The organism is Paenibacillus sp. FSL R5-0517 (assembly GCF_037974355.1).
Classification (GTDB): Bacteria; Bacillota; Bacilli; order Paenibacillales; family Paenibacillaceae; genus Paenibacillus.
Genome location: NZ_CP150235.1, coordinates 807399 through 922741 on the forward strand (window position 1 = coordinate 807399; position 115343 = coordinate 922741).

Here is a 115343-nt window from a genome sequence, read left to right on the forward strand (position 1 = left end):
GGTTGCAGTAATAAAAGTACGCATGCCTTTACGTTTGGCAGATTGGAACGATGATGTCATAGATATGAACCTCCCGTAGTTAAGAAAATGATAGGCGTTGTTCACTAGTCACTATACATTAACGCAATTGGGGCAGGATGAGGTTGCGGAATAGTGACAAATTCTTCTGTTATTTTTAACTTTTGGAGGGTGGAAGATAGAGGAAGATTTCTGCGAAAATATTTTTTGTACAACTGGAAACTTTTGAGCTGATCTGAACGTCTTAGTTGTGCACAGGTAAATACAGGAATGAATGAAAAGAACAACGAATCTATTTCGATGTTAACTACATGCGAGAATGGGGATATGGGATATGAGGAAAGCGGGAGGAACACAAGTGAAGAAGGTAATGTCAGCGCTGGCTGTATCGGCCATGCTGATGTCCGCACTTCCAACGTCGGTTATGGATGCAGCTGCGAGGATCAGCATATATATTAATGATGCAGAGTTATCATCTGCTCAGGCACCTGTGATGAAAGGTGGACGTGTACTGGTTCCGCTGCGGTCGATTTTTGAAGGATTGGATGCGAAGGTACAGTACACAAACAGAACCAAAACGATTGTTGCAACTCGCGACGATCAGGAAGTTACATTGACACTCGGTTCCAAAACGGCATACATCAACGGGGAAGCGATATCGCTGGATGTACCTGCAAACACGATTAAGGGCAACACGATGGTTCCGATTCGTTTTGTCAGTGAAGCTTTTGGAGAGAAAGTATTCTGGAACTCGCGCAATCAGCGTGTAGATATCAAGACAACGGCAACGCCACCAGTGGACGAGACACAATATGCTGCATGGAACATCTATGGTTCGGTATCCGGAAGTAACGGGGATGGTCGTGACCTGACCGTGAGCTTCACACGTCCAACGTCGGAGAAGGCGGTCTCTGCTTACCGGATTATGTTGGTGAAAACACGCGATGTGAATACCTTCACGGAGTCGGCAGCATCGGCCGTACCTTCTGCGAACTATACATCTGTAACACCGAATGGCAGCAACCCGAAACTGACGCTTAATGCACAGACGCGTGACGTAAACGGGGATTTGCTTAATAGCAATGAAACGTATCGCCTGTATGTTCTGACTGTTGGCAACAGCAACAATAATTATAAAAATGCATTGAACTGGTCTTCCCAGGCATTGAAGCTCAATATTGTGAAATCCACAGTACAGGCAGTTACAAGTCTGCGTGCCGCAGATATTAGTGACTATGGCGATGGCCGCGATCTGGAGATCAACTTCACACAGCCGAGCACGACATCGAACATTACGTATTATCGTGCATTTGTTGTTAAAGCGAAGGACTCTTCTGCATTCAATCTGGCTGCAGCGAACAAAGTATCAAGTGCAAACTCCACGATTATATACAAAGGCAACTCCGCTGCGGTCAAAAGCCAGCTGACTTCTTCGACACGGGACACGTCCGGCGAATTGATTAAGAGCGGTACTGCATATGTAGTATACATCTTGTCTGTAAGCACAAATACAACAACAGACAGCAAGCTGTCCGCGGCATCCTCTTCACTTACATTGTCCGTGAACACAGCAACTTCTCCGGTAATTACGCAGGTGAGAGACAACTCGGATTATGGAGATGGTCGTGACATTCAAGTGAGTTTCAACCGTTCATCGGATGAGTCCAAGGTGGCGAACTATCGCATCTTCGTGGTGCGTAACTCGGTAGCCAGCAGCTTCAATCTGACAACAGCAAGCAATCTGTCCTCCAGTCTGTATTATACGGTGAACAAAACAGGCAACAACATTACAACGACATTGCCTTCATCCATGAAGGATACAAGTGGTTATAACGTAACGAATCTGCAAGATTATCGCATCTACGTAATGGCAGTGGGCAATCAGCAAAATGGATACACCAATGCGCTGTCAGCTTCCTCCACTGTGCTGAGACTTACAACGAACGGTAATGCTGGAGTTATCAGTAATCTGGCTGTTGCGGATATTAGTGACTACGGTGATGGCCGTGATCTGCGGGTTTCGTTCAACAAAGCTGCGGATGAATCCAGAATCTCTGCCTATCGAGTATATGTCGTTCGTTCCGCTAATGTGGGCAGCTTCACGTTGAGCGCAGCTAATGCATCGAACAACTACACACAGGTGAACAAAACGGGTGGTAACCTGTCCGTTACGCTTCCAAATGCATATGATACAAGCGGTTCTAAAGTCCAAGAAGGTGTCAGTTATCGTGTATTTGTTGTATCGGTGAGCAACAGTGGTAATGCTAGCCAGAATGCACTGTCTAGTTATTCTTCATTAATCATATTATCTAAAACTGCTGTATTGACTGCACCAACAATCATTACAGCAACGGATATCGGCGATAATGGTAATGGTAGCGACATAAGTGTGACATTTAATAGATCGGCGAATGAGACTAATGTTCATCACTACCGTGTATTTGTGGTAAAGAAAACGAATGTAAGTGGATTTGATCTGGCAGAAGCGAATCGGAATCCTAATTTTACCCTCCAGAGTAAAAACGGAGGAAGCGGAAACTACATTTTGACTTTAGAGAATGCAAAAACGACAGATGGTTCAAATATTCGTAATGATGAAGACTATCGTATATTTGTACTGGCGGTGAGCAATACCGGTACTATTTCGAATGCTCTATCTACGGTCTATTATGATCTTAGGTTGTCTGTAACTGGTGAAGTTGGGAAAGTTAAAATCACTAATGTTGAAGTTAAGAAAGAAGAGCAAGCAGCTGGAGATGTAACGGATGTGACTTTGACATACACGGAACCAGATTCCAAAGTAGGGATCGGACGTTATGTTGTTATGGTTGCTCCGACAGGAAGCGCATTTGGGCTCAATGTAGCGAAGAACATAGCGAAAGAAAACAACTCCAATACAATAAAATCTGTGGAAACATCTGGAGGCACTGCCACACTTCCGAGTGTACTGTCTGATATCAATGGTCAAAAAATTGAAGCAGGCAAATCATACACGGTGTATATTTTATCTGAATCAAACGATAATAATCGTGAATCAAGTTTGGCTTCATCTACATTCACGATTAATGCGAAGAAACAGACAATTACGCCTGTTGAGAGTGTAAAAGATCTAAAAGCAATTGTAAGTGCTTCTTCCATTAGTGTAAGTTTCACTAAACCAAATGAAACAGGCATTGCTCGCTACGATGTGTATATCGTTAAAGAAGAGGGAAGCTCAGGAACTACTGGGAAAGCTTTAAAAGATGTTAGTACGGGTGGTAATCCTTTAGCAACAGTGGATATTGGAATTTCCGCCAAGGATTCAGATGATGCAACTTTTGGAGTAGGAAAATACAAAGTTTTGGTAGTCTCAGTGGTAAGTGAGCCGACGAAATATACTTCCGTCAGTACATCAGAAGCATTTGAGATTTTACCGGCTCCTTCTGGGACTGGTCAGTGAACTGCCATTAAGAGCCATCCTCTATACAGGGTTCATGAATTTAGATAGGAAAACGTGGTTGAAAGAAATTCATAATGGATAATTGAATTTTAGGAATTCGAATTAATTAACTCCCTTTCTATACGGAAAGGGAGTTTTTATCATTCCCTCTTAGATACCGTTTAACGTCCTCGTGGCAACTTGCTTTATGAAAATCTTGTCGCCAAAAAGGTTCCTTAGACCATTGCTGCAATAGGACAACCCGATAGATAATAGAAGGAATAAGCTAGAAGCCTATGAGCCGAAAGGAATGATGGAATGCTTGCGTTTCGTTTGACGGGCCAGCCGGATTCCCGGTTGCCACTGTACCTGTATTGTGTGGGCACGCAGGAAGCGAAAGTTCTGCATAGACCGGATGGATTTCCGGTGTATCAGTTGTTTTTGTCACGGGGTGGTGAAGGGCAGTTCAGGATTCCGGGAAAAGGGACGTGGACGATGGGAGCAGGGCAGTTATTCATCGTGGAACCCGAGGTTGCGCATGAGTATGTGCCTCATTCCAAATCCAAAGAAGAACTTGGTTATATCGGTATTGGCGGTGCATCTGCTGGATCGGTACTTCATAGCGCGGGTTTGCTTCAGAACGAGCCGTATCCCATCTCCAGTTTTGAATTCATCTGGTCGCGGTTAGCAGATCTCTGGCACGCGCTGGATCAAGGAGCAACGGAGATGTGGAACACATCAACCCTGATCTACCAGCTCATTTTGGATATAGCACAATCAAAAATTGCATCGGATGTCGGTCGTGTGGATATTGGATCATCTATGGTGCAGGAGGAGATAGTAACCCGTTCGAATCGGGAGTCAGATATGGGCAAGGAGGCACTCATCCGAGCAGTAGCATTGATGCATACGCATTATCAGGATGACCTGTTATTGAGGCATGTCGCTGACGCAGTGGGTTATTCGGTGCAGCATCTCAATCGATTGTTTCATCATCATTATGGCGTGACAGGACATCAATATATGCAGCGATTGCGGTTGCAGAAGGCTTCGGACTGGTTGAACAAGCATCCAAGTGCAAGCGTGCGAGAGGCGGCAGAGAACATCGGCATGGAAGTGAACTATTTTATCCGGATGTTCAAGCGGGAGTTTGGAGAAACACCAGGCAAAGGAATCAAACATCGGCACCAGCTCCAAATGGAAAAAGACCTCACGAATTCGTGAGGTCCCTTAATTGATGATATAACGCGTGTTATGCTGTCTTCTTTTGACCGAATAAAGGCCGTAACGTAGCAAGCCCCACAATGCCGATTACCGCACTCACCCATGGAGCTAGTGCGAATACCGGAAGTTTATCCCGTAACGGATACCCGACAAACAGCACGAGTACCACGACCACGATGTAGATGACGATCCCCCGAATATTGAGCTTAGGTACCTTATTTCGGTCCGCTCCTTCATCGTCTGGTCGCTCAGCAAGGCGGCGGAGCATCTCTACCAATGCGATTCCGCCAACGGCTGCAACGATCAGAGAGAACAGACTGATGTGTTGGAATGGTTCCGTGTCTCCACCAGTCCAACCCACGAACAATCCTGCACATCCTTGGATCAGCATGACAAAAGACAGTGCGGCCCATGCGATCATGGCATACCACTTTGGTGTCCGTTTCGCTGGCTCGGCATTCTCCGCTGGCTGTGGTTCAGCAACGTTGGCTTTCTTTTTCGATGAAGCTGATGGACTATTACCACGGGTTGGAGTGGATGTACCCACCTCAGTGGCAGCCGTCTTCTTCGATGCTGTATCTGTTATCCCGAGCTGTGCATGGATGTCTTGTTCCAGATCAGGTCCGTATAGCTCGCGTGCGGGTTTGTTATCCCGCTGAGCCTGCACGATTGCTTTTCCTGCGGAGAGAATCCATTCTTCCTGTGTTCTCTCGTCCGCTGGTGCATGACGCGCAATGGTGCTGATCTCGTCATACAATTTCACATGTTCAGGTGTCATACGACTCATCTCGGTTATTTGCCGATTCTGTATTTCTTTCAGTTTCTTATAGGAAATCCCCAATGATTGCTCCCCCTGTCTACACACGTTCTGATCTTCCGTTATCTGAAGACCCTGACGGTATTTTAGTATACGGGAAGGGCTCTCGTTTCGCAAAGTCATTCCTTATTAAAAAGCTGCTCATGGTTGGCCCAGATGCCCACACAGGCCAGAATGACACAGGTGCATAACAGTACCAGTTTACCGTGTTGTTGAATCCATTCCAATAAATGTTCCATGAATTCATTCCTTTCGGCAGAAGGATTCCGAGGCATATGCTGCCAATGATTGTTCGTTTATTTTCCCCCAATCATGTGAAAAAATACCTCAGGCATCACAGATCTAACGATTGTGTGAAGTATGCATAAAGAGCAGCCAATTCCATCACAATAGTAGCATTTCCAACAGAAATCCAAGATTGGAGTGTGCTTGTTATGGACAAACAAACAGATTTGACGCGTAAGCTGCTACTGAACAGCAACTCCCGTGGAGTTGTGGACGAGGTTGTATCCTTTGAGGAGAATCTGGAGGACACGGAGTATGCAGAAGAACTGACAGATGGGAATTTGAGGGGAAGAAGTTTCTGGGACAACAGTGATTCGGGTCATGAGCATGAGTGGAATGGACGGGTGGAGACCCACGAGATGTTCCGCAGAAGCTACGAATAACGATCCTGCAACCCTTGGTTTGAATTCCAAAAAGATAAAAGATATCCGGGCCAGCTGTCATCAGCATGGCTCATTTTTTGCGCCTATCATCCGATAAAATGAAGACTAGCATTCAACGTAGAAAGGGTTCTTCCTTACGTTGACTTGCAGGTTACGGGATGATAATATATGAATAACATCTTAATACACACTAAACTTATCGGATTATATATATTTAATAAATGAAACATAACAGGCTAAGCATGGAAAGGGGAAATCGGTATGGAACGTCAGATCAGTATCCGTCATGGACAGGAAGAATTAACAGCCACGATTCACTATCCGGTTGTGAAAGATATCAAGGAGGAGAAGAGTCAGCAGCGCGTACCTTTGGCAGTCATCTGCCACGGTTTCGTGGGTAGTCGGATCGGTGTGGACCGTTTGTTTGTAAAGACTGCCCGTGAGCTGGCTGAAGACGGTTATCTGGTTCTACGTTTCGATTATATCGGTTGCGGAGAGAGCAGTGGGGAGTATGGAGCGGAGGGACTGGAGTCCATGGTGCTGCAGACACGCTCGGTGCTGGATTACGCGGTGAATTGCAGTGATGTAGATCCTACACGCGTAACGCTGATTGGTCATAGTCTGGGTGGTGCCGTTGCATTACTAACAGCTGTGCGCGACAAACGTGTCAAGAATCTGGTGATGTGGTCCTCCGTGGGTTATCCATTCAATGATATCGTGAAGATTACGGGACGGGAAGTCTACGATGAAGGCGTGAAACTGGGTGCGGCTGATTATCTTGGATACAAATTCACACCTACCTTCTTCGAATCTCTCGCTGAACATCAACCATTCCAGGAAGCAGTCAAGTTTAGCGGTGATGTTCTCGTCATGCATGGCACGTCAGATGAGATTATTCCTGTAGATTACGCATTCCTGTATCAAAAGGTATTCTGGATGCGTCAGGAAGGGCGTTGCGACAAGGAGATCATCTTCCAGGGCGATCATACCTTCTCTTCAGGTAAAGAGCGGGAACAGCTAATTACGCGTACCAGAGAGTGGCTGGGTGAACGTCAGAAGATCGAGCAGGATTGGCAGCACTGGATGATATAAATGGCAGGATTGCAACGGTTTGGGGATGTCAGCTTGGAAAAGCGCCTTCTTAGGGGTAAAATAGAAGAGTAAGCATTCTATCCGTGTCTGGAGGTTGGCAGCAATGACATTACCCGCACTTTTCATTGCGCATGGTTCTCCCGCTCTGGCGGTGGAGAGCAATGACTACACTCACTTCTTGAACCAGCTTGGAGACAGGCTGCCGGCTCCGAAAGCCATTGTCGTATTTACGGCGCATTGGGATTGTCCTGAACCGTCCGTGACGATGGATGATACACATCAGACCTTGCATGATTTTTATGGATTTCCTTCTACGATGTATACGATGGAATACCCTGCATCCGGGCAGCCAGATCTGGCGAACGAGATATGTGCTTTGTTCACCCGCAGCAATCTTGCGCATCAGCCGATTCGAGGCCGAGGACTGGATCATGGCGTATGGGTACCGTTGCTCCATATGTATCCCGAAGCGAATATCCCTGTGATCGCTGTATCTGTAGACTCGCTGCGTACGCCGCAGGAACAGTACGATATTGGCCGAATGCTGGAACAGCTGCGTCATGATGATGTGCTGATCATTGGCAGCGGTGGAACGGTTCACAATTTACGTATGCTGGGCGATACGGATGAACCGCAGGAGTGGGCGGTGGAATTTGATAACTGGATTGGAGATCGCTTGCAGCAGTGGAACACAAGAGAACTGTTTCAATATGAGAAAAAAGCCCCTCATGCACGTACGGCAGTGCCGTCGTATGGGACAGAACACCTTGCGCCTTTGTTCTACGCGATGGGTACAGCGGATATGTCTCGATCAGCGAAGCGCCTATTCCAGTCTTACCCTTATGGAACGCTCAGTTTGAACTGCTGGCAGTTTGGAGACGGCGTGTAACTTGGAACAGACAACAGCCTGAATATGCTGTCAGAAACCAGTTGGGTACGGATAACATGTGTTAATGTATACCATTACAATATATAAATAAAAGAAGGTTCCTTTAGACCCTTGATGGGCTAAAGGAACCTTTTTTCAATACGAGGACTTATGCATGCAATGGATCTTTATTTGCGAATTTCGAACAATTCACAGTCTGTACGCGAATGATAAGCAAGTTCACTGACACTGGATTGTACAACTACGGTATTGCTGTCAAAACGGATAATAATGCCACCCGAGTCAATCTGGTGATTATCTTTAAAAACTCGAACCTTATACTTCATATTCATGGCTTCCTGGAAGTCTGCATCGGTCTCAAGACGTCGCTGGGTCGGCATATCGTGTACTCCTTTAAAGTTCAACTTTATGTTCATCATAATATGATATTCTGTGGATGGGCAAGTCAGTCAGGACATTCAGGATATCTTGAAAAGCAAAAAGCCCTGCTCTCCGGGGGATGGAGAGCAGGGCGGCAGCGTTGTTGATTATTGTTTAAGCTGTTTTATGAGTTGGGCTAATCGTTGGTGTGTCTTTTGGGTGATTACCTTTGTTACGAGTGATCAATCCGCGAAGGTAAGGCAGTACCCAGTGATCCAGACCGATTTTACCTGCATTTGCACCAGCAACTACCAGGAAGATTTGCATCAGAACCAGTTGAGCGTTCGTGCTTACTGTACCCGAGAAGAGGAACGCGAAGTTCATCACGAGAGCCATCAGCGCAGCCAGTGTTGTGAAGCATCCGAGAATGAGTCCTACACCTACAAGGAATTCACCAAGCGGAATGATAAAGTCGAACAATCCTGCGTTTGGTACTGCGAATTTCTCAAGGAACGTTCCCCACCATGCTTGAACTGTTGGATTTTCACCCGTTGCTTTACCGACTGCCCCGGCGAGGAACCCGCCAGCTTGGAATCCGCCAGTCAATTTGCCCCATCCGTGAGTCATCCAATCGTAACCGATATACACCCGAAGTACTGTCAAAATCCACATTGCCACTTTGTTTTCTCTAAGCCATTGGTTGAAGCTGAACATATGAACCACTCCTTCATGGAATCTAGTGTGTGTTGTTTTTGTTTTTTCTAAGTGATCACCTTTGATGTCTTTATTGTATAGTCCAAAAGTCGTTTTGTTTGTGATTAAAATCACAATCTAGTTCAAATTTTAAGTAAGGTTTGAGAAGTTCACATTTAGGACATATTTTTCTCGCTATTCACTGTTTCAAATGTGAATTTCACGCTGTATCAAGGCCTTCAGGGCGCAGACAAATCGGATTGGGTGTGATTAAATGGAAAGAAATACGTGAAATGGTTGCCCACATGAGACATATATCACAACTTAGAACCAGGCCATATCGTTCAGGAGGTCCTATATTGAAGCTTTTTAAATGGAACAAAGCAGCATCGGCTGCATCCCTGTTAATTCTCTCATTGAGTCTTGTTGCCTGCCAAAATCAGGAGGCTTCCAAGATGCCACTTCAGCCAGAACCGACACCTGCACCTGTACAAGAAGAACAGACTGTGGAGGAGTCCAACGATTCTCTCTACACAGCACCTCTTACAGGTCTGCCTGTAGATGAAGCGATTACGCGTCGTCCCCTTGCCGTCATGATTAATAATGCACCAGCGGCTCGGCCCCAATCGGGTCTGAGTTCCGCCGATATCATTCTTGAAGTCCTCGCAGAGGGAGGCATTACCCGGTTTATAGCCATCTTCCAGAGTGAAGGCGGTGCTGAGACGGTTGGACCGGTTCGCAGTATACGTCCATATCTGATTGAGCTTGGCGAGAGTTATGATGGGGTGCTTGTTCATGCCGGAGGCAGTCCGGAGGCATATTCCATTTTGCAAAGGCAGCAGAAACAGCATATGGATGAAATCTCAAATGGAGGGCCTTACTTCTGGCGTTCCAAGGATCGTAAAGCGCCACACAATCTGTATACTTCAGCGGACAAGTTAAGAGAAGGGGCAGACATCAAGGGTTATAGCCATGAGTTTAAATCTCCCGTATATATCTATAACGAAGAAGGCGCGACTTCCGCAGGAGAGGCAGTGAAGCAATTCGACATCCATTATTTATTGGATAGTTACCGGGTGACGTATGATTATGATGAAGTTAGCGGACGATATATGAGAATGGTGAATGGTAAGGCAGATCAGGATCTGGATAATGGGACTGCACTTGGCGCAGCGAATATCATTGTGGCAGGTGCAGATCACAAGGTGCTCGATAGTGTAGGTCGGTTGTCCGTCAATTTGGAACAGGGCGGGGAAGCCATGTTGTTCCAGAAGGGCAAAATGATTCGTGGGCAGTGGGTGAAGAAACAGGGGGATATTATCCGGTTTGTTCAGGATGGCAGTGAAGTGGCTCTTGTGCCGGGTAAAACCTTTATCAACATTGTTCCCAATCAACCGGAATTCTCCAGTCATGTGAAGCTGGCTGTGCAGCAATGAAGGATGTAATGAAAGAAAACAATGAAACAGGTATGCATTTTGTTATCGAAAAGGCGTTATATTGTATCTTAGCGTGAAAAATAGAATCGTGTCGATTCTGTCTTTGGATGTCGAATTGTAAACGCAGTGTAAAATCTTGACTTGAATTTACCATTATTCCAAATAATTAAGATTCATTTCAGATTAATGTGATAAGAATATAAAAAAGGATCACACCTTTTGTACAAACCATGAAACAAATATGATAAGATATCAAAGGTTGTCATTTCATGTTTCATCGGTTATCGGCAATTTTTTCCGTAAAGGGGATAGGGCTATGAAGCTTAAGAAGAAGAAGGATATATTTTTTGAGACACTGGAGAACATGGCAGATACGGTTGTTCAAGCGGCAGATTATTTCTCCCAGCATGTTTCCAACCTTCAGGATGTGACTCTTTTTGCCAATGAAATGAAGAAGTACGAGTCCCAATGTGATGACTATGTGCACACAATCATTACGGAACTCAACAAAACGTTTATCACGCCGATCGAACGCGATGATATTATGGAGCTGACAACAACACTTGATGACGTATTGGACGGACTCGAAGCAACGGCTTCCCGTTTCTATATGTACCAACTGACGGATCCTGACGAATATATCGTGCAATTTGCTGAAATTTTGCGCCAATCGGCTTACGAAATTCAGAAGGCTATTCATTTGCTGTCTCAGAAAAAATTGCTGGCGATTCGTGAGTACACGATTCGATTGAATGATCTGGAAAATCAGGGTGATGAAGTGTTGCGCATGTGTATCAAGAACCTTTTCGCTACCGTTCCTGATCCGATTGAATTGATCAAACGTAAGGAAATTTACGAACGTCTTGAGACAACAACGGATGCTTGTGAACACGTAGCAAATGTGCTTGAATCCATCATCATGCGTAATTCTTAAGGAGCCAGAGAATAATGGAAACAACGATTTGGGTATTAGGTATAGTCGTCTTCCTTGCACTGGCGTTTGACTTCATCAACGGTTTTCACGACACGGCCAATGCCATTGCTACTTCAGTATCGACACGGGCACTAACGCCACGTCGCGCGATCCTTTTGGCAGCGGTAATGAACTTTGTCGGTGCGATGATGTTTACAGGCGTCGCGAAGACGATTGGGGGGAGTGTAACCGACCCCACCACGCTAGATAACGGGATCGAGGTCGTCATAGTCACCTTGATCGCTGCGATTATCTGGAACCTGGTTACATGGTGGTTTGGTATTCCGTCTTCTTCATCACACGCATTGATTGGAGCCCTTGCTGGTGCTGTGCTCGTTGGCGCAGGTTCCGATAAAGTGAAGTGGAGCGGGTTCATTGATATTGTCGGAGGTTTGCTATTATCACCTCTAATCGCATTTGCCATCGGTTATGTGGTCATGACGATTCTCAAATACATTTTTGCCAAACGCAGTCCGCATAACGTGAATAAAGGTTTCCGTACGGTACAGATTTTCACGGCAGCACTGCAAGCTTTCACACATGGTACGAATGATGCACAGAAAGCAATGGGTATTATTACGTTTGCTTTGGTTGCAGCAGGTGTACAAGATCATCTGGAAGTGCCGCTGTGGGTTAAAATCTCAGCAGCAACCGCGATGGCTCTGGGTACATCCATTGGTGGTTGGAAAATCATCAAAACGATGGGTACCAAAATCTTTAAAATTGAACCGATTAACGGTTTTGCCGCCGATCTGTCAGCTGCTTCCGTTATTTTCACAGCAACGTTGCTTCACCTTCCAGTTAGTACAACGCACGCGATCACATCAGCTATTCTGGGTGTGGGTTCCGCAAAACGTTTCTCTGCTGTGAAATGGGGACTTGCTGGACGTATCATTATTACGTGGTTCATTACGATTCCAATTACTGCTGGACTGGCAGGATTGCTGTACTGGATTATTTTCTAAAAAGAGAAGTGATCCCGTACGAATCCGGGGTTACCAGACAAACTGTTCATAACTGTGTGAATATCGGGATATGTGGACAATTATACAACCAAAATCAAGAGACGCCTGTGCATGAACGTGTGGACAGGCTGGATATGTGGATAGCCATCCGTGGAATGATAAACCAAAAGAAGATATTCCTGTGGATACAGGGAACTGTGGATAGGGAAATGAGAGAAGCCAACAGGGTTGGCTTTTTTTGTTGTCGAGTTTGTAGGTGGCTGTGGATATTTGGGGACACGTGGGAGACGTGTCTATGGTTAACGTTGTACAATGATCTAAAGATACAGGACAAGGACGTGGTCTGATTTATGATTCGTACACTCGCCATTACACGAGAACATCAAGTCTCCGTGAACGTACCGCTTACACAGCTGGATCTGAACGATTACGCCTGGGTATGGGCGGATTTTAACCAGCCAACGGAAGAGGAAAGCCGTTTGCTGGATACATATTTTCATTTTCACCCCTTAGCTATTGAGGACTGCCTGCATGTGTTGCAGCGGCCAAAGCTTGATTATTATGAAAATCTGCAGTTTCTTGTACTGCATGCACTGAACCCGTCCACACTGGAAGCCGAGGAGGTTGACTTGTTTCTCGGAGCGAACTTCCTTGTATCCTTTCATCATGGTGTACTGGAGGAAGTGGATGAAGCGTGGGAGCGATTATTGCACCATGCACATGAACGTACGATCTGGGCGCGAGGTCCAGTGGCAGCGGCCTATACGGTGATGGACAAGCTGGTCGATCATTATTTTCCGTCCCTATTTGCCATCGAGGATGAACTGGCTGAACTGGAGAACCGGGGTGGACAAGAGTCCGTTGAAGACCTGATGAATCAGGTGTTTGACTTGCGAAGCCGATTGCTGAAGCTCAGAAGAACGGTCGTACCGATGCGGGATCTGCTCTATCGAGTGGTGAACTCCCAGCATGTGCAGCGAACAGGCGAACATACGGCTTATTTTACCGATATCTATGACCATTTATTGAAGCTGACGGACATGATTGAAGCCGATCGGGAGATGACGGCCGACCTACGCGACAGTTATATTTCCCTGAACTCCAACCGGATGAATCAGATCATGAAGACACTTACGGTGATTACGACGGTATTTATGCCGCTCACGCTGATCGCGGGTATTTATGGCATGAACTTTGCCTATATGCCTGAGCTTCAATGGAAGTTTGGGTATGGGGCGGTGCTGCTGTTGATGTTTGTGCTTGGCGGAAGTATGGTGGCCTGGTTTGTGAAGCGCGGATGGTTTAAGTAGAATGTGCTACATTTGGATAGCGGTGAGGGTAGGTAAGAGGAATTGCAGTTAGAATTACATATAAAAAAGGCCACTGGGTCATGATCTCGGGCAGAAATAACTGTAGGGAGATGATGTTTGCCAGGTGGCCTTTCTGATGCTGCTATAGATATGCTAGAAATATTCTATCCACATGTGAATAAGTATTTCTTTGGAGTGAGATGTGTATAACTTACGATTGCTTCCTGTTACTCCATTTCAAGAACAAAAGAAGTTGTTGCTGCCGCTTGACCATTCACTACAATCGTTAGCGTATGTAATCCGGCATAGTATTTTCTCGTTGTAATGATTTTGAACGACTGTTTGGTGGCTACCTTGGTTCTGCCTGTCGGATACATTTTATCAGAGCATTTGAATCGTTTGGGAGCCTGCTTGCCGTTTGCCTTCATATAGCCCATCTCATATTCAATTCGCAGCATCTGTGACTCACCACTCTCATTAACAACATCAAATGAAAAATGAAGATCCTCGCCAATGGCAATCGTATCTTGTACAAGCTGAAGCTGCTCAATGTGAATGGAATCCTGCTCGTTATAACCAAAAAGACTTAGTGCTTTGGGATGTCCTTTCTTCAGTAAGGACCTGCTGGCATGCCGGACAATCCAATCTGTGTGGGCATGTTGTCCATACCAGGTGGTGGCCAGATCCAGTACCAGTTCGGGGTGGTCTTTGGAGATGTCATTCAGATGATTGGCAACACTTTTGCGCACATAGAGGGACTCGTCCTGTTTCAATGCGTGCAGAATCGGAAGTACAGGTGTTGGATCAGTGATAAAGTTCTGAAGTTTGGCGCCCCATGGCAAACGTGGCCTACTCCCCTCACTGGCAAGTCTGCGGATATGCTCATTGTGGCTATCTGCCCACGCCATCATATGTTTCATCGTTTGCATGGGATAACGTTCAATAAACGGGCGTACCGCAAACTCGGAGCTGGAATAAGGTGTGAAGAGGGTCAGATACTTCATGGATAATTCGTAATCCTCCGGCTCAAGTCCGTTCACTTCGATAAAATCCGGTACAAACAGATATTCAACACCTCTCATATTCGGAGCGGCTTGTTCGATAATATGTAACGCTTCTTCATAATTATTGGGCAGCACTTCGGTCAACGCTAGTGTGATTCGGCGAATGCGCCCTTTGAATTCCAACTGTTCCCAGCCTTCAGCGAAAACCAATTCATGAAATAGCTGTGTATCCAGCTCTGGGTAGAATTGATGCAACAGTTCGCCTGTCCGATCGATTAATGCGGGCGTGTATTTGTCTTTGAAAAGTTCCATGGTCCGCCTCCTTTAGTTACTATCCAGTATACCTCAAAGTTGCAGAAATAAGAACATAGGTTCCTGAAATTTTATGTGTGTAGTGATGAACGCGGTTAAGGCACCCACCTTCTGTATGGGGGTGCCTGGATGAGTTTAACGTTTGCGACTTTTGGGACGGCGCTTCGTGGAATTGGATTTGCGGCGGACTGGAGTTGTGTTGCGACGACGTGGAGTGCTCGTTTGTTTATTCGTCCGCTTGCGCTTCCGTCTCCGGGGCGGTGTATATTCTTCATAGTCTGCGTCAGCCGCGCTGTTATTACTTTTACCTTTTCCAAAAGGCAGAATGCCCATAACGAGTTTCATCATCGGAGCCATCTGCTGGATGCCGCCGACGACCTTTTGCATTTTGCCTATTCCACTCATGATTCCATCAATACCGCCGAAACGGTCGATCATTCCTTTTAACTCACCGATGTTAGCTAATGAAAAGCCTGAACTGCCAGAAGCAGGTGTCGGTACCGGAGCTGGGGCAACAACCTGTGCTGCACCTCCGTATAAGTTCCCTCCAGCTACACCTTGCCCATAGGGTACGACTGCAGATGCTTCGACTTCACCGAAGCCCGGGTAATGGGGCTCTACTCCAGGGTACATCGGTTGAATCTGAGTTTCATTTAAAGACCGCTGAACCATACCGGGCGGCACATAGGCAGAAGTATGTGCCTGCCGATGTGCATGAGAAGACGGTCGGTGCCCTTGTGCTGGCTGGCGGTGATAATAATGCTGTGGCATGAACGATCACGATCCTTCTATTGGATTTCGGAATTGCGTTCCACAAGTTTCATGACAGTGTACATCATATGCGGTAGTGGAACTCCCTTTTGTTATACTGTATGTCATTCGCGGAGAGACGGCGTAGGCGGGTATCCCGGAAAACGGGATATTTGCGGATTTGGGCGCATGGCATGATGGCAGGTTGTCAAAGAGTAAAATGTAGTTTAGACACAAAATTGTCACAATTTAACGGGTTGAAATCCTACATAAGTAATCGGATATATACAGGTGAAAACTGGGAAATAGCGGGGTAATTTCATCTGATGTGCGCGAGGGGAGGACAATAGTACCTTTTGTAAGCGGTAACATGTATTTTTATTCTGTAGTGCGTGAAATCGGTAACGCTTGAAATACCAACTCAGTGTGAGTACAATGTAGGTACACAGTAACCGCTAGGGGATGATGATGAAATGCAGCTGAAAAAGCTAAATGATAAAAGCATTGAACAACTATTTGAGGCTATTTTGACGTTAAAAGATATTGAAGAGTGTTATGTTTTCTTTGATGACCTCTGCACAGTAAACGAGATCCAATCCATGTCCCAACGGCTGGAAGTGGCTCGTATGTTGGGTAAAGGCAATACGTATAACCAGATTGAAGCAGAGACAGGTGCGAGCACAGCTACAATCTCACGTGTGAAACGCTGCCTGAATTACGGAAATGATGGTTATAAAATGACGCTGGAACGCCTGGGACGCTAACATGAAGAAGCCGGGCGTACTCATCATCAGTCACGGTTCACAGGAGCAGACCTGGGTGGAATCCGTCGATGACGCGATCTCCCGGTTGAATCTGCCTATTCCATTGCCAGTTGAAGCTGGTTTTCTTGAACTAGTGGAAGGACGCTTAATCCAGGACGGTATCGACCGACTGGAAGCACAAGGCGTAACCGATATTCTGGTCGTACCTCTATTTGTTTCATCCGGGAGTACACATGTGGATGAAATTGAATATGCCATTGGTGCAAAGGAAACACCTGATCGCGAAACGGATCTGGAGCCGTTCCATGTCAAGGCTCGGGTTCACTTCGGTTATCCAGTAGATAACGATCCGGATATTGCCGTGATGGTGTGGGATAAGGTCAAGTCACTCTCGCAGCAGCCTGAGCAGGAGACAATTCTGCTGGTGGGACATGGGAGTATTCATGATGGTTTTCGCGAGCGTTGGGAAGCCGGAATTTCTTCCCTTGCAGAGCTTGTGCAGGAAGTTAGTGGTGTAGCCCATACGGATTATGCGTTGTTGAATCCGGAGAGTGTGTATGACAAAGTGAAGTACTGGAGCGAAGAGCGGGGGAACCGGGTTATTGTGGCGCCGCTGTTTTTGAGTGCCGGTTACTTCACGAGGAACGTAATTCCGGACCGATTGAAGGAACTGGATTATGAGTATAGTGGTGAGACGCTGCTGCCACATCCATTACTTGGGCAGTGGCTGGAACGCCAGATCCAGATATTGCTGGAGAGATGTAATGAGGTTGGGGCTTCTTCTTGAAGTATATCAAAACCACGTCCAAGGACGTGGTTTTTTGTTTGTTGTAGACCACTCGAACACTCGAACGAGGGCCAGGTTACCCACTTATGGGAGCGTGCAAATTCAGATGTAGTTCCAGTAGATCTATTAATTGGTCAACGATCTCCTCGGCCGGATAAGGCATGGCATTCATAATCCACCACTCCAGGAGGCCTACAGCAGCGGAAGCAAGAAACTGTATGGTAATCTCTTTTTTCATACCTTCCTGGATGCCACAGGCATCCATCTGATCCTGTACTCCTTGGACCAACAATGTCATCAACTTACTACGGAATGCCGGAATACCTTTTTTGGTTAGAAGTGTAGTGTAGGTAGAGGCATGTTGTTCCAGATAACGGAAAGTTCTGAGCAGCGCATCCTTGGCCGTAACAGGTGTTGTAGTAGAGCTTTCGATCATACAGGCATCCAACAACTGCTGCAAATAGGTATCAATGCATTGATCCAACAGGTCGAACTTGTCAGCGTAATGCAAATAGATGGTTCCTCGGTTTACGTTAGCCCGATCAGCAATATCGTTTATCGTAATTTGCTCGAAATCCTGTTCCTCCAGTAACCCGACAAAAGCTTCGATTATCGCCTTTCGTGTCTTGAGTACTCGTCTGTCCATGGCCCCTCCTATAGGTGGTTTTTCAACAATAAGGAAACATTCGTTGATTATTCAACAAAAGCGGATATTTTAACGATTGAAGCATAGTAGGTGCTTTGTTACTCTTATTTTATCAACAAATGTTGATAAAACAACGATTATTCATAAAATATGAAATTGAGGGATAACCAATGAAAATATTAGTGTATGGTGCGGGGATTCTGGGGAGTCAACTGGCGCACGTCCTGGTACGCGGTGGCAATGATGTCACTGTTCTGGCTAGAGGGAAGCGGGCAGAGGAGCTGGAGAAGGATGGAGTCGTCATCCGGCATATGTTTCAATTCAAAACGACAGTTGATCCGGTTCGGGTCACCAGAACGTTGGAGGTGGATGACCAATATGATCTGATTTTTGTTGTGATGAAATATAATGATTTTCCTTCAATATTACCTATTCTGGCAGACAATCAGAGCAGCAATATTGTAATCGTAGGTAACAACGCAGATGCACGAAGCATGCAAAACTTTTTGGAGGTAAACAGCAAGGTGGCAAAACAGATCGCGTTTGGATTCCACGTGAGTGGAGGGAAGCGTGAAAAAGACCGCATGTTATCGATCGGTGGAGGCAGCGGACAAATGGTGATTGGCAGTCTGGATGGTGATATCAAATTTAAACCTTTGCTGGATCAAGCTTTCCAACATGTGAAATACAAGTTGAATGTTCTAAGCGATATTGATGCCTGGTTGAAAAGCCATATTGTGCCCATTCTGATGCTGAATGCAGTGAGCTTTAATGAGAAGTTTGAGTTGATCAAGTTGGACGGGAACAGAAAGCAAATTCATCATATGATTAGGGCGATGGATGAGGGCTTCAGCGTACTTGAGGCAATGGGCATAACGATTATACCGGAGATTCAGGCTAAAATGATTCGTAAGCATCAACGGACGTTGTACCTTCTGTTGAAGATCTACAGTGTGCTTCCAATTCATAAGCTGATTGCGGGTTCTTTTGGAGAGATTGAGGCACTAAATAATGTATTTAACGATTGGAAAAAGACAACAGGCATCCCGACACCCCATTGGGACGTGCTGAAAAGAGATTTTACTCCCCTTAAATAAAGTGTACTCTTGCTCATTAACCCAATACCGACTACAATAAAACCAACTAATAAAATAGGAATAAGGTGGTATTCTGATGCGGGAAGTGCCCATGCGCTATGTGAAAGCGAATCAGGTCGGTATTGTGTTGTTTGTTTTACTTTCATTTGTGTTTAATCCACTTGTAGTTCTGGGCGCGCTGTGGAGCATTCAGGTGGTTGGTCTGGCTTCCGGTGGAAAGCTTAATCTGTTTGTGCAAATTGGGAAAGTTGTGTTGACCAGTAAAGGGACAGAAACGCAGGCAGTGGAGCTGCAGCGATTCAACAATATTCTGGCTGTGCTCTTCCTGTCTCTGGCGATCATTTCATTTTCACTTGGCTGGACGGTTGCAGGTTATCTATTTGCTGTGATGCTTCTTACAGCTGCAAGTGCCGCCCTGGTGGGCTATTGTGTGGGCTGCACCGTATACTTCTGGTACAAACAATTGCGAGCAGGCAGAAAAATTGGATTTTGAGGTGGCTGAAGTGAGACGAAGATACGATGACGAGAACGCCCGATACTTCGAGTAAAGAGAGCTATACTCCGAGGAGTTTTCTTGCGGCAAGTATCAGCTGAACCTATAGCGATCGTGATACGAATCACTTCATATGAAATCCCCTTCAAGTGAACCGTTCACTTGAAGGGGATTTTTTTACCTAAACCAAGCCTTGTTCAGATTGTTCGTGAAATTGTTATCGTTAAAAGGTACGTTGGCGCTGCCAAAGTCCGTAGTATTAAGCGCATTTCGTGCCGCAGAAGTCAGGTCGTCCCATCCGATTAAAGGTTGTGTTCCCCCAACAGTGTTAGTAACACCAAGTTCATGGTTTAGCGGCCAGGTGCTATTATAGGAAATTAACGGATGGTTACCTTGTGTATTGGTATTGCTCGGTGTGACGTTGGTGAACTGGCCGTGACCGGAATACGCGATGGAGAGGATTTGGGGATTGGCCGCTGCCGGATTATCCACCCACACGACGATACCTTCCCAGTCATGACGATGGCCGAGTCCAGGGGAGGGGGAGTCTTTGGGGAAATACCATGAATACATGATAGCCCACACCCCATTGTGCCAAGCGGAACGGGAGTAAATCTGTCCTGTACTGGAGCTACAGTTTCCATTCGATGACCCGGACGTATTCAAACCAGCACTGGTATTGCCCTGTTGATCCACTGCGGGGAAAGGCACACAACCATGATAGACTTTGAGAAAAGGCTGAAAACGCTTGGCTGCTTGTTGTGTCACGGTAACGGGTGAGAGTTCCTGAAATCCGACAACCTGATCATGATTAATCTCCGCTGCTTCAACAACGGTGACCCAAGGAACACATGCCATAAGAAAGGCCAGGAGCATTAACACAATTTTTTTCATTCCTAATTCTCCTTCGCTGATAAGGTGTGATGCTGGGGGAGGGTGCACTAAGACTATAGTGTAAAAAGGTTTATATTATTTATCTTTTTATCTTAAGATTTGTAAATTTGTAGTATATCCATGTCATAATCAGATGAAGGTATCGAAACCGAAGACTAATTCCTGTGCAAGCGGGCAGAATGGTTGAATAATGAGACTATTTTACATAAAAGGCAGTGGGAAAGATTCAGGACTGGTGCAGGATGTTTATTGGGTATTAGATGGATTAGTGGGTACATATATGAAAAAATATACTTATAGATTATAGGCTAGGACATCTTTACATTTGATGATATGATAGGAGTTAAAGGCTTTGGAATGAGACGGAATTCCTGATGCATAGATATAGGTAAGACGAAAGATTAGAGCAGAATGAACGGAAGTTCATTGTTGTGTTAAAATTTTGCCCTTTTGTGGACTGATGCAAGGTAAGATTATGAGGTCGTATAGACTCATGGATAATGTGGAATAGGTGGCGTATGAGATGAAAAAAGCTCGCTTAATATATAATCCGACCTCAGGCCGGGAAGAAATGAAGAAACGTCTGGCTGATATTTTGCAGCGTTTGGATCAAGGTGGTATTGAAGCTTCATGTCATGCAACAACAGGTGAAGGTGATGCAACCCGCGAAGCTGAACTCGCGATTGAACGCGGCTATGACATGATTATTGCTGCTGGTGGCGATGGTACGTTGTACGAAGTCATCAACGGTATGGCCGAGCGGGAGAACCGTCCTCCGCTGGGTGTGTTTCCTTTGGGAACAACGAATGATTTTGCGCGTGCACTCGGCATTCCGAGACAGTGGGAAGATTACGTGGATCTGGTCATTAACCAGCAGCTTCGTCCGCTCGATCTGGGCAAAGCGAATGATAAATATTTTATCAACATCGCCGGTGGCGGATCATTAACTGAACTGACCTATGAAGTACCGAGTCGTCTGAAAACGATGATTGGGCAACTGGCCTATTATATGAAGGGTATTGAGAAAATGGCGAGCCTGTCTCCTCAGGAGCTGATTATTCGCGCCGACGGTCAGGAAGAGATTCATGATGAATTCATGTTATTCCTCATCGCCAATACCAATTCGGTCGGGGGCTTCGAGAAGTTGGCTCCAGGTGCAACCATTGACGATGGTCTGTTCGATGTGATCGGTGTCCGCAAATGTAATCTGGCTGATATGATCCGCCTCGTCACGCTCGCGCTGCGTGGGGAGCATCTGAACGATAAGAAAGTGGTTCATTTCCAGACAAGTCATATGGAAGTTACGTCGCCAGGCTATGTGCAACTGAACCTCGATGGAGAGTTGGGCGGCACGCTGCCAGCCACATTTACGAACCTCAAGCATCATCTGCAATTGTATCGTTAAAAATGTGGGTGCTGGGGCAACGTGGGGCTTGAGAAAAGCAACGTTGATCGCCTCAGAAAAGCAATGCTGCAGCGGTGTTTGCACAGTATCGCATAACTGTTGAGGAGAGTTGGATTCAGCTCTGCGGTAAGGCGAGATGGAATTGGATTTTCCAGTTGCTGTGTACGGTGGGATCGCGTATAATCTCATGTGGTCACCGTGAGGTGAGCTTAACGAACTCAGAAAGCCTTAAAAGTGGCGAAATCGCCGAAGCTGCGAATCAAACGAATCTCAACGTCGTTATTTTGGAGAAAATGATCTAATAAGGTCGTAAAAGACCATCCGAGGTTGATATAACGTTTCTGAAGTTCATTAGAAATTCGGAACGTTATTTTTGATGTGAATAAGGTATGCCAGATTCGTTAGAATCAGGAACAAAATGAAAAATGAGATTTTTCCCTCGCCTGCACAGGCAGGGTACTATATAAGAAGAAAGAAGTGAATGTACGTTGTCTAATACGAACCGCAGCGGTCGTGGAAAAAACCGCCGGAATTCGGCTGCCTCTCAGGGGCAAGGGAACGCTTCAGCGTCCCGTCAGCCAAGTCAATCATCTCGTCCATCATCACGTCAGCAAGGAAAAGAGGTGCGGCCACAAGGCGCATCTCTTTCTGCCGTTCGTCCAAAGGGGAGAGCGCGTGAATCTGCACCAATCGAAGGGCTGCCCGTTAGCAAAAATGAAGAGACCGTCATCGACATCATTGGTATGAACCATGAAGGTGAGGGCGTAGGTCGTGCGAATGGATACACGCTCTTTGTGCAGGGTGCGCTTCCCAGTGAAACTGTGCGCGTGCGCGTGATGAAAACCAAGAAGCAGTATGGCTACGCCAAGTTACTGGAGATCGTGAACGCCAGCCCGGATCGTGTGTCCGCGCCTTGCCCGATCTATGATCAGTGCGGAGGCTGCCAGATCCAGCATATGAGCTATGCCGGACAGCTTGCGTGGAAACGCCAGTTGGTCGTAGATAATTTGCAGCGGATTGGCAAGTTGAACGTGATGGTGGAGGATGCGGAGACGTTGGGATCCAACGTGCAGGATGACGCTTCAGTTGGTGATGCGAATCAGACAACTGAACCGGCTACTTCTGAAGTGCAAATGATCGGCAGCAATCGTATTCGACTTCGCCTTGAAGGTGTCATGAACGGAGAAGATACGGAGCAGGGCATTCGTGTACTGCCTACGATGGGTATGGACGAGCCATGGCGCTATCGGAATAAGGCACAGGTGCCAATTGGTGTGACCGAGGGTGGCCTGGTAGGAGGATTTTATGCCAAAGGAAGCCATCGGATCATCGATATGGAGAGCTGTCTTATTCAGCATGAGCACAATGATGAAGTCGTTGCGAAGGTGAAAGAGATCGGCAGTCATTTTGGAATCAGTGCATATAACGAAGAGACAGGTCGCGGCCTGCTGCGCCATGTGGTTGTGAAGAAGGCGTTCCGTACAGGCGAGATGATGCTTGTACTGGTTACCAATGGTCGAGATATTCCGTACAAAGACGAATGGATTGGCAGTATCCGTGAAGCGATTCCGCATGTCGCGAGCATCTGCCAGAACGTGAACAAAAAACAGACCAACGTTATCTTTGGCGATGAGACCCGAGTACTGTGGGGCCGTGATGTAATCTATGACTTTATTGGCGATGTGCAGTTTGCGATCTCGGCGCGTTCGTTCTATCAGGTGAATCCGGTGCAGACGGAAGTACTGTATGGGAAGACGGTAGAATATGCCGGACTGAGCGGCAAAGAGACGGTAATTGATGCCTATTGTGGCATTGGAACGATTTCTCTTTTCCTCGCACAACATGCGGATCAAGTGTACGGGGTAGAGATTGTACCTGAAGCGATTGAGGATGCTCGCAGCAATGCACTCTTGAACGAGATGCGTAACGTGAAGTTTGAAGTTGGCGCATCCGAGGACGTTATTCCACGCTGGAAAGAACAAGGCATCGAAGCTGATGTCATCGTTGTCGATCCGCCGCGTAAGGGCTGCGATCCACGTTTGCTGGATACAATCCTTGAGATGAAGCCGGAGCGCGTGGTGTACGTCAGTTGTAATCCGAGCACGCTGGCACGTGATCTACGTGTGCTGGAGGATGGCGGGTATCGCACGGTTGAGGTAACGCCAGTGGATATGTTCCCACACACGGTGCATGTGGAGTCGGTGGCGATGCTCAAATGGAAGGGGCAGGACTAATTCCTACGCCTCACGTTGTTCCAACTTCCTTATTGATTGAGGATTGGAAATATGTAATGTATGGCTTTGATTGAACCGTCTTGCTTTATATAGGCACGGAGTTGTTCTTCCGTGTCTTTTTTTGTACCTGTAATACTAGGAACAGCCAGATGACAATGGAATTTCAGAGGGCATCAACAGGCTTTTCGAAACTGTTGACAATTGGCATATATGTAATTATATTTAATATATCAGGCGCTTGGTGCTGTAAAACTACTAGTGTAAACGCTACCAAGCAAAACTTTACGCAATATAGTTCAATTCCGCCGAGGAAGAAAATGGAGATTTGATGGTGTACTTAGTCCCGGTTATGTACACGCACTGTCCATTTACGAGTGACATTCATCGTATTCATCGTAGTTTTGTAGAGCATTTTCAGCAACGCTTCATTGCTTGGGAAAATGCTTTTTTCTTTAGGCTTTGCGATGTTGACGAAGGAACCCTCAAGTATTTCCGTCGTTGTACTCTTCGCATCAAGCTTTTTATGTCCTGCATCGTGTCATACTCCGCCTCCAGCATGAATTGCAGAATCTCTGCATACAACTATGCAAACAACTCTTTCAGTGCAAATTCACCTTGTCCATCATTATGGACTCATTCTTCTGCACAATTACTTTCACTTGCTCATCACGTATACTATCCTCTTTAATCAGCCTTTCTAAAGATTATCTAACGGGGGAATATGATGTCTAAATCAATAGAATCTATCTTGAGAGATGAAATTTTTGCTGAGCTGGACATCGAGTATTCGGATGACCACGATACCCGTTTGTTGGAACAAGGGATCGATTCAGTAGGCTTCATCAAGCTTATTGTTTTAGTGGAATCGAAGTTTAACATCTCGATCCCTGATGAAGATCTGTTATTTGAGAAGTTCTCCACGGCTGGATTAATCCTTAATTATTTGACTGAGAAAACGCTATGATGACTATCATTCAGCGTCTATTTCTGGAGGCCTCTGATCGCCAAGATCATATTATCCTTGAAGATCTAAAGCAGCAATGGACTTACGCAGAGGTGATGACAGAAGCTTATTTGATTGCTTTATACATCCACAAGAATTTTGAGCTTGAGTCCGGAAGTCATCTTGCATTATACACAAATAATGAGCCCTTGTTCATTTTTGCGGCGCTTGGCATTCAATTCTGCGGTTTTGTGTTAGTACCGGTTCCTTATTCGGCATCCAATACTGAAATTGAAAATATTTTAAATGCCAGTGACGCCAAATTGGTTATCAGCAAATCTGCACAGCCTGCGCATTTAAATTGCGACATTCCTTGGGTTACCGCTCAGGATTTATCGCAAGAACCAATGCCTGCGTTCGAATTGATCTCGTTAACCAATCAGTCCAATCCCAATCAATGTGCGATTCTCCTTCCTACATCAGGCACAACCGGAAAATCTAAAATCGTTATGTTATCCCATTGGAATGTATTAACGAATGCGTTGGCACATGGCGGAAAGGTGGGGTATACGGATCAAGATTCGTTTCTTGTAACGATGCCCGTTCATTTCAGTTCTACGATTGTCACGCAATTGATTTCTTGCATGTTATATGGAACCCGAATTAAACTTATCAGCTTGCCTTTGCTGCCGCGCACAGCGTTTAAACTGTTTCAGAATAAGGCGGTCACGGCATTCTCAGCGGTGCCTACGCAATTGATGCACTTTGTTTCCGATTTCCATCAGACAAAGAACTGGAGTGCCTTTGATTCAATTGAATTTATTGTAATTAGCGGTGCGGCGATTCCCGCGAAATTAGTAGACCATCTTCAGACTGTATTTCCTCACTCGGACATTATTCAAACCTATGGATTGACCGAAGCTTCTCCGCGGGTGAGCATGATGGAACGGGGAGAGCGCAGCTTATCCTGTGGATCACCCATAAATGACGTTTCTATTCGTCTTGTCGACGAAGAAGAGAATGAGGTTGAAGGAGCAGCTATCGGAGAAATTTGGGTCAAGGGCCCGAATGTGATGCTCGGTTATTACAAAAACCCGGAGCTAACGAACGCTACCATTGTTGAGGGCTGGTTGAAGACAGGAGATTTGGGATATTGGAATGAATCAGGATGTCTTATACTCACAGGCCGAAAGAAGAATATCATTATATCCGGCGGTATCAATATCTATCCGGAAGAAATCGAGGAATTTTTGTACGGCTTGAAAGAAGTGGAGGAGGTCATGGTTGTTGGTGTACACGATAATTTGTTAGGTGAAGTGCCCATCGCATTTCTGAAAGTCTTTAATGATTGCCTGGTTGATATAGATGCACTGACACGACATTGCAAATTGCATTTGTCATCGTATAAAGTGCCTAGACAATGGAGGATTGTAGATAACATTCCAAAAACAAAGACAGGAAAACTGGACAGGGCAAGTACGAAGCGCTTATTGCTAAATGAGATATACTGATTCGGAATCCTTAAGCCATTTAACCAAATAACCAGGGGTGAACGAAGGTTGAAGAATTCAACTCAAACATTGGGCAGAAAAATATTGCCGGTCAGTTATCCGATGATTACAACCTATACGCAACATGCTCATCTCTTGTCGATCCTTACCCATTACGAGTGCGCACACCCATGGATATATAGCAATTATATTCAATTATTTATTAACAAAGATTATAAACACCATTGGGGAGATTTTTATTTCCCTCTGACTTATGAGCTGCGACCTTCGGATGCGTGCAAATGGATTACTACTCAAAAGCTACATAGAGATACTGTAACAACGAAATGGGACTCTGTTATTCATTTTATTGTAGAAAATATTAATGCCAATAACTATGTCCATACCATGATCAATTATTTCTACGTGCCCTTAAGCGATCGCTACAATAAACTTCAATTGCATCATGACATATTTGTTTACGGCTATGATTTGGATAGAGAGATATTGTATGTTTCCGATTTTTTTAAGAACGGGGTGTATAGTCAGGCTGAGATATCATTTACTGATTTCAATCTTGCGTTCGACAAGAATCATCTAACAACGAATCATGATTATCTGAGAGAAATGGTTTACCTGTATACATTCAATGATCATTATCAGGATAAATTCAGTGCAGATACCCTAGTGAATTCGATAAGAAATTATTTCACTAAGAAAACGCCGGAGTATTGGGAGATGTTTAACTACGGGGGCGACAGGCAAAATCTTGACTTCGGCATGCAAATATACACAACTCTATTTAATTATGCGAAAGAGACATCGGAACATAAGGCTATGCTTGATATAAGGCCCTTTCATTTACTTTATGATCATAAGAAGATAATGACGCTAAGATTCAAGTACTTGTACGATAATCAGCATTTAATTGAATTAAATCAAGAGCATATAGATGAATTCACAGCTATTGAAATTAAAGCAAAAATCCTTGTGAATCTAGCGATTAAATATAATTTGACAAAGGATATGAGTATTTCCGAAAGTTTACAAACGCTGATTACGAATATAGAAAATGAAGAATCCATATTCTTTGAACGATGGTTGAAGAAGGTAGACATTCAGTAATGTTGAGGGAGCAGATGATCTCAGTTTTGGATATCTCTTCTTGCACCCGAATAGAACTTAGCCCGAAGCCCGTGGTGATCCGGGCATATTTATGGAGGGAGTGATGCCGGGATTATAATCGTTGCGATACAGCGTATGGAGTAAGCCGAACGTTGCTCTTGTCTTAACGATTCCGTTTGCTGACAGCCTATCGCCTTCTTGGCTTTCAACGATCCGCATTGCTTCAAGCGCTTTTTTCCGGCACAACCACAGCGAATCAGCTCACCTCAAGAATCTCTCCTTTTATTTGACCCGACATCTTGTGATTCATGCATAGCATTATACCTGTTCGATTGAATTAATAGTGGTTTCACAAACCTTAAGCAAGGGTGGGGATCATAATATTCATTGTATTAACAGGAGTTGCAGGTTTCATCGGTTCCAACCTTGCCGAGAGGCTGCTGCGGGAAGGCCATTCCGTTATCGGCGTCGATAATTTTCTGACCGGGTCTACTGTCAACATAGACAATCTCTTACGGTCGCCAAATTTCAAGTTTATCGAGCATGACGTCATTTATCCGCTCGCAATTGAAGGCCCTGTCGATTGGGTGATGCATTTTGCAAGCCCTGCCAGTCCGCCTAAATATTTGTCCTATCCGATCGAAACGATGAGGGTCAACAGCGAAGGGACTATGCATCTGCTGTATCTGGCCAAAGAAAAGCAGGCTGCCTTCTTCTTGGCTTCAACAAGCGAGATCTACGGTAACCCAACTGTTCACCCTCAGCCGGAGAGCTACTATGGCAACGTGAATTCGATTGGAGCAAGAAGCTGCTACAACGAAGCGAAGCGCTATGCAGAGGCGATCACCTACTGGATGAACAGGAAATACGGTATACCGGTAAGGGTCATTCGGATCTTCAATACATTCGGCCCGAAGATGGATCTACATGACGGACGCGTCATTACCAATTTCATTAATGAAATCATGTCCAAGCAAAACCTTACGATTTATGGCGACGGCAGACAGACGAGAAGCTTTCAGTATATCGACGATTTGCTGGAAGGGATTGTGAGACTGATGAGCACCACGTATGAACAGCCAATCAATTTGGGGAATCCGGAGGAAGTCACCATACTTGAAGTCGCCCAAATATTGAAGGAGTTAATGAAGTCCAACGCGCAGTTAGAGTTTCTCCCGCTGCCGGAAGACGATCCAAGGAGAAGGAAGCCGGATATTACCATTTCAAGGACGATTATGAACTGGGAACCGGCGATCAGTTTACATGATGCACTCGCTAAAACGATCCATTATTACCAGGGTCAATATATCCATTAAACGGGAGGTACCTATGCAAGAACAGATCATAGCGATGATAAGCGAAATCAAGGAAGACGCTGAGCTGGCAAACCGTTTGAACGAGCATTCCAACATCATGGAAGACGGGGGATTGGACTCCCTACAGCTAATTACTTTTGTATTAAATGTGGAAGAGCGTTTCGGTATTGAGATCGATTTTGAACAATTCGACTTCGATCTTATGGAGTCGGTAACGACCTTCTGCAATTATATCTCGGAGCTACAGAAGACAGCGCCTGTATGAACGATAGACGCAAGTTCGAGCTCATTATCGGGACATTTGATGCGGAACGCTTCTGGCGCGACCCTAATCTAGCCAAACTGCCTTCGTTTCACGATCCTGAAATGGAGAATATCGTGATGGCCATGGATGAGCTGCTCTTCCCATTTTGCGAGGCGCAGGATAGGCTCATTACTCGCTATCGAATGAACATTTGCCATAAAGAGTATTTGCATGAGATCGGATTTAAATTTCTTTCCAATTCAACCGATCTCGAGAGTCCTGATGTAGGAAGCGCAGGCAGAACCGCCAATATCTTCGACCTGCTCACATCAGCCGATCGAATGGGGGACATGGATCTCTACTTGCTGGATGGCGCCCGGTTGTCGCCCTTTGCAATCATTCCGGGGGCGGATCGTACTGCAGCGCGTTACGGGTTGGAACAGGATTTTCCAGCTATCGAAACGGTTCAGACTGTCAATTCGAAGCTGTATTCAACCGAATTGAACCGTCGCCTTGATCTTCAGTGTGACAGCCAGACGGTCTATTCTCCCGAAGAGCTGCGGGCAAGCGGCTTGACTTTGCTGAATCAAGGACCCTTCCTGATCAAAGATGAGTTTGGGGTATCGGGGAAAGGGAATTTGTTGATCGAGTCGGAAGCGATTTTGCGGCGAGTCACATCCTATGTCGCCGATCAGTGTAGCAAGGGAAAAACGGTTCGGTTTATTCTTGAGCCGTTCCTCCGCAAGGAATTGGATTTTTCTTGCCAATTCCACATCGATCCGGACGGTACTTACCGACATATCTCAGTGCAGCAGTTGGTCAATCACAATTTCGCTTACCAAGGCTCCTATACAGCAGACGATAGGTTGCTTCATATGCTGCAGGAAGCGAAGTATTTTGATGTAATGAAACGGGCGGCTCGCGAGCTTTATCGTTCGGGTTATCACGGCGACGTATGCGTAGATTCCATGCTGTTGACAGACGGCCGCATCGTTCCGATTGTTGAGGTGAATGCCAGAAAATCGATGAGTCTGATCAAGCATTACGTTGACCGCTACCTGAAGAAGCACGACACGGCCGGGAGCATGACGCATGCGACTTTACAGTTTGCATGCGATGTATCATTCGATCAATTGCTTGAATCGCTGGACCGCGAGGGTGTTCTATATAAGCCTGATCGAGGATTCGGTATTTTACCGTTAAGCGCGAATACGCTCCTTATTAACAAAGTCGTCAATGAGTGCAAGGGGATCCGGAATAAGCAGGTGAAAGGCAGATTATATTATTCGTTGATTGAAGGGGAATGGGATAACGAACGATTGATCGCTAAGGTTAAGGAGGTGCTGTCGTCGTTATCCTTCAAGATCGCCCGCTGATGCAGTCCGAAGCGCTTGAAGCCATGAATGGAGGAAGAAATTTTATGGGTAAGCGGAAAGTGACGATTCTATGCTCGGGTTTCGGTCTGGGTTTCTATATTCCCGGTCTGTTAGCTGCAAGTGATTTCGAGAAAAGGGAGATCGCGACGGAAGTGCTCGTGTTCGAAAGCTATTTGGAGCAAGACAAGATGGATCATATTGTAGACAGCAGAAAGGCTTATCACAATAATTTCGCACTTGCCAATCTATCGGCCCGAATGCCGATGGATATCCGGGGCAGCATTGATTATGCCCAGGTCGAGCTGTTGCTGGAGGCGTGGAAAGCGGAAGACCGATACGAATTCATATCGCTATCCGGACACTGGATCTATATTCTGGATTTGTATAGGGAGAAGATGCTGCCGAATCGAATTCATGTAGACCTGCTCTACGTCGATTCAGATCTGGCCCCGTCCTGGAAGAGCTTGAAGAAGTTTCATCCTCACTATGACGAGTATTATTACAATGCTTGTCTCTATGACACCGACAAGATGGAGATTCGATGCGAAATCCCGGTTCTTCATCGTACGCCACTGCCCTTCAACTCAAGGAAGCAGCGGCTTGTTGTTCATGGCGGCGGCTGGGGGATGGGCACTTATCAAAGTACAATTCCAGAGCTTGCCGGCCATAACTACGGGCTTGATATCGTAGCTTACGATTGGAAGGAAGCGAAGCCCGATCCCGATCACCGATATTGGATGAATGATCCGGAATGGTGTGCATGGGTGAAGAGTGCGAACGGCCTGCACGAGTTTCCGCCATACATCGAAATAACGGGAGAAGGCACGAAGTCATACGCCGCTGAGGTTGATCATCATTGGTTATTCGATATCGCTTCGGAGGCGATGGCTATCGTGGCCAAGCCGGGAGCGGGCACATTAATCGACTCGCTTGCATCCGGTACCCCTCTTATTTTGCTGGAGCCGTTCGGAAGTCACGAGCTTAGCAATTTGGAATTGTGGGAGTCTCTGGGGTTCGGAATCCGCTACGAGAAGTGGAAGGAGATGGATTTTTCCGTAGAGGTCCTTAAGGAGATGCATCAAGCGCTCATGAACAGACCCGGAGAACGAACGAATTATGTGGATCATTATTGTGCGAGAGTCGCGTTAACGAAGGGGTAACATTTCAATGGCAAAAGGGGTTATGCGATGAGCGTAAACAAATTGAGTGTCGTCCAAGATAAGACAATGACAAGCTATCCGAGATGGATCGTCATGCAGCTGTTGGAGGAGTGTAATTTACGATGCAAGATGTGCTATGAGTGGGGACTCGAAGGGCCCTACAAAAGCAAAAAAACGTTAGCGCATCTGGATCCGGATCTCATTAAAAAGATCATCGTCGAGTGCAGCCCGGGCAAGCCATATTACGATTTCTTCGGTGGCGAGCCACTGATGTACCCTTGGCTGGGCGACATTCTCGCCATGATCAATCACTATGGAAGTAAAGCAGATTTTCCCACGAACGGCACATTGCTTGAGCAGCATGCCGAGATGCTTGTCGAGACTGCTCCAAATAAGATCTGGATGTCTCTCGACGGCCCTGAGGAAATCAACGATAAGCAGAGAGGCAAAGGCGTATTCAAGAAAGTAATCAAGGGGATCGAGAAGCTTTATGAGCTTCGGGAAAGCAAGGGCAAGCAATTTCCGAAAATGGGTGTATCCTTTATCATTACGCCCTTGAACTATATGTACGTTGAGGAATTTTTCTTTAAGCATATCGACTTGTCGATGTTGGACCATATCAGTATGGAAGTGCAGCTCTACGCAACGGAAGAGCAATATGCCCAATATGTGGAGGTTCTTAGTGACAAATTCGACGTGCATGAAGCTCCTTATGCCAAGGGGATGGTGTGGCGGGACACCAGTTCGTTCAGCCAGATCGATATTCCGGAATTGACGAGACAGCTCAATAATGTTAAAGCGTACTGCTTGAAAAACAGTATTCATGTGATCACCTATCCGAAAACGATAGATGAGCAAAATTTGAGCAACTATTTCTCGGGGCAATTCCATCAGATGGCTGATAAACGAAATCGCTGCTCCCTTCCATGGGTTTATGCAGAGATTACAGCAAGGGGCGACGTTTCGCCCTGCCATGCCTTCTATGATTTGACCTTTGGCAACGTGAACGAAGAGAGCTTGATGGATATCTGGAGTAGTGACAAGTACAAAGATTATCGCGCGTATATGAAAAAAAATATGCTTCCGATCTGCACGGCTTGTTCAAGGTATTATATCTATTGATTCATGTGAATGACCTAATAGGTTTAAGAGGGGTGGTGTTGATATGAATCCGAAATCAGAGATTAAACGTTCCCCAAAGGATTTGCAAATATTGAAACGTACGATCAAGAATACGGTGGAAACCAAGCGGAACATGGAGAAAATAGCGGGTTACGCGACACCGCTGCCAGAGTCGGTCGGGATTAAACTGACGAACCAATGCAACTTGCGCTGCAAGCATTGCTATCAATGGAACGACACTGGCTACCATCACTTTATGACACCGGAGCAGCAGCGGGAGCAGCTCGACTACGGGCTGCTGGAGAAGCTGATCCTTGAGACGGAACCAGCCAAGTCGAGACTCTATATCTGGGGCGGCGAGCCGCTCGTATACAGCCATTTCGACCGTTTGGCCGATTTGCTTGAAGCCCATCCTCGCGAGACGACGATCTGTACGAACGCGATGCTGATCGAGCGAAAGCTGGACACCTTGCTGAGAATCTCCGACAACCTGGAGCTGCTCATTGCACTTGATGGATTCGAAGAAGAGAATGATGCGCTTCGCGGCAAAGGGGTATTTAACAAGGCGATCGATGCTATTCGGATGCTAGTCGAGCTGCGTAAGGAAAACCAATTCAGGGGCAAAATTACGATCCATACTGTCGTTAACGATGCTATGACCGACAAGCTGTATGATTTGTTGGACTTTCTGGAGGGCGTCGGTGTAGATATGGTCATGGTCTGCTTCCCGTGGTACATCTCGGACGAATGCACGCAGGGAATGGACGATTACTTTGACCAGAAGTTCGACTTTCTTCCGGCGAGCGAGCACAAGGGCGAACGAAGCTGGCACGCCTTTAACTACAAGCTCGATCCGGAGCGTATCCCTGCTTTGATGAGCGAGTTGGACCGGGTGAATAATCGGGTCTGGAAAATGCGTTTACGCTACCAGCCGAATCTGGATTATGACCAGATCGAAGATTTCGTGCTCGGCAAAGAGGTGAGGAGTAAAGGCACGATGAACAAGAAGTGCCTGGCTCTCTCGAACCGGATGGACATTACGCCCGATGGAACGATTGTTGCGTGCAAATTTTTCAAGGAGTTCGAGATCGGCAATTTAAATGAAGCGTCCGTACAGGAATTATGGCACGGCATGACCTACAGAAGGATAAGGGAAATGATGGATGAACGACTGACACCGGCATGTTCCAAGTGCAGTGTCTTGCATTTGCACGGTGTTTAACTATTCTACATGAGCATAAATGAGGTGAATCAGTGAGCATTATCCAAGTGGAACGCTTATCCAAAAGCTTCAATTACTACGAAAAAGAATTGGGGTTCAAAAAATCGCTGAAAAATTTAGTGAAGCGGAAATCACTGATCAAAGAAGCGGTTAGCGAAATATCACTTGTCATCGAGCAAGGCGAGATGGTCGGGTTCTTAGGCCCGAACGGTTCCGGCAAAACGACTACGCTTAAGATGCTGTCCGGCATCTTGTATCCGACAAGCGGGCAAGCGACGGTATTAGGCTATATCCCTTGGGAGCGAAAAAAAGAATTCAAGATGCAGTTCTCGATCGTGATGGGGCAGAAATCGCAGTTGTGGTGGGATTTACCGGCGAACGAATCGTTGTACCTGAACAAATGCATTTATGAGGTCGAGGATAAGCCCTACAACCTTGTCCTGGATGAGCTTACGGAGATGCTTGGTGTTAAAGATCTGCTCAATATTCAGGTGCGCAGGCTTTCGCTGGGGGAACGGATGAAGATGGAGCTAATTGCGTCGCTCATCCACCGGCCTAAGGTGATTTTCCTGGATGAGCCTACAATCGGACTCGATCTGATTTCGCAGAAGCGCATTCGGGAGTTCCTGAAGTATTATAACCAGCAGACGAAAGCAACGGTCATTCTGACAAGCCACTACATGGCGGATATTGAGGATTTATGCAAACGCACGATCATCATCAATCAAGGGAAGATCGTATACGATGGCGATCTTCGGCGTGTGAACGAATTGTTTCATGCAAAAAAGATCATCAAGCTGCAATTTACGGACGAAGTGCCGAGGCAGGCGCTAAGCGACTATGGCGCTATTATGGAACATGACGGCATGAATGCGGTCATGGAGATCGATAAGCATGACCTCCAGCGGCTTTCCAAGATGATGCTGGACCGGTTCCCGATCCTCGATTTCACAGTGGAAGATATACCTGTCGAGCGAGGCATCGAAAGCTTGTATCAGAAAGATGGGGTCAAACATGAAAGCCTTGCAGAAGTATAAAAGGACGTACATTCTTGCACTTCAGAATGCGATGGAGTATCGGACCGATTTCTTTATGAGTATTATCAGCGGCGGCTTCATCATTCTCGTCCAATGCTTCCTCTGGACGGCCGTGTTTCGCAGTTCGCCGCAAGAGATTATTAACGGCTATACGTATTCACAGATCATCATTTATTCCGTGTTGTCTGGCGTTGTCTCCAAGCTGGTTTCTGCCGGCTTCGAAGGGGAAATCGCGAATGATATCAAGACGGGTGGACTGAGCAAATTTATCGCTCAGCCCATTCATTATTTCAGCTATCGGATATGCAATTTTTTCGGTGGGAAAACGGTTCAGATCGGGGTCGTCCTTGTCTTATTCGTCATACTGATGATCGTTTTTACTCAGATTTGGGGGTTTCACCTTAGAGGGGTGCAGATCGTTATGTTCCTGGTCAGCATTCTGTTCGGACTGCTCATCAACTTCCTGCTTTTTTATTCGATTAGTGCTCTCGCGTTCATCATTACCGAGGTTTGGGGCGTTTATATCGCGTTCAACCAAGGCGTCTATCTGCTCAGTGGTGCCATCTTTCCGCTTAATATTTTCGGAGATACGTTTGCCAGAATCTCCAGCTACTTACCGTTTCAATATGTCGTATTCTTCCCGGTTAACATCATCAATGGGAGCATGGCGATTCATGAAATCGTGCGCGGGCTTCTCTTACAGGTGGTCTGGGTAATTGCGCTTATGATAATTTCGAAGTTGTCGTGGGATTCCGGGATGAGGAAATATGTAGCCGTTGGAGGTTAGATCTGTGAGTATCAGCTTGACGGAGTTTCGGAAGCATGTACGTATGTTCTTTATTTTCGCAAAGAACAGCTTGGTCGGTTACATGGAATACAAAGCGAATTTCTACTCCGGTTTGATCATGGAGACTGTATTTCTGTTTTCCAAGCTGATCTATATCTTGTTCGTTTTCCAGCTCGGGATCGAAATCAATGGCATTTCTCCGGACCAGATGATGATCTTCACCGGGACCTATACGATTATGATCGCGATCTATACAGGACTGTTTATGGATAACTTTTATAGATTCGCCGGCCACATCCGCAACGGGACGCTGGACTTGTATATGACGAAGCCGCTTTCGCTGCAGTTCATGATTTCATTTCGGCACGTTAACTTCGCGTTTCCGATCCCGAACCTGATCGCCGGGATCACGATGATCGTACTGGCTTGGCGGCGTCTTGACATCGAGCCAAGCTTTATCCACGTGGCCGGATATATCGGCGTGATCTTGAGTAGCACGATCGTGACCTATTCGGTGCTTCTACTTCCGCAAATTCTTGCCTTCTGGACGGTGAAGTCCGGTTCGATCTTCGAAATACTCGACAAATGTTGGGATTTAAACAATATGCCGATGTACATATACCCCAAATGGCTGCGGAGAATAGGGCTGTATGTTGTGCCGATCTTGTTCATCACCAACATGCCGTCGGTTTATTTGATCGATCGATTGGACTTGTTCCTTGGGATATGGATTTTTGTTGCTCCCGTTATATCGCTTATAGTGGTCAGGCTGTTCTGGAAGCTGGCCGTCAAACGCTATGAAAGCGCCAGCAGTTAGAGAAATGCCCAAAAAACAAATTGTTGAGAAGGTGAATCGAATGAGCAGGACGGAGCATGAGAGCCATCCGTTGCAGACAAAGGCTATCGAAAAGAAACGGCTGCACAACGGGATCGAAATCTATCAAAACAACGAAGGTGAGACCGAGTTCCTCTACAACGAGATTTTTCACAAGGAGATGTATTTCAAGCACGGTATTACACTCCCGGATCAAGGCACGGTCATGGACGTTGGGGCTAATATCGGCATGTTCAGCCTATATGTCAGCAGCAAGAGCGACTGCAGGGTATATGCTTTTGAGCCACTGCCGCCGACTTTTAATCTCTTGAAGATGAATACGAGTTCGCTGCCTCGCGTAACGACGGTTAATGTCGGGCTTTCCAATGAGATCAAGGAAGCGGAGTTTGCCTATTTTCCTACGATGTCCACGGACTCTGTCCAGATCAAATACAGGGAGAACCACGATCAAGATCTCCGATACGGGTTAATCAACCATTACGAAGATAATTTCGCTGACCCGCGAATGCTAAACCGCTTTGTCGATCATCTTATGTCGCCGAAGCTTCTGAATGAACAAATCTATCGTTGCCAGCTAACTACGATCTCTGAAATGATCCGCTTTTACGATCTGAACCAAATTGATCTGCTCAAAATCGACGTGGAAAAAAGTGAGTTCGAGGTGCTGGAAGGCATAGAGCCGGAAGATTGGGGCAGAATCAGGCAAATTGTAATGGAGGTACACGGACTGGACGGAGAGCAGATCAGCAGGCTCGAGAACATCTTTCAAACCAACGGCTTCTATGCCGTGATCGATTATTACGAAGATTTGAATATCCCAAATTACTATAATGTGTACGCGTTGAATCAAAAGCATGCGTCGGCTGGGCGATAGTCATGTTACAGCATCTGCATGAAAGGTTGGTATGCTCCAGCTGCAAGGGCGAGCTGGAGCAGTCGGAGGCAGTGCTGCAATGCTGCAGCTGCGATGCGGTATATACGAACGATGATCGTTACTTATCGATGCTCGACCAGCGTGAGCAGTTTGTCCACCCTTCCGAATGGAACCGGAAAGAGGCTGAAATTCGGGATTATAGCGAGATCTCGGACTCCCTTGCGCTGTCCGGTATAGGCCGATTCGCCACCTTCTTAAATTATGGTTACGTACCGCACGGGAATGAGCAACATGCGGTGCTCGAGCCGGGCGATGCATGGAATAGAAACTCGGTCAAGCTGCTGCTTGAGACAGTGGGCAGGACGGCAATTCGGGAGCGGCAGGTGATCGACATCGGATGCGGCAGGGGAGGTAATATAGCAGCACTGTCTAAATATTTCAAGCCGCTGTTTATTGTCGGTCTCGACATCTGCCCGGCGAATATTGCCTTTTGCAATGCCAAATCCCGATTGGGTGAATCTTTGTATCTCGTCGGCGATGCGGAGAATATACCGTTTGCAGACGAGAGCTTCGATGTGGTGTTAAATATAGAATCCGCACATGCCTATCCGAACCGATCACGATTCTATGAAGAGGTGTACCGGATACTGAGAGTTGGCGGCGTATTTCTGTATACGGAGCTGATGCTGGGAGATCAGGTAGCGCAAAACGTCAGGCTGTTAGAGGAAGCAGGCCTGTCTGTAATCCGCAATCAGGATGTGACTTCGAATGTTCTTCTATCATGTGATGAGAGTGCGAAGCAGCGTACTGGCACACAAGGAATTGCGAATAACGCCAATTCAAGCACGAATATTGGAGATATCCATGAATTCATCGCATTGCCCGGCTCGAAGAAATATGAAGAGATGAAGGCTGGAACGCGGCAATACCGTATGATGAACCTTGTTAAGAGATAATATAGCCGTGATATCAACAATAATTTTTGGGCGTGTCTGAAAACTCTGAAGGCGGCAGATTTTGCTGAATTTTCGTTCCAAGCCAGGAAGTTTTCCGCAGGCGTGCCGGGGCACGTCAAGGGAAATTGACGTAGCAGGGGGCGAAAAGGCGGTAAAAGATGCACTTCAGTAGGTTTCAAGACACGTCCTAGGTTAGGAGAAATATTTTATGGAAGAAATTATTTCCCTGGACACCTTTCAGCCCTTCGACGGCATGACAAAAATGTTTCCTCATCATAATTTTCCTTATTTTAATTGCGGCTACAATTTGTTGTTAACGCTTGCCAGATATTTTAAAAAAGATGAGTTGCCGATTTTGAATAATGTCATTACTATTTATAGATTTGATAAACAAAAAATACAAACAAGAGGATATTTCAAGTTAGAGGTGTTGGATCTTCAGGAAGGAGATCAGATCCTTGAGGAAATGGGGATATCTATTCGTAAAAAATCCCCTGCACTAGATACGTTACAAGATGAGATCATAAACTCCATTTCTAGTGGTCATCCGATTTCCATATTTATTGATTTATTTTATCAACGTGGGAGAGACTTTTACTATAACCAAAAACATGGACTGCACCCTGTTTTTGTCTATGGCTTCAATCTGACGAACGAGGAAATATATACGGTTGATGATATTACAGAATACAGACAATATGCTCTGCCATTTTCAGAATTTAAATCGTCATGCATGACTTCGGAACACGTAAAGATGCCAGACTACTTTTGGGAATATACGCTAGTGCCACCCGGTAATCATGAGATCTTGAACAATAAGAATTCAGCACACACAACCATTAATACATTCGTAGAAAATATGTGCAGGTATCAAAATGAAATAACGGAAAGTTTGAATAATATACTGTTGCTCGCAGAAAATTACGAGCTCATTATAAAAAATGAAACGATTATAGAAACACTGAGCAGTACGATTTATAGAAAATGTTCTGAGAAATATAGGTTAAATACTCTCTATAAATACAACATTGATCATATCAATGCAAAACATACGCTTGACCCGTTATTGGACCAAATTATTCATGACTGGAAGACAGTAAGGATCTATTCGAATAAAGCCATCATGTCCCAAAAGTTCACTGGGGAAATCATAGACAAGTGCATTGGTTTATTTACAAAAATATATACGAATGAAATACATTTTAATAATCAATTATTTTTAATGTTAAAGGCTTTCAGGTATAATCACATCTAATATTGCTAGAAATGAGCCGTATCAACAGGCTGGTCAGGAAAGACTAAAACCCTTACAAGCCCTGTAAGGCATAATAAAAGAGCCGCCCTTCATGGGTGGCTCTGCTTCTATCATTCCTTATACAGCCCCTCAGTGGTGAGTTGTTCGATGGTTTATATAATCAATAGTAGAGTTAATGTTGGTCTGAACAATATCCAATTTCCAGTTTATCCGTTTTCGATACCTGTGTTTTGTTCAGTGTTTTCTAATGCCGCAGTAAGACGTGGCAAAGGTATACCTAACTTTTTGGCTTCTCTCACAACTTCAAGTACTGCAAAACTGGACGTACTATTATTGTATTCAATGAAAAGTCGTGGTAAGCTGCCCCTTGCAAAGATAACCTTGTTAAACAGCGTGCCGAGAAGTGCCGGTGGGATCTTGGTTAACAATAGAGTAATCGCGTCCATCTTTGCACCTCTTGCTTTAAGAACAGGCTTCATTTCTCGCATACTCTTGCCGACATATGCGAATGAGTCGCCATGATTCAAGAGTGCTGGGAAACTTCCCCGTTTTAACACCTCGGTCTCCATCGCCGCATTCATGGCATAGTGATTCCATAACCAGCTTTGCATATCCTTGATCCAATTGATATTAAAATTAGCGCTTTCAAATAGTTCTTTGACCTTGTTGTTTATCTGTTCCGTGCCTACCCGTGGTTTTTCCAGAAATATCATTTTTAAAAAGCCGCCCCTAAGCTTATTGTCCTCAATGCCGCCTCCTGCTCCTGGGAACCCGAAGACAACATTGTTCATAGACAGGGGCAAGATTGATGATTTTAAATCCTGCCAAATATTATTGAATATTAGTATCGGGGTGTTACCAGCAGTAGTCGAAAGTATTCTTGCTGCTTCGGGAAGTTGCTCCGTGTTGACACTCGCAATAATGAGATCGTAATCTGGGTTTATCTCCTCATGCAGCTTGATCTTCCAGCTTTCCTGGATGAACTGTTTTCCTCTTCGTGCGTCCCACATTTCAAGCGCGATATGACTTCCGAACGTTTCTTTTCTCCCTTTTCTAACGTAAAACTCAACAGTATGCCCTGCCTTCTCTAAAGCCCAAGCGTATTGGGTCGATATTACACCTCTACCGAAAAATAAAATTCTCATCTTAGCCTCCTAATATCCAGATTCATCTTTGTTGATGATCCAACAACGTGTTGTATAATGTTATTGTATAGATTCACTATTTGGTCATCAACCATCAGATTTTTAATATCTGTCGTATAATCAATTCAACAGAAAATGGAGGTTAATCATGAATAAGCAACCTGAAATTACGGACAAAACAAGGCAGACATTTATAAATGTATTCTGTGATTTATATTGCCGAAAACCAATCGAAAAGATATCCATCCAAGAGATTGCTAACCAATCAGGATATAATCGGAGTACATTTTATCAATACTTTACAGATATCTATGATTTGTTGGACTGCGTTGAAGAGAGGATTTTGAAATCCATTAAGGAGGAAATGGCAGGCAGAGAGTTTTCTACACATACTATTCAAGATGCACTTCAATGCTTGGAAAATGCAGAGGAAATTTCAGTTCTTAAAGCTGTATTGGGCGATTATGGTTCTGTTCATTTTGTGGAACGTTTGAAAAGAGAAATTCCCTTTGAGCGATTGATTATGGATTTTTCAACAGATGATGTCTTGGCACCATACATCATCGAGTTTTACATATCTACATTAATATCTATGTTTCGTCTTTGGATACACAGAGACAAAGATCTATCGTCGGAGGAATTGATCAAGCTGATCGATAGTCTATTTACAAAGGGGATAACACCGTATCATATCTTTGGCACGGTCAATCCGCAACGTTCTGGAGTGTAGCGATGATGGTTAGAAAGCTAAAGATAAACAAAAAGGGGTCGGGAATTTATAAATTCTCGAACCCCTTTTATGTCTTTGTTTCAATACCATCCATTTAACTGTAGTAGTCTAAAACTCACCAACATCCCAGGCGGTAATTAATACACATGCACACCCGCACCAACCACGGATTTGTTTTGTACAGAATTACCGGATAGATATATCTCGGCCAAGGGCTCCAAGCTTGAGAAGTTTACGTTTTCGAGATCAAGCGTTTGTAGAGCAGGCATATTTTGTACAAAGTCGATGGACTTTACATTCGTTAAAAAGGATAGCTGAAGCTCCTGAAGCTGGGTCAAGGCGTACTATTCCATGCTGAGTATAGTCGATCCAACACATACACATCATAAATTTTGCTTTTTTCCACTTTGCAATAAAGATGGAATCTGATAGGATAAGTTTATAAATACGATGGTTTTAGTGAGGATTAAAAAGGAGGCCGCCTTGCCATGCAAGAATTAACACATCTGGATCAACTTGAGGCTGAAGCGATATACATTATCAGAGAAGTAGCAGCGGAGTGCGAGAAACCGGTCATGTTGTATTCCGTCGGCAAGGACAGCTCGGTCATGTTGCACTTGGCCCTAAAGGCTTTCTACCCCGAGAAGCCGCCGTTCCCATTCATGCATATCGATACAACCTGGAAATTCAAGGAAATGATTGAGTTCCGCGACCGAAAAGCGAAGGAATTTGGTATCGAGATGATCGTGCACTCAAATGAAGAGGCTATTCAACAAGGAATTAACCCCTTCGACCATGGTTCCGCATATACCGACATTATGAAAACCACAGCCCTGAAGCAGGGATTGGACAAATACGGATTCACGGTTGCGTTCGGTGGCGGAAGACGTGATGAGGAGAAGTCGCGTGCGAAGGAGCGGATTTTCTCGTTCCGGAACAAGAATCACTCGTGGGACCCTAAGAACCAACGTCCGGAGATGTGGAAGCTGTTCAACACGAGAATCAACAAGGGAGAGAGCATTCGAGTCTTTCCGCTGTCCAACTGGACTGAGAAGGATATCTGGCAATACATTCGTCGGGAGAACATCGATATCGTTCCGCTTTACTCCGCCGACGTAAGACCGATCGTTAATCGTGACGGGCATATCATCATGGTGGATGACGAGCGGATAAAGCTTGAGCCTGGCGAGAAGGTAGAGATGAAGAAGATTCGCTTCCGCACGTTGGGTTGTTACCCGCTCACGGGCGGAGTCGAGTCCGATGCTGTTACGCTGGATGAGATCATTGAGGAGACATTGGGTGCGTTATCTTCCGAACGGACCAGTCGGGTTATCGATCAAGAAGCGGCGGGAAGCATGGAACGACGCAAACGGGAGGGCTATTTCTAACATGAAGAGTCTACTTAAATTCATTACCTGTGGAAGTGTGGATGATGGCAAGTCCACGCTGATCGGACATATGCTCTATGAAGCCAAGCTGCTATTTGCCGATCAAGAACGCGCGCTTGAGCTCGATAGTCGATTGGGAAGCCGAGGCGGCAAAATCGACTACTCGCTGCTCCTGGATGGTTTGCTGGCCGAACGCGAACAAGGGATTACCATTGATGTGGCATATCGTTATTTTACGACGTCTCATCGTTCCTTCATCGTGGCGGACACACCGGGACACGAAGAGTATACGCGCAACATGGCTGTAGGCGCTTCCTTTGCCGATCTAGCCATCATTCTGGTGGACGCTACCAAAGGCATCATTACCCAGACCAAACGCCATGCCCGGATCTGCGCCCTGATGGGGATCAAGCATCTCGTATTGGCTGTGAACAAGATGGATCTGGTCGGTTTCGATCAGAGGACGTTCGAGGCAATCAAGGAAGAGTTCATGCAAACGACGGCCGAATTCCAAATCAAGAGCATTCAGGTCATTCCCGTGTCCGCTACGGAAGGGGACAACATTACAACCCAGTCGCCGAATGCACCCTGGTACGAGGGGTTAGCATTATTACCGTATTTGGAAAGTATAGATGTTCATACTACCGATGATACGAAGCCTTTCATGATGCCAGTTCAGCGTGTAAGCAGACCGGACCATACGTTTCGCGGGTTCCAGGGCCAGATCGAGGCTGGAAAGATTTCGGTCGGAGACGAACTCATGACTCTGCCAAGTCGGGAGAAAGCCAAGGTTAAGCGGATTTTGGTGACGGACCAAGCTCAGGATTCGGCTTATGCTGGCCAACCAGTTACGATACAACTGGACCGCGAAGTTGATGTCTCGCGAGGTTGTGTGCTCACGATGGACAATCAAGTCCAAGAAGCTGACAGCTTCGCTTCTACAATCCTGTGGATGGACGATTCCGTCCTGACTCCGGGCAAGCATTATTGGGTAAAGGTCGGAACGAAGACTCTTCCAGGCACTGTAACGGCGATTACCCATAAAATTGACATTAACACGGGCCATACCGTTCCGGCCGATCAAATTGTTAAGAACGAATTGGCCAAGTGTGAATTCACGCTGTCGGATCAGATCGTCTTCGATTCCTTTGAACACAATAAGAGCATCGGAGGTTTTATCCTCATTGATCGTGTCACCAACATGACGTCTGCTTGCGGAGTCATCGATCAAGCTCTGAAGGGAGAAAGCCGATTTGCCACGCTGGATACGGGGATCACGAGAGATGTTCGCGCCCAGCAGAAAGGACAATCTCCGCTCACGGTATGGTTTGCTGGCTCGGATACGGTAGCTCTCGCCAAGGAAGTGGAGAAGCGACTAATGTCATCCGGTTACCATACGATGCTGCTTGAGAGCGTCAGTGGAGAAACGCTCCGCGGAACGGCGGAGATGGCAAAGGTGTTGAACGACGCCGGCCTGATCTCACTGGTATCCCATGATTCTATCAGTGCGGGCGAACTTGAGACAGCTCGAGAGATCATCGGGGGCAAAGGATTTATCGAAGTTAACGCGGACGAGATCGGCGGAATATCCATCCAGGATGCCGCGAAATCCGTGGTTAAACGAGTTGTGCAATCCGTTATCGATCACAGTCCTTCGAATAACTACGACATTTAATAAGCATGTCCGATAAAGCGGTTGCCGATTAGGCAGCCGCTTGTTTGTTTCGTCAAGATCCCTTTGTATGGGGAGAGTGATCTCTGGATGCCAACATCACCCGTGCTGAGGTTGCAGCTATCGTCCAAAGAATATTGAAGGCTTTTGACTTGACTTAAAACACCGAAAGGGTTCCCCCATGCAGGAAGAACTGCATAAGGGGAACCCCTTTTTGCCTTTGTTTTAATACCATCCATTAACTGTAGTAGTCTAAAACTCCCCATCATCCCAGGCGGTAATTAATACACATGCACACCCGTACCAAGCACGGATTTGTTTTGGACGGAATTACCGGATAGATATACCTTTTGCAGATTAGGCAGCTGGCTTAGGGTCTCGATATTGGAAATGGCATTGTTCTCGAGATGAAGCTCTTCTATGGCCTGCCAGTTACTCATGAATTCGAGAGAAGCCAAACTGCTGTCTTGCAGAGTAAAGGAACGCAGAGCAGGCAGTTTCGCAAAGTAAGGCATCATTTGGTCAACTTCAGCAACAGAGGTGTTATTTATGCTGAAATACGGCTGCTCTAAGGTCAAATGTTCAAGTACGCTGTTCTCCGTGGCCGATTTTTCTTCAAAGTTCAGCCTGCACTCGGAACACATCAGAGATTTGATCTGCTTCAAACGAAATAAAGCATCGCTCTCCTGATATAGTGAAGAGTCGTAAATGCTTAGAGTCTCTAGGCTGGATAAGCCGTCCAGGGCGCCCAGACGGGTTACTTCACTGACCTCCGAGAGGGAGAGCTGCTTAAGTTTCGGGAATTTCCCCAGCGCCGCCAAATTCAACTCGCCACTTCCGCCACGGAGCGTCAGGCTGGTTGCGGCGGGCGCTTTCAGTCCGGCGAGAAAAGCGCTTGGAATTTCTACTCGCGTTGCCTTAGGTAATGTCAGCGCTTCTGCATTCTCGTAGTAGCCGGACAACGTTAATTCCCGCAAAGAGGACAGGCTATTGATGGCCTTTACCGAACTAAGTTGACTTAGAGAAGCTAGGCGCAGTGAAGTAATGGAGGCCTTGCCGTCCAAGGGATCCAGGCTTGAGAAGTTTACGCTTTCGAGATCAAGCGTTTGTAGAGCAGGCATATTTTGTACAAAGTCGATGGACTTTACATTTGTTAAAAAGGATAGCTGAAGCTCCTGAAGCTGGGTCAAGGCGTACACCGGTTGCAGGTCTGTGGTTTCACTGTATTGTATGGATAAGGATGACAGCCCGGTCATGGAGGACAACCATCCCAGTTCATCGACAAAGGTGAGCGACAGGGACTTGAGCGGCAGCTTATTCAAAAGAAAGAAATCCGTTACGGATTCATCCACATAGGTAATGGATAATGAGCTCAGATTAGGAAACTCCAGCAGCATGGTCAATTCCTGATTGCTGCGAAGCTGAGTGGAAAGCTCCGTAATGTTAGTTTTGTCGCCAAAGTAGCCCGAAAATTTGCTGAAGGATTCGTTAAAAGCGCCTCCATAACTTTTTAATCCGGACATATGGGCCAAAGTGGTTTGATCCGTCTGGGAGATTTCATAGGTATTCGTCAGATCGAGTGCCGTCAGTCCCGTAAAGGCTTCAAAATCCCGCTGATCGATCTCCTGGTTATTCAGTTTCTTGTCCTGAGTAACATAAGTGATTTTCTCAGCCTGTTCATCGCTGAAGGGGTCGGAGAAGCTGTATGTAAACTCCCACTGGTCATTATCCGAATAATCTACAGTTAAGTAACGAATACGAGCAAGTTCATCCTCAGTCGGCAGGGCAGTCCCTTTATCAAAGATATCCCGCAAAAAGGAGAGCAGAACCTCGCTTTCAGGCATCTTTCGCACAGGCAGTTTGGCTTCTGTTGGTGAATGAGTGGAGCTGACATTGGAGTACATATAAGTACCGATGGCACCGGTTAACACCAGCATCAGTATAAGTAAAAGCTTTACGGAGACAGCCTGCTTCGGTGTTGCCTTGGGAGGCGTTCCATGGTAATGATTAATGGTCTGGTCCACGTAATAGACATTATTTTGCTTCAATAGAAGCTCTGTTTCACAATAGGGACACTTTAAAACCTCATCCTTCTTGTATTCAATTCGTCCGTTGCAATTGGGACAGTTTAACGGAATAAACGCCACAAATGTCCTCTCCTTCGTTATGATGTTCATCAATTTATGCCAAACGGTCATCTGACTTCATTATACCTTGTATACTCCTATGAGAGCTTGATTATATTGAAAAAAATGTAGTTGACGTGTGGCTTGGACAATATATATCATATGATATATAACGTTTGAAATTTATCGTTGCATTTATGGCAGGAGGAGACATATGGCACCCAAAAAGAAATTTACTAAAGATCAAATTATTGATGCGGCATTTGAAATCGCAAGAACAGAAGGCATTGAATTCATTACAATTCGCAAGGTGGCAGAGAAGCTGGGAGGGTCCATTGCACCGATCTATGTGAATTTCAAAGAGGTAGGCGAATTGTTAGAAGGTGTATATCAGAAAACCTTCGAGTTGAGCAGACAAATGCTGCGGGAGCAGAATTCAGGACATCCGTTTCAGGATATTGGTGCTGCCAGCATCCGTTTTGCCAGAGAGTACCCTGTATTGTTTCGGGATATTGTGATGAAGAAAAATGATCAAGCGAAGCACAATGAGGAGGAAATGAAAAGCTTTATACACGTGATGAGAATGGACCCTGATCTGAATGGATTATCAGATGATGAACTGCAAACCATTTTGCTCAAGATGAAGATGTTTCAGGTAGGGATCAGCGTGATGGCCGCGAATGAAATGTTGCCGGAAGAGTACACGGAACAAGAGATGATCCGTCTGATGAACAGTGCAGCGGAAGATGTCATCAGCACAGCGAGGCGAAGAGTGGAACAATCCTGACAGGAGGTGCTTGTCAATATGTCAGCAGCAAGAATAAAGCTCAGTCTGCTTGTATTCATGGTGGTCGTATTAGCAAGTGGCTGGATTGGTGTATGGGTGGATACGATGATGCCGGAGCAGCCAGCAGAAAATTCGTTAGGAATGGGATTGTGGCTAATCCTGCCGTTACTCATGATGCTTTTACTGCGAATTGTGAATCGAGATTGGAAAGATATTGGTGTGAGATTCAAGCTGGAGGGCAATTTGAAATGGTATGGTGCGGCTCTTCTCATCTATCCGGTTGTGATGGTGATTGTTGTAGGTCTTGCCTTCCTTTTCAATAGTGCCCGTGCTGCTGATGTTGAGCTAAATACATTGCTGCCGCTTATCGGGGTTTCTATTGCAGGCAGTTTTATGAAGAACATTTTTGAAGAGTTTGCCTGGCGCGGCTATCTGACTCCCAAATTGATTGAATTGAAGCTGAACGATTGGGCGCTCTATTTTGTGTCAGGCCTTATATGGGCTTTATGGCATGCTGCGTATTATATGGTTTTCCTACCGGAAACGTATTTCGAGAATACGACCAGACTGAACTTTATGATCCTAGGGTGTGTGTTGATGATTGCCTGGTCCATAATGTATGTTGAAATATACCGTCTGACCGAATCTGTATGGCCATGTGTGATCATGCACGCTGTGGAGGATGGAGTACCGACCTTGTTGGTATCCGTAGCAGGGATCATCACGTTAACCCAAGCAGGGGAATTCTGGTTCAGTCCAACCACGGGGATTGTGACAACCGTTTTGTTTGTTGGTTTCGGGTTATTTCTAAGGTCAATTCGAAAGAAGAAGGAGCAGAAGATCAATCTTTGATCATAAAAAAAGAGCGGGGAAGCCCACTCTTACTGATCTGTCTTCAATGCAGAGCATAGTGCTGATATAAGGTTGGTCCGAAGATACATCAAGCAATCGATGTAATCGGATGTTTAACTTGCACCGGGTAGAGATGCTCACCGGGGGTTCTTACAAATAAGCCTTCATTGGTGAGGGTACTTTTTAGAACGAGATGTTCTGTTGCATCTGGTGTGAAATGGAAGGTGATTGTCTCTGTATCCTCATCTGCAATCTTATCCAAGATATCTTTCATATTTATTTCGTTTAAGCTAACAACGTCGAAGAGCTCAATATGATTGTCTTCTTTCTGATAAATAACAATGACGTTTTCATCTTCTAAGTAATTAATATCATTACTAAAGACATTCAGGCAATAAAACATGAGTATGCCTTGCGTCTGGGCGGTTCCGAAATGCCGAGAAACCGGCAATCTTTCCGATGCGAATTTTTGAATAAGATGTAAATCATCCGCGTTAGCAATATCGAGCCTCCGAAGGTTCACAGGTTTGGGTGATTTTTTTGCCGTATAATCCATTGAAAAAAGATGTTCTTCCACCGGCTTAAAACCAAACTTGGGGTAAAAATCAAGCACCGATTCATTGGCAAAAAGGTACATGAGATCGTATTTGTTCTCGTATTCCTCTAAAATTCTGTTCATTAAACGAGTGGATAGTCCTTTCCCTCGATAGTCGGGATGTGTCATCACTGTGCCGATTTGAATCGCTTTTTTCTGCTCCCCGTGAATGATGAGCTCAAGGATGTTAACGGAAGCATTGGCAACAACCCGATCTCCGTCCACAAATGAAAAAGGGATGTAGTTCTCGCCCCAGCATCCGTGCTGGTACCAATTTTCAAAATCAATATCAAAAGTCTCGGCAGCAAGCTCGAAAAAACTCTTGCGCAGTACTTCGTTGTTTTTATAATTCTTCATAAATGTTAATTCTTGCATGGTACTCTCTCCTTAACCCTCAATAGTAACTACATAATATGACCATGCAGTAACTGCAATTAAGTCAGTAATCTGGTATTCACTATTCAAAGTCTTGGTCCATTAATCTAAGGCAAAATGCACGACTGCGCTATATAACATTTTGGTGCGAATAGGATCAAACGTTACTTGATGTTGGACTTGCTTTACACGCAGCATTAATGCCTTATTGATTTCAATACGTTCTTCGATCGCTCGCGCCAGTTCATGAAAGTCATAAGCCTGCAAGCATTCGACTTTATCTTTTATGATATCCAGTGAAATTTCCATATTTAAGTCAAGCCTCCTCGGAATGTCGATCTGCAGGTTAAATGCCTGTCGAGCTTCATTGTAGAGGAGCTTTTCCAGTTCGGCAAGATGAATTCCACTCAACATATCAGAATCTAAAGAGACGAAGCCAACCGCCCGATATATATGTATAAATAAATTTGGATGTAAACATTGATTCAAGGCCGCTAATCTTTAGCATGAACGAAAAAGGAGAACAGCCAATGATCCGTGTTATGTTGATTGACGATGAAGAAGATGCACTAGATCTGCTTGAAATATTGCTTGGTCAAATGGGGAATGTGGAGATCGCTGGAAGATATCTAAATCCCCTTCAGGCGTTGGAAGATTTAAACCGAACCATGATAGATGCTGTGTTTTTGGATATCCAAATGCCGGGTATGAAGGGTACCGAAGCGGCTCGGCGAATAAGAAGCATTTCTCCTGAGTTGCCGATCATTTTCACGACGGCCTATGCCGAGTATGCATTAGAAGCGTTTGAGATTGATTCAACCGACTATCTGTTAAAGCCGTTTACGGTGAGCCGTTTACAGAATACGGTGGCACGGATAACCAAAGATCTGTACAAGCAGTCCAGTCTAACAGAGGAAAATAAGCCTTTAGTTCCGTCAGTTCTTTCTCTCGGAGGATTCCATATCATATCACCAGGCGATACGGGCAAGGAAGTTATATGGAAAACGAAAAAAGAGCGGGAGCTATGCGCATTTCTAATTCATCATGAAGGTAAGCGCGTAAATGCCGCTGTCATTATAGAGGCGTTGTGGCCGGGTTACGATCTCGATAAAGCCAAATCGTATTTGTACACCTGTCTTTCTTATCTTCGAAGAAGCTTGACAGAGCATGGCGTAGCAATTCATATCCGTAAAGGAAATCAGGGGTTTTCCGCTGAACTGAACGACATTACAATAGATGTCTCTCAATTCGAGACATTGTTAAATAAAATATTGGCGGAAGAGCACATAAATGAGCTTCATTATGATCAGATGAACGAGATGTACGTCGGAGATTATATGGATGGATGCAATTTTGACTGGGCAATTGCCAGACAGTTGAATATCAAGTCGTTGTATGTCCGTGCACTTCGCAAATGGTATATGTATTATCGTAGCCAAGGAAAGCTTTTGTTTGCAGCGAATAGCTTACAGCGATTACTGTCACTTGTTCCTGACTCCGAGATCGATGGACGTGAGTTGATTAGAATTCATCTGGAACTCAGTAACCGGAGTGAGGCATACCGTGTAAGTCAGGAGTTAGAGCAAGCCGTGCGCATTCAACTTGGAACAGAACTGGAGGAGGAGACGTTGTTATTGATTCAGAACACGATGGAGGGATCGGGGCGCACATTTCAATGAAACGCAAAATCGTTGCGATCCTAATTACATTGACAATGTTGTTCGCGACTTACGGTATGCTGTTAACATACTTTACTTTTAACAAGAAAACGATGCCGATGGCGGCCAATGGAGTCATGGACTTAACCAATTGGGCATTTCAGGAGAAGGGTGTCGTCCGGCTGGACGGGCAATGGGAGTTTTACCCGAATCGACTACTCTTCAGCCATCCCCTCACCTCTGAGGAAGCGGGAGATGAAGCCCCTTCTTTCATTCAGGTGCCCGGGTCATGGTCCAAACAGATGGATACGTTGGGTGTGGCAACGTATCGTTTGAGGCTTTTAATTGATGACGATAGCGTTATATATGGAATGAAGACGGCAGCCATATTGATCTCCAATAGGCTTATCGTCAACGGGCAAGTCGTGGGCTCAAGCGGGTATCCCGATCACAAAGACGATTATTGGGCGCTTAACAAGCCATATGTCAGTTATTTCACTTTAAAGCCAGGCTGGAACGATATCGTGATCGAAGTTGCCAACCATGAATTCCGGGTAACGAGTGGAATCGGGGAGTCTATCCAATTTGGCAAGGCTGACCAAATTGCGAAAATTCGGGATGTCGCGACAGCACACGATTGGATTGCCCTAACAGCCTTCCTGATCATGGGGCTGTATTTTATCGGATTATTTTCTCAGCGCAGGAATGATCAGTCCCTTGTTGTATTCGGACTCGTCTGTGTATTTATTGCAGCGTTTACAAGCATCAGCGGTGAGAGGGTGCTGTTCGATGCGCTGGGCCCACTTCCATTTTGGCTATATTTTCGCATTCAAATGGTGTTGACCATTGGGGTAGGTGTAGGATTTTTCTTGTATGTGTATACTGCTTTTCGTCCCTACAGTTATAGAGGATTTACGAAGGCAGGACTACTATCAGGAGGTGCTTTACTTCTCTTGCATATGGGCTTTGCTACGCAAATTACGACAGGGCCGTTTCGCCTTGTGACATCACTGTACGTCACGTTAGCTTTGTTGTACGCCACCTATGTGTTTGTATATGCTGTTCTAAATAGAGTGGCTGGCAGCTGGTATCTGGCTGTGGCGGCGATGGCTTTGAACGCGCTAGTGTTGAACCAGAACTTAAACGTCTACTTTGGCGTTCCGATCTATTCGCTGCCACCCGTCGAGCCATTTCTTGTACTGCTCATGCTTGCACTATTGATGTCGCTCCGCTTCTCAAACGCATTCCAGAGAATAGAGGAACTCTCGGGTCAGTTAATGGAGGCGGACAAGCACAAGGATGATTTTCTCGCACGTACCTCACACGAGTTTAAGACGCCTCTTCATGGTGTTATGAACATATCCCGGTCTATGCTTGATGATACTGCGTTACCTCCTACGTCAGGGCAACGAGAGAAGCTTCAGTTGATGATCGATATTACCAGGAAGCTTTCTCAGATTGTCTATGACATTCTGGACTTGTCGAAGCTTAAACAGGGGGAGCTTAGAATTGATCCGGCGCCAGTCGATGTCCGTTCAGTCGTAGAGATGCAAATCCGTTTCTACTCTTATCTCAGTGCGGAAAAGGAGATTCAACTCGTCAATCAGGTGCCAGCGGACTTGCCGCTCGCTTATGCTGATGAAATCAGGTTAAGTCAGGTCATTAGCAATCTGCTGGACAATGCAATCAAGTACACAGAGAACGGAACGATCATTGTTGCCGGGAAGGAACAAGAAGGCCTGTTGCAATTCGAAGTACAGGATACGGGAGCGGGTATACATCCGGAGGATATGCCGTATATCTTTGAGCCGTTCAAATCCATGGAAGAAGTAAGCCAACGCGGCTCCGGGCTTGGGCTGTCTATCGCTAAGCAGCTGATCAATCTGCAAGGGGGGACACTATCCGTGAGCTCAACCCTGGACGTGGGGACGACATTCACGTTTACCCTGCAGCGGGCAACGTCAAATAATGAAAATATAGCTAGCTCGGACCATTCATCAGCATCTTACATTCAACCTTTGGAGAACGAGTATTCGTTTCCTACACCGTATATTGCGAATGCCGCTGGTAAGCGCACGATTTTGATCGTTGATGATCAGTATGTCAATCTGAAGGTTTTGCTGGATACGCTACAATCCCATGACTATCGGATCATCGCAGTCAAAGATGGATACGAAGCACTTCGCCAGATCGATGAACCGGGCAGAATTGACCTTGTCATTCTGGACCTGATGATGCCAGGCATGTCCGGATACGAAGTATGTCAAGAAATTCGCAAGCGCTATTCACTCCTGGAGTTGCCCGTGTTGATGGTTACTGCGGCAATTCAACCACAGGATAAGGTGGCTGCATATCAGGTTGGAGCAAACGACTACTTGCCCAAACCGTTTGATTTGGAAGAATTAAAAGCCCGAATCGGAAGTTTGCTTGCCATGAAGGAATCATTGGGACGTGCAGTATATATGGAAGTGGCTTTCCTTCAATCGCAGATCAAGCCGCATTTTCTATATAACGTTCTTAATAGTATCGTTGCCTCCAGTTATACAGATATAGAGCGTGCACGGAGCATGATCATCGCGTTGGCTGATTATTTGCGAGGAAGCTTTCGGTTCAGCAATTCAGATAAACGCATCGAACTCGATGAGGAATTCAAGCTTATTCAAACCTATGTACAGATTGAGCAGGCAAGATTCAGGGACCGTATTTGCTTCCAATATGAGATTCCTGAAGAGGCATATCGTTTACAGATACCGCCGTTGCTGCTTCAGCCGTTGATCGAAAATGCGATTCGCCACGGCATCGGAGATCGAATTGAAGGCGGAACAGTGAAATTGATAGTGCAGAGATTAGAAGAGGATTGGTTATTTGTTGTATCCGATGACGGAGTCGGAATTCCTCCCGACCGTATGAAGATATTACTTGAACATAGCGAATCGGCCGTCCAGCAAGGAGTAGGTTTACGAAATATCGATAAGCGATTGAGATTTGAATACGGAACTTCACTGGTACTAACGAGTGAACCTGGGCATGGAACGAGCGTTGCCTTTCATATTCCTAATGGGCTTTCTTAAGAGAACATGTGTTATATCAATGGGTTCCATCGTACATGCGGTGGGGCTCTTTTTGTATTTATTTGATGGATAGTTAACTGAAAATGTGGATTGGTGGACGGGTATGATTAATGTCGTCGAATAAAGTCGAATAACATCGTTTTTTAAGGTTTTTTTAAGGTGTGCTCCGTTATGCTGAGTAGAATGCAACTGATTAATATTGCGGAGGGGGAGACATGTAATGATTTCAGTGGGGGGAGCAAGTAAGAAATACGGAAATTTTCGAAGAATGGCACATCTGTTTCTAGCCATCATTCTTTTTATACCATCTTTAGTGATTGGGGGCGGTGTAACTTCGGCGGCATCCGGCTGGTCGATCATTGATGGGAATGGAGCAACTGGCATTAATGTAAATTCAGCCATGAGGGGTGAAAAACCTGCCATAGTGGAATGGAATGGTGAGATTTATGTGGCATGGAAAGAAACGATTCCGAGTACGCCTACGATTAGCCAGATCAGAGTTAAAAAGTTTAATGGCTCAAACTGGATTAGTGTTGACGGCGGTCACCCAACATATGGTCTGAATTACGATTTGACCAAAGATGTCGTATCTCCGACCCTCGCCGTGTACAATAACGCTCTATATTTGTCTTGGACGGAAATGAAAACTTCTTCTATTGGCCAGATTCGGGTCAAAAAATATGATGGTACGAGCTGGACAAATGCTGAAGGAGGAAGCACAGAAGGAATTAATGAAAGTCCCTCCGTAAGCGCGGGTACTCCCAAGTTGGCTGAATACAATAATGAGTTGTACGCAATCTGGACAGAAGCAGCTAAGATTCGCGCTAAGAAGTATAATGGCGTCACGTGGACAAGCCTTGACGGGGGCGGAGCAGATGGGTTGAACGTGAGTCCAGGCAGTGGAGCAGGTAGCCCCGTCATGGCTGTATATGGTAATGATTTATATGCTCTATGGTCTGAAAAAGTGGGTACCGGCTATTATTCGGTGCGTGCTAAGAAGTATGATGGCAACAATTGGACAGTAGTCGACGGTGGAGTTGGATTGAACAAGGTTAGTTGGAACAACGCAATAACCCCGGTCTTAAGTGTTATCGATGATCATCTGTATGTAGCATGGGTAGAAGCCCGCGGTGGTCAATATAGCACGGATGATCAGATCCGTGTCAAAAAATTTGACGGCATCACCTGGACTAATATTGATGGAGATGGCGAATATGGTATCAACGTAAATATAGGGATGCGTGCTTTTGAAGTTCAGTTAGCTAGTTTGAATAATGAATTATATGCCACTTGGTCCGAAAATTCAGGAGAATGGGTAAGCGGAGTTCCCGTTTTCAAGATCCGCATAAAAAAGTATAACGGCAATGGATGGGCTCTAGCCGAAAATGGAAGAAATGGTGGCTTGAATGCTTTTGCAACTAAAACCGCCAGAAATCCTGCCATAACAGCAATGAATGGAGCGCTGTATGCGGTGTGGGACGAGGATGACAGAAAAGTGGTAAATATAAGGGCAGCTCAATTCACGCCGCCGCCTCCACCAAGCGTCACCAGTGTAACTGTAAGCCCGATCACGACAAGTACGATGCAGGGTGGAAGCAGGCAACTATCGGCTGCTGTTAACGCCGTAGGAGAGGCGCCAACAACGGTGACATGGAGCAGTAGTGATGCAACGAACAAGGTCGCAGTTAATGCTACGGGTTTAGTTACAGTTGCACGGGACGCAACACCAGGTAATTACATCATCACGGCGACTTCCACGTTCGATAGTACCAAGACAGCTACATCAACCGTTACGGTGACATATGCACCAGCAGTTCAGAGTATAACCGTTAATCCAAGTACGGATAGCCTGATGCAGGGTGAGAGCACCCAGTTAACGGCAACGGTAGTTGCCGTAGGTGGAGCGGCAGACACGGTAAGCTGGCATAGCAGTGATCTCAGTAACAAAGTAACGGTAGATGCAACGGGGAAGGTTAGTGTAGCATCGGATGCTGCACCGGGCGACTACACCATTACAGCATCTTCCACTTATGATACGGGTAAGAGGCAATCAGCGGTCATTACGGTTACCTATGCACCAGCTGTTAATAGCGTTAGTGTTAGCCCAGATACCGACAGTTTGATGCAAGGAGAGAGCAGACAACTGGTCGCAACGGTAAACGCTGTAGGTGGGGCGGGAGCAACGGTGACATGGGCCAGCAGTGATACGGATCACAAGGTTGAGGTAAGCGATACCGGCTTCGTGACGGTTGCCCCAGACGCTATGCCAGGGAACTACACCATTACGGCAACTTCGACGGTAGACAGCAGTAAGGTGGGTACAGCAACCCTTACGGTGACGTATGCACCAGCAGTAAACGGAGTTATCGTTACGCCTGATCCAGCAAGCATCGTGCAAGGAGATGGTACACAGTTAGAGGCAATCGTTGAGGCAGTTGGTGGAGCTTCGACGGAGGTAACATGGAGCAGCAGTGATCTAACTGGCAAAGTCTCTGTAAGTAATACCGGCTTCGTAACGGTTGCATCGGATGCTGTACCAGGGGATTATACGATAACAGCTACATCGATTGAAGACAGCAGCAAGATGGGAAGGGCAACCGTTACCGTGTTGTATGCGCCAGCTATTCACAATATCGCTGTCAATCCGGAAAATGCTACTGTCGCACAAGGAAGAACCGAGCAACTCACTGCCACGGTAACTGCGGTAGGTGGAGCCGATTCTTCCGTGATGTGGACGAGCAACGATTCCAGCAACAAGGTAACCGTAAGCAGCATGGGAAATGTTAGCGTTGCTTCCGATGCCGTGCCAGGTGACTATGTGATTACAGCGACATCCGTGTACGATCTAACCAAGGTTGCAACGGCAACCATTAAGGTGACGTATGCACCGGCCGTGAACAGCGTCACGGTTAATCCGATTACGGACAGCCTTATGCAGGGAGAGAGCAGACAACTGACGGCAACGGTTGATACCGTAGGCGGAGCCGATGTAACGGTGATGTGGAGCAGTAGCGACGCAACCAACAAGGTGAAGGTCAGCGATTCCGGCTATGTTACGGTAGAAGCCGATGCCGAGCCAGGGGAATATACCATTTACGCGACCTCAACAGCAGATATCAGCAAAAAAGGTGGCATGGTTCTTACGGTGACAGCAGCTCCAACGTATACGATTGCTCCAATTGAAGATCGCACATTGGAACCGCTCATGCTCGATTATGAATCCGGTACTCAGGAAACGAACAGCGTATCCATTCAGCATACGGGAACAGGAAATCTGGTTCATTTATCTGCCTCTCTGAGCGGGCATGATTCGGATGCCTTTGTTATTACGCAGCCGGATGCTGAATTGATCGCTGGAGATCAGACAGAGTTCACTCTCCGTGCCAAGGACGGATTGCCCGCAGGAACATATACAGCAACGGTTACGTTGACAGCAGATCTGATGGTACCAGTCACTTTCAAAGTAATACAGGCCGTAAATCTGCCTAATGCGCCAGCCAATCCTCGGAATCTGACAGCCGAACCTGGGGATGGTCATGTCACGTTGAAATGGGAAACGGAACCCGATGTAGAGTACCGAATTTACATGGCAACAGATGATGATCCTGATCATAGGGTTGAAATCACAGTCGAGGCATCATCACCTTATACCATTCCTGAGTTGGTTAACGGCAAGACTTATTACTTTGTTGTAAAAGCAGAGAATAAGGGAGGGCTTAGTGAAGCTTCCAATCAAGTAAGTGTAATTCCATCAAGCGTTCCGGGATCGCCAACAGATGTGACAGCGACATCGGGCAACGGACAAGCGACCGTAAGATTTGCAGCGCCAGTTCATGATGGTGGAAGTCCAATTACGGGATACGAAGTGACTGTATCGCCTGGGAATACGATAATTACAGGCAGTACTAGTCCAATAACAGTAACGGGATTGAGTAACGGAATAAGCTATACGTTTACGGTAAAAGCCATTAACGGTGCAGGCAAAAGTACAGATTCGGCTAGGTCCAATGCAGTTGTGCCTGCAGCGGCCTCTGCTCCGTCAACCAACCCGCCTGTAACACAAGCTCCATCAAACCCACAGTTAACACCTGTCACACCACCAACAACACCAACTACAGGCGTCAATATTTTGGTTAATGGAAAAGTGGAAAATGCTGGACAAGCGATCATATCCCGGCGTGACCAACAAACCGCATTGACGATTGTAGTAGATCAGCAGAAGCTGAATGACAGATTGGCAGAGGAAGGACAACACGCGGTTGTCACAATTCCTATTAATCAAACGTACGACGTTTTTGTGGGTGAGCTTACAGGCGAGATGATTAAAACGATGGAAGATTATCAAGCTATTCTCGAATTCAAAACAGAGCAGGCTTCGTACACTGTTCCTGCTGGACAAATCCGCATTGGGGAGATTGCGAGCCAAGTTGGAGTGTCTAATGACTTGCAGGAAATCAAGGTACAGATTGAAATTGCAGCTCCGACCTCAGTTCAATCGGACATTGTAGGGCGCGCAGTCGCTCAGAATGATTTAACTCTGATTGCTCAGCCGCTTAATTTTACAGTTAATGCCGTTTATGGTGACAAGTCTGTTGAAGTAAAAAACTTCGATGCATATGTCGAAAGAACGATAGCTATGCCAGAAGGCATAGATCCGAACAAAATTACAACTGGCGTTGTCGTGGAGCCAGACGGATCAGTTCGTCATGTCCCGACCAAAGTACGTCAAAACAATGGCCGATACGAAGCTCAAATTAACAGCCTGACTAATAGCACATATGCAGTAGTGTGGCATCCATTACAATTTACAGACGTAATGCATCATTGGGGTAAAGAAGCTGTAAATGATATGGGATCTCGCATGATTGTGGAGGGCGTTGGCAATGGTATCTTCAATCCTGATCGAGCCGTGACTCGTGCAGAGTTCGCTGCCATCGTTGTTCGTGGTCTGGGACTTCGTCCGGAGAATGGGGAAACTCCATTTACGGATGTGAAGACTGAGGATTGGTACAATGGTGCTATCCGCACAGCACATGCATATGGGCTGATCAACGGCTTCGAGGATGGTACTTTCCATCCTAACGAAACGATTACAAGAGAACAAGCGATGGTTATATTGGCGAAAGCGATGACGATTACTGGATTAAAAGATAGCCTGAACGCAGAGTCTTTAGATGCCACGCTCCAGATGTTCCAAGATGAGACTACTGTATCCTCATGGGCACGCATCAGTGCAGTGGACAGCGTGAAGTACGGTCTTGTGCAGGGTCGCAGCCAGTCTTTATTGGCGCCAAAAGGTAAGATCACACGTGCCGAGATTGCCACGATCATGCAGAGATTGTTACAGAAATCGAATCTAATCTAGGTGGTAATCGATAAACTTTTGGATGATTCGTAAGGTACAGTCCGGGGAAGCTAGAAAAGCGGAATGAGTGCTAATTAGTGCTCATTCCGCTTTTTTCCCATTCAGGGTGTACAGTTGGATTCATAATATATCTAATCTTCCTGATTTCCCGGTATGAAAACACGTTTCATAAAGAGAGAAGATGAAGCCTAGCAAGATATTCATTATCTTTAATGTGTCGAAAAAAAAGGCATAACAAAAAAGCCTATACTTGATAAGAATTCAGCAGAATGGCATACCGTTGATCTATTTTGTTAAATAGATGATTCCCAGGCTCATTTTATTTTGATAAATTCATTTTGGGCGGGATGTACCCAAGTAATCTGGCCATTTTCGCGATTTGTCCCCGATGATGGAATTCATGGGTTATGCAATGTGTAAAAAGCCATAATTCACTTAATTCGGCGGTTTCACTCATCCAACTGGATTGAATGTCGGGGTTCCAGTTGCTTCTAAAATTCTGCAGGAATTCGTTAACGAGTAAGTCTGTCGCCTCAAATAATTTACGCATCTGCTGAATATTTTGGATGGATTCTGGTTTTATTTTGGGCATGGATCGCCCAAGACCACGCACACCTAACCATACGCGATAACAATCTGTAACATGAACATGCAGGTTACGAATTGAATCTCCACCTAAAGCTTCTACCGGTTTAATATACGCTGTGGGGGACATGTTTTCACACATTCGGAAGAGGGATTCCCTTGTCCGTTTAATCATGTCGTACTGACTTTTTAGTACATCCATGTTTATTGATCTCCTTTCTAACTGTACTGTCTGTTGTATGTTAAACTGCAATCTCGAGCAAGGTCTGACACTGTCTGATTTTAATTAAAGATTACATGTATCTATAATATATATGATATATTATGATGTCAAACATATATAGCTACTCCTTGATGGGTTAAATAAAGTGAATGCATAGGAATGAACAGATGGAAAAAAGAAGTTAGTATAAATGTGGATAATGAAGTTGTCTTACGCCAAGCAGTGGTTTTATAATGGTACATTCAAGATATTTAGATATCCATTCCTACGTAGTCGACGTTGTTTATTCAGGCTGGCGGGAGAAGTATGCTTCTCTCGGGGGTGTGATATAATCGGTTACAGATGGATTTAACATTTTCGGGATAAAGAAGTTCCCTAGTATGCTTAGAGAGGTTTTGGATATGACGAAAGACAATTTTTGGCGTGAATTGCCACGACCATTTTTTATATTGGCACCGATGGAGGATGTGACGGATGTTGTGTTTCGTCATGTGGTGAGTGAAGCAGGGCGACCAGATGTATTTTTTACGGAATTTGCGAACACGGAGAGTTATTGTCACCCGGAGGGGCACAAGAGTGTGCGTGGGCGTTTGACATTTACAGCAGATGAACAGCCGATTGTGGCTCATATCTGGGGAGATAAACCGGAATTCTTTCGTGAGATGAGTATCGGTATGGCGAAAGAAGGCTTTAAAGGTATCGATATTAATATGGGCTGTCCTGTAGCGAATGTGGCTGAGAATGGAAAAGGAAGCGGCTTGATCTGCCGCCGGGCTCTTGCGGCGGAGATTATTCAGGCGGCGAAGGCCGGAGGACTGCCAGTCAGTGTAAAAACGCGTCTCGGATTTACTGAAGTCGACGAATGGCGCGACTGGTTAACTCATATTTTGCAGCAAGACATCGTGAATCTGTCGATTCACCTGCGGACAAGAGAAGAAATGAGCAAAGTAGACGCTCACTGGGAACTGATTCCGGAGATTAAGCAGCTTCGTGATGAGATCGCTCCTAATACACTTCTGACGATTAACGGGGATATTCCGGACCGTGAGACAGGCCTTAGACTCGCGGAGCAATATGGTGTGGATGGCATTATGATTGGACGCGGTATTTTCCAGAATCCGTTTGCGTTTGAGAAGGAGCCGAAAGAACACAGCAGTGAGGAATTGCTTGATCTGCTACGGCTGCATCTGGATCTCCATGATCAATATTCAGGACAGGAGCCACGTTCGTTCAGCGCGCTTGCCCGTTTCTTTAAAGTCTATGTCCGCGGATTTCGAGGAGCAAGTGAACTCAGAAACAGCCTAATGAACGCCAAGTCGACAAGTGAAGTTCGTACGCTGCTCCATGAATTTGGAAATAAGGATCAAGTTGAGGCGGAGGAACGTGGGATTTAAGTTTCCGAGTTCGGAGAAAGAACGGACGATAAGTAAGGTTAGTTTTGGTGTGGGCAAGCGTCATACTCCGGTCAACAAACTAAGAGGGATTGAAGAGTTACGTTATTTAGGAGTACTTCCAAAGTGGGAAATCATGAGGGTATCCCGATATATTAGCAACTTCATCCACGGTAGGCTCTCAAGCCATGTCGAGTATTACTCGCACTTAGTCAGGAAAGATTAGTAGTTATGATGTATTGACGGTTATTAAGAAAATAACAGCTAAAAAAGAAGCGGGAATAACTCCGCTTCTTTTTTAGCTGTTGTCGTCTATCCTTGGAACGTTAACGCGTATACTCCGGTTGGGCCATGGCGATCGGCTGAGGGTTCGTTACTACCCATAATACCGCCAACTCGGATAATCTGGCAGGCGCATCAAAATCATATCCATCATGAAGCCTGCTGACCAAGTCTGATGCTTCTTGGAGAAGTGCCGGGGCGAGTGGCTCACCAGTGCCCAGGTGACGAATCAGTGCATCCAGCATCTTGCGATACTCCCTATCCCAGTTACCTCCGCCATTATCCAATACTTCATGAGACACGCGCCCTGTGATGCGGATCATCTCTCCCTGCACCGTTTGCGCATGTCCCTGGGCCGGGACAAGATATTCCCACAGCTCTTGGTGCTGCTTGGGCCAGGTGGTTGCTTTTACCTGAATGGGGGTGGTCCCATCGTGCATGATCCGATTCGCGACCGGCTCGACATCAAATAGCTGGTACAGTTTGATCAGCGCGTCTGAAACTCCATCGACCTTGTCCTTATTGAACTTCTCACGGGCGAATTCAAAATCCTTACCGATCCGCTTCACCGATTCTTTCATATCCGGGGTGAGCGATGCTCCGGCATCCAGCAGAATTGCGGCAATCTCCGCTAGATTGACAATTATCACTATTCCTGCAATTGACTAAGCCCTTGGCTAATGGCGTATTTCCCTGTTTATTTTCTACGTTAATCGCAGCGCCATGGTTTACCAACGCTTGAACCACTGTGGTTCTATATCCACTGACCGCTGCATGTAAGGGTGTTTCATTTTGGTAGTCCACAGCGTCCAGATCCGCACCTAATTCAAGAAACAGGGCTACATTTCCTGACCAGTGTGAGGCATGAGCATGTAGAGGCGTGCGTTGATATTTGTCACGTGCATTAATATCTGCCCCTTGCTCTACCAGCCAGCGAACCAATTCATCCGAAATATGCCGAAAGCTGAGGGCCGTACCTTTGCTGTAGCCCCCACGGGCATCCCATTCGCATTGCTCGAAAACCTCTTTTACCGCAGCGATATCATTATCTTTAACGAGCTTTTCCATATGAGCAGGTAATGTTGTTTTCTTCTTAGCCATTTAAAATCCCTCTCCTTGTGAATGACATCGTATTTTCGTAATGATAGGCAATGATAGATGGATAGAAAGCAGATAATTTCTGCAAGTTTATCACATGAGGAATGTTAAACCAATTACTGGATTTAATCTGCGGATACGACGAACAGAGGAATTGAATCTGTTTTCAGATTGAATAGGGGACTTTGCTTTGTTTGGCTATGTTATAATTTTAGATGAGTTTCCGTAGGGTTGATGGATTGAAAAGTATATAAAATGATCGCCGCAATACGTGCGGTAGGCTTTTGATAATAGGAGGATCTATGTCCTGGAGTAAACTGAAGCAACAATTAGAGAGTTTTCTTAGTCCCGCGTTAATTGGAAAAGTGGAGTACCGTGCTACCAGCTATCGCTATTCACCTGATAAATCAGGAAATTGTTACATTACCGTAGATCAAAAGAACATACTGAATATGAGTGATACGACCACTCCTGTCCGGTGGTATCAGACGGAGCAGGAGATTAAGAACGATCCTAACCTTGTCATTCCTGTGAGCGAGGAAGAGATTGAAGTTATCCGGCAAGAGTCCAAAGGCAATATCCCCGAGGATCGATTGCAAATCATGGCAAGGAGCAGAAAAATCTCCGTACATGCCAAAGCGCTTTTGGCGGCACAGGCTGCACTCAGTAAATCAAATTTTACCGTTGCAGCTACCACATATTTATCTACTTCTATAGAAGATAATCTGGAGAGCAATGATATTTTGTATAATATTCTGGCTTTAATGGACAGACGGGTTGGCAAAAAACGAATTCTGAACATGTCCGAGCAGATCAAATTAAAGCATTCAGCCGTTCAGTATTTCTATGAAATACGGCGTAGTTCGTTGTGAAATGGAATAACTAACTTTTGATATAGCTTTTAACTATAACCAGTTATGGTTTTTAAGTATCCCTTCTAACTGCTCTCGGCGTGATATGATCATGGTATACAACGAGGGGGTAATTTACATGACTGACAAGTTCCAGATCGTAGGAAGTTTATTGCGGCCGGAAGAGCTGCTGAAATATAAAACGCAAATTGAACATAACGATGATATCGAATATCCGTTCTATGAAAACTACGAAGGATATGAGAAGTGCGAGACGGAGGCTATCAAACAAGTTGTAGCCAAGGAGATCGAACATAACTTGTCCGTTGTTACCGATGGCGAATTCTCCAAATCGATGTGGCATCTGGACTTTGTATGGGGATTTGGCGGTGTGAAGCGTTACATCGCGGATCACGGCTATTTCTTCAGAGATGTGGACGGAACTTCGAAGTATGAAACACGCAAAGATATCGGACTGCGCATCACGGACAAATTGAGCGGAAAGAATCATCATTTTATTCAGTTATTCCAACAACTGCAAGACACCGCTGGCGAGCAACAAACGAAACTTTGTGTACCATCGCCATCCCATATTTTCGGTGAACTCTCCTGGTCAGATAACATTGGGGGTACAGATTCCGTTTATCAGAACAAACAGGAGCTCAAAGAGGGCCTTGTAATCGCGTATAAGGAATTCGTCGAAGAATTCGCTGCAGTGGGCGGTAAAATTCTGCAATTTGATGATTGCTTGTGGGAACTGTTTGCAGACGACAATCCGAACTCTCCATTTACAGGGGAGCATATTAATCAAGATGAAGTACAAGGTCTCGCTTCTGAATTCATTGATATTAACAATACCGTGATTGACTTCGGACATAGCCTGGGCTTGAAAATGTGGACACATAACTGCCGCGGTAATTATGATTCCCGTAACATGGGCGGTGGATCGTATGTGAAAATCGCCAATCTGTTCCTGAAGCAATTGAAGTATGACCGTTTCTTCCTGGAGTGGGATGATGATCGTGCGGGTTCCATCGAAGCTCTGGAAGTGTTCAAGGACAGACCGGAAACGGAAATTGTATTGGGTTTGCTTTCCTCCAAAACGAGTACCCTTGATGATGAAACACGTGTTGTCCGTTTGCTGGACGAAGCATCCAAAATCATCGATAAGGATCGACTGCTGCTGTCTCATCAATGCGGCTTTGCATCCTGTGATGGCGGTAACGAATTAAGTGAAGCTCAGCAATGGGCGAAGATTGATCAAGGGCAGAAGATTGCAAAGCAATATTGGGGCGGCACCGTCTAGGATTCAAGTTGAATGTATTGTGACCTTATAAACACATTGCTCGATCAATAGTGTTCTGCGCGATAATAAAACGGCGACTTTTCCTCTGGAATCTCATCCAGGGAGAAGTCGCCTTATTTGTAGTGGTACGTGCCGTATGGGTACATTCTCATTTCAATAACTTTTTTAAACTAATGATGACGCATAGGCATGTCTTTCTTTATTTCTCCGATTCACGCTGTGCCAGCCATTCCTTTTTCAACAAAGCATATTGATACGTATTCTCGTATTTCGGTGTGCCGTCCTCATTATTGACAAATGAAATGAACTCCAAAAAAAGACCTTCCCGGCGCATGCCCAGCTTCTCACACAGTTTCTGGGAACGAAAGTTATCATCCTCGACATAGGCGTACACTCTTCTTATTCCCTGTTCCATAAAGAGGTGCTCGATGAAAGCATTAGCGCTTTCACTTGCGTACCCCTTCCCTTCGAATCTTCCATTAAAATTCCAACCAATACTATACGTATCTGAATTCGAATCCTTATCTGTATCAGGATCCTGATCTTCCCTCATGCCAAACAGCTCACCGATCAGCTCGTTACTGTCTTTCAGGCAGACTGCGATTTGGGAATCGTCATTGCTTCTTTTTGCGACCTCCGCCGCCGCGTCTTCCAGTGTTGAAATTCGGTGATCCATAAAGCAATTCACTCTGGGATTTGCTGTGTATTCCAACAGTCCGGCTGCGTCTGTTGCGGTGAAATTTCGTAGGATTAATCGATTGGTTTCAAGGTTTTGCATGAGATATACCTCCAGTGTTCATATCAATAGATTGGCTTTGTTCGTATTGTATTTCTTTTCATTCTACCAAACACACTATTCTTTACTATAGCTGGGTGTAGCTTTGGGTTTGGCTTTGGTTCTGGTTCTGTCAGACCGGGAGAACAACCCCACCAATTTGTCCCTGTAGATATAACCGAGCACGAACCCGATCACAGCGATAACAGAAATACTAATGGCGATCGTATATTGTTGCATATGAATGGTGGACCCCACAGCGGCAGATGCAATGATCCACGGCAGACGACCAATTATAAGAATCATGAAGAACTTAAACGAACGAATCGATGTAAGAGCGGCAACAAATACAAGCATGTCTTTGGGCAAGCCGGGTATCACGAAAAAGATAAATAAAAAAGCGGAGAATTTCTTCTCATCATGAATAAACGACATCCACTTATAATTTTTCTTTTGCAGCAGCCGTGAAATGTAAGCCCGACCGATAAAACGAGTGAAATAAAAGGCGATCGCTGAGCCGAGTATCAAACCTATCGTTGTATACAATGAACCAATGGCTGTACCGTAAATATATCCTCCTGCGACTTGTACCACTTCTCCTGGAATAGGTGCAACCACGATCTGAAGAATCTGGAATAGGATGAACATGATTGGACCCCAATGTCCGGTTGAATGAATATATTCTCTGAAGTTGTCCATGGAAGACATGATTTTAATAATGGCAGGAGAATAATAGACCAGCAGACCAATGGACAACATGAGGAACAGACCCAACAATAGGTTAATCATTACTTTTTTCGAGGGTTGTGGCATAGCTGACGACTCCTTTGTGTAATAACCTCTACATATTTACAGTATAAGGCGAAGTTATTAAGAGATACCTACATAACTTCTGAAGAATTCTTAAGTCGATTGTATTTGCTGGTAGTCGCCAATAGCGCATATTATACTGAAATTAGACGGAGGGATCAGATGAGCAAGAAAATTCTAATTGCTGATGATAACAGCGAAATTCGTGAAATTGTAAGGATTTTGTTAGAGAGTGAGAATTATGAAGTGATTGAAGCGATAGATGGTCAAGATGCGATTGATAAAGTAAACGAAGAGACGGATCTCATTATCTTGGATATGATGATGCCCAATAAATCGGGCCTGAAGGCATGTCTGGAGATTCGTGAACAAACAAGCGCACCGATCCTGTTTCTCACGGCGAAAACGCAGGATTCTGACAAACAATTGGCCTTTTCTTCCGGCAGTGATGACTTCTTGTCCAAACCCTTCTCTTATACAGAACTCGTTTCAAGGGTGAAGGCCTTACTACGGAGGTATTATGTTTATCGGGGCAAAGAGAAGACTGAAGAAACAGACCAAATTATCGTTAAAGATCTTACCGTCCATCAGGATTCAAAAGCCGTGTTTGTTGGGAAGAAGGAAATTGCTCTAACTGAAATTGAATACCAGATTTTGCTGCTGCTGGCTAAGAAGCGACGAAAGGTGTTCTCTGCAGAAAACATATATGAGAGTGTTTGGGGGCAACCCTACTTTTATACGTGTAATAACACGGTGATGGTTCATATTCGTAATTTGAGAGGCAAACTGGAGGATGACCCGCAGAACCCTAAATATGTGAAGACCGTTTGGGGGAAGGGGTATAAAATTGAATAGATTACTAATGGGAAAGAAACTGAAGATTAAACTGGTTCTGGCGGTTGTCATTTCTTTGGTCATAGCCGTAAGTACTTTCGTTATTTTACAAGTTGTTGGCGAGACTGTATTGGATAGTTACTTAAGCAAATCCACTTTTGTAGAGAACAGGCAGCAAGATGCGCTTGAACGATTCGAAGCGTTCGTGAACAATCAGAACGTGTCAACACAAAATCACGAGCAATTGTCTGATTGGATCAGTCATGAACGCTACTTGAATCTGTATATTTTTGCAAAAGATAAATTGATATTCTCTTCCAACACGGAGATTGATCCTGCCATGAATGAAGAGCTGTTAACTCAATTTGTACCCTCCAAAATACCCATCACCACCATCCATTTTGCGGATCAGGATGCCCAAATATATTTGGTTGGCTTCTATGAGTATCAATATTACAATCTCATTCTCATTATTGGTGTTTTCATAGCAGCTGTCGTGTTCATCGTTTCCTTTCTACTGATGATTAATAAGAAAACGTCGTATATTGGCCTGCTTGAACAAGAGATCAAAATACTCGAAGGTGGAAATCTGGATTATTCAATTACGGTATTGGGAAAGGATGAACTGTCATCTTTGGCCCAGAGTATTGATGAGATGAGGAAATCATTTGTGGAGCGGCTGGGCAGCGAGGAGAGGGTCAGGATGGCCAACCGCGAATTGATTACGGCGATTTCCCATGATTTGCGAACGCCGCTCACGATTCTATTAGGATATATGGATATCATAGAGCTCAATAAGTATAAGACACATGAGGATCTGTTGCAGTATATTCATAATAGCCGGGAGAAGGCCTATCAGATCAAAGTCCTGTCGGACAAATTATTCGAATATTTTACGGTATCTTCTGCCGCGGAAGAAGAGGAAATTGAATTTGAAAGGTATGAGGGCAGAGCGCTGATTGATCAACTCATCGATGAACAATTAGTGATTTTGGACGATATCGATGTGCAGGTTCAGACAGATGCATATGATGAGGCGTTTTTACTGGAAATCAATCTGGTCGCCATGCGTCGCGTAATGGATAACCTATTTTCAAATATTCGAAAATATGCCGATCCAGTGTTTCCCGTTCATATCCAGATCTCTTTGAAGCAACAATATGTCATTCTTGAGGTGAAGAATAAGATTAAACGTGTCAGTAAAAAGAAAGATAGCAACGAAATAGGGCTCGTTAGTTGTCAGAAAATGATTGAACAGCACAACGGTACGTTGAAGGTGTCGCAGGAAGAAGATACGTTTTCACTACAGATTACGCTACCCGTCATCTCCAATAAACCAACACAGACTCATCTATAATGAAAGGAGAGAGGGGTTATTGTATTAAAAAGAGCCATGCGATCGCATGGCTCTTACGATATCGTGAGAGGGCAAGTCTCATGTCTCAAACAACAGGTTCATTCTGTTTCTTGAAATATTGTTCAATGAGAAACGAGAGCATCGGTCCGGGCTCAGACTGCTGTAATTGAGACTGATCGCCAAATTCCATAAGATACGGCTGTTCCGTAGTACACGGAATCCAATGAGGCATCAGCTTTCCAGTGGAGTCCGAACCGTTTGGATCACCTGTAGCAATAAAATTGGATAAATAATTACACATCTGGCGGGCCAGATCATAATGCTTGCCCGTGAAAGGCCGCCAGCACTTGGCCAATGTCTCGAAGAAAAACCACAGATCGACGGAGTGAAAGGTTCCCGGCTGGTCCCATCCCGGAATCTCGGCGTCAAAGTTATAATAATAAAGAGGCGTCTCAGACGTATGACCGCTGTTCGCGCGGATGGCGAGCAGAATGGCATGTTGGATCATGCGTACTGATGCTTGTTGCAAAGCCTGCTCGATTTGACCGGTCTCGGTCTCACATAGCTTCAAAAAGGCAGGAGCATCCTCGCCGAATAGCTCCACAGCCATCTGTTTCAGTTCTTCCAGATTGGCTGCGGCGGGACGGGTCCAGAATTCGGAAGATGTATGCCCCAGCATGACGGGGATCGCCTCGCGCTCCTGCTGAACAAAACGAGTAAACGGATCGCCTGCGCAGAATTGATCGTCGATGACGGTTCCCCAGAAGCTTTTGTATTCGAGTGCTTTGTCACGGAGAAATTCAGCATCCAGTTGTCTCGCTTCTGTAAGGGAAGATACCCCCAGGAAGTCGAAAAATGCAACCCCGGCCTGCTCTGCATCCCGCAGTGTGGAACGGACAGAAGGCACGCGGACTTTCGGGTACAACTCCGTAGCCATGCCGCTCATAATGACGGCTCGCTGGAACAAGCCCTTGTTTTGCGGAGAGGTCATCTGGCTGAGTACACTTCCTCCGCCTGCCGACTGTCCACCGATGGTGATCTGGTCCGGATCACCGCCAAAGGCGGCAATGTTGCGTTTGACCCACTGCGTGCCTGCTTGTTGATCGAGATGACCGAAGTTGGCGGGTGCATGGGGAGATTCGGCGCTTATCTCGGGATGACACAGGAAACCAAAGGCATTCAGTCGATAATTAATCGTCACAACGACAATACCTCTGCGAGCGATTCGCTCGCCATCAAATTCCATTTCGGCCGTATGGCCAACCTGTAGGCCTCCGCCAAAGTACCAGACAAAGACAGGTAACTTCTCGTCCTTACGCTTGGCGGGTGTCCAGACATTCAGATACAGACAATCCTCGTCCATGGGCAGGTCAGGATCAACTGCCCATTCGCGGGTGTAGATATTGTTATCATCGATGACTGTTGGGGCTTGCATGGAGATAGGGGCAAAATCGAAAGCTTGCAGTACACCGTCCCAGTTCGACTGCGGCTGAGGGGCACGCCAGCGGTTCTCACCTACAGGAGGCGCGGCAAAAGGAATTCCCTTGAAGCTGGTAATCCGCGGATCCGCCGCAGGCAGTCCTTGCACTTGTCCATGTTCTACCGTAACCGTTCTAAGCATAACAACAATCTCCTCTCTGGATTTAGGTTGTAAGCGTTAACAAACATCTGATTAACGATATTAAGATAAACCGAACGCGAGAACAGGGTAGCTGTAGAAATGGGGGAATCAAGGTTGAATCCGATTTGGCATGAGAGTAACAGAGCCAGTAATTTGTATTTTATCAGCGGTGGTCACAAGCCAGCTAATTCTCATCAATGGGGGCCAGGCGTGCGTGACGTTTATGCGCTGCATTATATTATCCGCGGTCAAGGGACGCTGGAGACGGGCGGCCGCGTATTTCGGTTAGTTACAGGGGAAAGCTTTATCATATTTCCGCAAAAGGAGATTTATTATTATCCAGACCCGCAAGATCCATGGGAGTATGTCTGGGTGGAGTTTAGCGGTGAGGATGCCGGACGGTTGCTGGGGCTAACGCAGCTTTCAGAAGTACAACCCGTAGTGACGATCTCACCGGAGACACTGCAGCCTTTTTATCACCTTGCCTGGAACGCAGGTGCATCATCCTATGAATTGCTGCGGGCGGATGCACGTTTGCGTCTGCTGCTCTCCTACTATATGGAGTTTTATCCAAAGAGGCCGCAGGTGGAGGCCAAGGATTATGTCTGGTTGGCGAGAAAGTACATCGAGCAGAACTACTGGAAGCCGACATTGACCGTCACGGAGATTGTAAAGGCAGTCAATCTGGAACGCAGCTATTTGTTTCGTCTGTTTAAAGGAGCAACCGGCAAGTCTGTTCTGGAGTATATTACCTCCTGCCGAATCCAGCGCGCCTGTGAGCTGCTGAAGACGTCGGGTCTACCGATTCAATCGGTAGCCTACTCAGTCGGCTACAATGATCCGTTATATTTTTCTAAAGTATTCAAGAAATCAACTTCACATACACCAACAGCGTTCATGATGCTGCACCAGACGAAGGCATAACGTTAACGGAACAGGGCGCAGTTCCCGGACTCGCGGAAATAACGTATCAGCTTTTCAATGGGCTCGCGTCCACAGTTCAGTTTCACTCCAAGACAATCGATGCACAGAAATTGCTGGGCAGAGCGCGAGATCAATTTGAGATAGATGCCCACATCGTCTGAAGAGAGCGGGACCTGACAGGAGGTGCATAGGCGATGTTGAGCCATTATTTCACCAGTTTGGCCCGGACGATGAGGCAATCATGTGCTGCGACAACGGGAGCGAAGCGTTCACGGAACACGCCAAGCTCTTTATGTTCCCAGCAGTCGTACAGCGACAGAGCATAACCGGCAGCGTAAGGCAGACCCATATCCCAAAACTGCAAAGACAACTCCCGCTGGCTGTCGCTCAGGTTGAAGAAGCCAATAGCCAGATCACCATCTGTAAGTACCTTCACCAGCATAAAGACATCGTCTGTGTGAAACCATTGCGGCTCTGGTTTAATGCGGTAAGCGCCGCGAGCTTCTACATCCTGATTGATGGCAAGAAGGTCAGGATTCAGGAGAATATCTTTGGTGATCTGGTTAGCCTTGCGCACGTCGCATCCGATCATTAATGGGGAACCCATCATGGACCAGAGGGAGAAGTGGGTTTTATATTCGATGTCGTTGCATCCGCCGATGCTGCCAATATAGTCATTGTTGCTTCCACCGTACATCCCAACGATTAGCATATCCATGTCGTTATGGCAGAAGGAGCCGGTGTAGCTTTGTTTTCCGAGTTGAGACAGGGCAAGTTCCTTCACTGAATCCCAATTGTCGCGGATATCTCCGGTGGAGCGATACATGTGGGCACCCGATTCCCGAATCCAGTCGTATACGTCGTCGGCTCCCCAGTTACAAGCGGAGAACAGGATATCGCGACCGCAGTTTTTGAGCGCTAGGCTCATCCGTTTGTACAGCAGCTCGCCAGAGATGTGTCGTGGCTTGAAGCAGTAATCATACTTCAAATAATCAACGCCCCATTCAGCAAAAAGGGCGGCATCCTGGAATTCATGCTCGAAGCTGCCCGGATAACCGGCACATGTATGCGTACCTACGCATGAATACATGCCGAACTTTAGTCCTTTGCCATGGATATAGTCTGATAGCGCTTTCATCCCGCTTGGGAATTTCTCCGGGTCAGCCACCAGATTGCCACCCGCATCCCGTTCCTTCAGACTCCAGCAATCATCAATGACGATATACTCGTAGCCAGCAGCCAGATAACCTTCCGATACAAACACATCAGCGACCTCCCGAATTAATTGTTCGTTAATATCCCACGTAAAGGTATTCCACGAATTCCAGCCCAGCGCAGGGGCAAAGCCTAATACTTGATTGTTGCTCATGATCTCGCATCCTTCCTCTCCTCAATTTCGTTAACGATACTAAACTGAACATAAACGATGAGCGATGATTCCTGCCATAGCTTAACGTTGCTTGGACATGGACATATGTTGCTCAGCTGTGCTGAGAGGAATGATTGCTTCAATCCAGACTTTGGGCAGGTATTCAGAAGTGGTGGGGAGAAGCATTTAAGGAAGGAAAAATGTCTATCTGCACAGAATTTATGCTATCTTTTCAGGAATCTGTGGGGAATGATACTATGAATACTATGGTCGGTAATCATGCTCGAACAGGATAAGGTGTGATTTTCCATCGGTAGTTCGTTAAACATAAGATTCTGTTTGATATGATCAGATATATAAATTATAGGATGGGGAGTGTCACCAAATGAATCTAGATGAAGTGATGCAAGAGCTGGAAGCGCTGGGTAAAGAACGAACGAAAAAAATCTACATCTCCAATGGTGCGCATGAACCGCTATTTGGCGTGGCAACCGGGGCGATGAAACCAATGGCGAAGCTGATCAAAAAGGGTCAATCTTTGGCAGAGCAACTCTACGCGACGGGAAATTATGATGCGATGTACTTTGCAGGCGTGATTGCCGATCCTGAAGTGATGACGGAAGCTGATTTTGACCGTTGGATCGATGCTGCTTATTTTTACATGATCTCTGACTTTATCGTTGCCGTCACGCTGGCAGAGACGGATATTGCTCAAGAAGTTTCGGATAAGTGGATTGCGAGCGGAGATGAGCTGAAAATGTCAGCAGGATGGAGCTGTTACTGTTGGTTGCTCGGCAGTCGAAAGGATGCTGAGTTTTCTGAGAATAAACTAACGGAGATGCTGGAACGGGTGAAAAGGACGATTCATGAATCTCCGGAACGAACGAAATATTCGATGAACAACTTCCTGTATACCGTTGCAACTTCCTATCAACCGTTGCACGATCAGGCGGTGGAGACGGCCAAGGCCGTGGGACCTGTCGAAGTGAACAAGGACATGCCAAAGAGCAAGCTTCTGAATGCCTCTGAGAATATCCAAAAGGCAGTGGAAAAAGGGCGGACAGGGTTCAAGCGTAAATATGTTAGATGTTAATCGTAATCGCTGTAATGTGATAGACTAGAACATCAGGGATGTAACACATACAGGAGGTGCTCGTATGCATGTAAAGAGTGTCTCCCTATTTGTGTTGTTGTGATTATCACGTGCGTGTGTAACTGAAATCCATTAACCGTCAAGCAACAAGTTAGTCAACAAATTCTCTGTCGATCCTTTATACTAATAAAGCCAGAAACATATCTAAGGAGTTGCCGAATCCAATATGAATAAAAAAGAAGTCGCGCATATACGCAAGCAGTTTAAACTCGATCACGATCTACTGAATATTTACGATATTCTCAACGTCTATATTACGAAGGAAACCAACGAGGTCTATCACTGGGAGCGTCACCCATTCGAACTGGTGGACAGAGAGAAGCAGGAGCTGTACATGGGCAATTTCAAAAAGCTGCTGACAGGTGATTTGGATCAGAAGTTGTTTGAGTTAAAATTCCAGGAAGCGGCGGAGGACCCGGCTCAGGTACTGCTTCATCAGGCTTTGGTCACAGGTGATCCGGACGAATGGCAGGATCTCATGCTGTTGCTCGTGGATCGAATGTTGGTGGATGCCAAGTATGAGCGGGACATGGTTGCTACGTTTGTGCGTGGACAGTATTATCTGCCGACCAAGGCTAGAAACGAAGCCACGGAAGAGAGTGAGAAGAATGAGGTGTTCGCCCATCCCTTCATTCTGTGCAGCGTGAACTCCACGGAGAAGCAGCGGAAAACGCTCTTGTTTGACTATGTGGAGAGAGAATTCAAATACAATATTATTGTCGATCCGATTATCAAATTAAGCACGCCAGAGCAAGGGTTCCTGTACCCTAGCGTGACGGACAACTACTCCGATGTGAATCGTGTTCTATATTGCACCGGGAAATCCAATTTCCCGGACCCACATTTTGTTGAAAATGTACTGAATGGCGAAAGATCCGTAACCGCACTGGAAGAACGGGCGATCTTCGAAGATATCGTCAAGGAAGTGGCCGGTGAACAGCTCGATTCAGCCACCATTGCACATGTATATGAGGAGATCAACCGCGTTATCGAAATTAACGAAGAGTCCCATGAGGAAGAACCTCCGAAGCTGGATTATAAAGATCTGGAACGTGTACTGACCGCAAGTGGTGTGGAAGATCTGACAACAGAGAAAGTGGAGCGTGCCTTCGAAACGATCGTAGATAACAAGAATTATGAGATGAAAGCGACCAGTGTTATGCCGAAGTTTACGTCCAAGTCCATCAAGATCGAAACTAAGGTTGCTACGATTTCGGTTAGCCCGCAAGACCTAAGATATGTGAAACAGGTGAACTATCAAGGCAGACGTTGCATCATGATTGAAGTGGACGAAGATGTCGTGATTGAAGGGTTTACCCTTAATACAGAAAAACTTATCAATGAGTAATTGATTCTAGACCCTGATGATGTAATATCATCAGTTATGGACGAATGAACGTCCATTTATGGCAAAAAGCCCAAGCCTAAAGGAACACCGAACTGCTCCCTGTCGTAGTAAACCATAGAAGACTACGATAGGAGCAGTTCAGTATGCCAAGGCATGGGCTTTTTTGCTGTTTCATGATTGTCGCAACAGTTGCTTGATTTCCGCTGCCGGACTGGAGCCAAGTTCTTCTTTGAGCAGTTCCTCCAGAACAAGATACTGCGGCTGCGCTTCGGTTCTTCGTCCAAGCGACAGATACAACAGGATGATCTCACGATGAATATCTTCCCGAATCGAATCAATCTGGAGGATACGTTCAAAATAATACAGCGCCCGTAACGTCTCGCCTTTCTTCGCGTGATAGTGGGCAGCGGTTTCCATCGTCATGAGGAAATCCAGTTCCAGCTGTCTGGACCACGCGAAAGCCCACTCATAATGCCTTCCTTTCAGGAGTTCACCCGTATACAATGTGTCCATCCGCTCGAAGAGCTCGGGGCGATGTGCCGAAGCCTGACGCATCTGTCGGAACAAGACCTCGAACTCGTACAGATCACAGTTAATCGCTTCCCGGTCGATACGAATACCATTCCTGTCCTTAAGAATGATCGGTACGTCACTGTTATCACCGATGGCACGTCGCACGTAGTACAGTGTGGAATTGATGTTCGTCCAGGCCTTCTGCGGACTGAGGTCCTTCCACAACGTATCAGCCAATGCATCGCGGGTGGTTGACTTGGTATACAACAAGAAGGCGAGTAACTCTTCCGTTTTGGGCGTTCTAAGTTTGATGGGGCTATCTGCTCCGGTTCCACCGAACACGGTGAATTCACCAAACAGACGAACGTTCAGTTTCGGTTCTGGCACCGCTGGCCCTGGCGTTGTCACGGATTTGTGAAGCTGCTGCTGCAACCGCTGAATGCTGCGGTTCAGTCGCTCTGCCGTGACCGGTTTAATAACGTAATCGATCACCTCTTTGTCGAAGGCCTGCACCGCATATTCCTCATATCCGGTCACCAACACGATGGGAAGCAAAGGGTGATGTTTCCGCAATTCACCAATGAGGTGCATACCCGAAATGCGCGGCATTGTAATGTCCAGAAATGCTGCATCGAAGCTATTCTCTGCCGCGTATTCACAGGCTTCCTCCGGATCGTGAAACGCACGACATACTTCAACTTCTCCGCTTTCTGTCAAAATACGATTCAGTCGCTTGAGCGACAGATCCTCATCATCCACGATGATGACTTTTATCATGTCTCATAACCCCCGTTCCCATCTGTGCTAATACGTTGATTAGGAAGATCAAATGTAATGCGCGTTCCCTCGCCGTCCAGACTTTCCATCTGAAGGTGTCTGCCATACAGCAGGTTCAACCGGCTGGAGATATTCCATATTCCCACGCCGTTACTGCCGTCCGTGGATTGCCGAATTTCCTCCATTCTTTGCTTGGTTATGCCGATTCCGTTGTCCTCGATAGAGAAACGTGTTTCCGTATCATTCAGATTACGAATGGACAATATGACGCGACCACCGCGAATGCTGGACATTAGCCCGTGCCGAATCGCGTTTTCGATCAGGGGTTGCAACGTGAGGGGCGAAATATCCATATTTCGGTTCACGTCCGCATCCACATCGATAATGACCTCCAGCCGTGAGCCAAAGCGTGCCTGCTCAATGGCAACGTATGCTTCGATCATCTCCAGTTCGTTCATCAGGCTGGTTTTGGAGTCCAGATGTTTGAAGTGCACACTGCGCCTTAAGTAACTCGATAATTGCAAAATCAATTGTTCTGCCTGATTCGGCGCATCTACACACAATTCGGCAATGGCATTCAGAGCGTTATACAGAAAGTGCGGGTTCATCTGTGACCGCAAAAAGGAGATCTCGGCATCTCGCGCGGCTTGAACAGACGTTATCATCCGGGTCAAACCGCCGATCCGTGCCAGCAATTCCTCTGATTCAAACGGTTTTGATACGAAATCATTGGCACCTTTCTCCAAAGCCAGCTTCAACTGGTTGGCTTTATTACTTGCCGTCAGCATAAGCACCGGAAGCTCGGAAGGAGAGTAACGTTCCCTGATCCGTTCCAACAATTCGTACCCCGACATGTCCGGCATCATAATGTCAGCAATGACCAGATGTACGGCAGGGAGCTGGTCGAGCAGATCCAGTACAGAAGGGGAGCGTGAGGTTACCGCATAACTGTAGCCTTCCAATTTCAAGAGATTCACTATGGTCTGTAAATTAGCCGAGTCGTCGTCCACAACGATGATCCATTCGTTGAGATGCCCTTCCACAATCGTTGGTTCTTCGAACCTTAGTAACTGATTACCATGACTTGTAGGAGCTATGGTAATTGGCTTGACGTTGGATCGTTTCTCACCTTTGCCATCGGCCAACGGAAAAGTCAGGATGAACGTGGCCCCCATGCCAGGTGCCGATTCTGCATGAATGGTTCCTCCATGCAGCTCTACCAGCTTGCGTGTAATGCTTAGTCCAAGTCCGGTGCCTCCGGCAACGACTGGTCCTGTATCTGCTTCCTGCTCGAATGGCAGGAAGATATGCTCCAGCTTGTCCTTGCCGATGCCACGACCGGTATCGATAATGCGGATTTCCGCTTTGCCATGAACAACGGCAGCTTCGATGCTTACTGTACCTTTTTCCGTGAATTTGACGGCATTACCGATCAGATTATGTAAAATCTGAATCAGTCGGTTGCCATCCGCATAGATTGGCGGGAAATGAGCCGGGATGCGATTAACGAGCTCCACCATTTTCGAGCCAAGCAGGAAGGAGTGCATACGCATGACCGATTCGACAAACGAGTACAGATCGGTTGAAGACCGGTGGAGCGGGATGTCGCCATGTTTCATTTTCGAATAATCCAGTAATTCATCGACCAGGTAGGTTAATCGTCTGCCGCTACCCGTCACGATCGCCAGGTTATGCGCCTGTTCGTTGGTAAGCGGACCTTCGGCACCTTTGAGCAGGCTCTCACTGATGTTCACGATGGCATTCAGCGGTGTTTTGAGCTCATGCGAGGTGTTCGACAGGAAGTCATCTTTCACCTTATCCAGCAAGAGCAACTGATCTTTGAGCGCACGGACTGTACGATAAGCATCGAAGAACCGAAGTACCGCGAGAAACAGCATCAGGATGCTGAACAGGACAATGGAGACCTGCCCGATGTTCATATTTTCCTTTAGCGAGATGGAGAAGAGGTTAATGTCCAGACAGTACAGCATGATGCTTAAGAGAGCCGCATACCACAAGAAAGTAGACAGCCGATCACCCTTCTCACTCGTCAGAAACTGTGATGCGCATTGATATAACAACCAGAGCAACATTAACGTGTACATAACGACAACGTAAGGTGCAGCCAGCCCGTAGATGGAAATAGGCAGGAGCGCGACCATGCATAAGTAAGCTCCGAAGATAATCAGGATTACCGTTGTAAGCAGACTGGTCAAGATGCCTGTTTTGAATCGGTAGAAGTAAAAGGTCAGCAGACCCAGGCATGCAACGGAGCAGAAATCTTTTAATTTATAAAGCGTGCTAAAGGAGATTTCCGTGTTCACCATGGATAACACACGTTCGCTGATCATGCCGTTATAGAGCGCATACAGCAGACAGATTAGACCAAGCAGCAGCAGCGAATCGTCTCTGTTTCGGTAGAGCGCAGACCCCAGGTAACTGATAAGGAATATGATCGAAATGGTAGCCAGGACAGCAAGTGTGCCGAATTCAACGGCTGTGCTGATTTGATGTTTTTTCAGCATGGCTGCTTGTTCGCCGAAAAAGAGTGGCCCCGGAATGCCAGCGTCCGTGTAATCATAATTAGCCACCCGGATCACAATTTCAATGTCACCGCCATGATAAGGAAAGAAGCCGATCTGTGGGGAGTTTCCCGGTCGATATCCCGCTGATTTCTCCACGGCATGTCCGTCTTCCAGTAGCTTGTTACCATTGATATAGATATCGCTGGCAAAGCGGATGTTCATTTTTTTGATAGCGAGCGTTCCTTCAACTGGTACATTTCGGAGCACCAGTCGATACGTGGCGAAGCCGTGGGTTGGCAGTCGTTCGCCGTCCATTTTAATTCGATTCCATGAACCGGGAACCTTTGCATATGTATCGGGTGCTATTGTTGGACCAACCTGATTCGGAGTTGCAGATTCAACAGGAAGCAACTTGTTCCAGTAAAATTCCCACTCACCGTCCAGCTTGATCCGCTCGTCTTGTTCCGGGTTCCAGCCCGATAGATCCATAACACCTTGACGGGCAAGAAGAGCCGCAGATTGGGGTTCTCTGATTGTTGACAGGAGCAGTACGGTAACAGCAACTACAACCGTCAGGACAACGCCTGAAATTTTTAATAACACGAAATGCTGCTCCTTTAGAGGTTGTGTGAACCATTGGTAGATTCGAACCAAATCTCTTGTATTCTATCGGCATTGTAGCGAATATCTCTGGGGGGTGCAATCATATTTCGACAAAATCCTTCATACCCACCCCGTGAATTCCAGTATTGATGCTTTTGCAGACTGTGCTTCTGTATGGGCTGCTTTGCGCCAGGCTTTGGGTGATTGTCCCATCAGTTTGAAGAAGCAGCGGTTAAAGCTGGAGATGGATCGGAAGCCGACTTGCTCGGAGATGGACAGGATGGAGGCGTCCGTGCTTTTCAATCGCTTGCATGCCTCTTCAATTCGGGTACTGTTCAGAAAATCAAGCGGTGTGGTTCCCATAATTTCATGGAACTTGCGGCGAAAATGCGTTGTACTCAGATGACACAGATCAGCGAGGTAATCGATGGTCACAGGCATCATATAGTTTTTGGTGATAAACTCCAGCACGGGTGAGATGACCAAGTCTCCTTGGAGGTCTCGTTCCCGTTCCTGATTCTGGGCTGACCAGCTCTCGTTGCTTGCATGAAGTCGAAGCAGTTCGATGTATAGAGACATCAATAAGCCGTACGCGCTCTCCCGATAATAGGGGGACTGCTGCTTAATCTCTTCTACGATTGATGTTGCGAGTGAGTGAATTTTGGGATGCTGCTCCTTATTCAGAATGCAATTGGTTCCCTGAATCGCCCATAGATTCGGTTCAATGTGGTTTTGGGCTGTTTTGAGTGAATGGCGGAAGAGTTCTTCCGGTGAAAAAAAGATATAAGCCCACAGGCTGGCGTTATTAGGTGAACTATATGTGGTATGCGGAAGGTAACGGGGAATGAACGTGACGTCGCCTGCCCGAAACGGTACAGATTCCCCCTTAATCTCCATGACCCCCTCATCCGAATAACAGATGCCAATCTCCATGTGGTTATGGAAATGAAGATGCTCACTCTTGATATCGGATATTCTCCAGCGGTCTCCACTGAGTAACAGGACAGGGAAATCAATGGGCAGGCTGTAGTGACGATATTCAATGACAGGTTTCTTCGGTTTGGGCATTGTCGAGGGCTCCTATGTATAAATGATTGAAATTGCGCACTTTTGTTGTGAATATGCTTAGATTGAGACTATTTTACTGCGTACAATGGAATAAGTAAAGCGTTTACAAATGGACGGACACCTCTCAAGGCGCACTTGGGGGTGTGTGCGCAGGGAGAGGGGAATAACAATGCTTCAAGTGAAATATGACAGAGAACAGATTCTTCACGTAATCGAGAATGTTACCAAGAAAACACTGGATATGGATATGACATGGGATTGGCCCGGCGGTGTGGCCTATTATGGTGTATCCAGAGCCTATCAGACGACAGGCAACCAAGAGATTCTGGACAGGCTGGTGAAATGGGCAGACGAATATATCGAGCTGGGTCTGCCAAGTTGGACGGTAAATACATGTGCCATGGGTCATGTGCTCATCACTTTATATGAAGAAACAGGGGATCAGAAGTATTGGGATATTGTTCTCAGCAAGGTTGATTATCTTCAGAACTATGCACTTCGCTTTGGAGACAATGTGCTTCAGCATACAGTATCCGTGTCCAATGATTTTCCGGAACAGGCTTGGGCGGACACCTTGTTTATGGCGGCATTTTTCCTGCTCCGTGTAGGTAGCAAATTAAAGGATGAAGCCATGATTCAGGATGCGCTGAATCAGTATTACTGGCATATCAAGTACCTTCAAGATCCAAGCAGCAGTCTGTGGTATCACGGCTATAACAATATCAACAAGGATCATATGTCCGGATTTTACTGGGGGAGAGCGAACGCTTGGGGCGCCTATACGATGTCTCAAGTGAAACCGCAATTGAACGACTGGTATCTGTATCCGCAGTGTATGGATGTAGAATGTGCTCTTCGCGATCAATTGGCGGCTCTGAAGCTGGTACAGACCGAGAACGGCTTGTGGCGTACGGTGCTGGATGACGTAGAATCGTATGAAGAGGTATCAGCTTCCGCGGGTATTGCAGCGGCAATGATTAATAACGGCAACCCACTGCATACCAAATATGTGCAAAAGGCACTCGAAGGCATCCTGAACAACATTAGCGAAGATGGCCGTGTGCTTGGTGTATCTGGCGGTACAGCCGTGATGAAGGATCGGGATGGCTATCGCAATATTCCTAAAGACTGGATTCAAGGCTGGGGTCAGGGCCTGGCACTCGCTTTTCTGTCCGATATGTTGAGATAGGGAGGGAACCCAATTGTCCAAATTAACCAAAGGCTCCTTTACACTGCCGGGAGAATCCGGTTATGAGGCACTTACGCTGGAACTTGCCGATCGCTGGGGTGCTGATGTGATCCGTGATAGTGACGGTACGAAATTGTCCGACGAGATTATTAATGCCGGATATGGCATCTATTCAACCATTTGCATCATTCGGGATCATAATGAGTGGGCATCCCGTAATCTGGATAAGCTGCAGCAATGTTTTCTCATTACGAATCCGAAGGTCGCTGTACAAGATTATGTATCCATCTATCTGATGGAGGATTTTTTTGCTGAACAATTCAGGGTGAATGATTCCAAAGAAGCATTTAAGTATTGGCAGGTATATGATCGAACGACTGGAGAAGAGGTACCAAGAGCACAATGGAATTATGAAAGGGAATCTGGCAATGTAGTGATTACTGGCGTTGCTCCCTGGCATAAATACACGGTAAGTTTCATGGTCTATCGGATCTGGGAAGAGATCTCCATGTACAATCATACAACGAATAATTGGGATAAAGAGCATCTGATGCAGATTGACCCGATCTATACGGAAACGCAAACGTATCTACTAGATTGGATGGAAACGTGGTGTCAAAACCATCCGGAAACAACGGTTGTACGTTTTACATCGCTATTTTATAATTTCGCCTGGATCTGGGGCAGTGATGAGCGGAACCGCCATCTGTTCTCGGATTGGGGTTCCTATGATTTCACGGTAAGTTCGAGAGCGCTGGATCTATTTGCTCAGAAATTTGGGTATTCACTCTCAGCCGAGGACTTTGTGAATGGCGGTAAATATCAGGTCACTCATATGCCTGCGGATCAGCGCAAACTGGACTGGATGGCATTTATCAATGATTTTGTCATTGAATTCGGTAAGAAATTAATTGATATGGTGCACAAGCATAACAAGCTGGCGTATGTCTTCTATGATGACAGCTGGGTGGGAATGGAGCCGTACAATGATCGCTTTCAGGAGTTTGGATTCGACGGCATGATCAAATGTGTGTTCTCCGGTTATGAGGCTAGAATGTGCTCAGGCGTTAAGGCTGATACCCATGAGATTCGATTGCATCCCTACTTGTTCCCGGTTGGCTTAGGCGGGCTTCCTACCTTCAAGGAAGGCGGAGATCCTACCCTTGATGCAAAGAAATATTGGATTAATATTCGGCGTGCGCTGCTGCGTGAGCCGATCGATCGGATAGGATTGGGTGGGTATTTGCATCTGGTTGAGCCTTATCCTGATTTTGTGGATTACATTGAGAAGATTGCCCATGAATTCAGGGAAATGAAAGAGCTCCATCAGAAGGGAAAACCTTATCAGATCAAGACAAAAGTAGCCGTTCTGCATAGCTGGGGCAAGTTAAGATCGTGGACCTTGTCCGGTCATTTTCATGAAACGCATATGCATGATCTGATTCATGTGAATGAGGCATTAGCCGGATTACCTGTTGACGTGCAGTTTATTGATTTTGAGGATATTCGTCAGGGCGTATTGAAGGATGTGGATGTTGTCATTAATGCGGGTTCTGCGGGTTCAGCATGGAGCGGTGGAGAGCACTGGAAAGACCACCAATGTGTAGACATCCTAACCCAGTGGGTGTACGAAGGCGGTACATTTATGGGGATCAACCAGCCCACAGCGACCCACGGGTACGACAGCTATTTTAGAATGGCTCATGTGCTTGGGGTAGATGAGGATACAGGTGCAAGGGTTGTTCATGGAAAATGGTCCTATGAGGTTAGTGATGAGTATGGTTTGGTGCCTGAGGGGGCCAGCATACTTCCGAAAAAGAACATTTATCTTACTGATGGATCAGCAGCTGTAATGAGTGAAACGAATGGTCAGATCACGTTGTCCACACATGCTTTTGGAAAAGGAAAAGGGATCTACCTGCCTTCCTTCGAATTCAGCTGGGCAAATACAAGATTACTTCTGAATTTGATTCGATTTGCGGGCAATGAATTCCATGAAACATTGTACATCACGGATAACTTGTATACCGAGTGCGCTTACTACCCTGAAAGCAACATATTGGTTGTGATCAATAATAGCGATCAGGTTCAGTCCACGACGATCCATACAGAGCATGGGAAACAGACCATGGAATTGGAGCCGTATGATACGGTGATCACCAAAATTGGTTTAACCAAATCGGTATCCCCATAGAATAAATAATGATTAAATAGACCGTATCCCTTAACCAGGGAGCGGTCTATTTAGTGATTAGGGCGTGTCTGAAAACTCTCAAGGAAGCAGATTGTATAGTACGGATATTACTGTATCGTGTTAAAACTATTTAGTAGAATATTTAAATAAGGATAGGGATCATGAGCCCTAATATATTATTGTTTTCATCCTTTCAAAGGAGAGAGTGCCCTAATGTACAGTTATAAAATGTTGGACAAGATAAGCACGGAAACACTTCACCAAGCGTTTGTGGATGCGTTCTCCGACTATCAGGTTAAAATGGATCTGCCCTTTTGGAAGTTTCAACAAATGCTCCAACGAAGAGGGTATCACCCCGAAATATCTATGGGAGCCTTTAAAGATGGGAGAATGGTCGGATTTGTTATCAATGGACTTCGAAGCTGGAATGGAAAGGCAACTGCATATGACCTTGGGACAGGCGTTGTACAAGAATGCAGACGGCAGGGCGTTACAAGCCATCTGCTCTTGAATATTCAAAAGCTGCTAAAAGAAAAAAATATAGCGCAATATCTGCTGGAAGTCATCCAATCCAACGAATCTGCAGTTCAGCTCTACAGTAAACAAAACTTCAAAATTCAAAGGGAATTCGCATGTTTCCAGCTGGAAAAAGATAAATTCATACCGAAAACGGCCTGCACAGTGGAATGTGTGGAGAGAATTGATTTGGAGCAGTTTAAGGAATTTTGGGATGTGGAGCCCTCCTGGCAAAATTCAATAGATTCCATCTACGCTGTACCAGAAGCTTTTAGCTATGTAGTTGCACGTCAGGATCACAAAATTGTTGGCTATGGCATTATAGATCAAAAAACAGGTGATATTCCACAGCTTGCAGTGAAACCAAATTATCGGGGCAAAGGTATTGCAAGTAGCATCCTGACAGAGATGGTCAAGCGCACAGAATCGCCAATAATCAGTGTCCTCAATGTGGAATCTCATCTCAAACCGATGGTAGATTTCCTCCTGGTCAAATCAGGTTTTACGTATCATGTTGGCCAGTATGAAATGCTCCTGAAATTATAACGTGATCGTCGTCTCGACGTAGGATCAAATCGGATTCATACGAAAATATGTGAGATATTCGTATCTGTCTTGTTGGGCAATCGATCGGGAGGTTGAATTAAAGGCCTCCCGAATTCCTGGATTGGAGTATCCAATCATTCCCTTACTCGTTATAATAATGTGGATGTCAATGTAAGAGGAGACAACGATAAGACATGAGCCGCAAGACACACTGTAAGCGCATTCAGTTTCTGGATGATTGGAGTCTCAAAACCAAGTTGTACATATTGTTCATTTTTTGTGTGCTGGTTCCGGTCCTGGTCACAAATACCGTGTTTTACCTAAGCATCAAAGGTAACATTGAGGAGAAGGAGCATAGCCGATTCAATGAAATGCAGCAAAGGATCAAGTTCAACCTGCGAAACAGTATAGATAATAGCTTGTATGTGTCCAATTTTCTCTATACCGATGGAACGCTGAATCGATTCATGGAGTCCAAGTACCGCGATCAGGAAGACTATTACTCTGCCTACTATGATATGCTTAGCAACAACAATCTGGTCAGGTACTATTACAGCTACCAGCAGGTGAATCAAGTTACGTTTTATGTTGGAAATGATACCTTCGTCAATGGAGGAAACTTCATTAAGCTGGATGATGAGGTGAAGAAAAGTGATTGGTATCAAGCGCTGATGAACACAAGCGACCATATCATGATCTATTCGTATTTTGACAAGCAGCAGGCAGAGATGTCGCAAAGTCAGGGAGGACGCAAAGTCAGCATTATTCGCAAGCTGGATTATTTTGGGGAGCAGCAGGTTGAAAAGGTGTTAAAGGTTGATCTGGACTATTCTTTCATCAACAAATCGCTTAAAAATGAGGGAGCGAACGGGAAGGTATATGTCGTATCGGATGGCAGGGTCATTTTCTCGAACGATTCCGAAATGAACCAGACGCGCCAGCCATTTAATCTGATTGCGAACAGTCCAATTGATCCTGTTCAATCCATGCAATCGATTCCCGTCGTATCCGAGGATTGGCAGATTTTCGTCAGCACGGAGAAATTGGACGTTCTGTCGGAGATTGTTAATTCCAAGCTTAATTTGACTTTGCTGATCATTCTTAATCTGTTGGTGCCCACACTGCTGATCTGGTTGATATCCAGATCACTGGTCATCAGAGTTGATCGGATAGCGAAGCACCTGGATCAAGTGAAGCATGAGAAATTTGAAGTGATATCGGGACCTGTGGGCAAGGACGAGATCGGTAGCCTGACTCATAGTTATAACATGATGGTCATCAAGATCAAGAATCTGATTGAGATTGTGTTTAAGGGTCAAGTGGAGCGGCAAGCCCTCGAGCTCTCCAAGAAGCAGGCGGAGCTGAAAGCCCTTCAAAGTCAGGTGAATCCCCATTTTATGTTCAACACCCTTGAAACGATCCGTATGCGGAGTTTGATCAAGCAAGAGCTTGAGACCTCCGATGTCATTCATAGACTGGCACTGCTGCTGCGTCAGACGATCAATTGGGGCGACGATCTGATTACCATCGCACAAGAAATCAATTTCGTGGAAAGTTATCTGAGTATTCAGCAGTATCGCTTTGGCGAAAAGCTGCAATTTGCAATCAGGATCACTGACGAATCCATTGCTGCGATGATGATACCCAAACTAACCGTTCTCACCTTTGTGGAGAATGCTTGTATCCATGGCATTGAAGGGACAGCAAATGATGGGGTCGTGGAGGTATTATTCGAAATTCGAAGTAATGCGCTCTATATTTCCATTCGAGACACCGGCGTCGGTATGGATCAGGACAAGCTGTCCTCGCTCCGCAAAATGATGCAAGACCCGAGTATGGATCGGATGAGCGAGCTTAGCAGCATTGGCATGATGAATGCATATATTCGGCTACGGATGTATTTTGATGATTTCGTTCAGGTGCACATATTCAGTGAAAAGGGGAAGGGGACAACGATTGGCATTCAAATTCCTCTTATGCTGGCATCCCAAGAATAAGGAGCGAGGATATGATCAACGTGCTGATTGTGGACGATGAGCCATTTATTCGCCAAGGACTTCAATTGTTAATTGATTGGCAGTCTTACGGTTTCCAAATTTGTGGTCAGGCTTCCAATGGCAAGCAGGCATTGGAAGCCATACGCGCTGTGCAGCCGGATCTGGTCATTTCCGACATCAAGATGCCGGAAATGGACGGCATGCAGCTTGCTCAAACCTTGTATGAGCAATATAACGGTGATATCAAGCTGATTCTGCTTAGTGGATTCTATGAGTTTGGATATGCCAAGCAGGCAATTAAATATCAGGTGAATGACTACATTCTCAAGCCTATCGTGAAGACAGAACTGGTACAGGTGCTTGAGGAGTTTAGGGAGGCATTTCACGCACGGACAGAAGAGAAGCGTTATCAGCAAAAAAAGGATCAAATGATTATGGCCCAGCATATGCAGTCAATCTTGCTTGGGGTGGCTGAGGAGGAGGCTGTTACGAGTCTGCAGCCCCACTATCAAGATGCTGGCACAATGCGTTGCATTCTGATTGAGGTGGAAGGCGTTCCAGAACAGGGAATGGATTGGTGCGCTCGGGTTGAGGCATGGGTGGATGAGCCCTTACCGGGGCAAGTTTTGAAGCCGTTTACAGGTGATAAAAATGCGGTTCTGCTCATTGTTACGGATCTGATGGTGAAACGTAAGGCAGCGACCTTGGAGCACTATTTGACCCAACTACATACCGAGTTGAGCCGCGATCAAGGGGCGGTGGTTGCTTGTTATGTCGGGAAGGAAGTACAGGGGTTGGAGGCGCTGCATGAGTCTTATCAATCCTGCGGCATAATGAAAAGCTTACGTTTCTTCACCACGTGTGGGCCCATTTATTATTTCGAGCTTATGGATACGAACTTATTTGTTAATCGGCCTGGTCAATTCGAAAAACAATTGTTTGATGGGCTCGTCAAGTCTATCGAGGAACAGCAGACGGATGAGCTATACAGCCATGCAAAGGCCATTTTTCAATATTTTCTGGATGAGCGAATAGAGCCTGGTATTGTCCGAATCCACCTGCACTATTTGGCATACAATTTGCTGGATCTCGTGAATAACGATACGGTCACTCCAGATTCCGGGCTGATGGAATCGGCTTTTCTGAAGGTGAACTACGCGATGTTATCCATGGAGGAAAACATTGAACATTTATGTGAGTTCTCGCTTATGTGCGCAGAGGAGCTGAAGGAGCAGCAAAAGTCGAAAGGGATGGGCATATTAGCCAAAATCGAGGCCTTCATTCACGAGCATTACAGAGAGAATATCAGCCTGAAGCTACTGGGAGAGCAGTTCTACATGAACAGCGCATATCTGGGACAGATTTTCAAAAAGCATTACTCGATCAGCTTCAGTGATTATTTGAATCAATTGCGAATAGAGGAAGCCGCTCGGCTGTTGCGCAGAACGGATCAAAGAGTATATGAGATTGCAACAATGGTGGGATATCGGGACTCCGATTATTTTATTAGCCGGTTCGAGAAACTCATGGGGGAGACGCCTGCACAATATCGTAAAAGTGCCCATGCTGCGTACTCTATTGATTCAACATCCTGCACTCCTTGACGGAGCGGCGGGATATTTTTTTTCGCAGATACTGGAATTAGTGGGATTCGGTCTATAGTTTATCCCGTTGAGAGGGGCATGGAAGCATGATAATTTTAAGTCAGCCTTTGGAAAGCGCTTTCCAAAAAGCTTCTGTCAATATAATCGATGGAGGGGTCATGATGAAAAAGGATGTTAGAAAAAGAATCAAGTATAGTGCTCTGCTAGCTTTGATACTGGTCATTGCACTCGCTGGATGTACACCGGGATCGTCCTCGAAAGGGGAAACAACAGCAGATGGAAGGGAATTGAAACAATTTTCAGCCTTTTTTGCCGTACCTGGGAAAATTGCGCCTGACGATAATCGGTTGTTAAAAGCTATTGAGGAGAAAACAGGCGTCAGAGTTACGATGGACTGGCTTACGGGCCAAACAGCCAAAGAACGAATTGGTGTGCTCATTGCAGGCGGCGAATATCCCGACTTTATCGATGGGAGTGATGGTACTCAGCAACTGGTAGCGGCAGGGGCGTTAGTACCACTTGAGGATTACATCGATAAATATCCAAACATCAAAAATTACCTGGGTGAAGACTGGAAGAAGATGAAAAATACGACGGATGGACATATCTACTTCATTCCTCAGTTCGGCAATATACAAGAAAAGTCGATGAAAGTAACCCATGATGGAGAAGCGTTCTGGATTCAGAAGGCCGTACTGGAATGGGATAATTATCCGACCATCAAAACACTTGACCAATACTTTGACTTGATTGAACGGTACAAAGCAGCGCATCCGACCGTTGATGGTCAGCCAACCATTGGATTCGAGATTATCTCTTATGACTGGCGTTATTTCGCACTGGAGAACCCTCCGCTCTTCATGGCTGGTTATCCTAACGAAGGCGCAGCCATCGTTGATAAAGAAACGCTGACGGCCAAAAACTATAATACTATTCCCGAAGCGAAAGCATATTTCAAGAAGATCAATGAAGCATATCATCAAGGCCTGGTCGATAACGAAACCTTTACAGCAAACTATGATCAATATATATCCAAAATTTCAACCGGACGTGTGCTGGGCATGGTGGATCAAGGATGGCAGTTCCTTGACGCCGAAGCATCACTCGTGAAGCAAAAATTGTATGACAAAACCTATGTACCGTTGTCCATCACACTCTCCGAGGATGTCAAAGGACGTTATCAGAACAATCCAATCCTTAACGTAAATGGTGGCTTGGCCATTACTAAGAGTTGCGAGGATATCGAAGGGGCACTTCAATATATTAATGATTTGCTGGACCCTGAGATAGAGGTATTGAGAACCTGGGGACAGGAAGGCGTGGATTACCAGGTGGATGACAAAGGCGTGTTCTCCAGAAATGAAGAGCAACGTGCGAATTCCAAAGATCCGGACTGGGTGCTTGCGAATACGGGAAGCCCATTGGTCTATTTCCCGCATCATGAAGGCATGACCGCTGATGGGAAGAATGCTCTTGATCCTAAGGAGCAGCCGGAGGAGTACCTTGCCACATTGAATGACATCGATAAAAAAGTGCTCAAGGCTTATGGATATACGAAGTTTACCGACTTCCTGGAGCCTGCGGAGGAAAATGAACCGTGGTTCCCGATCTATACCTATAATTTCGAACCGAATAAACCGGAGACCATTGCCAGACAGAAGATGGACGATGTTAAACGCAAATGGCTGCCAAAGGTGATTATGACTTCACCAGCCGAATTTGATAAGGCTTGGGAAGAGTATCAAGCCACGCTCAAGGAGAGTGCAGATATTAAAGCGTATGAAGATGCGCTGACGGAAGAAGTTCGCAGACGTATGGAACTGTGGGGATAAAGGCCTGTCACACCGGAAGGCTATGGGGAACCCCGTAGCCTTTCTTACACGCCAGATTCGGGAAGATTGGATAGGAAAGGAATCGATTCATCCAGACTGGGTGATATAGATAAACTCGTCAGCAAGGAGAGAAAAAACATGGCCAAAAAGGAGCTGCAGCCTTCGTTAAAGACCAGCCATATCCCAGCGGGAACAAGCTGGATCGGGTACAACCTGTCCAGAATGAAAAGTCAGCGACAATTAATGTGGATGTCATTTCCGTTTATTGCGTTTATCGCTATTTTTGCGTATGGGCCATTATGGGGCTGGTTGATGGCTTTTCAGAATTATAGACCGGGCATTGGTTTTATGGAGCAGGATTGGGTTGGGCTGGATCATTTTCGAACGTTATTCACGGACCCTACATTTTTACGTGTCATTCGCAATACGCTGGCGATGAGCCTGATCAGTCTGTTTCTGGGATTTGTCGGTTCAATTGGTCTGGCGCTCTTATTGAATGAGCTGCGGATGGTATTGTTCAAACGCGTGGTACAGACGGTCTCTTACCTTCCGCATTTCCTGTCGTGGATCATCGTAACAGGGATCGTTGCGAATGTATTGTCAACGGAAACCGGAATTGTGAATGTACTGCTGACAAAATTGGGTCTGATTGATGCACCGATCAACTTTTTTGCGGAACCCAAATACTTCTGGGGGATTGTGGGTCTGTCCAGCATGTGGAAGGAAATTGGCTGGGGTACGATAATCTATCTGGCGGCCATGGCGTCGATTAATCCGAGCTTATACGAAGCAGCTTCCATTGACGGAGCCGGCCGCTTTCGCAAAATGTTCAATGTCACACTTCCAAGCATCAAACCAACGATCATTATCCTGCTTATCATCAACGTGGGTAACGTACTGAACGCAGGTTTTGAGATTCAATACTTGCTGGGGAACGGACTTGTGCAGGATGTGTCCGAGACAATCGACATTTTTGTTTTGAAATACGGAATTAATCTCGGCAACTACTCACTTGCCACCGCCGCAGGCATTTTCAAAAGTGTGGTCAGTCTCGTGCTCATATTTATCGCCAACGGGATTGCCAAGTCTCTTGGTGAAGAGCGGTTGATATGATAAGGGGGCAGAACTGTGAAGCGATTTCGTAGAAGACGAAGCTTGGGTGATTCAATTTTTTCCATCACAAATGGCATATTTATGTTGCTTGTCATGGTTGTTACGTTATATCCTTTTTTAAACACCATTGCCGTATCTTTCAATAACGGGCTGGATACGATCCGCGGAGGGATCTATCTCTGGCCAAGGGAATGGACACTGCAAAATTATGTCTCCGTATTCCAGAATCCGAATCTGACACAAGCTGCATTTATTTCGGTTGCCCGAACCGTGGTTGGAACGGTTGTGCAACTGTTCTGTACCGCGATGTTGGCCTATGTGCTGAGCCGCAAGGAGTATATGTTTAACAAATTGGTCACGACGCTATTCGTAGTAACGATGTATTTCAGCGGCGGTTTAATTCCAGGATACATGCTGATCAAACAAGTGGGGCTGCTGAACAGCTTCTGGGTATACATTATTCCCGGCTTGATCGGGGTGTTCAACATGATTGTCATTCGTACCTACATTCAGGGACTCTCGGAGGGATTGATAGAATCGGCGAAGATGGATGGAGCTGGAGATTTTCGGATTTTCATGCGCATCGTGCTTCCGCTGTCCAAGCCGGTGTTGGCTACAGTTGCTCTGTTCATTGCTGTAGGTCAGTGGAACTCCTGGTTTGACTCCATGTTGTACACGGCGGGTAATCGGAATTTGACCACTTTGCAGTATGAGCTTATGAAATTATTATCCTCTGCGACCTCACAGGGTGGAACCGTCAACGTGGATTCATACAAAAATGTGACCAACATGGTGACTCCTGTATCCATTCGTGCAGCAATCACGGTTGTGACGGCCATGCCGATCGTTTTACTGTATCCGTTCTTGCAAAAATACTTTGTCACTGGACTCACCATTGGAGGGGTAAAAGAATGAAAAATGCAAATCAAAACGAACAATGCACGTTTAACAATCCGATTATGCCCGGGTTTTATCCAGATCCGTCCATTTGTCGGGTGGGTGAAGATTTTTATTTGGTGACCTCGACTTTTGCCTATTTTCCTGGGGTTCCGATCTTTCAGAGCCGTGATCTTGCACATTGGAAACAGATTGGCAATGTACTGGATCGCCCTTCGCAATTAAATCTTCAGGGGGCAGGGCATTCACAAGGAATATTCGCTCCAACGCTTCGGTATCATGAAGGGACCTTCTATATGATTACAACCAACGTATCACATGGCGGCAATTTTGTTGTAACCGCTACCGATCCGGCTGGGCCATGGTCTGATCCTTATTTTATCGAAGGCGCAGAAGGAATAGACCCTACGATTTTCTTCGATGACGGCAAAGCATATTACCTGGGTACACGTCCTTGTTCCGAGGGAGTTCGTTATAACGGAAACTGGGAAGTTTGGCTGAGGGAGCTTGATCTGACCACCATGAAACTGGTGGGGGACAGTTACGTGCTCTGGCGTGGGGCCATGGTTGATGTTATTTGGCCTGAAGGACCGCATCTGTATAAGATCGACGAATATTACTATTTATTGATTGCAGAGGGCGGCACAGGACCCAACCATGCCGTGACCATTGCGCGTAGCCAAAGCTTAACCGAAGGGTACGTTGGAAATCCCAATAATCCAATCATTACACATCGCCATTTGGGCAAACGATACCCTATTGTTAATGTGGGACATGCCGACTTGGTGCAGGCTGCGAACGGTCAATGGTTCATGGTCATGCTTGCTTCGCGTCCTTACGGTGGGAGCTTCAGCAATCTGGGGCGGGAGACGTTCCTTGCTTCGGTCATTTGGGAGGACGGATGGCCAGTTGTCAATGAAGGGCGCGGAATTCTAGAGGAGCAGGGTACGCTGGATTTAAAACCTGTTCCGGTAGAGCCCCAACTGCGTTTTGACCATTTTGACAGTGATCGTCTGGGCTTGCAATGGATGTTTTTGCGCAATCCTCAGGAAGACCTGTATTCATTAACCGAGCGAAAAGGATATCTGCGATTGAAGCTGAAACCGCAAACATTGAAGGAAAAAGAGAATTCCAGCTTTGTCTGCCTGCGGCAAAGGCATATGGATTACGTGGCAGCTACAGCAATGGAATTTGTGCCCGGTAATGCAAATGAGACGGCTGGTGTTGTCGTCATTCAGAACGATCAGTATCATGTACGTATTGAGCGTGCACTGGTTGAGAAACAGCAGATGCTGCGTGTGGTGACCTGTATAGATGGTCAGGATACTCACATTACGCAGGTCGCGCTGGATGATGAAGTATCGCGGGTGTATATCAAATTGGCCGCGACAGGTCAGCAACTAAACTTCTACTACAGCACGGATGGAAGTCAGTATCATCTGGTTGCGGAACAGGTGGATACAAGCAGCCTGAGCACTGAAGTGGCCGGCGGCTTTGTTGGCTGCTGTATCGGAATGTTTAGCAGTAGCAACGGGACTTCATCGGATCAGGTAGCGGATTTTGACTGGTTTGAATATGGTTCCTATGAAAGTTAGTTAGATGACAGAATAACAGCAAGTAAGCTCAATCCGGTGGCGGTAGTCCAGGGATTGAGCTTTTTTTTCTTTTTGTTTAAGCGAAAACTGTGGGGAGTGGGGCCGCGTTACAGTTTATTGTCCAGCTTCATGTGCTGAGTTTTTTATGATGTTAACAATTTTACGCTGAGCATCCCTGGCTTCTGGAATCGGATAGAGGACGAAGACATGATTCATTTTGGGATAAACGTACGTTTGGTGATCGATTTTCTGATCCGTCAGCAGCTTGTCGAGCTTCATATTATCAGGAAACAAACCTTCGTGAGTTCCGATAAAGATGCTGATTCTACCAAGGCCGGCGAAATCTCCGTAGATTGGACTGATTAACGGGTCATTTAGAGGTTTATCAGCTGCCCAGATTCGCCGGATGACATCATATCCTTCCACAGCGAGCATCGGGTCACGGGTCTCGTATTCAAATATGACCGGATTGTCCAGCACCATATCCACACAAGGTGATAACAAGATGATATCTTTGGGCTGCGAGAGATCATGCATTTTCAGATAATGGGCCAAGGCTAGGGATATGTTGCCTCCTGCGGAATCCCCCATAATGGTGAGTTGTGCCGGGTCGTCCACAGAGGCGAGCAAATCCCGATATAGATTGAGCAGTTTCGGATACGTGTGCTGATAATTAAAATGAGGAACCTTTGGATAGATGGGAGCAACCACCTTGGCATTCAGAGCCTGAGCCATGCGGTCCATGAATTTCCAGTGTAAAGACAGCGGCTGGTGTGTATGCGCCCCGCCATGAATGTAGAGAATGACCCTCTGTTCACGGGAATGCTGATCGTTTAATGTGAATACCTGCATGTCTTCATGGGAGCGTTCTTTGATGGAAGATGACCATTTTGTTTTAGCCAAGGTATAGGGTTTAATGTTTTCCAAGCCCATATGATCCAGATGTGTGCGAGTAAGCTCGCGTGTTGAAAAATTCTTTTTGGTATCTAACGTTGCGATATATTTCTCGAATAGAAAACTCGTCAACGAGCGTTTATGATTATGGATATACAGATTCATTGAGGAATCACCCTTCCTGATGGAGTTCAGATATAAGATCTGTGAAGAAGAATATAAATAAAGTATAAAGGTTGAAGTGTACTGCATGGTCAATCTTAATTTTTCCATCGAATCGTTTACGGTTAGAGTAAAGCATGGTATCCGTTCTATGTTATGATATTTGCATCTTCAAAAGTTCGATTGAAGGGGCATAGCGTATGAATCAAAGCATACAACAGTTTAAAGCGGATTTTTTCAAAGCGTTGGCACACCCGATGCGGATTCAGATTCTGGAGCTGCTGAGTGAAGGAGCCAAGAATGTGAATGAACTGCAAAGCATTCTGGGATCGGAAGGCTCTGCTGTTTCACAACAACTGGCTGTACTGCGCAGCAAAAACGTTGTTCATGGAATCAAAGAAGGCACAACCGTCACCTATTCGCTGCGTGATCCGCTGATTAAGGACCTGCTGGCAGTCACCAAACAGATTTTTGACAATCATCTGGTTGATGCCATTTCCATGTTGGAAGACATTCGTAAAGAGTCCTGACACAACAAACAAGAGCAACTGGGTGTCATCACCGGAGGTTCTTGTTTTTTGTGTTAGTCTCCTGCCGGAAATAGTGTGCAATCCGATTGACAGGATGTGTGCGGGGGAGTAGTCTTTTGTTTATATTCAAATATTTAAATATATGAAGAAAAGAAGGTTTTTGTACATGAGATGGATGGGGAGATATGCAGGTTACAATGCTGCCGCTTTTCGCAAGGATCTGTTATCGGGGCTGATTGTAGGTATTATTGCAATTCCACTCGGTATGGCCTTTGCCATCGCTTCCGGGGTCAAACCGGAGTATGGATTGTATACCACAATAATCGCAGGGATTCTCATTTCCTTGCTGGGTGGGTCTAAGTTCCAGATTGGCGGGCCAACGGGTGCATTCATTCCGATTCTATTCGCCATTGTGATGCAGTATGGATATGAGAATCTGTTGATCGCGGGAATGATGGCTGGTTTGATGCTTGTTCTTATGGGCGTATTCAAGCTTGGGGCATTAATCAAGTTCATTCCCAGGCCGGTGACAATCGGTTTCACGGCAGGAATCGCCGTTATTATTTTTAGCGGACAGATTCCGAACTTCCTGGGACTTCGCGGCATCGAGAAGCATGAGGACTTCTGGTCCAATATGAAAGAAATTGGGATGCATATCTCGACAGTTAATATATACAGTGTGCTTACAGCTGGAATCTGTCTGGCTGTTCTTCTGCTTTTGCCCAAGTTTGCACCAAAGGTGCCTGCATCACTGGTGGGGCTGATTCTTTCGACGGTCATCGCAGCGCTCTTTTTTGAAGGGCAGGTGGCTACGATCGGTTCGTCCTTTGGCGCCATACCTAACGCCTTGCCTCAGTTTCATGTGCCGGAGATCACTTGGGAACGTATCATGAACTTGCTGCAACCCGCTTTTGTCATTGCCATGCTGGGTGGCATTGAGTCGTTGCTGTCAGCTGTGGTTGCCGATGGCATGACCGGAAGTCGACATAACAGCAATCGGGAGTTGATTGGGCAGGGGATTGCTAATATGGTAACGCCGCTATTTGGGGGCATTCCTGCAACAGGAGCAATTGCACGTACGGCAACGAATATCAAATCCGGCGCAGTATCGCCATGGTCTGGCGTGATTCACGGTGTAGTGGTTTTGCTGGTACTTGTTCTCTTTGCGCCATACGCATCTCACATTCCTCTTGCGAGTATGGCTCCCGTTCTGATGCTGGTGGCTTGGAACATGAGTGAACGGAGATCCTTCATGCATGTCATGAGAACCAAAACGAGCGATTCACTCGTTCTGCTCATTACCTTTTTGCTTACCGTATTTACAAGTTTAACGACGGCTGTAGAGGTGGGGTTGATTCTGGCTGTTGTTTTATTCGTTAAGCGGATGAGTGAGATGTTGAAGGTTGCCAAAGTACTGCCCGATCCCGAGCATAAACATGAGAAAGTCATGGCCCACATGGTTCGGGAAGGACATGACTGTCCGCAGATCAGCTTATATACGATTGAAGGACCTTTATTTTTTGGTGCGGCAGATATGTTCGAGAAGTCAGTCGTGGATTCGATTTATCGGCGGCCGGGCATTTTGCTGTTGCGCATGGGTAAGGTACCCTTTATGGATACAACAGGCGAAGCTAACCTGGCGAGTTTAATCAAGCATTTTGAACGGTCGGGCGGGATTGTATTGTTATCGGGCATACAGGAGCAGCCACTTGAGATGTTGAAACGAACAGGTCTGTTAGAGCGTTTAAATCCTGCACATCGGTTTGAACATACTGGGGAAGCCATTAATTATGCGTTACAGCATTTGAACGAGGAGAAGTGTAAGGGGTGCAAACATTTTGCCTTTCGTGAATGTGCTGTATTGTCGAGCGCTGGAACCGATCCAGAGCGTATGAACCGGCTGAAGACGGGAAAGCGGGCCAATGCAAGTAACCCTGTATGATCACCAAAAGAGTGCGTGTTAAAATGAACTTTGATTATAAATATAGGCCGTAAGATCGACATTTTGAAAAAAGGTTCCACCCATCAGGCAAATTTCAGACGTGGGAGCAGTGTGCGCTCACGTCTTTTTTTATTTTTCATAAGATTAATTTATAGAGGGTCTAGATATCATTCCAATAAATTCCTATGTACGATATATTAAGAATATATTAATAAAGAAGGAAGGGAATAATGTGTTCTACCGAAAATGGTTCACCGTTTGCCTGACGATTGCGCTAGTGATGTCATCCCTGGTATTCATTGAACCCACGTATGCTGAGGAAGGGCCGATAGCAAGCTACCGATATACACCGAACGAGGATGGCAGCATTTTTATTGAAGGGGTAGGCTATAATTCCAAAAATGAAAAAGTTAGCTTACGAGTGAGTACAGGAGATTTTGTCATCGTTGGGAAGAAGAAAGAGTATAAGCGCGTTATCTTGTTTGAAACAACGGTGCCAGCGAATAAAAATGGATATTTTGCCGTGACTACTACTCCCATAGATGCTGCACAGGTACAGCGAAATTCCATTACAATATCCTTCTATGATGAACGAGGAAAGGAATCCAGTATCTCCCCGGACTATCCTTTGCCCGTGCCGAAGGTGGATACGAATATTTACTATGTAGATCCTGATCATCTCCCCGAGGGAGAATATGATAAATATAAGGACGACTATACCCCGCAAACAAAGGTGATCATTGATTATTCCCAATATGGAGTAGGCAGCGCTGCACCCGATGTGCATTTTGCAAAACAGATCAAACAAGTGGTTAAACCGATATCAGTAGCAGCAAGTGATACGCATGTTATTGCTCTTACCGCTGACGGTACGTTATATGGTTGGGGAGATAATTTACATAATGAACTTAACAATAGTATTTATCCAGTACTGCCTGTTACGAAAATCAACAAGGTATCTAACGTTAGCCAAGTCGGAGCGGGAGATCGCTTTTCACTGTATTTAACCAAGCAAGGGGAACTGTTTGGCTGGGGTGATCTGAACTATTTAGGCATTCAAACGAAAACTGGAACACCTCAGAAGGTTACTCTTGTACCTGAAGCAATCAAAAAGATGGATGTTTATAGTAACGGGGTTGTGTTGTTAACTCATTCAGGTAATGTGTATCAACTTGGTGGGGCTCCAGGTACAGGTATGAAACTTCTGAAAAATCATTCGAGGAAAATTGGGATTACAGGTGTTATTGATGTAACCATTGGTGATCTGAATCGAGCTTACGCTGTGAAAAAGGATGGTACGGTCTGGTTCTGGGACACGAATATGAAAGAAACCGAAACGATAGCAACACCTATTCAAGGATTCAAGAATATACGGCAGATTTCTTCCTCAGGAGCGAACAATCCGTACCTCATCGCAATTGATCAAAAAGGAAATCTATGGGCTTGGGGCAGCAATTCTTCACGCCAATTGGGCTTCAATGTGACTCAAAAGATGTATAAGCCAATCATGATTAACAGGGGACCCATTCGGATTACGAAAACAGGATATTACTACCCTCAGGAAGATTTGGTGTACAAGTCCATATCTGCTGCGGATAACGGAGCCCTGGTGATTACCGACAAAAATGAGATGCTCTTCATGGGGTATAATGCGGGCACGATCGTATATGCCGATACAAAGGAAGCTCAACGTTCGTACCAGAATGTGACGCTCATTGAAACAAGTAAGAGTAACATGTACTGGGTATCGGGTGGCAAGTTGTGGGTTGCAGGATATCGTAATGAACTGGGTCAGCTCGGTTTCGGTGTTAAGTTGAACTAAATATCATTTCAGAGTGAAGGAGTATACATATGTCCATTCAACCGACTGCTTTACGTTCAGTGCTTAACCCCAGGTATCTGGAGTCTGCATTGAGCAATCAGTATGACATTGGAACATGGGAAGAATGTTTGTTTTGGCTTAGAGGATTGAATGATACCTACCGGGTTCGCACGTCCAGTGGCATGTATATTCTCCGGATCTACCGCACTGAAATCACGGAGGGAGATGTTCAGTATGAGCTTTCGTTATTGTCTCAACTCAAGAACGTTCTAGGTTCTGCGGAACATACCGATATTGGAGAATATATTCAGAAGAGAGATGACACTGGATATACGGTGCTGGAGGCGGCAGAAGGCAAACGGGTTGCTGTAATGTTTCGTTATATTGAGGGCACGGAGAACAACTTGGAGGATGAGGAGTCTTGTTTCGCCTTTGGTCAATCTGCCGCTGAATTGCATAAGGCTATGGATCAGGTGAACGTGGGGCTGCCGCGATATGAGCTTGATTTGAAATTTCTCATCGACGGACCCTTAGAAAGAATCATCCGGTATATCGGTGAGAACCATGAAGCAGCAGCATTCCTCCATACGTTTGCAACAGCATTAAAAGAACGCATCGCTGCCACTTCCAGCCAAGACCTGGACTTTGGTCTGTGCCATGGCGATATGCATGGGAATAACAATGCATTTCAACAGGAGCATTCGTTTATCCATTATGACTTCGAATGGGCAGCCAAAAGCTGGCGTGCTTACGATCTGGCCCAAGTGAAAATTCGGAAACGGCAGTCGGGTGATTCAGGGCAGAAACAAAGACTATGGGATGCGTTGATGAAAGGATACCGGTCGGTCCGGAAGTTTACGGATGCAGATGAACAGGCGGTTGATCTCTTTATTATCGCTCGAAGGTTCTGGGTGATGGGTCTGGATGTTGCTTTTATCGAAAGTGATATGGGAGCTCTGGATTATGGCGAGGATTGGCTGAATGATTTTCTGGAAGAGTTCCGAGATACGGGGATTGTATCATAGCGAAGATGAATATTATTTAAGATGTATGCATGAATGCTTTAAGACCCTTCCGAGTGAACTTGAACTCGGGAGGGTCTTTTTTAACTCATATTCAAGGCAACCTGGTCCTTGTTAGTTGGAAGATGATGAAGAAGCGGCAGCAGCCGATGCTGCGGCAGCTGCGGCCATGGCTGCTTGTTGAGCGATGATAATATTCGTGATGCTGGTTGAGATCGCTGTCGTTAGCATACCGTTTCGCAGATTCTCCACATATTGAATGGCTATCAACGCGGATGAGAACAGAAGCAGCTCCTGTTTATCGATCGACCATGCACCGAAACCTTTTTGAGTCCGTAACCAGTCATTTGTCTCCGCGACTTCATCCACTAATGCGTCTCTGTCCGAGGGCAGTAGAGAAAGTAACCCGAGAGAAGGTAATGTGTACGTTTTATCCATTCGGAGATTCCTTTGACGAAAAGCTTCATTTAAGGCAATCACACGAGTCCCTGCATCCGGGGTATCCTCTCCAAGAACGAGTACCTGTGTTAACGCCTGCACACTGTTTCTGGAAGAGAACTCTGGTTTCAATTCCCCGTAGAGTTGTTCCATTCGTGCCACACCAGTATGCACGTCGAGATCGGAAAGGGCTAACATGGCAGCGAAAATGTAGTCATCCTGCCCAGTAAGGAAGTGATGCTCTGCTTTCATGCCGTCATAAAATGATTTTGCTCGCTCCACCGTAGGTTGAAACTGATCGGGTGACACCTGAGTTGCAATCTGATAGGCGGCAATAACGAGATAATCCGAGTTGCGGAATTTGATCTCTTTCATCAGATCATAGACATGAAGGGTATCTGCCAGCTTTGTGTTCTCATCCGTTGTAAGGGAGAGCATGGTAGCAATGCTGATGGCAGAATTACCTCTGAAGGCAGAGAAGAGTTTTGTGTTTTGTTTAATCAACTCTTGGCTTTGGCGAATAGCTTCTGCATCAGCAACTTTATTCTCCGCTGCATAGAGCAGGGCGGCCAGACGGTGAATCATCCCATGTTGCCATTTGAACGACTTCTTGATGATCTGAGTGTTGGAAACGAATAATTCAACTCGTTCTGCATGAGGTTGTTGCATAGGGCTTACCTCCATTTTAAGAAAATATCATAGTCAATCTTTCATCCTGCCGTCATTGAGAGATCAGATGATTAGGAATATTAAATGAATTAAAGCAATTATTCCCATTGGATATATGAATGTTCTGGAGAATCCATTTTTAAATTCATTGTGCGGGTGCTTCTCGAAAAAGAAGTGCAACACGGTATGTATGATGAAAAAGATATCCAGCACCCAGAATGTAATCGTTTGATAGGAGCTAAAGAGCAGAGAGAGGATGATAGTGTACATTGGCAAGTGAATCCAGGTGAAATACCTGTAGGCTTTATCATCTTTCATATCTTTTAATACAATAAACAATTTCCACTCGGACCGCCTGATCGCATCCATTTCATGAAGCAGGAATAGAGAAAGGTTAAACAAAAATAAGACCAGTAAGAAGTCAGGCATGTGAAGCCTCCTATTTATCAATTTTATACAAGCAGATCGATAACGACAAGTCGCATAATACCCAAAGTTACAATACGTGAGCTGTCCATAGGGGTTCCAGTGACCTCCCTGTAGAGTCAGGGAAAAGGAAGTCTGGCGCTATGATTACACAACACTGCGAGGAATTGTTGAATCAGTTGTCTGCCATATTCATTAAGCGGTTATCCTATACCTATATGTGTAGTGAATCCGTTTCCTCACATTCCTTGTTGTATTTCTGCGGCACATCTCGTACAATTTGGTGAAGCAATTCTGCATTGCGTTAATGTGAATGTGAAAATTAAAAAATTACATCAAGAAGCTGTACACAAGAAAAGGGGAGAATCGCTTGGAATCAAAGCAACTATCTAGAGGGCTAAAGCCCCGCCATGTTGAGCTGATTGCACTCGGAGGTACAATCGGCGTAGGCTTGTTCATGGGATCGGCGAGTACGATCAAATGGGCAGGTCCATCCGTGCTGCTGGCCTATTTGCTGGCCGGTATCATTATCTTTTTTGTCATGCGTATTATGGGGGAAATGCTGATTCAGGAGCCAGTCACGGGTTCGTTTGCGACATTTGCTCACAAATATATTAGTCCGCTTGCCGGATTCCTCACCGCCTGGAGTTATTGGTTCCTGTGGGTTACAGTTGGAATGGCGGAAGTTACGGCAATTGGCATCTATGTCGGGTATTGGTTCCCGGATATTCCACAGTGGCTGCCGGCACTTGCCGGGGTGCTCATCATTGCGGCGGCGAATCTGGCGGCTGTGAAGTTCTATGGGGAATTTGAATTCTGGTTTGCGATGATCAAAGTAACGGCTATTGTAGCCATGATCGTGATCGGAACGGGGCTGATCTTCTTCGGATGGGGGAATGGGGGGCAGCCAATCGGGCTGTCGAATCTGTTCAGCCATGGTGGCTTCTTCCCTGGAGGCATCAAAGGTTTCCTCTTCGCGCTGTGTATCGTCACGGCTGCTTATCAGGGGGTGGAGATGGTCGGTATTACAGCAGGCGAAGCGGAGAATCCGAAACACACCTTGCGTAAAGCGATCAAAAATATCGTGTGGCGTATTCTTATTTTCTACGTCGGTGCCATATTTGTCATCGTGACCTTGTACCCGTGGAACGAGGTAGGGGAGACAGGCAGTCCGTTTGTGCTCACCTTTGCCAAGGTCGGCATTGTTGCTGCAGCGGGAATTATCAATTTTGTGGTGCTCACGGCGGCCATGTCGGGATGCAACAGCGGAATCTACAGTGCGGGACGGATGCTGTACACGTTGGCTGAGAATGGGCAGGCACCTGCCTTTTTCAAAAAACTGTCCAAAGGTGGGGTTCCCCGCAACAGTATCGTCATTACGATCTCCTTGTTGTTAATCGGAGTTGTACTGAACTATCTGATGCCAGACTCCAAGCTATTCCTGTACATCTATAGCGCAAGTGTTCTTCCAGGCATGGTTCCATGGTTCGCGCTGGCGTTCAGTCAGTTCCGATTCAGAAAGCGCTGGGGCAACGAGATGGCGGATCATAACTTTAAGTCCAAATGGTTCCCGATCAGCAATTACATTATCATCGTGTATCTGATCCTCGTTATCATCGGTATGGCGTTTAACCCGGATACGCGCTTGCCTCTGATAGTTGGAGCTACGTTCATGGCTATCGTGGTGGCTGGATATTTCGCATTTGGCATCGGAAAAAGACAACGCATAGATGGCGGCAAAGGTCGCTAATCTAATATTCAGTAATCAACTTATATCGTAATATCATACGTGCATTCCTTGAAATGACTGGAGAACCTGCGGGTGATTCAGCATCATTCAGGGAGTGCTTTTTTTTATCTGGAAATACATGTTTGATATAAAATTCTCTAATCTCCGTAGATTCTAAGCCAGACAGTTGCCAACGAAAATGGGGCAGGTCCAGTTTAAATTTGGCCAATCTCGGTTACAAAGAAAAGAGTGAAACTTTTATGAAAACAACTTCTGTGATTGTAGTGATCACTATAAATATCCAAGGAGGAATTGAACATGGCTAATCAAGACCAGCACACCATGCAAGATCCAACGACACAATATCCGAAGGCTACACCGGAGTGGAAACAGCAACAGGATGAGCCGGGACTTCAGCGTGAGATGACTCCTGTTCCTGATGCGGGTGAGAAAAGTTATAAAGGTAGCGGACGTTTAACAGGCCGCAAAGCGGTTGTGACCGGAGCAGACAGCGGGATTGGCCGCGCGGCAGCGATTGCGTTTGCCCGTGAAGGTGCAGATGTTGTCCTGGCATATCTACCGGAAGAGGAAGCAGATGCACAGGAAGTCGTGAAGCTGATTGAGGAGGCTGGCCGCAAAGCAATTACGATGCCAGGTGATCTGAAGGATGAGAAATACTGTGAGGAACTCATTGAATCTGCGGTCAAAGAGCTTGGCGGGATTGATATCCTAGCTAACGTGGCAGGTAAACAGCAGTTTGTAGAGCAAATCGCGGATCTGACCACCGAGCAGTTTGATGCAACGTTCAAAACAAATGTCTATTCCATGTTCTGGCTCTGTAAAGCAGCTGTGAAACACATGAAGCCGGGCAGCTCGATTATCAACACATCGTCGATTCAGGCGTACAAGCCTTCGCCAATCCTGCTGGATTATGCGACAACGAAGGCAGCTATTAACACGTTTAGCAAAGCATTGGCCCAACAGGTGGGCAGCAAAGGAATTCGTGTCAATGTTGTTGCACCAGGTCCGGTATGGACACCGCTGCAAGTTGTAGGTGGACAACCCGTCGAGAAGCTGGCCGAGTTTGGTTCCAATACACCGCTTGGTCGTGCAGGACAACCTGCCGAGATGGCTCCGGCATTTGTGTTCCTGGCAAGCCAGGAATCCAGCTATGTGAGCGGCGAAACATTGAATGCAAATGGTGGTACGGTTAGTCCGTAAACGTTGAATATAAAAAAAGCTTTTGGATCATAAGCCGGTTAAACAAAGAACTCCATTCCCAATGAAGGTGAATGGAGTTCTTTGTTTTATTTTTTAACAATTATTAAGTTACTTCTGTTCTGGTTTCGGGTCCAGAATGGCATAACTTCCGAGCGTTGCCAATTGCGCCGTGTTCAGTAGGGCTTCATCCACAGCAGCAAGAGCTTCGCCGGCAGCTGTCATGAGCTCATCAGAATCAACAGGTGAGGCAAAACGGAGAATGACCCGGTTCTCTCCTTTTTTGAGTTCACTCTCAGCCTTGGTTTTGTACTCATTAATGGAAGCGACTTCGAGATCATTCTGCACATAATAATCATTGGCATCGCTCTCGCCATCGAACATCGCGAGTTCGGAATCAAGCCAGTAATCCTTATCTGCTATCGTTTTCTGACTGGCAGCAGTCTCATCGTTGGCATTGTACAGGAAGTAAGGGATGCCGGAGTTGGTCAGATTGTTGGTGGCATCGACATGGAACCATTCATTTCCGATTTTGACCTTGTTCCAAGCATGTGGAACGCCGCTGGAAGCTCCTGTTACGACGATGCTTTCCAGTCCCGAGAGATCGGAAAGCAATTTGTAGACGGAGGCATAGCTGGCGCATACCCCAACACCTTTGACCAGAATACCGTAAGTGGTAAACGAGTCATTGAACTGTGGGTCGACATTTTTGAAATTGTTCTGCTCTGCATTCTCCAGCGCTGCATCGTCATACTTCGCGTTATCGTTCAGATAATCGTAGATGGCTTTACGTTTCTCGTCTTCGTTCATGCCATCCTTGATGATGGAAGCCACGACTTCGTTTGCTTTGGCAATAATCTCATTTTGCTTCTTCTGAATACCACTTGCAGACTCATTGTAATGAATCGAAAGGGTAAGCGTACCGTAGTTATATTCGAAACCTTCCACACCAAGAATCAATGGATTCTGGTACATCACTTTCAGAACCACATCCGAGAGTGTCGTGAAATTTTGAGCCTCGGGAAAAGCCTTTAACGAAATTTTATCTTGTGCCGCAATCATGTTTTTGGCCAAAACTTCTTCCAATGCGGAATCTGCATTGATCATTGCATCACCTGTAGCAGGCTGAGGCACAGTTTCCTGATTACCTTGTTCTACATTTTGCTGTGTATTGGACTTCTGTTCATCTACCAGATTGTCTTCTTCAGCTTCAGGAGCTGGAGCAGTGGCTTCATTGGATACTTCTTCAGAAGCCATATCTGAAGAAGTATCAGAAGTATCATCGGAAGCCTCAGTAGATAGAGGATCAGTTGCATCTTCTGAAGTCTCAGTATCGGTTGTGGACTCTGTAGTTGGAGTTTCCGCTACCGGTGCTTCTTCTGTGTCTGTTGCAGACTCAGGTGCATCATGATTGTTGATGATCGTTGGCACATCAGGGGCAGGAACGTAAGGTGTGTCATTCTTCGGTTCCACCAGTCCGTTGCTGGACTCGGCTACGGTTTGCTGAGCAAGTCTTTCCAGGTCTGCTTCGGTCACATTTTCTACACGTACATAACTTTTCAGAGCTGTTCCTTTAATGTGAAAAGGAATATTCGTCTCATTGAACTCTGAAATTTCTACGCTTTTGGTATCATAGACAATGGTTTCACGAGCTAGAGAGCCGTCATTGTACTCAACTGTTGCTTTCTGAGGAAGTATATCTATATTCTTTAATTTCTCCCTATACAATTGTTCTTTCAGAGATGTTGGTAACTGGGAAGCAAGCGGAGCTGTAGGGACACCTCTGCTAAAATTGGATTCTTTGCCTCCGCCGATTGCAGTGACATAATATTCTCCTCGTATACCATGGTTCTGAGTGGTAGTTATCATTTCATTATAAGTGCCTAGCCCGCCTTTTCCGTCTCTCAAAAAATCATTGAAAGACGTCTCTGTCGTTACCGCAATATCTAAAGGCAGACTATTACTGAAAGCGTCCTCTGCGCCAGTTAGAGGTACATTGGTTTCGAAGTTGGTTAGGTCAGAACGTTTATAAATTTTATATTCAGTGGCACCTTCAACTTTGTCCCAGACCAGCTTGAACCGTCTGTCTTTATCAATCTCATATCTTAGATTGGGCACAGGTAACTCCGATTTCACTGTAAACGGAATAATGATGGGCTGATCGAGCAGTGTTAGCTTCTCAGCATCCGGATCATAATTCAGACGAATGTAATAAATGGGGGCACCGCCCCAAGAACTTTGATCCTTGTTCATCATGGAATCTGAACTTAATACGCCCCATCCAAGAGGTTTAATGGAAACACTATTGTCGTTTGTCTCTGGAATGGCATATACATCGCTCGCTTTGAGTGCTTTAATATCGGTATGTACACTAATAATGTCACTAGCTCGCAGGTTACTTTTACGTAAATCTGCTTTAAACTTGAACGTAAATTCTTCATCCTGAGCTACGTTGTACATCGGCATGATCGCTTGTTCCGATTCAGAGCCGTATTTCTGCTTCAAACTTAAAATGGTAGAACCTTCTACGACTTCTGTAGGATTATTCTCGGACGGACTGCTTTCCTGTTCATTACTCTGGCATCCAGCCAGTAACAGGGTGAGCGCAAACATAATGAAAAATAGACGTTTCATGATACACCGCTTTCTCGTTTTTCTGAATTGATCTAAAAGCTACATTTCTACACCGAAAGATTATCAGATATGGTTAAAACCCATACTCAATCCTCTTAACGGCTAAACCTCCTATTAATTTCCTGACATCCTTTGCTAGTTTATGGTCATATTGACGCATTGTCAAGGTGAGAGGGTAGGTTTTAAGTCCTGTAGAACAATAGAACAGATGTAATTCCGTAGCGTGTGTTCCATGTTAAAATATAAGAATTACTACATATTTATATATAATCGGATATTTTGAATAGACTGGAGTGGCTCAGATGACAGCAGAACAGATTGTCAGATCCTTTTTTGAAGAGGTCCGATCAGGCCGGAATCCGGATTATGCAAGCAGTGTAATGGCGGAACAGGTACTGGCCCATCAAGTGATATCCGAAGAAGAGGTCACGGTGACCCGAACGCCTTCCGATTATGCGGATCATGTGCGAGAGATGATCGAAGCTTACGGGGATTTCTCACTTGAGATCCAGGAGTTGCTGACACAAGGGGATAAAGTCTATGTGCGCTGGAAACAAACCGGTACCCATGTAGGAGACGTGGACGGATATACACCAACGAATTTGCCAGTGATCGAAATTGCGAGCGCGGTATACCGGGTGGCAAACGAACGCATTGCAGAATATTGGATTCAGATCGACAGATTGGGTATCGAGAAACAATTGGAACGGAATCGGAGCTGAGTGTATCAGCTCTTTTTTTAGTTTTTGATTTTCTGTAAGCGTTCTCGTGTTATAATGGACCAAGTTGTATACAAGTTACCTAAAACGTTTTCTGCCCTTTTGACTTCATAATCTGAAAGCGAGGTTCAGTGATGATTAAAGCAACGGAAGATAATCAATATGTCGAACTGACAAGCCCGACAAGTTTACCGAAGGCATCCGGATTTCTTTGGAATGAAAAGATGATGATTCATGTGAATTGCCGGGGGTACGCTGTCGCCCAATTTATGCAGCCCGAACCTGCCAAATATTCGTACGCGCCCAACCTGGAAGCGAAGACATTTATGCAACCGGAGCAGCCATACTATGCCCACCATCCGGGTCGGTTTGTTTACATTAAAGATGAAGTAAGTGGCGAAATCTTCTCGGCCCCGTATGAACCGGTTCGCAAGCAGGCGGATAGCTATACGTTCGCTGTAGGCAAACATGATATTCATTGGAAAGTGATTCAGGACGACATTTGCATCGAGATGTCCCTGCGTCTGCCGAGGGAAGATGTCATGGAGCTGTGGCGTGTAAAGGTAACCAATCTGTCTTCGAGAAAACGCAAGCTGAGTATCTACCCGTATTATACGGTCGGTTATATGTCATGGATGAACCAGTCCGGTTCCTATGTGGAAGAGTTACAGGGCATTGTCTGCTCGGCGGTTACGCCGTACCAGAAATATCAGGATTATAGCAAAATCAAAACCTACAGTGACAAAACCTATCTGCTTGCAGATCACCAACCGACCGCCTGGGAAGTGAATCAAGAGAGCTTTGAAGGTGAAGGGGGACTTCATCATCCTTCTGGACTTCAGTCGGAGACACTCGCTGGTGGAGATGCGCGATATGAGACACCTGTGGCCGTATTGCAATACAGAGTAGATCTGGAAGCTGGTGCTGAGCAGGCCTACCGATTTATCTTTGGCCCGGCTCATGATGAGGCAGAGATTGAGGGCATCCGTCAGCATTATTTTGTGAAGCAGAATGTGGAAGGACAGGATGGTTTTACGGCTGCCGAGCAGGAGTATGCGAATTATATTGCGGAAGGGAAGGGAAACATTCAGATCCAGACATCGGATGGCTGGCTGGATAATGTCGTGAATCACTGGCTGCCTCGTCAGATGTATTATCACGGGAAAACAAATCGTCTCTCGACCGATCCACAGACCCGGAATTATCTGCAGGATAATATGGGGATGAGTTACATTCAGCCGCAGGTTGCAAGGGCGGCATTCCTGACTGCATTGTCACAACAGCATATTAGCGGCGCCATGCCGGACGGCATTATTTTGCACCCGGACGCAGAATTGAAATATATTAACCAGATTCCTCATACCGATCACTGTATCTGGCTTCCGGTCTGTATGAAGACTTATCTGGATGAAACCAATGACTATAGCATTCTGGAGGAACAGGTTGCTTTTACAGACAGTCAGCAGAAGCTTTCTGTACTGGAACATATGAATCTTGCGATGCGCTGGTTGATCCATGAGCGGGATGAGCGTGGGTTGAACTATATCAATCAGGGTGACTGGTGTGATCCGATGAACATGGTGGGATACAAAGGCAAAGGCGTATCCGGCTGGCTGACCATTGCAACGGCATATGCTTTTAATGTGTGGGCAGAAATTGCTGAACAGGCAGGGCATGCAGAGGTTGCAGCGGAATTCCGTCAGGATGCCAATCAGACGAATGCGACAGCGAATGAGTACCTGTGGGATGGGGACTGGTATGCCCGAGGCATTACGGATGACAATGTAGTGTTCGGTGTGAGCAAGGACGTGGAAGGACGCATCTATATCAATCCTCAGAGCTGGGCACTCATGAGCGGTGCTGCCGATCAGGAGAAACAGGAGAAGTTAATCCGCGCGGTAGAGGAGCAATTGGAGACGCCATATGGTGTCGAGAAACTCGCGCCGTCTTTCACAGCGATGCGGGAAGATGTAGGCCGTGTCACGCAGAAACATCCGGGAAGTGCAGAGAATGGTGCAGTGTACAACCACGCGGCAGCTTTCTATATTTATGCATTGTATCTGGTAGGAGAGAAGGAGAAAGCGTATCGTTTGCTGCGTAAAATGATTCCGGGGCCCGATGCCGAGGATATTCTCCAACGGGGTCAACTGCCTGTATTTATCCCAAATTATTATCGCGGAGCTTATCGTCAATTCCCACGTACAGCCGGGCGCTCCAGTCATTTGTTCAACACCGGCACAGTGCCTTGGGTGTATCGTTGCCTGATCGATGGATTGTTCGGCCTGCAAGGTCACGCACAAGGGCTTCAGGTTCGTCCGCAACTTCCTGAAGATTGGAACGAGGCGTCGGTCACGCGGTTGTTCCGCGGGGCTAAGCTGAACGTGAACATGAAGAAGGATGCAACAGTCCAGACGATTGAAGTGTATGTTGACGGTGAACGTATAGAAGGTGACATCATCAAGAATATCCAAGCTGGCGTGAATTATGAGGTGCTGGTGAAGCTGCCTTTGTAGAAAAGAGTACGGAGAACTGCCTTTCCTCTAAATAGGAGGAGGGCAGTTTTTGCTGTCAGCTTGATCAGGACTTGTTCCATTCTTTGACTCTGTACCAGTAGCTATATACTTCCGAATAACCAAGCTTGGCGTAGAGCTTTACCGCAGGTGCATTATTTGCAACAACTTGCAGATAACTGGACGTGGCGCCATTCTCTTTTGCCCAATGCAGGAGGTGAAGGATCATCTGTTCAGCAAGTCCCCGATTCCGAAAGTTAGCATCTGTAATGATATCATACAACCCAACATAGCCGCGTTCGATTACACCAAATCCACAAGCGACGACTTGCCCGTCAAGTAACAGCGAGATGAAACCTGCCTTTGTGCGAATATTGTTCAACATAAGTTCTGTCGTTTCCCGTTGCAGATTATTCACCTTGTTCAGTCGGCAAAAGTGATCCAGCCACGCTATGGTCAACTTTTCGTCAATCTGTACAGCTTGGTGCACAGGTTCTTTGATATCATCTAGACTCCGAGTCTGGATACGAGTCAGATCCACAACAGCATACCCTTTGTCCTGCAAAAGCTGGTCGAGATGATCCGGCTGAATAAACGGCGTGATTTTGAAAATCGTACTTAACTGATTGGAAGCATAGATACGCTCACATTCCTCAATTTTTTCATGCACATCCAGTGTGGAGTAGTAGATGGGTTGAATGGAATTGGCACGTTTGGTATACCCTTTGGCAAAACGCAGTACCCAGCCGTCATATAGCAAGGTAGACAAGGGCTGCCAGTGGTTAAGAGATATCTCTTCAATGGTTTTGTGTTCTGTATCCGTTGTATGAGTCATATTCAACCTCCGATTTTATAATTTAATAATAATACATAATTATGTATAAAAATACAACATGAACATATATATCGCCAAACAGTATGCATTAAGGACAGAGATGGTATACAATTTGATTTGGTTGAATGAATAACTTTAGAAGCGGAGCGCATTATGTTAACGATAGAGATGCAAGGCCATAACATTAACTGTCACATCGAATACGGCAAACGCAAGAAAGTTTCCATCACGATGGACTTGCCTTATATGGTAACGATCAAAGCACCCAATGGTACCAGTGAAGACATGATCCGGCAACTTGTGGAGCAGCATGGAGATGTGATTTTGAAGAAGTCCGCTCTGATGCAGCGGGCGCTCGATGGTCCTCAAGCCAAGGAATACGAAGACGAAGGCAAAGGGAAGTTTTTGCTTTTTGGCAAGGAACACGCATTACATGAATTAATTCCTGTAGAGGGACTTACAGAAGAAGAGCTGCGAGCGAATCTGAGGAAGTTTTATTTTGCCGAGTGTAAACGCATGATTGGGGAGCGCATCGGTCGTTATCAGCAGGAGTTGAAGGTGAAGCCGAGGTCGATAGAGATCGTGGATTCTCCCACGAAGTGGGGCAGTTGCAGCTGGGACAAAAAGCTGACGTTCAATTATCGCCTGGCGATGGCTCCACTGGAAGTGATCGATTATGTCATCATCCATGAACTTTGCCATATTCACCACATGAATCATGATCGCTCTTTCTGGCGACGGATCGGCAGCATCATGCCGGATTACAAAACAAAAGAAGATTATCTGATGCGAAATGGTCGGGCCATGACACTGTAAATTCAGGCTTAATCCTACAGTTCAAATTGCATGAAAATAGCTGTTCCGCTCGTCCATTTAAAGTACAATATAAGCAAATATGCCCGTACCACGAGACCATGCTGTATCCGTGGTGGAAGGAGTCCAAAATGGCTGAGAGTAACCATTATTCGGTGCTGGTAGATGAATATATCTCCGAGTTTGCACCCGATGTACAGGTGAGATTACAGGCGTTAAGACAGATAATTCGTGAAGCAGCTCCGAACGCCGAAGAGAAGATCAGTTACAAGATGCCTACGTATGCACAGCATGGGAATTTGGTTCATTTTGCCGCATACCAGCATCATATTGGCTTCTACCCTGCTCCCAGTGGAATTCTGGCGTTCAAGGAGGAACTCTCCAAGTATAAAGGGGCTAAGGGATCTGTGCAGTTTCCGCTGGATCAGCCATTGCCGGAGGATCTGATCCGCCGGATTGTGGAGTTTCGGGTGAAAGAAAATGTGGAGATCGCGCTGGAAAAGAAACGCAAAAAGGAAGCATCAAAGTAACCCAAGCTCGTATCATACCAAAGTTCATACCATACTAAAGTTCATATCATAAACCAAAAACAGTCGGATGCCTATGCATTCCGACTGTTTTTGTTGTTGAATTATTTTAATCCGATCACTACTTCATTTTACTTTAGTTATTCCAGTACTCTTGCTCCCGTTCTATTCGAAGTAATACGTGACGTCTGAATTACTTGCCGTAGGAATCAAGTACATAAAGCTTGGGTCCACTTGCAAATAGATGGTCAAATCGGATACGCCCAGATTGGGAACGGTTAGACTAAACCGACCGTTAGCATCCAGCTTCACCGTTTCAGTACGAATATGCTTTTCGTCAGGTGAAGGACCGTGGATCTGGAAAGAGAATGTTTTGCCTGCATAAGCGGTGAGGGTTCCGCGTACGATCCGCTGTATATACGAATTGCATCAGATGATTATCCAGGTAATCCTCGTTCCCGGTATCCGGTTCTTGTGGCTCTGTTCCAGGTTCTGTCCCAGGATTCGGTGGATTAGTACCAGGCTCTTGTGAAGGATTGCTGACCGAGAAGAAACGAGTCTGATATAAGATTTCTGCTTTGGACCCGTTTTTCTTTTTCAAACCGGTAATGCGAACGTTGAACGTATCGCCTGCCTTCAGGGATTTCAAGTTATCCGGACGGAAAATGACAGCGTAGTTATATCCGTAACCATCTGTATTTACATTGAAAAAGGCCTTTGCAGGATCACTGCTAACCGGCGTTTTTGCTCCCAGTGTCCACGTTTTCTGATCGGATGAACGCAAAATCTCCACTTGTACCTCGGAGTTGGAAGGCTTCGCAAAGACGTCTGGATTCAGCTGTGCAGACCAGGCTTGTGACACATGGAATGCTTCAATCGGGAATGCCCCTTTGCTTGGATACAAGTTGTAATTGTAATTTAGTTTTCCTGAACGGCTTGTATCCATCACTTGCATGGTACTGAATTGGCTCGCATAATTTTTGTTGTCCCGGGATGCGATCCCGAAGCCGACTTTCTTCAGTTGCGGACTCAAAATCCAGCGGCGATGACCAAGTGCAGCAATGTTACTGGCATCCGAATCATCCATATATGCTTCGACACTTTTGACTGCAAGATTTCCTTGAACGCCATAGGCAGCATATAGATTGGAACTTGAAGCCGATTTGGCTCCCAGATCAAAAAAGTCTTTTGGCATATCGGCAGGACGGACCGGGAAATGAGTCAATTCTCCGGTAGAGACCACAACTGCTCCATGTTGGGCTTGACGATTAAGCGCAGCGTCCAGAACGAGATCCCCATCCAGACCGGAGATATAACGATAGAAGTTGGCTGCTCCTAAAGCTTGCTCTAATGTGGAATCACTTACTACACCAGCGACGTAAGGTGCCTTGGTCGAGGGATTCTGAGTGAATGTAGCAGTTTGGTTCCTGCCACTCATCCATTGCGTCCATTTTTGACTGATTTCTTGTTCACTTCGCTCAGGCAGCAGACTGTCGACAGGGGCCGCAGCGATTGGCTGCGTTCCGAGCAGCATAAACAACAGACCTGCCAGAGGAAGAGAGAGTAGCGAGCGGATGTACCTTTTTTGAATATACATGTTCTGATCTCCTTCTAGTTAAAAATGATATGATTATGTATTCGGTGTATATTATCGACATTAAAGGTATAATTCGTTAGTTTTGTGGATGGAATTGGTGTTCAAATTCAGCGATTTTTCAGCCAGAGCGATTATAATACTCACGGAATCCTGTAATGGAAAAGGAGTTTTGGCATGTCTAAGATGCTGCAAAAGTCGTTTTATC

95 protein-coding genes (2 of these 95 cut by a window edge) are annotated in these 115343 nt (G+C 45.8%); 66 read left to right on the top strand and 29 right to left on the bottom strand.

Annotated features, from left to right (window positions below; translation table 11 throughout):
- On the bottom strand, window positions 1-60 hold the 5' portion of the coding sequence (locus MKX40_RS03730) for a hypothetical protein (RefSeq protein WP_339239495.1). Its footprint begins 909 nt before the window's first position; only the first 60 of its 969 coding nucleotides appear in the window; its start codon is at window positions 58-60; its stop codon lies off the left edge, out of view.
- A 316-nt stretch (window positions 61-376) separates the two neighbouring features.
- Between MKX40_RS03730 and MKX40_RS03735 the strand changes: the two genes are divergently transcribed.
- On the top strand, window positions 377-3457 hold the full coding sequence (locus MKX40_RS03735; protein WP_339239497.1) for a copper amine oxidase N-terminal domain-containing protein: 3081 nt from the start codon (window positions 377-379) through the stop codon (window positions 3455-3457).
- Between the two features lie 297 nt (window positions 3458-3754).
- On the top strand, window positions 3755-4660 hold the full coding sequence (locus MKX40_RS03740; RefSeq protein ID WP_339239498.1) for an AraC family transcriptional regulator: 906 nt from the start codon (window positions 3755-3757) through the stop codon (window positions 4658-4660).
- A gap of 28 nt (window positions 4661-4688) precedes the next feature.
- Here MKX40_RS03740 and MKX40_RS03745 read toward each other — a convergent pair whose 3' ends face one another.
- On the bottom strand, window positions 4689-5501 hold the full coding sequence (locus MKX40_RS03745) for a hypothetical protein (RefSeq protein WP_339239499.1): 813 nt from the start codon (window positions 5499-5501) through the stop codon (window positions 4689-4691).
- A gap of 410 nt (window positions 5502-5911) precedes the next feature.
- On the opposite strand from MKX40_RS03745, the gene MKX40_RS03750 reads away from it, so the two are divergent.
- The 3 genes from MKX40_RS03750 (at window position 5912) to MKX40_RS03760 (ending at window position 8126) form a co-directional block, all read left to right on the top strand.
- Window positions 5912-6145, top strand: a complete 234-nt coding sequence (locus MKX40_RS03750; RefSeq protein ID WP_133387380.1) for a hypothetical protein — start codon at window positions 5912-5914, stop codon at window positions 6143-6145.
- A 261-nt stretch (window positions 6146-6406) separates the two neighbouring features.
- Window positions 6407-7237: an alpha/beta fold hydrolase gene (locus MKX40_RS03755; protein WP_339239500.1), complete on the top strand. Its 831-nt coding sequence runs from the start codon at window positions 6407-6409 to the stop codon at window positions 7235-7237.
- Between the two features lie 103 nt (window positions 7238-7340).
- Entirely contained in the window at window positions 7341-8126 is a 786-nt protein-coding gene (locus tag MKX40_RS03760; protein ID WP_339239501.1) for a class III extradiol ring-cleavage dioxygenase, read from the top strand.
- 167 nt (window positions 8127-8293) lie between these two features.
- On the opposite strand, the gene MKX40_RS03765 is transcribed toward MKX40_RS03760, so the two are convergent.
- A complete protein-coding gene (locus MKX40_RS03765; RefSeq protein WP_017690673.1) occupies window positions 8294-8506 on the bottom strand; it encodes a hypothetical protein in 213 nt (70 codons plus the stop codon).
- A gap of 154 nt (window positions 8507-8660) precedes the next feature.
- On the bottom strand, window positions 8661-9200 hold the full coding sequence (locus tag MKX40_RS03770; RefSeq protein ID WP_339239503.1) for a DoxX family protein: 540 nt from the start codon (window positions 9198-9200) through the stop codon (window positions 8661-8663).
- Window positions 9201-9538: 338 nt separating this feature from the next.
- On the opposite strand from MKX40_RS03770, the gene MKX40_RS03775 reads away from it, so the two are divergent.
- From MKX40_RS03775 to corA, 4 genes are all read left to right on the top strand, one after another.
- Window positions 9539-10615, top strand: a complete 1077-nt coding sequence (locus tag MKX40_RS03775; RefSeq protein WP_339239504.1) for a DUF3048 domain-containing protein — start codon at window positions 9539-9541, stop codon at window positions 10613-10615.
- Window positions 10616-10931: 316 nt separating this feature from the next.
- A complete protein-coding gene (locus MKX40_RS03780) occupies window positions 10932-11549 on the top strand; it encodes a DUF47 family protein (RefSeq protein ID WP_062836231.1) in 618 nt (205 codons plus the stop codon).
- Window positions 11550-11563: 14 nt separating this feature from the next.
- Window positions 11564-12553: an inorganic phosphate transporter gene (locus MKX40_RS03785; RefSeq protein WP_062836232.1), complete on the top strand. Its 990-nt coding sequence runs from the start codon at window positions 11564-11566 to the stop codon at window positions 12551-12553.
- 350 nt (window positions 12554-12903) lie between these two features.
- Window positions 12904-13863, top strand: a complete 960-nt coding sequence (gene corA / locus MKX40_RS03790; RefSeq protein ID WP_076333421.1) for a magnesium/cobalt transporter CorA — start codon at window positions 12904-12906, stop codon at window positions 13861-13863.
- 227 nt (window positions 13864-14090) lie between these two features.
- On the opposite strand, the gene MKX40_RS03795 is transcribed toward corA, so the two are convergent.
- Both MKX40_RS03795 and MKX40_RS03800 read right to left on the bottom strand, forming a co-directional pair.
- Window positions 14091-15179 carry a DNA alkylation repair protein gene (locus MKX40_RS03795; protein WP_339239505.1) on the bottom strand — a complete coding sequence of 363 codons (1089 nt, stop codon included), beginning with the start codon at window positions 15177-15179 and terminating at the stop codon, window positions 14091-14093.
- A 135-nt stretch (window positions 15180-15314) separates the two neighbouring features.
- A complete protein-coding gene (locus MKX40_RS03800) occupies window positions 15315-15950 on the bottom strand; it encodes a tyrosine protein kinase (protein WP_339239506.1) in 636 nt (211 codons plus the stop codon).
- 452 nt (window positions 15951-16402) lie between these two features.
- Between MKX40_RS03800 and MKX40_RS03805 the strand changes: the two genes are divergently transcribed.
- Both MKX40_RS03805 and MKX40_RS03810 read left to right on the top strand, forming a co-directional pair.
- Window positions 16403-16693 (top strand): YerC/YecD family TrpR-related protein, encoded by a 291-nt coding sequence (locus MKX40_RS03805; protein ID WP_017690665.1) that lies wholly within the window; start codon window positions 16403-16405, stop codon window positions 16691-16693.
- Between the two features lies 1 nt (window position 16694).
- The gene (locus tag MKX40_RS03810) at window positions 16695-17480 is read left to right on the top strand and encodes a CbiX/SirB N-terminal domain-containing protein (protein ID WP_339239507.1); all 786 of its coding nucleotides are present in this window, start codon (window positions 16695-16697) and stop codon (window positions 17478-17480) included.
- A gap of 76 nt (window positions 17481-17556) precedes the next feature.
- Here the strand turns inward: MKX40_RS03810 and MKX40_RS03815 are convergent, their stop codons facing one another.
- Window positions 17557-18126: a TetR/AcrR family transcriptional regulator gene (locus tag MKX40_RS03815; protein ID WP_339239508.1), complete on the bottom strand. Its 570-nt coding sequence runs from the start codon at window positions 18124-18126 to the stop codon at window positions 17557-17559.
- A 170-nt stretch (window positions 18127-18296) separates the two neighbouring features.
- On the opposite strand from MKX40_RS03815, the gene MKX40_RS03820 reads away from it, so the two are divergent.
- The gene (locus tag MKX40_RS03820; protein ID WP_339239509.1) at window positions 18297-19223 is read left to right on the top strand and encodes a 2-dehydropantoate 2-reductase N-terminal domain-containing protein; all 927 of its coding nucleotides are present in this window, start codon (window positions 18297-18299) and stop codon (window positions 19221-19223) included.
- 76 nt (window positions 19224-19299) lie between these two features.
- On the top strand, window positions 19300-19716 hold the full coding sequence (locus MKX40_RS03825; protein ID WP_339239510.1) for a DUF4395 domain-containing protein: 417 nt from the start codon (window positions 19300-19302) through the stop codon (window positions 19714-19716).
- Between the two features lie 177 nt (window positions 19717-19893).
- Here MKX40_RS03825 and MKX40_RS03830 read toward each other — a convergent pair whose 3' ends face one another.
- On the bottom strand, window positions 19894-20610 hold the full coding sequence (locus tag MKX40_RS03830) for an NPP1 family protein (RefSeq protein WP_339239511.1): 717 nt from the start codon (window positions 20608-20610) through the stop codon (window positions 19894-19896).
- 523 nt (window positions 20611-21133) lie between these two features.
- Here MKX40_RS03830 and MKX40_RS03835 point away from each other — a divergent pair.
- From MKX40_RS03835 to MKX40_RS03915, 17 genes are all read left to right on the top strand, one after another.
- Window positions 21134-22015, top strand: a complete 882-nt coding sequence (locus tag MKX40_RS03835; RefSeq protein ID WP_074093499.1) for a diacylglycerol kinase — start codon at window positions 21134-21136, stop codon at window positions 22013-22015.
- 488 nt (window positions 22016-22503) lie between these two features.
- Window positions 22504-24249: a 23S rRNA (uracil(1939)-C(5))-methyltransferase RlmD gene (gene rlmD / locus MKX40_RS03840; RefSeq protein WP_339239512.1), complete on the top strand. Its 1746-nt coding sequence runs from the start codon at window positions 22504-22506 to the stop codon at window positions 24247-24249.
- Window positions 24250-24973: 724 nt separating this feature from the next.
- Window positions 24974-25213, top strand: coding sequence for a phosphopantetheine-binding protein (locus tag MKX40_RS03845; RefSeq protein WP_339239513.1), 240 nt, complete (start codon window positions 24974-24976; stop codon window positions 25211-25213).
- On the top strand, window positions 25210-26703 hold the full coding sequence (locus MKX40_RS03850) for a class I adenylate-forming enzyme family protein (RefSeq protein WP_339239514.1): 1494 nt from the start codon (window positions 25210-25212) through the stop codon (window positions 26701-26703). The genes MKX40_RS03845 and MKX40_RS03850 overlap by 4 nt, the downstream gene beginning before the upstream one ends.
- 48 nt (window positions 26704-26751) lie before the next feature.
- Window positions 26752-27807 carry a hypothetical protein gene (locus MKX40_RS03855; protein ID WP_339239515.1) on the top strand — a complete coding sequence of 352 codons (1056 nt, stop codon included), beginning with the start codon at window positions 26752-26754 and terminating at the stop codon, window positions 27805-27807.
- 368 nt (window positions 27808-28175) lie between these two features.
- Entirely contained in the window at window positions 28176-29123 is a 948-nt protein-coding gene (locus MKX40_RS03860; RefSeq protein WP_339239516.1) for an NAD-dependent epimerase/dehydratase family protein, read from the top strand.
- 13 nt (window positions 29124-29136) lie between these two features.
- On the top strand, window positions 29137-29388 hold the full coding sequence (locus MKX40_RS03865) for a phosphopantetheine-binding protein (RefSeq protein ID WP_339239517.1): 252 nt from the start codon (window positions 29137-29139) through the stop codon (window positions 29386-29388).
- Window positions 29385-30743 carry a hypothetical protein gene (locus MKX40_RS03870; protein ID WP_339239518.1) on the top strand — a complete coding sequence of 453 codons (1359 nt, stop codon included), beginning with the start codon at window positions 29385-29387 and terminating at the stop codon, window positions 30741-30743. The genes MKX40_RS03865 and MKX40_RS03870 overlap by 4 nt, the downstream gene beginning before the upstream one ends.
- Before the next feature lie 44 nt (window positions 30744-30787).
- Complete coding sequence (locus MKX40_RS03875; protein ID WP_339239519.1) at window positions 30788-31903, top strand: UDP-glucuronosyltransferase; 1116 nt, start codon at window positions 30788-30790, stop codon at window positions 31901-31903.
- A gap of 27 nt (window positions 31904-31930) precedes the next feature.
- Window positions 31931-33025, top strand: coding sequence for a radical SAM protein (locus MKX40_RS03880; protein ID WP_339239520.1), 1095 nt, complete (start codon window positions 31931-31933; stop codon window positions 33023-33025).
- Window positions 33026-33068: 43 nt separating this feature from the next.
- Window positions 33069-34247: a radical SAM protein gene (locus MKX40_RS03885; protein ID WP_339239521.1), complete on the top strand. Its 1179-nt coding sequence runs from the start codon at window positions 33069-33071 to the stop codon at window positions 34245-34247.
- Between the two features lie 32 nt (window positions 34248-34279).
- Window positions 34280-35284, top strand: a complete 1005-nt coding sequence (locus MKX40_RS03890; RefSeq protein WP_339239522.1) for an ATP-binding cassette domain-containing protein — start codon at window positions 34280-34282, stop codon at window positions 35282-35284.
- Entirely contained in the window at window positions 35262-36071 is an 810-nt protein-coding gene (locus tag MKX40_RS03895; protein ID WP_253430152.1) for an ABC-2 family transporter protein, read from the top strand. Before MKX40_RS03890 ends, MKX40_RS03895 begins: the two co-directional genes overlap by 23 nt.
- Before the next feature lie 4 nt (window positions 36072-36075).
- On the top strand, window positions 36076-36888 hold the full coding sequence (locus MKX40_RS03900) for an ABC-2 family transporter protein (protein WP_253430156.1): 813 nt from the start codon (window positions 36076-36078) through the stop codon (window positions 36886-36888).
- 4 nt (window positions 36889-36892) lie between these two features.
- Entirely contained in the window at window positions 36893-37780 is an 888-nt protein-coding gene (locus MKX40_RS03905) for an FkbM family methyltransferase (RefSeq protein ID WP_339239523.1), read from the top strand.
- 2 nt (window positions 37781-37782) lie between these two features.
- Window positions 37783-38736 (top strand): class I SAM-dependent methyltransferase, encoded by a 954-nt coding sequence (locus tag MKX40_RS03910; protein WP_339239524.1) that lies wholly within the window; start codon window positions 37783-37785, stop codon window positions 38734-38736.
- A 208-nt stretch (window positions 38737-38944) separates the two neighbouring features.
- Window positions 38945-39991, top strand: a complete 1047-nt coding sequence (locus MKX40_RS03915) for a hypothetical protein (RefSeq protein WP_339239525.1) — start codon at window positions 38945-38947, stop codon at window positions 39989-39991.
- Window positions 39992-40197: 206 nt separating this feature from the next.
- On the opposite strand, the gene MKX40_RS03920 is transcribed toward MKX40_RS03915, so the two are convergent.
- On the bottom strand, window positions 40198-41136 hold the full coding sequence (locus tag MKX40_RS03920) for a 2-dehydropantoate 2-reductase N-terminal domain-containing protein (RefSeq protein WP_339239526.1): 939 nt from the start codon (window positions 41134-41136) through the stop codon (window positions 40198-40200).
- A 148-nt stretch (window positions 41137-41284) separates the two neighbouring features.
- Between MKX40_RS03920 and MKX40_RS03925 the strand changes: the two genes are divergently transcribed.
- Window positions 41285-41866, top strand: coding sequence for a TetR/AcrR family transcriptional regulator (locus tag MKX40_RS03925; RefSeq protein ID WP_339239527.1), 582 nt, complete (start codon window positions 41285-41287; stop codon window positions 41864-41866).
- Window positions 41867-42003: 137 nt separating this feature from the next.
- Here MKX40_RS03925 and MKX40_RS03930 read toward each other — a convergent pair whose 3' ends face one another.
- Window positions 42004-42204: a leucine-rich repeat domain-containing protein gene (locus MKX40_RS03930; RefSeq protein WP_339239528.1), complete on the bottom strand. Its 201-nt coding sequence runs from the start codon at window positions 42202-42204 to the stop codon at window positions 42004-42006.
- Window positions 42205-42354: 150 nt separating this feature from the next.
- Between MKX40_RS03930 and cysD the strand changes: the two genes are divergently transcribed.
- Entirely contained in the window at window positions 42355-43254 is a 900-nt protein-coding gene (gene cysD / locus MKX40_RS03935) for a sulfate adenylyltransferase subunit CysD (RefSeq protein WP_253430176.1), read from the top strand.
- A 1-nt stretch (window position 43255) separates the two neighbouring features.
- Window positions 43256-44929, top strand: a complete 1674-nt coding sequence (locus MKX40_RS03940) for a GTP-binding protein (RefSeq protein ID WP_339239529.1) — start codon at window positions 43256-43258, stop codon at window positions 44927-44929.
- A 278-nt stretch (window positions 44930-45207) separates the two neighbouring features.
- Here MKX40_RS03940 and MKX40_RS03945 read toward each other — a convergent pair whose 3' ends face one another.
- Window positions 45208-47073 carry a leucine-rich repeat domain-containing protein gene (locus MKX40_RS03945; RefSeq protein WP_339239531.1) on the bottom strand — a complete coding sequence of 622 codons (1866 nt, stop codon included), beginning with the start codon at window positions 47071-47073 and terminating at the stop codon, window positions 45208-45210.
- A gap of 193 nt (window positions 47074-47266) precedes the next feature.
- Between MKX40_RS03945 and MKX40_RS03950 the strand changes: the two genes are divergently transcribed.
- Both MKX40_RS03950 and MKX40_RS03955 read left to right on the top strand, forming a co-directional pair.
- Window positions 47267-47839, top strand: coding sequence for a TetR/AcrR family transcriptional regulator (locus tag MKX40_RS03950; RefSeq protein WP_339239532.1), 573 nt, complete (start codon window positions 47267-47269; stop codon window positions 47837-47839).
- Window positions 47840-47857: 18 nt separating this feature from the next.
- The gene (locus MKX40_RS03955; RefSeq protein WP_339239533.1) at window positions 47858-48691 is read left to right on the top strand and encodes a CPBP family intramembrane glutamic endopeptidase; all 834 of its coding nucleotides are present in this window, start codon (window positions 47858-47860) and stop codon (window positions 48689-48691) included.
- An 88-nt stretch (window positions 48692-48779) separates the two neighbouring features.
- Here the strand turns inward: MKX40_RS03955 and MKX40_RS03960 are convergent, their stop codons facing one another.
- Together MKX40_RS03960 and MKX40_RS03965 are read right to left on the bottom strand one after the other, a co-directional pair.
- Window positions 48780-49661: a GNAT family N-acetyltransferase gene (locus MKX40_RS03960; RefSeq protein ID WP_339239534.1), complete on the bottom strand. Its 882-nt coding sequence runs from the start codon at window positions 49659-49661 to the stop codon at window positions 48780-48782.
- A 102-nt stretch (window positions 49662-49763) separates the two neighbouring features.
- Window positions 49764-49970, bottom strand: coding sequence for a DUF2536 family protein (locus MKX40_RS03965; RefSeq protein WP_339239535.1), 207 nt, complete (start codon window positions 49968-49970; stop codon window positions 49764-49766).
- 221 nt (window positions 49971-50191) lie between these two features.
- Here MKX40_RS03965 and MKX40_RS03970 point away from each other — a divergent pair, with 221 nt between their 5' ends.
- From MKX40_RS03970 to MKX40_RS03980, 3 genes are all read left to right on the top strand, one after another.
- Window positions 50192-51340 carry a response regulator gene (locus tag MKX40_RS03970; protein ID WP_339239536.1) on the top strand — a complete coding sequence of 383 codons (1149 nt, stop codon included), beginning with the start codon at window positions 50192-50194 and terminating at the stop codon, window positions 51338-51340.
- Complete coding sequence (locus MKX40_RS03975; RefSeq protein ID WP_339239537.1) at window positions 51337-54390, top strand: ATP-binding protein; 3054 nt, start codon at window positions 51337-51339, stop codon at window positions 54388-54390. Before MKX40_RS03970 ends, MKX40_RS03975 begins: the two co-directional genes overlap by 4 nt.
- Window positions 54391-54610: 220 nt before the next feature.
- Window positions 54611-59755: an Ig-like domain-containing protein gene (locus MKX40_RS03980; protein WP_339239539.1), complete on the top strand. Its 5145-nt coding sequence runs from the start codon at window positions 54611-54613 to the stop codon at window positions 59753-59755.
- Window positions 59756-60074: 319 nt separating this feature from the next.
- Here MKX40_RS03980 and MKX40_RS03985 read toward each other — a convergent pair whose 3' ends face one another.
- On the bottom strand, window positions 60075-60542 hold the full coding sequence (locus tag MKX40_RS03985) for a DinB family protein (protein WP_339239540.1): 468 nt from the start codon (window positions 60540-60542) through the stop codon (window positions 60075-60077).
- Between the two features lie 422 nt (window positions 60543-60964).
- Here MKX40_RS03985 and MKX40_RS03990 point away from each other — a divergent pair, with 422 nt between their 5' ends.
- Entirely contained in the window at window positions 60965-61957 is a 993-nt protein-coding gene (locus tag MKX40_RS03990) for a tRNA-dihydrouridine synthase (protein ID WP_339239541.1), read from the top strand.
- Between the two features lie 323 nt (window positions 61958-62280).
- Here the strand turns inward: MKX40_RS03990 and MKX40_RS03995 are convergent, their stop codons facing one another.
- Complete coding sequence (locus MKX40_RS03995; RefSeq protein WP_339239542.1) at window positions 62281-62886, bottom strand: hypothetical protein; 606 nt, start codon at window positions 62884-62886, stop codon at window positions 62281-62283.
- The gene (locus MKX40_RS04000) at window positions 62789-63337 is read right to left on the bottom strand and encodes an ankyrin repeat domain-containing protein (RefSeq protein ID WP_339239543.1); all 549 of its coding nucleotides are present in this window, start codon (window positions 63335-63337) and stop codon (window positions 62789-62791) included. The genes MKX40_RS03995 and MKX40_RS04000 overlap by 98 nt, the downstream gene beginning before the upstream one ends.
- Window positions 63338-63636: 299 nt before the next feature.
- Between MKX40_RS04000 and MKX40_RS04005 the strand changes: the two genes are divergently transcribed.
- Window positions 63637-64206 carry a hypothetical protein gene (locus MKX40_RS04005; RefSeq protein ID WP_339239544.1) on the top strand — a complete coding sequence of 190 codons (570 nt, stop codon included), beginning with the start codon at window positions 63637-63639 and terminating at the stop codon, window positions 64204-64206.
- 118 nt (window positions 64207-64324) lie between these two features.
- Complete coding sequence (locus MKX40_RS04010) at window positions 64325-65491, top strand: 5-methyltetrahydropteroyltriglutamate--homocysteine methyltransferase (protein ID WP_339239546.1); 1167 nt, start codon at window positions 64325-64327, stop codon at window positions 65489-65491.
- A 199-nt stretch (window positions 65492-65690) separates the two neighbouring features.
- Here MKX40_RS04010 and MKX40_RS04015 read toward each other — a convergent pair whose 3' ends face one another.
- Together MKX40_RS04015 and MKX40_RS04020 are read right to left on the bottom strand one after the other, a co-directional pair.
- On the bottom strand, window positions 65691-66269 hold the full coding sequence (locus MKX40_RS04015; RefSeq protein ID WP_339239547.1) for a GNAT family protein: 579 nt from the start codon (window positions 66267-66269) through the stop codon (window positions 65691-65693).
- Between the two features lie 75 nt (window positions 66270-66344).
- Complete coding sequence (locus MKX40_RS04020) at window positions 66345-67079, bottom strand: TVP38/TMEM64 family protein (protein WP_339239548.1); 735 nt, start codon at window positions 67077-67079, stop codon at window positions 66345-66347.
- Between the two features lie 159 nt (window positions 67080-67238).
- Between MKX40_RS04020 and MKX40_RS04025 the strand changes: the two genes are divergently transcribed.
- Together MKX40_RS04025 and MKX40_RS04030 are read left to right on the top strand one after the other, a co-directional pair.
- A complete protein-coding gene (locus tag MKX40_RS04025; RefSeq protein WP_339239549.1) occupies window positions 67239-67931 on the top strand; it encodes a response regulator transcription factor in 693 nt (230 codons plus the stop codon).
- A complete protein-coding gene (locus tag MKX40_RS04030; protein WP_339239550.1) occupies window positions 67924-69267 on the top strand; it encodes a HAMP domain-containing sensor histidine kinase in 1344 nt (447 codons plus the stop codon). Before MKX40_RS04025 ends, MKX40_RS04030 begins: the two co-directional genes overlap by 8 nt.
- An 85-nt stretch (window positions 69268-69352) precedes the next feature.
- Here MKX40_RS04030 and MKX40_RS04035 read toward each other — a convergent pair whose 3' ends face one another.
- The gene (locus tag MKX40_RS04035) at window positions 69353-70888 is read right to left on the bottom strand and encodes a carboxylesterase family protein (RefSeq protein ID WP_339239551.1); all 1536 of its coding nucleotides are present in this window, start codon (window positions 70886-70888) and stop codon (window positions 69353-69355) included.
- 114 nt (window positions 70889-71002) lie between these two features.
- On the opposite strand from MKX40_RS04035, the gene MKX40_RS04040 reads away from it, so the two are divergent.
- Window positions 71003-71812, top strand: a complete 810-nt coding sequence (locus tag MKX40_RS04040; protein WP_339239552.1) for an AraC family transcriptional regulator — start codon at window positions 71003-71005, stop codon at window positions 71810-71812.
- A 205-nt stretch (window positions 71813-72017) separates the two neighbouring features.
- Here the strand turns inward: MKX40_RS04040 and MKX40_RS04045 are convergent, their stop codons facing one another.
- Entirely contained in the window at window positions 72018-73181 is a 1164-nt protein-coding gene (locus MKX40_RS04045; RefSeq protein ID WP_339239553.1) for a glycoside hydrolase family 27 protein, read from the bottom strand.
- 385 nt (window positions 73182-73566) lie between these two features.
- On the opposite strand from MKX40_RS04045, the gene MKX40_RS04050 reads away from it, so the two are divergent.
- A complete protein-coding gene (locus tag MKX40_RS04050; protein WP_339239554.1) occupies window positions 73567-74274 on the top strand; it encodes a DNA alkylation repair protein in 708 nt (235 codons plus the stop codon).
- Window positions 74275-74500: 226 nt separating this feature from the next.
- Window positions 74501-75682 (top strand): DUF4317 domain-containing protein, encoded by a 1182-nt coding sequence (locus tag MKX40_RS04055; RefSeq protein WP_339239556.1) that lies wholly within the window; start codon window positions 74501-74503, stop codon window positions 75680-75682.
- 171 nt (window positions 75683-75853) lie between these two features.
- Here the strand turns inward: MKX40_RS04055 and MKX40_RS04060 are convergent, their stop codons facing one another.
- The 3 genes from MKX40_RS04060 to MKX40_RS04070 form a co-directional block, all read right to left on the bottom strand.
- Window positions 75854-76972, bottom strand: a complete 1119-nt coding sequence (locus MKX40_RS04060) for a response regulator (protein WP_339239559.1) — start codon at window positions 76970-76972, stop codon at window positions 75854-75856.
- Window positions 76969-80100 (bottom strand): ATP-binding protein, encoded by a 3132-nt coding sequence (locus tag MKX40_RS04065; protein ID WP_339239561.1) that lies wholly within the window; start codon window positions 80098-80100, stop codon window positions 76969-76971. Before MKX40_RS04065 ends, MKX40_RS04060 begins: the two co-directional genes overlap by 4 nt.
- Window positions 80101-80220: 120 nt before the next feature.
- Complete coding sequence (locus MKX40_RS04070; protein WP_339239564.1) at window positions 80221-81168, bottom strand: AraC family transcriptional regulator; 948 nt, start codon at window positions 81166-81168, stop codon at window positions 80221-80223.
- Window positions 81169-81337: 169 nt separating this feature from the next.
- Between MKX40_RS04070 and MKX40_RS04075 the strand changes: the two genes are divergently transcribed.
- The 9 genes from MKX40_RS04075 to MKX40_RS04115 all read left to right on the top strand — a co-directional run bounded on the left by MKX40_RS04075 (window position 81338) and on the right by MKX40_RS04115 (window position 94651).
- A complete protein-coding gene (locus MKX40_RS04075; RefSeq protein WP_339239566.1) occupies window positions 81338-82357 on the top strand; it encodes a glycoside hydrolase family 88 protein in 1020 nt (339 codons plus the stop codon).
- Window positions 82358-82370: 13 nt separating this feature from the next.
- Window positions 82371-84551 (top strand): 1,3-beta-galactosyl-N-acetylhexosamine phosphorylase, encoded by a 2181-nt coding sequence (gene gnpA / locus MKX40_RS04080; protein ID WP_339239568.1) that lies wholly within the window; start codon window positions 82371-82373, stop codon window positions 84549-84551.
- Window positions 84552-84764: 213 nt separating this feature from the next.
- Window positions 84765-85613 carry a GNAT family N-acetyltransferase gene (locus tag MKX40_RS04085; RefSeq protein ID WP_339239569.1) on the top strand — a complete coding sequence of 283 codons (849 nt, stop codon included), beginning with the start codon at window positions 84765-84767 and terminating at the stop codon, window positions 85611-85613.
- 194 nt (window positions 85614-85807) lie between these two features.
- The gene (locus tag MKX40_RS04090) at window positions 85808-87610 is read left to right on the top strand and encodes a sensor histidine kinase (protein WP_339239571.1); all 1803 of its coding nucleotides are present in this window, start codon (window positions 85808-85810) and stop codon (window positions 87608-87610) included.
- An 11-nt stretch (window positions 87611-87621) separates the two neighbouring features.
- Entirely contained in the window at window positions 87622-89214 is a 1593-nt protein-coding gene (locus MKX40_RS04095) for a response regulator transcription factor (protein WP_339239574.1), read from the top strand.
- A 158-nt stretch (window positions 89215-89372) separates the two neighbouring features.
- Window positions 89373-91046, top strand: a complete 1674-nt coding sequence (locus MKX40_RS04100) for an extracellular solute-binding protein (protein WP_339239576.1) — start codon at window positions 89373-89375, stop codon at window positions 91044-91046.
- A 138-nt stretch (window positions 91047-91184) separates the two neighbouring features.
- Entirely contained in the window at window positions 91185-92159 is a 975-nt protein-coding gene (locus MKX40_RS04105; protein WP_249913521.1) for an ABC transporter permease subunit, read from the top strand.
- 15 nt (window positions 92160-92174) lie between these two features.
- Complete coding sequence (locus MKX40_RS04110) at window positions 92175-93074, top strand: carbohydrate ABC transporter permease (protein WP_339239579.1); 900 nt, start codon at window positions 92175-92177, stop codon at window positions 93072-93074.
- The gene (locus tag MKX40_RS04115) at window positions 93071-94651 is read left to right on the top strand and encodes a glycoside hydrolase family 43 protein (protein ID WP_339239582.1); all 1581 of its coding nucleotides are present in this window, start codon (window positions 93071-93073) and stop codon (window positions 94649-94651) included. Before MKX40_RS04110 ends, MKX40_RS04115 begins: the two co-directional genes overlap by 4 nt.
- A 114-nt stretch (window positions 94652-94765) precedes the next feature.
- On the opposite strand, the gene MKX40_RS04120 is transcribed toward MKX40_RS04115, so the two are convergent.
- Window positions 94766-95710, bottom strand: coding sequence for an alpha/beta hydrolase (locus MKX40_RS04120; RefSeq protein ID WP_339239584.1), 945 nt, complete (start codon window positions 95708-95710; stop codon window positions 94766-94768).
- 197 nt (window positions 95711-95907) lie between these two features.
- Between MKX40_RS04120 and MKX40_RS04125 the strand changes: the two genes are divergently transcribed.
- From MKX40_RS04125 to MKX40_RS04140, 4 genes are all read left to right on the top strand, one after another.
- The gene (locus MKX40_RS04125; protein ID WP_017690603.1) at window positions 95908-96237 is read left to right on the top strand and encodes a metalloregulator ArsR/SmtB family transcription factor; all 330 of its coding nucleotides are present in this window, start codon (window positions 95908-95910) and stop codon (window positions 96235-96237) included.
- Between the two features lie 166 nt (window positions 96238-96403).
- Window positions 96404-98179 (top strand): sulfate permease, encoded by a 1776-nt coding sequence (sulP, locus tag MKX40_RS04130; protein ID WP_339239586.1) that lies wholly within the window; start codon window positions 96404-96406, stop codon window positions 98177-98179.
- 232 nt (window positions 98180-98411) lie between these two features.
- Window positions 98412-100001 carry a hypothetical protein gene (locus MKX40_RS04135; RefSeq protein ID WP_339239589.1) on the top strand — a complete coding sequence of 530 codons (1590 nt, stop codon included), beginning with the start codon at window positions 98412-98414 and terminating at the stop codon, window positions 99999-100001.
- A 29-nt stretch (window positions 100002-100030) separates the two neighbouring features.
- On the top strand, window positions 100031-101026 hold the full coding sequence (locus tag MKX40_RS04140) for a phosphotransferase (RefSeq protein WP_339239591.1): 996 nt from the start codon (window positions 100031-100033) through the stop codon (window positions 101024-101026).
- Between the two features lie 111 nt (window positions 101027-101137).
- Here the strand turns inward: MKX40_RS04140 and MKX40_RS04145 are convergent, their stop codons facing one another.
- Both MKX40_RS04145 and MKX40_RS04150 read right to left on the bottom strand, forming a co-directional pair.
- The gene (locus tag MKX40_RS04145; RefSeq protein WP_339239593.1) at window positions 101138-102130 is read right to left on the bottom strand and encodes a DUF4003 family protein; all 993 of its coding nucleotides are present in this window, start codon (window positions 102128-102130) and stop codon (window positions 101138-101140) included.
- Between the two features lie 63 nt (window positions 102131-102193).
- Window positions 102194-102559 carry a DUF6713 family protein gene (locus MKX40_RS04150; RefSeq protein WP_339239596.1) on the bottom strand — a complete coding sequence of 122 codons (366 nt, stop codon included), beginning with the start codon at window positions 102557-102559 and terminating at the stop codon, window positions 102194-102196.
- A 367-nt stretch (window positions 102560-102926) separates the two neighbouring features.
- Here MKX40_RS04150 and MKX40_RS04155 point away from each other — a divergent pair, with 367 nt between their 5' ends.
- Together MKX40_RS04155 and MKX40_RS04160 are read left to right on the top strand one after the other, a co-directional pair.
- Window positions 102927-104306: an amino acid permease gene (locus tag MKX40_RS04155; RefSeq protein WP_339239597.1), complete on the top strand. Its 1380-nt coding sequence runs from the start codon at window positions 102927-102929 to the stop codon at window positions 104304-104306.
- A 297-nt stretch (window positions 104307-104603) separates the two neighbouring features.
- Complete coding sequence (locus MKX40_RS04160; protein ID WP_091038895.1) at window positions 104604-105506, top strand: SDR family oxidoreductase; 903 nt, start codon at window positions 104604-104606, stop codon at window positions 105504-105506.
- 108 nt (window positions 105507-105614) lie between these two features.
- Here MKX40_RS04160 and MKX40_RS04165 read toward each other — a convergent pair whose 3' ends face one another.
- Complete coding sequence (locus MKX40_RS04165) at window positions 105615-108137, bottom strand: transglutaminase domain-containing protein (protein WP_339239598.1); 2523 nt, start codon at window positions 108135-108137, stop codon at window positions 105615-105617.
- A gap of 302 nt (window positions 108138-108439) precedes the next feature.
- On the opposite strand from MKX40_RS04165, the gene MKX40_RS04170 reads away from it, so the two are divergent.
- Together MKX40_RS04170 and MKX40_RS04175 are read left to right on the top strand one after the other, a co-directional pair.
- A complete protein-coding gene (locus MKX40_RS04170; protein ID WP_339239600.1) occupies window positions 108440-108859 on the top strand; it encodes an ester cyclase in 420 nt (139 codons plus the stop codon).
- A 131-nt stretch (window positions 108860-108990) separates the two neighbouring features.
- Window positions 108991-111369 carry an amylo-alpha-1,6-glucosidase gene (locus MKX40_RS04175; RefSeq protein ID WP_339239601.1) on the top strand — a complete coding sequence of 793 codons (2379 nt, stop codon included), beginning with the start codon at window positions 108991-108993 and terminating at the stop codon, window positions 111367-111369.
- Window positions 111370-111433: 64 nt separating this feature from the next.
- Here the strand turns inward: MKX40_RS04175 and MKX40_RS04180 are convergent, their stop codons facing one another.
- Window positions 111434-112201: a GNAT family N-acetyltransferase gene (locus MKX40_RS04180; protein WP_339239602.1), complete on the bottom strand. Its 768-nt coding sequence runs from the start codon at window positions 112199-112201 to the stop codon at window positions 111434-111436.
- 153 nt (window positions 112202-112354) lie between these two features.
- Between MKX40_RS04180 and MKX40_RS04185 the strand changes: the two genes are divergently transcribed.
- The gene (locus MKX40_RS04185; protein WP_339239604.1) at window positions 112355-113017 is read left to right on the top strand and encodes a SprT family zinc-dependent metalloprotease; all 663 of its coding nucleotides are present in this window, start codon (window positions 112355-112357) and stop codon (window positions 113015-113017) included.
- 128 nt (window positions 113018-113145) lie between these two features.
- Complete coding sequence (locus tag MKX40_RS04190; protein WP_339239607.1) at window positions 113146-113544, top strand: DUF1801 domain-containing protein; 399 nt, start codon at window positions 113146-113148, stop codon at window positions 113542-113544.
- A 334-nt stretch (window positions 113545-113878) separates the two neighbouring features.
- Here MKX40_RS04190 and MKX40_RS04195 read toward each other — a convergent pair whose 3' ends face one another.
- The gene (locus tag MKX40_RS04195) at window positions 113879-115138 is read right to left on the bottom strand and encodes a CAP domain-containing protein (protein ID WP_339239610.1); all 1260 of its coding nucleotides are present in this window, start codon (window positions 115136-115138) and stop codon (window positions 113879-113881) included.
- Between the two features lie 174 nt (window positions 115139-115312).
- On the opposite strand from MKX40_RS04195, the gene MKX40_RS04200 reads away from it, so the two are divergent.
- Window positions 115313-115343, top strand: partial view of a glycosyltransferase family 39 protein gene (locus MKX40_RS04200; RefSeq protein WP_339239612.1) — the 5' end (the start) only. The gene runs 1553 nt beyond the window's last position; only the first 31 of its 1584 coding nucleotides appear in the window; it begins with the start codon at window positions 115313-115315; the stop codon falls past the right edge of the window.

Bases quoted from the DNA above. Each gene is read 5' to 3' on its own strand.
- MKX40_RS03740 (WP_339239498.1), top strand. From the start codon at position 3,755: ATGCTTGCGTTTCGTTTGACGGGCCAGCCGGATTCCCGGTTGCCACTG.
- MKX40_RS03750 (WP_133387380.1), top strand. From the start codon at position 5,912: ATGGACAAACAAACAGATTTGACGCGTAAGCTGCTACTGAACAGCAAC.
- MKX40_RS03755 (WP_339239500.1), top strand. From the start codon at position 6,407: ATGGAACGTCAGATCAGTATCCGTCATGGACAGGAAGAATTAACAGCC.
- MKX40_RS03760 (WP_339239501.1), top strand. From the start codon at position 7,341: ATGACATTACCCGCACTTTTCATTGCGCATGGTTCTCCCGCTCTGGCG.
- MKX40_RS03765 (WP_017690673.1), bottom strand. From the start codon at position 8,506: ATGCCGACCCAGCGACGTCTTGAGACCGATGCAGACTTCCAGGAAGCC.
- MKX40_RS03770 (WP_339239503.1), bottom strand. From the start codon at position 9,200: ATGTTCAGCTTCAACCAATGGCTTAGAGAAAACAAAGTGGCAATGTGG.
- MKX40_RS03780 (WP_062836231.1), top strand. From the start codon at position 10,932: ATGAAGCTTAAGAAGAAGAAGGATATATTTTTTGAGACACTGGAGAAC.
- MKX40_RS03785 (WP_062836232.1), top strand. From the start codon at position 11,564: ATGGAAACAACGATTTGGGTATTAGGTATAGTCGTCTTCCTTGCACTG.
- corA (WP_076333421.1), top strand. From the start codon at position 12,904: ATGATTCGTACACTCGCCATTACACGAGAACATCAAGTCTCCGTGAAC.
- MKX40_RS03795 (WP_339239505.1), bottom strand. From the start codon at position 15,179: ATGGAACTTTTCAAAGACAAATACACGCCCGCATTAATCGATCGGACA.
- MKX40_RS03800 (WP_339239506.1), bottom strand. From the start codon at position 15,950: ATGCCACAGCATTATTATCACCGCCAGCCAGCACAAGGGCACCGACCG.
- MKX40_RS03805 (WP_017690665.1), top strand. From the start codon at position 16,403: ATGCAGCTGAAAAAGCTAAATGATAAAAGCATTGAACAACTATTTGAG.
- MKX40_RS03810 (WP_339239507.1), top strand. From the start codon at position 16,695: ATGAAGAAGCCGGGCGTACTCATCATCAGTCACGGTTCACAGGAGCAG.
- MKX40_RS03815 (WP_339239508.1), bottom strand. From the start codon at position 18,126: ATGGACAGACGAGTACTCAAGACACGAAAGGCGATAATCGAAGCTTTT.
- MKX40_RS03820 (WP_339239509.1), top strand. From the start codon at position 18,297: ATGAAAATATTAGTGTATGGTGCGGGGATTCTGGGGAGTCAACTGGCG.
- MKX40_RS03825 (WP_339239510.1), top strand. From the start codon at position 19,300: ATGCGGGAAGTGCCCATGCGCTATGTGAAAGCGAATCAGGTCGGTATT.
- MKX40_RS03830 (WP_339239511.1), bottom strand. From the start codon at position 20,610: ATGAAAAAAATTGTGTTAATGCTCCTGGCCTTTCTTATGGCATGTGTT.
- MKX40_RS03835 (WP_074093499.1), top strand. From the start codon at position 21,134: ATGAAAAAAGCTCGCTTAATATATAATCCGACCTCAGGCCGGGAAGAA.
- MKX40_RS03845 (WP_339239513.1), top strand. From the start codon at position 24,974: ATGTCTAAATCAATAGAATCTATCTTGAGAGATGAAATTTTTGCTGAG.
- MKX40_RS03850 (WP_339239514.1), top strand. From the start codon at position 25,210: ATGATGACTATCATTCAGCGTCTATTTCTGGAGGCCTCTGATCGCCAA.
- MKX40_RS03865 (WP_339239517.1), top strand. From the start codon at position 29,137: ATGCAAGAACAGATCATAGCGATGATAAGCGAAATCAAGGAAGACGCT.
- MKX40_RS03870 (WP_339239518.1), top strand. From the start codon at position 29,385: ATGAACGATAGACGCAAGTTCGAGCTCATTATCGGGACATTTGATGCG.
- MKX40_RS03875 (WP_339239519.1), top strand. From the start codon at position 30,788: ATGGGTAAGCGGAAAGTGACGATTCTATGCTCGGGTTTCGGTCTGGGT.
- MKX40_RS03880 (WP_339239520.1), top strand. From the start codon at position 31,931: ATGAGCGTAAACAAATTGAGTGTCGTCCAAGATAAGACAATGACAAGC.
- MKX40_RS03885 (WP_339239521.1), top strand. From the start codon at position 33,069: ATGAATCCGAAATCAGAGATTAAACGTTCCCCAAAGGATTTGCAAATA.
- MKX40_RS03895 (WP_253430152.1), top strand. From the start codon at position 35,262: ATGAAAGCCTTGCAGAAGTATAAAAGGACGTACATTCTTGCACTTCAG.
- MKX40_RS03905 (WP_339239523.1), top strand. From the start codon at position 36,893: ATGCCCAAAAAACAAATTGTTGAGAAGGTGAATCGAATGAGCAGGACG.
- MKX40_RS03910 (WP_339239524.1), top strand. From the start codon at position 37,783: ATGTTACAGCATCTGCATGAAAGGTTGGTATGCTCCAGCTGCAAGGGC.
- MKX40_RS03915 (WP_339239525.1), top strand. From the start codon at position 38,945: ATGGAAGAAATTATTTCCCTGGACACCTTTCAGCCCTTCGACGGCATG.
- MKX40_RS03920 (WP_339239526.1), bottom strand. From the start codon at position 41,136: ATGAGAATTTTATTTTTCGGTAGAGGTGTAATATCGACCCAATACGCT.
- MKX40_RS03925 (WP_339239527.1), top strand. From the start codon at position 41,285: ATGAATAAGCAACCTGAAATTACGGACAAAACAAGGCAGACATTTATA.
- cysD (WP_253430176.1), top strand. From the start codon at position 42,355: ATGCAAGAATTAACACATCTGGATCAACTTGAGGCTGAAGCGATATAC.
- MKX40_RS03940 (WP_339239529.1), top strand. From the start codon at position 43,256: ATGAAGAGTCTACTTAAATTCATTACCTGTGGAAGTGTGGATGATGGC.
- MKX40_RS03950 (WP_339239532.1), top strand. From the start codon at position 47,267: ATGGCACCCAAAAAGAAATTTACTAAAGATCAAATTATTGATGCGGCA.
- MKX40_RS03955 (WP_339239533.1), top strand. From the start codon at position 47,858: ATGTCAGCAGCAAGAATAAAGCTCAGTCTGCTTGTATTCATGGTGGTC.
- MKX40_RS03960 (WP_339239534.1), bottom strand. From the start codon at position 49,661: ATGCAAGAATTAACATTTATGAAGAATTATAAAAACAACGAAGTACTG.
- MKX40_RS03965 (WP_339239535.1), bottom strand. From the start codon at position 49,970: ATGGAAATTTCACTGGATATCATAAAAGATAAAGTCGAATGCTTGCAG.
- MKX40_RS03970 (WP_339239536.1), top strand. From the start codon at position 50,192: ATGATCCGTGTTATGTTGATTGACGATGAAGAAGATGCACTAGATCTG.
- MKX40_RS03975 (WP_339239537.1), top strand. From the start codon at position 51,337: ATGAAACGCAAAATCGTTGCGATCCTAATTACATTGACAATGTTGTTC.
- MKX40_RS03980 (WP_339239539.1), top strand. From the start codon at position 54,611: ATGATTTCAGTGGGGGGAGCAAGTAAGAAATACGGAAATTTTCGAAGA.
- MKX40_RS03985 (WP_339239540.1), bottom strand. From the start codon at position 60,542: ATGGATGTACTAAAAAGTCAGTACGACATGATTAAACGGACAAGGGAA.
- MKX40_RS03990 (WP_339239541.1), top strand. From the start codon at position 60,965: ATGACGAAAGACAATTTTTGGCGTGAATTGCCACGACCATTTTTTATA.
- MKX40_RS04000 (WP_339239543.1), bottom strand. From the start codon at position 63,337: ATGGCTAAGAAGAAAACAACATTACCTGCTCATATGGAAAAGCTCGTT.
- MKX40_RS04005 (WP_339239544.1), top strand. From the start codon at position 63,637: ATGTCCTGGAGTAAACTGAAGCAACAATTAGAGAGTTTTCTTAGTCCC.
- MKX40_RS04010 (WP_339239546.1), top strand. From the start codon at position 64,325: ATGACTGACAAGTTCCAGATCGTAGGAAGTTTATTGCGGCCGGAAGAG.
- MKX40_RS04015 (WP_339239547.1), bottom strand. From the start codon at position 66,269: ATGCAAAACCTTGAAACCAATCGATTAATCCTACGAAATTTCACCGCA.
- MKX40_RS04020 (WP_339239548.1), bottom strand. From the start codon at position 67,079: ATGCCACAACCCTCGAAAAAAGTAATGATTAACCTATTGTTGGGTCTG.
- MKX40_RS04025 (WP_339239549.1), top strand. From the start codon at position 67,239: ATGAGCAAGAAAATTCTAATTGCTGATGATAACAGCGAAATTCGTGAA.
- MKX40_RS04035 (WP_339239551.1), bottom strand. From the start codon at position 70,888: ATGCTTAGAACGGTTACGGTAGAACATGGACAAGTGCAAGGACTGCCT.
- MKX40_RS04045 (WP_339239553.1), bottom strand. From the start codon at position 73,181: ATGAGCAACAATCAAGTATTAGGCTTTGCCCCTGCGCTGGGCTGGAAT.
- MKX40_RS04050 (WP_339239554.1), top strand. From the start codon at position 73,567: ATGAATCTAGATGAAGTGATGCAAGAGCTGGAAGCGCTGGGTAAAGAA.
- MKX40_RS04055 (WP_339239556.1), top strand. From the start codon at position 74,501: ATGAATAAAAAAGAAGTCGCGCATATACGCAAGCAGTTTAAACTCGAT.
- MKX40_RS04060 (WP_339239559.1), bottom strand. From the start codon at position 76,972: ATGATAAAAGTCATCATCGTGGATGATGAGGATCTGTCGCTCAAGCGA.
- MKX40_RS04070 (WP_339239564.1), bottom strand. From the start codon at position 81,168: ATGCCCAAACCGAAGAAACCTGTCATTGAATATCGTCACTACAGCCTG.
- MKX40_RS04075 (WP_339239566.1), top strand. From the start codon at position 81,338: ATGCTTCAAGTGAAATATGACAGAGAACAGATTCTTCACGTAATCGAG.
- MKX40_RS04085 (WP_339239569.1), top strand. From the start codon at position 84,765: ATGTACAGTTATAAAATGTTGGACAAGATAAGCACGGAAACACTTCAC.
- MKX40_RS04090 (WP_339239571.1), top strand. From the start codon at position 85,808: ATGAGCCGCAAGACACACTGTAAGCGCATTCAGTTTCTGGATGATTGG.
- MKX40_RS04095 (WP_339239574.1), top strand. From the start codon at position 87,622: ATGATCAACGTGCTGATTGTGGACGATGAGCCATTTATTCGCCAAGGA.
- MKX40_RS04100 (WP_339239576.1), top strand. From the start codon at position 89,373: ATGATGAAAAAGGATGTTAGAAAAAGAATCAAGTATAGTGCTCTGCTA.
- MKX40_RS04105 (WP_249913521.1), top strand. From the start codon at position 91,185: ATGGCCAAAAAGGAGCTGCAGCCTTCGTTAAAGACCAGCCATATCCCA.
- MKX40_RS04115 (WP_339239582.1), top strand. From the start codon at position 93,071: ATGAAAAATGCAAATCAAAACGAACAATGCACGTTTAACAATCCGATT.
- MKX40_RS04120 (WP_339239584.1), bottom strand. From the start codon at position 95,710: ATGAATCTGTATATCCATAATCATAAACGCTCGTTGACGAGTTTTCTA.
- MKX40_RS04125 (WP_017690603.1), top strand. From the start codon at position 95,908: ATGAATCAAAGCATACAACAGTTTAAAGCGGATTTTTTCAAAGCGTTG.
- sulP (WP_339239586.1), top strand. From the start codon at position 96,404: ATGAGATGGATGGGGAGATATGCAGGTTACAATGCTGCCGCTTTTCGC.
- MKX40_RS04140 (WP_339239591.1), top strand. From the start codon at position 100,031: ATGTCCATTCAACCGACTGCTTTACGTTCAGTGCTTAACCCCAGGTAT.
- MKX40_RS04145 (WP_339239593.1), bottom strand. From the start codon at position 102,130: ATGCAACAACCTCATGCAGAACGAGTTGAATTATTCGTTTCCAACACT.
- MKX40_RS04150 (WP_339239596.1), bottom strand. From the start codon at position 102,559: ATGCCTGACTTCTTACTGGTCTTATTTTTGTTTAACCTTTCTCTATTC.
- MKX40_RS04160 (WP_091038895.1), top strand. From the start codon at position 104,604: ATGGCTAATCAAGACCAGCACACCATGCAAGATCCAACGACACAATAT.
- MKX40_RS04165 (WP_339239598.1), bottom strand. From the start codon at position 108,137: ATGAAACGTCTATTTTTCATTATGTTTGCGCTCACCCTGTTACTGGCT.
- MKX40_RS04170 (WP_339239600.1), top strand. From the start codon at position 108,440: ATGACAGCAGAACAGATTGTCAGATCCTTTTTTGAAGAGGTCCGATCA.
- MKX40_RS04175 (WP_339239601.1), top strand. From the start codon at position 108,991: ATGATTAAAGCAACGGAAGATAATCAATATGTCGAACTGACAAGCCCG.
- MKX40_RS04180 (WP_339239602.1), bottom strand. From the start codon at position 112,201: ATGACTCATACAACGGATACAGAACACAAAACCATTGAAGAGATATCT.
- MKX40_RS04185 (WP_339239604.1), top strand. From the start codon at position 112,355: ATGTTAACGATAGAGATGCAAGGCCATAACATTAACTGTCACATCGAA.
- MKX40_RS04190 (WP_339239607.1), top strand. From the start codon at position 113,146: ATGGCTGAGAGTAACCATTATTCGGTGCTGGTAGATGAATATATCTCC.
- MKX40_RS04195 (WP_339239610.1), bottom strand. From the start codon at position 115,138: ATGTATATTCAAAAAAGGTACATCCGCTCGCTACTCTCTCTTCCTCTG.